The 101,109-nt window shown below is 66.1% G+C and carries 94 protein-coding genes and 1 pseudogene; 44 read left to right on the top strand and 51 right to left on the bottom strand.

Going from position 1 to position 101,109, the window contains the following annotated elements:
- Both ACFWUP_RS25825 and ACFWUP_RS25830 read left to right on the top strand, forming a co-directional pair.
- On the top strand, positions 1 to 779 hold a 779-nt coding region (locus ACFWUP_RS25825), incomplete at its 5' end, for a hypothetical protein (RefSeq protein ID WP_379238517.1).
- Between the two features lie 71 nt (positions 780 to 850).
- Complete coding sequence (locus ACFWUP_RS25830; protein ID WP_379238519.1) at positions 851 to 1,651, top strand: PIG-L deacetylase family protein; 801 nt, start codon at positions 851 to 853, stop codon at positions 1,649 to 1,651.
- 97 nt (positions 1,652 to 1,748) lie between these two features.
- On the opposite strand, the gene ACFWUP_RS25835 is transcribed toward ACFWUP_RS25830, so the two are convergent.
- Positions 1,749 to 2,105, bottom strand: a complete 357-nt coding sequence (locus ACFWUP_RS25835) for a DUF4189 domain-containing protein (RefSeq protein ID WP_379238521.1) — start codon at positions 2,103 to 2,105, stop codon at positions 1,749 to 1,751.
- A 392-nt stretch (positions 2,106 to 2,497) separates the two neighbouring features.
- Here ACFWUP_RS25835 and ACFWUP_RS25840 point away from each other — a divergent pair, with 392 nt between their 5' ends.
- Both ACFWUP_RS25840 and ACFWUP_RS25845 read left to right on the top strand, forming a co-directional pair.
- Positions 2,498 to 3,445: a serine/threonine-protein kinase gene (locus tag ACFWUP_RS25840; protein WP_379238523.1), complete on the top strand. Its 948-nt coding sequence runs from the start codon at positions 2,498 to 2,500 to the stop codon at positions 3,443 to 3,445.
- A gap of 72 nt (positions 3,446 to 3,517) precedes the next feature.
- A complete protein-coding gene (locus ACFWUP_RS25845; RefSeq protein WP_379238525.1) occupies positions 3,518 to 6,955 on the top strand; it encodes a tetratricopeptide repeat protein in 3,438 nt (1,145 codons plus the stop codon).
- Here ACFWUP_RS25845 and ACFWUP_RS25850 read toward each other — a convergent pair whose 3' ends face one another.
- On the bottom strand, positions 6,956 to 8,332 hold the full coding sequence (locus ACFWUP_RS25850; RefSeq protein WP_379238526.1) for an ABC1 kinase family protein: 1,377 nt from the start codon (positions 8,330 to 8,332) through the stop codon (positions 6,956 to 6,958).
- Positions 8,333 to 8,743: 411 nt separating this feature from the next.
- Complete coding sequence (locus ACFWUP_RS25855) at positions 8,744 to 9,631, bottom strand: alpha/beta hydrolase (RefSeq protein ID WP_379238528.1); 888 nt, start codon at positions 9,629 to 9,631, stop codon at positions 8,744 to 8,746.
- On the opposite strand from ACFWUP_RS25855, the gene ACFWUP_RS25860 reads away from it, so the two are divergent.
- The 4 genes from ACFWUP_RS25860 to ACFWUP_RS25875 all read left to right on the top strand — a co-directional run bounded on the left by ACFWUP_RS25860 (position 9,618) and on the right by ACFWUP_RS25875 (position 12,060).
- Complete coding sequence (locus ACFWUP_RS25860; protein WP_379238530.1) at positions 9,618 to 10,067, top strand: hypothetical protein; 450 nt, start codon at positions 9,618 to 9,620, stop codon at positions 10,065 to 10,067. The two genes, ACFWUP_RS25855 and ACFWUP_RS25860, sit on opposite strands and share 14 nt — an antisense overlap.
- 16 nt (positions 10,068 to 10,083) lie before the next feature.
- Entirely contained in the window at positions 10,084 to 10,917 is an 834-nt protein-coding gene (locus ACFWUP_RS25865; RefSeq protein ID WP_379238532.1) for a PIG-L deacetylase family protein, read from the top strand.
- 119 nt (positions 10,918 to 11,036) lie between these two features.
- Entirely contained in the window at positions 11,037 to 11,627 is a 591-nt protein-coding gene (locus ACFWUP_RS25870; protein ID WP_379238534.1) for a TetR/AcrR family transcriptional regulator, read from the top strand.
- Positions 11,628 to 11,637: 10 nt separating this feature from the next.
- Entirely contained in the window at positions 11,638 to 12,060 is a 423-nt protein-coding gene (locus tag ACFWUP_RS25875) for a hypothetical protein (protein ID WP_379238536.1), read from the top strand.
- Here ACFWUP_RS25875 and ACFWUP_RS25880 read toward each other — a convergent pair.
- The 5 genes from ACFWUP_RS25880 to ACFWUP_RS25900 form a co-directional block, all read right to left on the bottom strand.
- A complete protein-coding gene (locus ACFWUP_RS25880) occupies positions 12,057 to 13,379 on the bottom strand; it encodes a lipase family protein (protein WP_379238538.1) in 1,323 nt (440 codons plus the stop codon). The genes ACFWUP_RS25875 and ACFWUP_RS25880 overlap by 4 nt on opposite strands.
- Positions 13,380 to 13,426: 47 nt before the next feature.
- Complete coding sequence (locus ACFWUP_RS25885; protein ID WP_379238540.1) at positions 13,427 to 14,671, bottom strand: PucR family transcriptional regulator; 1,245 nt, start codon at positions 14,669 to 14,671, stop codon at positions 13,427 to 13,429.
- Between the two features lie 322 nt (positions 14,672 to 14,993).
- Positions 14,994 to 15,668: an MBL fold metallo-hydrolase gene (locus tag ACFWUP_RS25890; RefSeq protein ID WP_379238542.1), complete on the bottom strand. Its 675-nt coding sequence runs from the start codon at positions 15,666 to 15,668 to the stop codon at positions 14,994 to 14,996.
- Between the two features lie 112 nt (positions 15,669 to 15,780).
- Entirely contained in the window at positions 15,781 to 15,939 is a 159-nt protein-coding gene (locus ACFWUP_RS25895) for a hypothetical protein (protein WP_379238544.1), read from the bottom strand.
- 68 nt (positions 15,940 to 16,007) lie between these two features.
- Positions 16,008 to 16,427, bottom strand: a complete 420-nt coding sequence (locus ACFWUP_RS25900; protein WP_379238546.1) for an Hsp20/alpha crystallin family protein — start codon at positions 16,425 to 16,427, stop codon at positions 16,008 to 16,010.
- 158 nt (positions 16,428 to 16,585) lie between these two features.
- Between ACFWUP_RS25900 and ACFWUP_RS25905 the strand changes: the two genes are divergently transcribed.
- Both ACFWUP_RS25905 and nhaA read left to right on the top strand, forming a co-directional pair.
- On the top strand, positions 16,586 to 16,897 hold the full coding sequence (locus ACFWUP_RS25905) for a MerR family transcriptional regulator (protein ID WP_379238548.1): 312 nt from the start codon (positions 16,586 to 16,588) through the stop codon (positions 16,895 to 16,897).
- A gap of 217 nt (positions 16,898 to 17,114) precedes the next feature.
- The gene (gene nhaA, locus ACFWUP_RS25910; protein ID WP_379238550.1) at positions 17,115 to 18,404 is read left to right on the top strand and encodes a Na+/H+ antiporter NhaA; all 1,290 of its coding nucleotides are present in this window, start codon (positions 17,115 to 17,117) and stop codon (positions 18,402 to 18,404) included.
- Between the two features lie 263 nt (positions 18,405 to 18,667).
- Here the strand turns inward: nhaA and ACFWUP_RS25915 are convergent, their stop codons facing one another.
- The gene (locus ACFWUP_RS25915) at positions 18,668 to 19,198 is read right to left on the bottom strand and encodes a hypothetical protein (RefSeq protein WP_379238651.1); all 531 of its coding nucleotides are present in this window, start codon (positions 19,196 to 19,198) and stop codon (positions 18,668 to 18,670) included.
- A gap of 310 nt (positions 19,199 to 19,508) precedes the next feature.
- Here ACFWUP_RS25915 and ACFWUP_RS25920 point away from each other — a divergent pair, with 310 nt between their 5' ends.
- Entirely contained in the window at positions 19,509 to 20,387 is an 879-nt protein-coding gene (locus ACFWUP_RS25920; RefSeq protein ID WP_379238551.1) for a phosphatase PAP2 family protein, read from the top strand.
- A gap of 5 nt (positions 20,388 to 20,392) precedes the next feature.
- Here ACFWUP_RS25920 and ACFWUP_RS25925 read toward each other — a convergent pair whose 3' ends face one another.
- The 3 genes from ACFWUP_RS25925 to ACFWUP_RS25935 form a co-directional block, all read right to left on the bottom strand.
- Positions 20,393 to 20,728, bottom strand: a complete 336-nt coding sequence (locus tag ACFWUP_RS25925) for a hypothetical protein (RefSeq protein WP_379238553.1) — start codon at positions 20,726 to 20,728, stop codon at positions 20,393 to 20,395.
- 184 nt (positions 20,729 to 20,912) lie between these two features.
- Complete coding sequence (locus ACFWUP_RS25930) at positions 20,913 to 22,163, bottom strand: MFS transporter (protein ID WP_379238555.1); 1,251 nt, start codon at positions 22,161 to 22,163, stop codon at positions 20,913 to 20,915.
- Positions 22,164 to 22,166: 3 nt separating this feature from the next.
- Positions 22,167 to 23,498 (bottom strand): FAD-dependent oxidoreductase, encoded by a 1,332-nt coding sequence (locus ACFWUP_RS25935; protein WP_379238557.1) that lies wholly within the window; start codon positions 23,496 to 23,498, stop codon positions 22,167 to 22,169.
- 102 nt (positions 23,499 to 23,600) lie between these two features.
- Between ACFWUP_RS25935 and ACFWUP_RS25940 the strand changes: the two genes are divergently transcribed.
- The 7 genes from ACFWUP_RS25940 to arsA all read left to right on the top strand — a co-directional run bounded on the left by ACFWUP_RS25940 (position 23,601) and on the right by arsA (position 29,040).
- Entirely contained in the window at positions 23,601 to 24,467 is an 867-nt protein-coding gene (locus ACFWUP_RS25940; RefSeq protein ID WP_379238559.1) for a helix-turn-helix domain-containing GNAT family N-acetyltransferase, read from the top strand.
- Between the two features lie 100 nt (positions 24,468 to 24,567).
- Entirely contained in the window at positions 24,568 to 24,930 is a 363-nt protein-coding gene (locus tag ACFWUP_RS25945; protein WP_379238561.1) for an ArsR/SmtB family transcription factor, read from the top strand.
- Positions 24,927 to 26,018: an ACR3 family arsenite efflux transporter gene (gene arsB / locus ACFWUP_RS25950; RefSeq protein ID WP_379238563.1), complete on the top strand. Its 1,092-nt coding sequence runs from the start codon at positions 24,927 to 24,929 to the stop codon at positions 26,016 to 26,018. The genes ACFWUP_RS25945 and arsB overlap by 4 nt, the downstream gene beginning before the upstream one ends.
- Positions 26,015 to 26,434 carry a low molecular weight phosphatase family protein gene (locus ACFWUP_RS25955; protein WP_379238565.1) on the top strand — a complete coding sequence of 140 codons (420 nt, stop codon included), beginning with the start codon at positions 26,015 to 26,017 and terminating at the stop codon, positions 26,432 to 26,434. Before arsB ends, ACFWUP_RS25955 begins: the two co-directional genes overlap by 4 nt.
- Positions 26,435 to 26,460: 26 nt before the next feature.
- Complete coding sequence (locus ACFWUP_RS25960) at positions 26,461 to 26,865, top strand: arsenate reductase ArsC (RefSeq protein ID WP_379238567.1); 405 nt, start codon at positions 26,461 to 26,463, stop codon at positions 26,863 to 26,865.
- A gap of 28 nt (positions 26,866 to 26,893) precedes the next feature.
- Positions 26,894 to 27,271 (top strand): arsenite efflux transporter metallochaperone ArsD, encoded by a 378-nt coding sequence (arsD, locus tag ACFWUP_RS25965; protein ID WP_379238569.1) that lies wholly within the window; start codon positions 26,894 to 26,896, stop codon positions 27,269 to 27,271.
- A 5-nt stretch (positions 27,272 to 27,276) separates the two neighbouring features.
- Positions 27,277 to 29,040 carry an arsenical pump-driving ATPase gene (arsA, locus tag ACFWUP_RS25970; protein ID WP_379238571.1) on the top strand — a complete coding sequence of 588 codons (1,764 nt, stop codon included), beginning with the start codon at positions 27,277 to 27,279 and terminating at the stop codon, positions 29,038 to 29,040.
- Positions 29,041 to 29,385: 345 nt separating this feature from the next.
- On the opposite strand, the gene ACFWUP_RS25975 is transcribed toward arsA, so the two are convergent.
- From ACFWUP_RS25975 to ACFWUP_RS25995, 5 genes are all read right to left on the bottom strand, one after another.
- A complete protein-coding gene (locus ACFWUP_RS25975; RefSeq protein WP_379238573.1) occupies positions 29,386 to 29,982 on the bottom strand; it encodes a sigma-70 family RNA polymerase sigma factor in 597 nt (198 codons plus the stop codon).
- Positions 29,983 to 30,161: 179 nt separating this feature from the next.
- Positions 30,162 to 31,436 (bottom strand): APC family permease, encoded by a 1,275-nt coding sequence (locus ACFWUP_RS25980; protein WP_379238575.1) that lies wholly within the window; start codon positions 31,434 to 31,436, stop codon positions 30,162 to 30,164.
- A gap of 70 nt (positions 31,437 to 31,506) precedes the next feature.
- The gene (locus tag ACFWUP_RS25985; RefSeq protein ID WP_379238577.1) at positions 31,507 to 31,983 is read right to left on the bottom strand and encodes a phage tail protein; all 477 of its coding nucleotides are present in this window, start codon (positions 31,981 to 31,983) and stop codon (positions 31,507 to 31,509) included.
- Positions 31,984 to 32,064: 81 nt separating this feature from the next.
- Positions 32,065 to 32,862: a YncE family protein gene (locus ACFWUP_RS25990; protein WP_379238579.1), complete on the bottom strand. Its 798-nt coding sequence runs from the start codon at positions 32,860 to 32,862 to the stop codon at positions 32,065 to 32,067.
- 125 nt (positions 32,863 to 32,987) lie between these two features.
- Positions 32,988 to 33,167, bottom strand: a complete 180-nt coding sequence (locus ACFWUP_RS25995; protein WP_379238581.1) for a hypothetical protein — start codon at positions 33,165 to 33,167, stop codon at positions 32,988 to 32,990.
- Between the two features lie 122 nt (positions 33,168 to 33,289).
- Between ACFWUP_RS25995 and ACFWUP_RS26000 the strand changes: the two genes are divergently transcribed.
- Positions 33,290 to 33,787, top strand: coding sequence for a GtrA family protein (locus tag ACFWUP_RS26000; RefSeq protein WP_379238583.1), 498 nt, complete (start codon positions 33,290 to 33,292; stop codon positions 33,785 to 33,787).
- A gap of 11 nt (positions 33,788 to 33,798) precedes the next feature.
- Here the strand turns inward: ACFWUP_RS26000 and ACFWUP_RS26005 are convergent, their stop codons facing one another.
- Genes ACFWUP_RS26005 through ACFWUP_RS26015 form a run of 3 tightly spaced genes read right to left on the bottom strand, consistent with a single transcriptional unit; the run spans position 33,799 to position 35,324 of the window.
- On the bottom strand, positions 33,799 to 34,425 hold the full coding sequence (locus ACFWUP_RS26005; protein ID WP_379238585.1) for a DUF4203 domain-containing protein: 627 nt from the start codon (positions 34,423 to 34,425) through the stop codon (positions 33,799 to 33,801).
- On the bottom strand, positions 34,422 to 34,655 hold the full coding sequence (locus ACFWUP_RS26010) for a SulP family inorganic anion transporter (RefSeq protein WP_379238587.1): 234 nt from the start codon (positions 34,653 to 34,655) through the stop codon (positions 34,422 to 34,424). Before ACFWUP_RS26010 ends, ACFWUP_RS26005 begins: the two co-directional genes overlap by 4 nt.
- Positions 34,656 to 34,667: 12 nt before the next feature.
- On the bottom strand, positions 34,668 to 35,324 hold the full coding sequence (locus tag ACFWUP_RS26015) for a GAP family protein (RefSeq protein ID WP_379238589.1): 657 nt from the start codon (positions 35,322 to 35,324) through the stop codon (positions 34,668 to 34,670).
- 118 nt (positions 35,325 to 35,442) lie between these two features.
- Here ACFWUP_RS26015 and ACFWUP_RS26020 point away from each other — a divergent pair, with 118 nt between their 5' ends.
- A complete protein-coding gene (locus tag ACFWUP_RS26020) occupies positions 35,443 to 35,865 on the top strand; it encodes a DUF6325 family protein (protein ID WP_379238591.1) in 423 nt (140 codons plus the stop codon).
- A gap of 13 nt (positions 35,866 to 35,878) precedes the next feature.
- The gene (locus ACFWUP_RS26025; protein WP_379238593.1) at positions 35,879 to 36,196 is read left to right on the top strand and encodes an SHOCT domain-containing protein; all 318 of its coding nucleotides are present in this window, start codon (positions 35,879 to 35,881) and stop codon (positions 36,194 to 36,196) included.
- An 87-nt stretch (positions 36,197 to 36,283) separates the two neighbouring features.
- On the opposite strand, the gene ACFWUP_RS26030 is transcribed toward ACFWUP_RS26025, so the two are convergent.
- The 4 genes and pseudogenes from ACFWUP_RS26030 to ACFWUP_RS26045 form a co-directional block, all read right to left on the bottom strand.
- Positions 36,284 to 37,249, bottom strand: a complete 966-nt coding sequence (locus tag ACFWUP_RS26030; RefSeq protein WP_379238647.1) for a DUF389 domain-containing protein — start codon at positions 37,247 to 37,249, stop codon at positions 36,284 to 36,286.
- A gap of 381 nt (positions 37,250 to 37,630) precedes the next feature.
- Positions 37,631 to 38,101, bottom strand: a pseudogene (locus ACFWUP_RS26035) (SulP family inorganic anion transporter); the annotation flags it as partial.
- A 29-nt stretch (positions 38,102 to 38,130) separates the two neighbouring features.
- Positions 38,131 to 40,026, bottom strand: coding sequence for an alkyl/aryl-sulfatase (locus ACFWUP_RS26040; protein WP_379238595.1), 1,896 nt, complete (start codon positions 40,024 to 40,026; stop codon positions 38,131 to 38,133).
- A 33-nt stretch (positions 40,027 to 40,059) separates the two neighbouring features.
- Positions 40,060 to 40,437: an SHOCT domain-containing protein gene (locus tag ACFWUP_RS26045; protein ID WP_379238597.1), complete on the bottom strand. Its 378-nt coding sequence runs from the start codon at positions 40,435 to 40,437 to the stop codon at positions 40,060 to 40,062.
- Between the two features lie 144 nt (positions 40,438 to 40,581).
- Here ACFWUP_RS26045 and ACFWUP_RS26050 point away from each other — a divergent pair, with 144 nt between their 5' ends.
- Positions 40,582 to 40,983, top strand: a complete 402-nt coding sequence (locus ACFWUP_RS26050) for a hypothetical protein (protein ID WP_379238599.1) — start codon at positions 40,582 to 40,584, stop codon at positions 40,981 to 40,983.
- 3 nt (positions 40,984 to 40,986) lie between these two features.
- Here ACFWUP_RS26050 and ACFWUP_RS26055 read toward each other — a convergent pair whose 3' ends face one another.
- The 4 genes from ACFWUP_RS26055 to ACFWUP_RS26070 all read right to left on the bottom strand — a co-directional run bounded on the left by ACFWUP_RS26055 (position 40,987) and on the right by ACFWUP_RS26070 (position 45,193).
- On the bottom strand, positions 40,987 to 41,367 hold the full coding sequence (locus ACFWUP_RS26055) for a nuclear transport factor 2 family protein (RefSeq protein ID WP_379238601.1): 381 nt from the start codon (positions 41,365 to 41,367) through the stop codon (positions 40,987 to 40,989).
- 81 nt (positions 41,368 to 41,448) lie between these two features.
- Complete coding sequence (locus tag ACFWUP_RS26060; protein WP_379238602.1) at positions 41,449 to 42,024, bottom strand: TerD family protein; 576 nt, start codon at positions 42,022 to 42,024, stop codon at positions 41,449 to 41,451.
- An 82-nt stretch (positions 42,025 to 42,106) separates the two neighbouring features.
- Positions 42,107 to 44,113, bottom strand: coding sequence for a hypothetical protein (locus ACFWUP_RS26065; RefSeq protein ID WP_379238603.1), 2,007 nt, complete (start codon positions 44,111 to 44,113; stop codon positions 42,107 to 42,109).
- Positions 44,114 to 44,152: 39 nt separating this feature from the next.
- Positions 44,153 to 45,193 (bottom strand): acetyl-CoA carboxylase biotin carboxylase subunit family protein, encoded by a 1,041-nt coding sequence (locus ACFWUP_RS26070; RefSeq protein WP_379238648.1) that lies wholly within the window; start codon positions 45,191 to 45,193, stop codon positions 44,153 to 44,155.
- 369 nt (positions 45,194 to 45,562) lie between these two features.
- Between ACFWUP_RS26070 and ACFWUP_RS26075 the strand changes: the two genes are divergently transcribed.
- The 3 genes from ACFWUP_RS26075 to ACFWUP_RS26085 all read left to right on the top strand — a co-directional run bounded on the left by ACFWUP_RS26075 (position 45,563) and on the right by ACFWUP_RS26085 (position 46,986).
- A complete protein-coding gene (locus ACFWUP_RS26075; RefSeq protein ID WP_379238604.1) occupies positions 45,563 to 45,841 on the top strand; it encodes a hypothetical protein in 279 nt (92 codons plus the stop codon).
- A gap of 87 nt (positions 45,842 to 45,928) precedes the next feature.
- Positions 45,929 to 46,510, top strand: coding sequence for a TerD family protein (locus ACFWUP_RS26080; protein ID WP_379238605.1), 582 nt, complete (start codon positions 45,929 to 45,931; stop codon positions 46,508 to 46,510).
- Between the two features lie 146 nt (positions 46,511 to 46,656).
- Positions 46,657 to 46,986, top strand: coding sequence for a hypothetical protein (locus ACFWUP_RS26085; RefSeq protein ID WP_379238606.1), 330 nt, complete (start codon positions 46,657 to 46,659; stop codon positions 46,984 to 46,986).
- Positions 46,987 to 47,044: 58 nt separating this feature from the next.
- On the opposite strand, the gene ACFWUP_RS26090 is transcribed toward ACFWUP_RS26085, so the two are convergent.
- Entirely contained in the window at positions 47,045 to 48,082 is a 1,038-nt protein-coding gene (locus ACFWUP_RS26090) for a beta-ketoacyl-ACP synthase III (protein WP_379238607.1), read from the bottom strand.
- A gap of 90 nt (positions 48,083 to 48,172) precedes the next feature.
- On the opposite strand from ACFWUP_RS26090, the gene ACFWUP_RS26095 reads away from it, so the two are divergent.
- Positions 48,173 to 48,754: a TetR/AcrR family transcriptional regulator gene (locus tag ACFWUP_RS26095; RefSeq protein WP_379238608.1), complete on the top strand. Its 582-nt coding sequence runs from the start codon at positions 48,173 to 48,175 to the stop codon at positions 48,752 to 48,754.
- 7 nt (positions 48,755 to 48,761) lie between these two features.
- On the opposite strand, the gene ACFWUP_RS26100 is transcribed toward ACFWUP_RS26095, so the two are convergent.
- A complete protein-coding gene (locus tag ACFWUP_RS26100; RefSeq protein ID WP_379238609.1) occupies positions 48,762 to 49,370 on the bottom strand; it encodes a TetR/AcrR family transcriptional regulator in 609 nt (202 codons plus the stop codon).
- 81 nt (positions 49,371 to 49,451) lie between these two features.
- On the opposite strand from ACFWUP_RS26100, the gene ACFWUP_RS26105 reads away from it, so the two are divergent.
- Positions 49,452 to 50,825, top strand: a complete 1,374-nt coding sequence (locus ACFWUP_RS26105; protein ID WP_379238610.1) for an amidase — start codon at positions 49,452 to 49,454, stop codon at positions 50,823 to 50,825.
- On the opposite strand, the gene ACFWUP_RS26110 is transcribed toward ACFWUP_RS26105, so the two are convergent.
- The 4 genes from ACFWUP_RS26110 to ACFWUP_RS26125 form a co-directional block, all read right to left on the bottom strand.
- Positions 50,826 to 51,794 (bottom strand): alpha/beta fold hydrolase, encoded by a 969-nt coding sequence (locus ACFWUP_RS26110; RefSeq protein WP_379238611.1) that lies wholly within the window; start codon positions 51,792 to 51,794, stop codon positions 50,826 to 50,828. It lies immediately after the preceding gene.
- 51 nt (positions 51,795 to 51,845) lie between these two features.
- Positions 51,846 to 53,897 (bottom strand): MMPL family transporter, encoded by a 2,052-nt coding sequence (locus ACFWUP_RS26115; RefSeq protein ID WP_379238612.1) that lies wholly within the window; start codon positions 53,895 to 53,897, stop codon positions 51,846 to 51,848.
- Positions 53,898 to 53,962: 65 nt separating this feature from the next.
- Positions 53,963 to 59,209 (bottom strand): amino acid adenylation domain-containing protein, encoded by a 5,247-nt coding sequence (locus ACFWUP_RS26120; protein ID WP_379238613.1) that lies wholly within the window; start codon positions 59,207 to 59,209, stop codon positions 53,963 to 53,965.
- Entirely contained in the window at positions 59,206 to 67,668 is an 8,463-nt protein-coding gene (locus tag ACFWUP_RS26125; RefSeq protein WP_379238614.1) for an SDR family NAD(P)-dependent oxidoreductase, read from the bottom strand. Before ACFWUP_RS26125 ends, ACFWUP_RS26120 begins: the two co-directional genes overlap by 4 nt.
- Before the next feature lie 291 nt (positions 67,669 to 67,959).
- Here ACFWUP_RS26125 and ACFWUP_RS26130 point away from each other — a divergent pair, with 291 nt between their 5' ends.
- A complete protein-coding gene (locus ACFWUP_RS26130) occupies positions 67,960 to 68,592 on the top strand; it encodes an SRPBCC family protein (RefSeq protein ID WP_379238615.1) in 633 nt (210 codons plus the stop codon).
- A 29-nt stretch (positions 68,593 to 68,621) separates the two neighbouring features.
- A complete protein-coding gene (locus ACFWUP_RS26135) occupies positions 68,622 to 70,235 on the top strand; it encodes a GMC oxidoreductase (protein ID WP_379238616.1) in 1,614 nt (537 codons plus the stop codon).
- Here ACFWUP_RS26135 and ACFWUP_RS26140 read toward each other — a convergent pair.
- Together ACFWUP_RS26140 and ACFWUP_RS26145 are read right to left on the bottom strand one after the other, a co-directional pair.
- Positions 70,183 to 71,118 (bottom strand): alpha/beta hydrolase fold domain-containing protein, encoded by a 936-nt coding sequence (locus ACFWUP_RS26140; RefSeq protein ID WP_379238617.1) that lies wholly within the window; start codon positions 71,116 to 71,118, stop codon positions 70,183 to 70,185. The two genes, ACFWUP_RS26135 and ACFWUP_RS26140, sit on opposite strands and share 53 nt — an antisense overlap.
- Before the next feature lie 79 nt (positions 71,119 to 71,197).
- Entirely contained in the window at positions 71,198 to 71,740 is a 543-nt protein-coding gene (locus ACFWUP_RS26145; protein WP_379238618.1) for a YaeQ family protein, read from the bottom strand.
- Between the two features lie 120 nt (positions 71,741 to 71,860).
- Here ACFWUP_RS26145 and ACFWUP_RS26150 point away from each other — a divergent pair, with 120 nt between their 5' ends.
- Entirely contained in the window at positions 71,861 to 72,463 is a 603-nt protein-coding gene (locus ACFWUP_RS26150; protein WP_379238619.1) for a hypothetical protein, read from the top strand.
- A gap of 16 nt (positions 72,464 to 72,479) precedes the next feature.
- Entirely contained in the window at positions 72,480 to 72,665 is a 186-nt protein-coding gene (locus ACFWUP_RS26155; protein WP_379238620.1) for a hypothetical protein, read from the top strand.
- A gap of 9 nt (positions 72,666 to 72,674) precedes the next feature.
- Here the strand turns inward: ACFWUP_RS26155 and ACFWUP_RS26160 are convergent, their stop codons facing one another.
- The 6 genes from ACFWUP_RS26160 to ACFWUP_RS26185 all read right to left on the bottom strand — a co-directional run bounded on the left by ACFWUP_RS26160 (position 72,675) and on the right by ACFWUP_RS26185 (position 77,087).
- Positions 72,675 to 73,604: an MmcQ/YjbR family DNA-binding protein gene (locus ACFWUP_RS26160; RefSeq protein WP_379238621.1), complete on the bottom strand. Its 930-nt coding sequence runs from the start codon at positions 73,602 to 73,604 to the stop codon at positions 72,675 to 72,677.
- A complete protein-coding gene (locus ACFWUP_RS26165) occupies positions 73,591 to 74,028 on the bottom strand; it encodes a hypothetical protein (RefSeq protein ID WP_379238622.1) in 438 nt (145 codons plus the stop codon). The genes ACFWUP_RS26160 and ACFWUP_RS26165 overlap by 14 nt, the downstream gene beginning before the upstream one ends.
- Positions 74,029 to 74,040: 12 nt before the next feature.
- Complete coding sequence (locus tag ACFWUP_RS26170) at positions 74,041 to 74,925, bottom strand: metal ABC transporter permease (RefSeq protein ID WP_379238623.1); 885 nt, start codon at positions 74,923 to 74,925, stop codon at positions 74,041 to 74,043.
- On the bottom strand, positions 74,922 to 75,656 hold the full coding sequence (locus tag ACFWUP_RS26175; RefSeq protein ID WP_379238624.1) for a metal ABC transporter ATP-binding protein: 735 nt from the start codon (positions 75,654 to 75,656) through the stop codon (positions 74,922 to 74,924). Before ACFWUP_RS26175 ends, ACFWUP_RS26170 begins: the two co-directional genes overlap by 4 nt.
- The gene (locus ACFWUP_RS26180; RefSeq protein WP_379238625.1) at positions 75,653 to 76,591 is read right to left on the bottom strand and encodes a metal ABC transporter substrate-binding protein; all 939 of its coding nucleotides are present in this window, start codon (positions 76,589 to 76,591) and stop codon (positions 75,653 to 75,655) included. Before ACFWUP_RS26180 ends, ACFWUP_RS26175 begins: the two co-directional genes overlap by 4 nt.
- A gap of 67 nt (positions 76,592 to 76,658) precedes the next feature.
- The gene (locus tag ACFWUP_RS26185; protein WP_379238626.1) at positions 76,659 to 77,087 is read right to left on the bottom strand and encodes a cupin domain-containing protein; all 429 of its coding nucleotides are present in this window, start codon (positions 77,085 to 77,087) and stop codon (positions 76,659 to 76,661) included.
- A 25-nt stretch (positions 77,088 to 77,112) separates the two neighbouring features.
- Here ACFWUP_RS26185 and ACFWUP_RS26190 point away from each other — a divergent pair, with 25 nt between their 5' ends.
- Positions 77,113 to 77,553, top strand: coding sequence for a MarR family winged helix-turn-helix transcriptional regulator (locus ACFWUP_RS26190; RefSeq protein ID WP_379238627.1), 441 nt, complete (start codon positions 77,113 to 77,115; stop codon positions 77,551 to 77,553).
- A gap of 212 nt (positions 77,554 to 77,765) precedes the next feature.
- Positions 77,766 to 77,990, top strand: a complete 225-nt coding sequence (locus ACFWUP_RS26195; RefSeq protein ID WP_379238628.1) for a hypothetical protein — start codon at positions 77,766 to 77,768, stop codon at positions 77,988 to 77,990.
- A gap of 36 nt (positions 77,991 to 78,026) precedes the next feature.
- Here ACFWUP_RS26195 and ACFWUP_RS26200 read toward each other — a convergent pair whose 3' ends face one another.
- A complete protein-coding gene (locus ACFWUP_RS26200; RefSeq protein ID WP_379238629.1) occupies positions 78,027 to 79,451 on the bottom strand; it encodes an amidase in 1,425 nt (474 codons plus the stop codon).
- A 161-nt stretch (positions 79,452 to 79,612) separates the two neighbouring features.
- Here ACFWUP_RS26200 and ACFWUP_RS26205 point away from each other — a divergent pair, with 161 nt between their 5' ends.
- Positions 79,613 to 81,076, top strand: a complete 1,464-nt coding sequence (locus ACFWUP_RS26205; RefSeq protein ID WP_379238630.1) for an AIM24 family protein — start codon at positions 79,613 to 79,615, stop codon at positions 81,074 to 81,076.
- 55 nt (positions 81,077 to 81,131) lie between these two features.
- Here ACFWUP_RS26205 and ACFWUP_RS26210 read toward each other — a convergent pair whose 3' ends face one another.
- Positions 81,132 to 82,424 (bottom strand): hypothetical protein, encoded by a 1,293-nt coding sequence (locus ACFWUP_RS26210; RefSeq protein WP_379238631.1) that lies wholly within the window; start codon positions 82,422 to 82,424, stop codon positions 81,132 to 81,134.
- 401 nt (positions 82,425 to 82,825) lie between these two features.
- Between ACFWUP_RS26210 and ACFWUP_RS26215 the strand changes: the two genes are divergently transcribed.
- From ACFWUP_RS26215 to ACFWUP_RS26230, 4 genes are all read left to right on the top strand, one after another.
- Positions 82,826 to 83,386: an HD domain-containing protein gene (locus tag ACFWUP_RS26215; protein WP_379238632.1), complete on the top strand. Its 561-nt coding sequence runs from the start codon at positions 82,826 to 82,828 to the stop codon at positions 83,384 to 83,386.
- Between the two features lie 112 nt (positions 83,387 to 83,498).
- Complete coding sequence (locus tag ACFWUP_RS26220) at positions 83,499 to 84,644, top strand: acyl-CoA dehydrogenase family protein (protein WP_379238633.1); 1,146 nt, start codon at positions 83,499 to 83,501, stop codon at positions 84,642 to 84,644.
- Positions 84,645 to 84,867: 223 nt separating this feature from the next.
- Positions 84,868 to 85,323 (top strand): DUF4254 domain-containing protein, encoded by a 456-nt coding sequence (locus ACFWUP_RS26225; RefSeq protein ID WP_379238634.1) that lies wholly within the window; start codon positions 84,868 to 84,870, stop codon positions 85,321 to 85,323.
- A 230-nt stretch (positions 85,324 to 85,553) separates the two neighbouring features.
- The gene (locus tag ACFWUP_RS26230; RefSeq protein ID WP_379238635.1) at positions 85,554 to 86,933 is read left to right on the top strand and encodes a metallophosphoesterase; all 1,380 of its coding nucleotides are present in this window, start codon (positions 85,554 to 85,556) and stop codon (positions 86,931 to 86,933) included.
- Between the two features lie 2 nt (positions 86,934 to 86,935).
- On the opposite strand, the gene ACFWUP_RS26235 is transcribed toward ACFWUP_RS26230, so the two are convergent.
- Together ACFWUP_RS26235 and ACFWUP_RS26240 are read right to left on the bottom strand one after the other, a co-directional pair.
- A complete protein-coding gene (locus ACFWUP_RS26235) occupies positions 86,936 to 87,472 on the bottom strand; it encodes an Rv3235 family protein (protein WP_379238636.1) in 537 nt (178 codons plus the stop codon).
- A gap of 116 nt (positions 87,473 to 87,588) precedes the next feature.
- A complete protein-coding gene (locus ACFWUP_RS26240) occupies positions 87,589 to 88,431 on the bottom strand; it encodes a DUF72 domain-containing protein (protein ID WP_379238637.1) in 843 nt (280 codons plus the stop codon).
- A 107-nt stretch (positions 88,432 to 88,538) separates the two neighbouring features.
- On the opposite strand from ACFWUP_RS26240, the gene ACFWUP_RS26245 reads away from it, so the two are divergent.
- The 5 genes from ACFWUP_RS26245 (at position 88,539) to ACFWUP_RS26265 (ending at position 93,554) form a co-directional block, all read left to right on the top strand.
- Positions 88,539 to 89,759 carry an MFS transporter gene (locus ACFWUP_RS26245; RefSeq protein WP_379238638.1) on the top strand — a complete coding sequence of 407 codons (1,221 nt, stop codon included), beginning with the start codon at positions 88,539 to 88,541 and terminating at the stop codon, positions 89,757 to 89,759.
- Positions 89,760 to 89,846: 87 nt separating this feature from the next.
- Positions 89,847 to 90,047: a hypothetical protein gene (locus ACFWUP_RS26250; protein ID WP_379238639.1), complete on the top strand. Its 201-nt coding sequence runs from the start codon at positions 89,847 to 89,849 to the stop codon at positions 90,045 to 90,047.
- A 159-nt stretch (positions 90,048 to 90,206) separates the two neighbouring features.
- Positions 90,207 to 90,749 (top strand): YceI family protein, encoded by a 543-nt coding sequence (locus ACFWUP_RS26255; RefSeq protein WP_379238640.1) that lies wholly within the window; start codon positions 90,207 to 90,209, stop codon positions 90,747 to 90,749.
- Positions 90,750 to 90,765: 16 nt separating this feature from the next.
- Positions 90,766 to 91,971: an Ig-like domain-containing protein gene (locus ACFWUP_RS26260; RefSeq protein WP_379238641.1), complete on the top strand. Its 1,206-nt coding sequence runs from the start codon at positions 90,766 to 90,768 to the stop codon at positions 91,969 to 91,971.
- Positions 91,972 to 92,033: 62 nt separating this feature from the next.
- Positions 92,034 to 93,554, top strand: a complete 1,521-nt coding sequence (locus ACFWUP_RS26265; protein ID WP_379238642.1) for an LCP family protein — start codon at positions 92,034 to 92,036, stop codon at positions 93,552 to 93,554.
- Positions 93,555 to 93,593: 39 nt separating this feature from the next.
- On the opposite strand, the gene fadD32 is transcribed toward ACFWUP_RS26265, so the two are convergent.
- Positions 93,594 to 95,474, bottom strand: a complete 1,881-nt coding sequence (gene fadD32, locus ACFWUP_RS26270) for a long-chain-fatty-acid--AMP ligase FadD32 (RefSeq protein WP_379238649.1) — start codon at positions 95,472 to 95,474, stop codon at positions 93,594 to 93,596.
- Between the two features lie 57 nt (positions 95,475 to 95,531).
- A complete protein-coding gene (locus ACFWUP_RS26275; RefSeq protein ID WP_379238650.1) occupies positions 95,532 to 96,779 on the bottom strand; it encodes a KasA/KasB family beta-ketoacyl-ACP synthase in 1,248 nt (415 codons plus the stop codon).
- Between the two features lie 202 nt (positions 96,780 to 96,981).
- On the opposite strand from ACFWUP_RS26275, the gene ACFWUP_RS26280 reads away from it, so the two are divergent.
- Positions 96,982 to 97,974: an acyl-ACP desaturase gene (locus ACFWUP_RS26280; RefSeq protein WP_379238643.1), complete on the top strand. Its 993-nt coding sequence runs from the start codon at positions 96,982 to 96,984 to the stop codon at positions 97,972 to 97,974.
- Between the two features lie 16 nt (positions 97,975 to 97,990).
- Here the strand turns inward: ACFWUP_RS26280 and ACFWUP_RS26285 are convergent, their stop codons facing one another.
- The 3 genes from ACFWUP_RS26285 to ACFWUP_RS26295 all read right to left on the bottom strand — a co-directional run bounded on the left by ACFWUP_RS26285 (position 97,991) and on the right by ACFWUP_RS26295 (position 100,889).
- Positions 97,991 to 99,283, bottom strand: coding sequence for a diguanylate cyclase domain-containing protein (locus ACFWUP_RS26285; protein ID WP_379238644.1), 1,293 nt, complete (start codon positions 99,281 to 99,283; stop codon positions 97,991 to 97,993).
- A gap of 33 nt (positions 99,284 to 99,316) precedes the next feature.
- Positions 99,317 to 100,126, bottom strand: a complete 810-nt coding sequence (locus tag ACFWUP_RS26290; RefSeq protein ID WP_379238645.1) for an SAM-dependent methyltransferase — start codon at positions 100,124 to 100,126, stop codon at positions 99,317 to 99,319.
- A 145-nt stretch (positions 100,127 to 100,271) separates the two neighbouring features.
- Positions 100,272 to 100,889, bottom strand: a complete 618-nt coding sequence (locus tag ACFWUP_RS26295; protein ID WP_379238646.1) for a YdcF family protein — start codon at positions 100,887 to 100,889, stop codon at positions 100,272 to 100,274.
- Positions 100,890 to 101,109 lie beyond the last annotated feature (220 nt).

Here is a 101,109-nt window from a genome sequence, read left to right on the forward strand (position 1 = left end):
GTGAGAGATTCCTCGAAGGATCACACGGTGACCGCTCTGTCGTCGATGCGTCGAGCTCGATCACCGTGCGCTACACCACTATGCGGGACTCAACTCTATACGCATGGCAGTTGGAGCTGCATGCGGCGTGGTATGAGGTGCTGGGCCTGGTAGAAATGCTGCTGCGCCAATCGGTGGACAACGCGCTTGCCGATTGGAATCACGGCGCATTGTTGCCGGGAGGCGGTACTCGGGACTGGCTGATCTCTGCAGCCAAACCGCTCGACTCACTCGCCGCGAAGATGTCCAAGGATGCTCAGGTCGCAGCGAAGAAGGCCGCCGACAGACGCCCGCGCAGTCACCCTCGCTACAACGTCCCGGTCACCCATGACGATCTCGTGGCTCAACTGACCTTCGGTAACCTCGCGCATCTCCTACCCACCAAGGCAGCCCCCACCAACCGGAGCAGTCGCGCCACTGGCCGGTCTGCCCGTGAGAATCTGTGGCTTTACGGACTCATCGACACCTTCCCTAATCGCGGCCAAGTCTGGCCCGCAGGCGCGCGCGGAGACACTGTCGGGCGCAAGGTATGTCTCGGTTACCACGTAGGAAACACCGTCGGTCGCCTCAAAGACCTTCGCAACCGCGTGAGCCACCACGAACAGACACTCGCAGCCAATCACGCCGCCCGCCACGAAGACGCCCTATCGCTAGCACGCGCGATAGACCCACACGCTGCGGCGGCCATTACCGAACTCAGCGCTGTTCCCCGCATCCTGGCACGGCGACCACGGTTCTGAAAACGACTGCTCCGAAATCCGCGAGACTGCGGCTCTGGGTCGCGTGCGCGATTGAGCGCGATACTGGTGTGATGGCGACCGTCGTGGCATTCCACGCCCACCCCGACGACGAGATCATCCTGACCGGTGGGACTCTGGCGAAACTGGCCGACGCAGGCCACCGCACCGTCATCGTGGTCGCCTGCGATGGACATATGGAACAGTTCGATGACGACCTCGCACCCCGCCTGCGCGAATTACATTCCAGTGCTGAGGTTCTCGGCGTGAACAGGGTCGAACACCTCGGCTACGCCGACAGCGGACACGGTCCGATCCTGTATCCGGACCCGCCCGGACGGACCCGATTCGTCCGGGCACCTATCGACGAGGCTGCCGAACGCCTGGCAGCAATCCTCACCCAGGAACGCCCCGAAATACTGTTGAGCTACGACCGCAATGGCGGATACGGCCACCCCGACCACATCCGGGTCAACGAAGTCGGCGCCATGGCCGCGAAAAAGGCGGGTATCCCCCGGGTTCTGAACGCGACAGCCCCACGAGAACTGTTCGCGCGACTGACCTGGCCTGCGCGCCGACTCGGCTACGACGCCACCGCGATCAGCGCGGGTTTCACCGCCCGCGCCGACATCACCCACCGAATCGACGTCGGAGTCTTCGCGCCACAACGCATGAACGCACTCGCCCAACACCGGTCTGTCCTCGAAGGCCGCGGCCGTTTCGCCATGATCGCAAACACCTTGCGCCGCATTCCGACACCAGTTCAGACACGGATCCTCCGATGGGAATGGTTCGCCGAGAACGGTTTCCAATGCCCAGCCTCGGGCCCGCTCGATGACATCTTCACGCAACCGACCGAGGCGAGCGCCCGCTGACGCTCCACCGCCGCCGAGGCCTCCTGTCGCGGACAGGACACGGCCTGCCTACGCCAGAAGGCCCCGACAATCCGCGTCGTGGTGAAAAAACCGCTGATCAGTTGCAGATCGACTTGATGACGTACGAGTCGCTGTACCACTGCGAGTCGCTTTCGGCCTCGTACCGCGACGCTCCGTTGCCACCGGTGTACGAGCCGTAGCCGTAGGAGTACGAGACCGCGCCGCAGTCGACGAACGTGGTGAGCACCTCGCAGGTGTAGTCGCCACAAGACGACAGGGCCGCGGACTTGGCCGCCGATGGCGAGGGATAATCCCAGGCGGAACCGATGGAGCCCCAGTCGGAGACTGCGATCGCGCCCCAATAGGTGGAGGCTGCGGTCGCGCGGGGGGCGGCGGGGAGAGCGGTCGTGACAGCGGCGGCGAGACCGACGAAGAGGTAAGCGAGTTTGCGCATGATTTGTCCTCGAGAATTCGGTTTCCGATATCGGCTGATCCGATCGGATACTCGAACCGTAGAAATTCTCGGCGCCATCCGGCCATCACCTTCGGCCTTGAACGGACATTAATACCTGGTCAGAAGGGCTGGATCGAGATTCCGGACCGGAATCAGACTGCGCAGACCGGGCTGTGCGCAGTGAAACACTCACCGATACAACAACTTCCGCCCGATGACGGCCGGAAAACAATTCCGGCCCGGAATATTAGAAGAAGCCCCTCACCTGCAGTGATCACGCATCGGACCGGTCGCCCACTGGACCCCGCAGCGTCGTCGGATGACAGTTGGTTATCCGCACGGCACCATCGCCGCGCTGCGCTGATTCGTGAGAATCAATGGGGAGGTTGTCAATGTCGATCAGGCCCGGAACAGTAGTCGGCGGCCACCGGATTGTCGGCACGCTCGGAGCGGGCGGCAACAGTACGGTGTATCTGGCCAAACACCCACGCCTGGATCGCAATGTCGCATTGAAGGTCGCGCACAAGGATTCCGCCACACAGGCCGACGTCCGCACGGCATTCGACCGCGAAGTCCGCCTGATCTCAGCATTGAGCCACCCCAACATCATCGACATCTACGACCGGAATGGGCCGGGCGACGAATATCTGTGGATGTCGATGCGACTGATCTACGGCGGCGACCTCACCGACCTCATCGCCACCGCACCCGACGGAGTCGACCCCCACCTCGCTGTCCGGTTGATCGCCGACACCGCTCGGGCACTCGACTACGCCCACACGCGAAATACTCTGCACCGCGACGTCAAACCGGCCAATATCCTGATCGACAAGCACCCCGGCGGCGTCACAGCGGTGCTGTCCGACTTCGGGATCGCGAGCGCACTCGATGTCGCCGCGACCGATTCCGACGTTCTCGCCAGTCTCGCGTATACCGCCCCCGAGCGTTTCTCCGCGCACCATCGCATCGACAGCCGAGCCGACGTCTATTCCTTGGGCTGCACCCTTTTTCAACTACTCACCGGCGAAGTCCCCTACCCTGCCCGACATCCAGGAGCCGCGGTCGCCGCCCATCTGCGTACGCGTGTGCCCTCGGTCTGCGCCCGCCGGGTAGGGCTGCCCGCTGCCCTCGACGAGGTCATCGCGACCGCCTTGGCGAAGGATCCTGACGACAGATTCCGCACCTGCGCCGAACTCGCCGCGCATGCCGCGAACACCGTGACCCCCACCGGACGCCACGCGGTGGCTCTCCTGAGATCGGGAGCGGTGCCGTCCGACCACGCGACTCGCGTGCCCGTTCGGCGGGCGGACAACGTCGAAAGCCGACAGCTGATGTTGTGAAGTTGCACTGGCACAAGCGAAATGCCGCCGTTGAGCACTGCCCGCGGACTGTGCCCCCGGTACCCTGAGGTCGTGGTCGAGGCAGGCGGAAGTGCCAGGGTGGGGACCGAGGGGTCGGCGCGGACGCTGTTTTCCCAGCGGATGCGCGACCTGTTCACTGCGGCGGGTAATCCGACATTGCAGCAGGTGCAACGGGCAACCCGCACCCGGCTCGGACCCAGGCACCGGGTGCCCGATATCCGGCGGATCAGCGACTGGCGAGCGGCGAGGAACGTGCCCGATCGGTTCGACACCGTCGAGCCGGTTCTCGCGACATTGATCTTCCTCGCACGACAGCGCCCGGAGCCCGCCGCTGCCGAGGTCCTGAGTATCGCTGCGTGGCAACGGATTTGGCAAGACGCCAGGACCGAGGAAGTCAGCAGGGCAGGCATTTCGCCACCTCCCGACCCGCCTGTGCCGCCGGTCGTCACCGATAATCTTCCCCGCGATGTGGCGCTGATCGGACGCGAGCGTGAGCTCGCCCAGTTCATCGACGGGCAGCGCAGGCAACGGCCTGTCTCGATCTACACCGTCGACGGCATGCCGGGGATCGGGAAAACCGCGTTCGCGACCAGGGCCGCGCACCAACTCGCCGATCAGTACCCTGACGGGCGATTCTTCGTCTACCTGCACGCGCACACCGTGGGCCAACCGCAGGCGCGGCCCGAAGACGTACTCGGCGGACTGCTGACAAATCTCGGCGTGGACCCGCGAGTCCTCCCCGCGAGCCTGGAGAGCCGACGCACGCTGTGGCGAGATCGACTGGCGGGCAAGCGAATTCTGCTCGTCCTCGACGACGCGCACGACCATGCCCAAGTCGAACCGCTGCTACCCAACCAGCCCGGCTGCTTGACCATCGTGACCTCTCGCAAGCGGCTGGTCGCGCTCGACGGGTCGCAACCGCTTGCGTTGGACACCCTCGACCCGGTCGACGCCACCGCCTTGTTTCGCGAGGCATCCCGCCGCGGCACTGCGGCCGACGCCACCGCGATCGCCGATATCGTCGCACTCTGCGGCTATCTGCCGCTGGCGATCGTGCTGCTCGGCGGTCGACTCGCCCACCATCCGGCCTGGACGTTCACCCAACTCGCCGCCGATCTGGTGGCGGCGCAGGACCGACTCGGCGAGCTGGCGGCCGGGGAGCGGGCTGTACACGCGGCGTTCGGGATGTCGTATCAGGATTTGGCGCCGCGCGGTCGGCAGCTTTTTCGGCGGCTCAGCCTGCACCCCGGCCCGGAGGTGGACCGCTACGCCGCGGCCGTGCTCGGTGACCTCAGCGTCATCGAGGCCAGGACCGAACTGGAGGCGCTGTTCACCGACCATTTCCTCGAGGAGCCCAGCGTCGGCCGGTTCCGCATGCACGATCTGCTGCGCGAATTCGCCATCACCTTGTCGGCCGATGACCCCATAGCCGAGCGGGACGCGGCAGTCCACCGGCTCTTGGACTACTACCGAGATCACGGCAAGGTCGCCGACCGTGAGCTGAGTGCCGAACCACGATCCGAGGACGATCATCGACCTGCCATCGGCGCCCGCGGCCAAGCGTTGCGCTGGTTGCGGGCCGAACGCGCCAATCTCCTCGCGTGTCTCGAGTACGCCGACAGCCATCATCTACATACACGAGTCGTCGAGTTGACGAGCGCGTTGGCGGGTTTGTTGCGCCTGGACGGTCCGTGGCATCTCGCCGCCGGATTGCACCGGCGAGCGGCGGAGGGCGCCGAGCGGACCGGTGACCGGATCGGCGCGGCCGACGCGCGCTGCGATCTGGGCGCGGTGCGCTACGCCACCGGCGATTATTCGGGCACAGAGCAGGTTTTTCGCCAGGCGCTGGCCACCTACCAGGAAACCGGCGACCGGATCGGCGAAGCGCACGCGTTGAGCAACCTGGCCAGGCTCGGCTACGCCACCGGCGACTACCCGGGGACCGCGGAACTCATGCGGCGGGCTCTGCTGATCTATCGCGAGGCCCACGACCGTCAAGGCGAGGCGTACGCGCTGATCGGGCTCGGCGTGGTGCGCTACGCGACGGGCGATTACGCCACAACGACCGACCTCGTGCGGCAAGCATTGGTGATCTTCCACAGTATCGCCGACCGCACCGGCGAGGCCTACGCGCGCAACGAATTGGGTGTCGCCCGCTACGCCGTCGGCGACTATCTCGGTGCGACCGAGGCGATGGACGAGGCGATGGCGATCTACCGGGAGAACGGCGACCGGTTCAGCGAGGCATATGTCCTCAACGACCTCGTATGGGTGCGAATCGCGACCGGCGACTACCCGGAGGCCGAGGAATTGGTGCGCCTGGCCCTGGTCATCTACCGCGAGACCGGCGATCGGCTGGGCGAGGCGTACGCATTGAGTAGCGCGGGCAAGCTGCGTTGCGCGACCGGCGACTCGGTCGGCGCCGGCGAACGGATGGAGCGCGCACTCGCGATCTTCGAAGGAATCGGCGATCGGCTCGGTCAGGCGTATACCCAGGGCGACCTGAGTTTGGTGTGCTACGCCACCGGCGACTACGCCGGTGCCGGTCGCCGATTGGAGGAAGCGCTCACGGTTTTCACCGAGATCGGCGATCGCGTCGGTGAGGCGTACACACTGATCAGTTTGGGTTTGTCCTGCTACGCGGCGGCCGATTATCAGCGGGCCGACGAGTTGTTACATCGCGCGGCCGCAGTATTCCGCGATATCGGCGACCGTGTCGGCCTGGCTTACACTCTCGCTTGCCTCGGTCGGCTCGGCCACGCCGTCGGCGACAGTGCCGCAGGCATTGCCGCGCTGACCGACGCCCTCGCCATCTTCACCGATATCGGCGATCGGGTCGGGGAGGCGTACGCGCTCAGCTCTCTCGGCCGGATTCGAGCCGCGATCGGCGACACCACGACCGCGACGGAACTGGTCGAGCGGGCGATCGCGATCTATGCCGAAGTCGGCGACCGATTCGGCCAGGCTTTCGGCCTCGGCGGCTTGGCGCTTTTGCGCTACGTCACCGGCGATTTCGATGAGGCACCCGTATTGGCCGAACGCGCGCTGGCGATCTTCACCGAGATCGGCGATCGGGTGAGTCAGGCATATATTTTCATTGCCTTGGGGCTGCTGCGTTATCGGGTCGGCGATTACCCCGGTGCGCTCGCGATGACCGAACAGGCTCCGGCGATCTTCCGGGAAATCGGCGACAGACTCGGCGAAGCCTACGCGTTCATGGGCATGGGCCTCGTCCGATACAAGACCGGCGACTATTCCGGCGCGGCTGACCTCGTTCAACAGGTCCTCGTGCTGTTCAGCGAAATCGACGAACAACCGGGCCAGGCCGAATTGCTCGAGCGGATCGGCACGATCTGGGATGAGAACAGTGTGCCCGACAACGCGGTTGTCTCCTATATCGATGCCTTGCGGCTGGTTCGCGAGATCCATGTCAGATGGAAGAAGCGGCGAGTATGGCGCGATCTACCCGTGCCGGATGTGCATCGGTAGTCACCGCGGTCGCGCTTTCGTCCACATCTGGTGCAGGCGACCGAGTTCGGTGGCCGGATCCTCGGCAAAGATCCATTCGCGGGCGATACGGTGCCAGTTCGCGGTGGCGTGCAGTTGACCGAGCGTGCCGAATGCCATGAATTCGGCGCGCCGTGACAACAGGTGCTCGGGTGGGAGGTTCTGTTTGCGCATCCCGCTGAATTCGGCGAGCCGTGGGTCGATGGCCAGAAGGACCGCGCTGCTCGCGATGTCGGGAGAGATGGTCAGATCCTCGTCGACCAGGCACCATTCCGCAGCCGAGAGCACGTAGTTATAGCATTCGGCCGGATCCACCGCGGTGTCCTCGTCGATCACCCCACGCTCGACCATCAGTTGATACAACGCGTCGATTCGTTCTTCGGCCGCAGCCCGCAGGCAAGTGATCTCGAAGTCGACATGCGACCGATCCATTCGCTTGTACAGACCGAAATCGAGGAAGACGACCCGGCCATCTGCGGCCAGCAGAATATTGCCCGGATGTGGATCACCACAGAACTCCGCGAACTGGTACATCGAGCCGAGATAGAAGCGGTAGACGATCTCGCCGATCCGGTCGCGCTCGGCCGCGGGCAACACGCGCATCTCGTCGAATCGCGCGCCGGGGTGATATTCGGTGACCATCACCCGACGGCTACCGAGATCGGGAAACGCCATCGGCACGATAAAGAGTGGATGGTCGGCGAAGAATTCGGCTACGTGCCGTTGAGTACGTGCCTCACGACTGTAGTCGAGTTCGTATTCCATGTTCGTGCGCAACTCGTCGAGCACCGCGAGCGTGAAACCTGGAAGTACCTGGACGATCATCGTTCTGAGCAGTCCGAGGTTACGCAAATCGGCCCGCACAGCCCGATCGATCCCGGGATATTGGACTTTCACCGCAACCGAGGTGCCGTCGAGCAGGGTTGCCCGGTACACCTGTCCGATCGAGGCGGCGGCGATGGGTTCGGGATCGAATTCGGCGAACAGCGACGTCAGAGGTGCGCCCATATCGTCTTCGATCACAGCCTGCATCGCCTCGAATGGTAGTGCGGGTGCCTTGTCGCGCAGCACAGCGAGGCTGTTCTGAAAAGCCTCGCGATGCTCGGGTGGGACCAGATCGAGGTCGAGCATCGACAGCCACTGGCCCAATTTCATGGCCAGCCCCTTCATCTCGCCGAGGACCCGCACCAGGTGTGTGGTCAGTTCCAGCGTCGACTCATCGGCCAGCCGCGCCTTCACCTCGACGGAACGACCGATCATCGACAGCCGCAATCGGCCCTTACGGACGACCTGCGTGGCAGCCACCGCGCTGATCTTGGACCCTCGAGCCAGTCGTGACGTCGGCATCGGCTTGTCCACGGCTGTTCCCCCTTCACCGGGTCGCCACGAGCGCACCGGATTTCGTCGCGATCTCAGTGATTTCGGGCGACCCCGACCTCCCATTACGGTGGAGATCTCTCCGGGAAGCGAGCCGAACGCGCGTTCCACCTCAGGTCGTTCCTGGTAGGGCGATGTATTGGGAATTCCGGACCGGAACACGACCGGACTGCGCGCAGTCGTCCGCGATCATGCGCGTATGGCTTTGACACTTCGGTTGTCCGAGGAGGCTCCGCACCGACTCCGGCAGCGTGCTGGTGTTGCGGGAGGCGATTCGTCTATCGCGGCGACATCCCGACACGTGCCGTGATCACCGGGCGCATTCGTCGAATCCCTCGGTGTCACACAGCTTTCCAAGTCCCAGGTCTCGATCATGGCCGCTGATCTGGATGGCTAGGCGAGGGTTTCGAGGAAGAAATCACGAGCAGCGCCGGATGTTCTTTCGAACTGCTCCTCGTACACCGCGAAGTGCGGCCCGGGTACCAGGACGAGGCGCTTCGGTTCCAACGCTTCGGCGTAGCTTTGCAGCGCGATGTCGGTCGGTGCCAGAGTGTCCTGTTCGGCGATCACCATCAGCAGAGGGGTTGGCGACACCCGTCGTATGAACGCTTCCGGCGTGTACGACTGGAATTTATCGATGCTGGAGACGGTGACCTCGTTGCGCCAAGAGGGCACCTGGGGACCATTGGCCATCAGCCATTGATATGCCTCTGTTCCGGGCATAGCGACGAAGTCTGTCGGGACTTCGGAGGCTGCTTTGAGGGTTTGGTGAGGCTTGCCGCACGCGCGGGCCATGCGGTCAGCAGCGATCGCCTCGTGAACGATCGGCAGCATTGTCGTTGGGACCAAGCTGCGGAAGTTGGCCCACCCGTTGGTAGTCGGTACCTGAGAGACAACCGCGCGCACGCGCCGGTCTGTCGCAGCGACCACCAGGACGTGTCCACCCGAGAAGCTGGTACCCCAGACGCCTATCCGGTCGGAGTCGATCCCCTCTAGTGTTTGGGCGAAAGTGATCGCATCGCGATAGCCCTCGATCTGTGCGCCAGGGTCGACCTCGTGGCGCGGTTGCCCGTCGGAGGTCCCGAAGCCCGGGTGGTCGTATACGAGGCATGCCAGGCCAGCATTGCTGAGCACATCAGCGAAAGGCGCTACCCACTCTTTCACACCCGCGAATCCATGAGTCATGACCACAAGCGGCGCACTCCGCGGCGCATTGTCGGGGCGATACAGCCATCCCCTCAAAACCACCCCGCCACTGGTGAATTCGATGTCGACACGCATGAAGCCCCCTCCGATAGTTTCGTTCTCCACCGACGGTACGGACCTGGCGCAGATAAGACAGCGATTCGGCGAACATGTGCCGGTCGAAACCCGGGTTATGTTCCAGCGCAACGGCAAGCGTCGGCGACCTCGCCTGGACTGCCACGCCGATCGGAGAACAGATCGACATCCTCGGACGGTCGCGAACCCATCCCGTGCAGTGCGACCGCATGACCGCCACCGCCCGTTCAGTGAATTCGCCGACTTCCATGGCCTGCGAATCGTGTACGAAGGCGACATCCGCGCTGGTGAACTCCGCAACGAAACCGATGGCTCGACCGACCTCGCCGCCCGTCATCCGCTTACTGACGTCGAGCAACTCGACCGAGTCGACCTCGTGGACATCGGAATCGAGCTATGGCGAACCAAACCAGCCCTTGGTCGCGTGCGCGATTGAGCGCGATACTGGTGTGATGGCGACCGTCGTGGCATTCCACGCCCACCCCGACGACGAGATCATCCTGACCGGCGGAACTCTGGCGAAACTCGCCCACGCAGGCCACCGCACCGTCATCGTGGTCGCCTGCGACGGACATATGGAACAGTTCGACGACGACTTCGCACCCCGTTTGCGCGAATTACATTCCAGTGCTGAGGTTCTCGGCGTGAACAGGGTCGAACACCTCGGCTACGCCGACAGCGGACACGGTCCGATCCTGTATCCGGACCCGCCCGGACGGACCCGATTCGTCCGGGCACCCGTCGACGAGGCCGCCGACCGCCTGGCAGCAATCCTCACCCAGGAACGCCCGGAAATACTGCTGAGCTACGACCGCAACGGCGGATACGGCCACCCCGACCACATCCTGGTCCACGAAGTCGGCGCCCTTGCCGCGAAAAGGGCAGGCATCCCCAGAGTGCTGAACGCGACGATCCCCCGCGAACTATTCGCGGGACTGACCTGGTCCGCGCGCCTGCTCGGCTACGACGCCACCGCGATCAGCACCGGTTTCACCGCGCGCGCAGACATCACCCACCGCATCGACGTCAGCGCCTTCGCATCACAGCGCATGAACGCACTCGCCCAACACCGATCCGTCCTCCGAGGCGGCGGCCGTTTCGCCAAGATCGCACACACCTTGCGGCACATGCCGACACCCGTTCAGACGCGGCTTCTCCGGTGGGAATGGTTCGCCGAGAACGGTTTCCAACGCCCAGCACCGGGCCCGCTCGACGATATCTTCACGCAACCGATCCTGGTGGCGTCTCCGGACATATCGGCAGGCGATTCGAACTCACGTCAATAATCGAAACGAGTGAGCTAGCGGCATCGTGTACGCATGGCTATGACACTGCGGCCAGCGGACCGGCCGTCGCCCCGAATGACCACTAACCCGTACAGCGCTATACGAGTTATGCTGGAGAGGTGAGCGCCACCACACCTCGTCGCAAACGCGCAGATGCCCGTCGCAGCATCGACAGCATCATCGGCGCTGCCCGCGCTGAGTTGAGCAAGGATCCACAGGCGAGCGTCGATGACATCGCCGTGGTCGCAGGGGTTGGGCGGATGACGGTGTACGGGCATTTTCCCAACCGGGCCGCGCTGGTCGAGGCGGCCCTGGCTGCCGCGCTGGCGGAGGGTGACGAGATGTTGGCGGCGGCCGATCTCAGTGGGAACGCCGAGCGGGCGATGATCCAATTGCTCGGTGCCAGTTGGGCTTTGATCGCCGAGTCCTCGGCGTTGTTGACCGCCGCTGTCGAGGCGCTGCCCGCGGGTCGAATCCAGCAGCTCCATGACAGTCACGCCGAGCGCATGGACGAACTCATTCGCCGTGGGCAGCGGCAGGGCGAATTCCGCACCGATCTGCCTGTTCCGTGGCTGCGCAACGTCATCCATTACGTCTTGAAGGGTGCCGCCGAGGAGGTCGGCGCCGGTCGGGTTCGGTCTGCGGACGCTGCTGGTCTCGTCACCGCCACCGTCCTTCCCGTTCTCGCGTCGAATCGTGCTCCTAGCTAGAGGAATTCAGATGGCCACCACCGAAACTCCGGAGCGCAGGCACTGGCTGGGAAAGCTGGTCGAGCGCTGGCCGACGGTCTTGGGACTGGCGACGGTCGCGACGCTGGGCGCGGGAGTGGCTGGGGATGCCGACAACGAACTCGGCGACATCCTGCTCATGCTTCCGCTGCTCTACCTCATCGTGGCGAAATTGCGCCGCCCCGCATCGACCTGGCCGGTCGTCATCGGCCTGCTCGTCCTGGCGACCGTCGTGAGCAAATTCGACATCGTCCGGACCGGGTACGTGTTCTCAACCGGACGGTCGCGCGTTCGTTCGCTGAATGGTGCGCTGTTGTCGACGTCCTGGTCGCGGTCGTGCTGGTCATCGGAATATGACGTCCGCGCGGACGTTTCGCGGCGATCATCGATCGGTCGGCGTCGAGTTCCTCCCTAGGCCGCTTTCTCGGTTTCCGTGACCGGATCCGCGGCCCGTCGACCGTGCAGGGGTCGGCCGACCGCGACGGCTAGCGCCGTACCCGCAACACCGGGGAGACCGCGCCAGCTCGATGAGAGGGTGCTCAGCGAAAGGACGGTGCGGGTCTGTGGTGCGGGCAATGGCTTGCCCTCGAGGCGGTCGGCCAACCACGCGAGGCTCAACGAGGTGGACAGCGGAAGCATGGAGAAATGTTCGCTGAGCCGGTCGCGGAAGTAGGTGACGTGCACGCCCGCTCGCAGGTACCGCTGGACCTGCAGGTCGACGTTGCCGCAGTGGATGACCTGGTCGTTGACCGGCTGGAGCACCAGCAGCGGACACGTCGGAGTCGACCGCCCCAGCCGCAGATCGTCGATCACCGCGCGGACGGCGGGTTCGGCGAGGATCTCCTGCAACGGCCGAAACAGGTGGTCGTCCAACTCGAGACCGCTCATCCGCGAGACCGCGACGAGCGGCGGCAGTTTCTCGGCTCGGCTCAGTAGGTCGAGTCCCGTCGGCGTGGCGTTCGCGGTGATCGCACGATCCAACGCGGGATACAGCCGACGCAGCGCGGCGATCACCATCGCGGGAAATCCAGCGAAACGACCACCGTCGAGTCGCAGGAGGATTTCGCCGGGGTCACCCACCGGCGCGCCGAGTACCGCCCCGACAATCGCGAGTTCGGGCGCGTACTCGGGAGCCATTTCCGCGACCCAGGAACTGGCCATCCCGCCCCCGGAATAGCCCCACACCGCGATTCGGGTTCGAGAGTGCAGACCGAGTGGGGAGAAGGCCAGTGCGGCACGTGCGCCGTCGAGGCACCGGTATCCGGGTTCTCGCGGCGCCCCGAAGCTGCCGTGTTTGCCACCGTGGTCGGCGATGCTGACCGCCCAGCCGCGTTTGAGCGCGTTCGCGATGAGCAACCACTCGAGGCGGGTGATCGAACCGCGCGCGCGGGTGTTGTGTCTGAGCGCGTAGGACGGCGCGCACCGTTCGGTGATCGAATCGATCGCGGACTGGAACAGCAGTAACGGACGGCCGGGGTCCGGCACCGCGTCGGCGGGCAGCACCACGGTGGTGACGCTCAATTCCGGACGTCCGTGCAGATCGGTGCTGCGGTAGGCCAGCTGCCACGCCTCGACCCGCTGACGAACGGTTCCGAACAGGGACAACTCGACCTGACGGCTGCGGATCAGGGCACCGGGCGCGTAGGTGGCGATGTCGGTGGGGCAGTGCATGAACGGATCCCGCGACGGTAGTAGCGGGCTGTCGCCGTGCTGCACCGTTCGACGTTCTCGCACCGCATCTCCGTTCACCGCGCCGTCGGTCTCTGAAATCACAGGTCGCCTCAGGCGGAGCGAGCCGCGAGGAAGCCGGCGGCGTCCACCTCGTGTGCGGTGGTCGACGTCGGCGAGCCCTGGTGACTGCGGGCGATCATCGCCGAACGCAGTTGCCACAGACCCGAGGACTGCGTGGGATCGAGCCCGGTGAGGGTGGCGATCCGGCGAAGCCGGTAGTCGACGGTATTGGTGTGGATATGCATCAGCCGGGCGGTGCGCTGGCGGTTCATGTTGTTGGAGATGTGAATCCGCAGCGTCTCGTACAGCTCGGGGTGGTTGTCCAGGGGCGCGAGGAGGTTACCGAGCAGGTTACGGGCTGGGCCGGGCCGGGTGAGCTGGTATTCCAGGGCGAGCTCGTCGAATCGGTAAAGCCGCGGTGCGCATTCGAGCCGTTCGACCATGTCGAGCATTTCGTGGGCGCGCCGGGCCCCGTCGGCGATGTCCGCGGTCGCCGCCGGCACCAGCGCGGCCGTGATGTCGACCCGAGCGGCGTGCGACAGCGACGCGATCAGCGCGTCGAGTTGGGTGTCGTTCATCGACTCGGTCGGCAGGAGAAGGGTTCCGCCGTCGACGGACAGCTGCGCGAGCGCCCGTTCGCCACAGTGGTGGGCCAGTGCCGCCTGCACCCGCCGCAACTTGCGCCGTGCCACGACCGAACCATTGAATCGCGCATCGGCTTCGTCGGGATGGGCCGGGATCGACAGCGCCAGTACCGAATACGAGTCCGCGACGGAGATTCCGCATTCGCGGGCAATCGTCGATGTCGGGCGACCGGCCAGCAGGGCGGTGGTGAGGGTATGCACCGCGGTGCGGTGTTCATCGGCGACCTCACGCTGTTCGCGCAGGTAGGACCGAGTCACGGTGGTACACATCAGATCCGAGATCGACAGAATCGTTCGGAATCCATCGATCATGGTGTCGCGGTCGTGGGCCACGTCCGTGGTGTAGACCTGCTCCACGCTCAGGCGCAGGCCTTCGTGGAAAGCACGCAGGACAACTTCGATCGGCACCCCTTCGTGCGCCCACCCGGCCGCGGCGACGGAGAGCCGCTTCAGCTTGTCGGTGACGTCACGACTCTCGATGACACCACCCACGATCTCGAGGCACATCCGGGTGACGTCGGCGGCGATCGCGTCCCCTGGCGAGGTTTTGCTCGCCACATTCGCGACGAAATGGTTCACCAGCTCACCGGTCAGGCCGCGCACATCGCGCAGCGGGGTGAAGGTGGGTGCCTTGTCGAGCTCAATCGTCATCGCGGACTCCTTTGTGTACCACCAACGAGACCGAACAGGTCGTTGGTGACGGTTCCTTCTTCCGCAGGTAGCGATGGAACGGCTAGTGTTCGACGCTGACGCGTAGACACTTTCGCTCGTTCCGATGTGACAGATCGCACTGCGAATTGTTCGTGGGCATAACAGTAGGATGAGCTACCGCTCACCTTCTACTTTTCTTTTCGACCATGTTCTGAACCGAAAAAAGTGCGCCCTACCTGGGAGTCTGCTGCGGGGTTCCGACCAACTCGGAAACTGGTCACCCGATTTAGAGATAACCACTCACTTTTCGATCCTGGCGGATTCACCAGCCTCGCTGTCGCCATTCGTCGAGGTGCGGGCGCTCGGCGCCGAGCGTGGTGTCGGCGCCGTGGCCCGGATATACCGCGGTGTCGTCGGGGTAGCGGTCGAACAGCTTGGTCGTGACATCGCGATAGAGCGAGTCGAAGTCCGCTGGTGTGGCGGTTTTGCCGATGCCGCCGGGGAACAGGCTGTCGCCGGTGAACAGGTGCGTTCGGCCCGCGCCGTCGGTGAGTGCGAGCGCGATCGCGCCTGGGGTGTGGCCGCGCAGATGGATCACTGTGAACGTCAGGTCTCCGATGACGATCGCGTCATCGTCGCAGAGCAGCCGATCCGGGGTCACGGGTAGCGGGGCCGCGTCGAGTTCGTGTGCGGCGGTGGAGATTCCGAGCCCGGCTACCTCGGGCAACGCCCACCAGTGATCGATGTGCTGGTGCGTGGTGACGATGAGCCGCACCTGGCCCGCAGCTTCCTGCTCGATGAGCTCGATCAGCCGCGCTGCCTCATTGGCGGCATCGATGAGCAGCGCCGCACCGGTGGCGCAGTCCTGCACGAGGTAGACATTGTTGTCGCCGCCACCTACCGACATCTTGATGATTCGGGCGCCGGTTATGTTGCGTTGCTGGGGATTCGACTCCGGCGAGACGTCTCCGGTATAGGGACTATCGATCGTGATCACGGCCTGATGGTAGCGAGGAACCACCGGCTGCTCGGTTAGGTTGATCCGCGACAGCGCTTGCGACACAGCCGCGGTCGCTACTTCGATGCCGTCCGGGTCGATGACGGCAGCTTCAGCGCGGAGTCGCGTTGTCCTGGTTGACGACTGCGGTGTATTTCGCGGCGGGCACACCATCCATGACTTCGGTCCACCACGTGTCGAGAGGACTTGGCTCGGGCCAGCGGATCACTGTCGGGTCCGTGACGGGCTGGTCGGCGGGTGAGGTGATCATCGGGCACTCCTCCAACGGCTACCGGTTGCGGTGGCCGAGCCCTCGAGGACTCGGCCACCGCGGCGGGTTCAGGCGTTGATGACCTGGGGTTCGTTGTCGCGGGCGATCTCGATCTTGCGGGGTTTGGCCCGTTCCGCCACCGGGATCGACAGGCGAAGTACGCCATTGCGGTAGTCGGCGCGGATCTGGTCGGTGTCGAGGCTCTCGCCGAGGAACAGCTGGCGGCTGAAGACTCCGCGCGGGCGTTCCGCGGCGATCATCGATCGGTCGGCGTCGAGGCGGGGGCGCGTCGCGCGCACGGTCACCACATTGCGTTCGACGTCGAGGTCGAGGGAATCCGGGTCGATTCCGGGCAGGTCGAATTCGACGACGAACTCGTCGCCGTCGCGCCAGGCATCCATCGGCATCGCCGCCGGTTGCGCTGCTGTGCCGAACATCTGCTGGGTCCACCGGTCCAGATCACGGAAGGGATCGGTGCGCATCAACATGGTCGCCACCTCCAACTCACTCCATTCTCACTCAGGATGGTTATCAGATAACCTGTGTCATCTGACATAGATATTATCTAGCACTCGGACCAGATGAGTGCAAGTGCCAGAGCCAAGTAACCTGATCACCAAGCGAAAGAATCGAGGTGAGGACCTAGATGATCCCCTCGCACGACGGCACGCCCTCGCCCGCGCAGGCGGTGTATGCGATCTCCGTAGCCGCGGAGCTGGCAGGCATCGGGGTCCAGACCCTGCGCCTCTACGAGCAGCACGGCCTGCTCACCCCCGAGCGCAGCGCGGGCGGCACCCGCCGCTACAGCGGCGACGACCTCACCCGCCTGCACCGCATCACCACCCTCACCGGCGAGGGAATCAACCTCACCGCGGTGGCCCGCATCCTCGAACTCGAAGACACCGTCGCCCGCCTGCGCGCCGAACGCGATCGCCTCCGCGCCGAACCGGAGCAGTAGCTCGGGCAGCATCCTGCTCGGATGGTGGGCTGCCGGGTGTTCGGTTTGCGGTGGGTGTGGTGTTTGCGGCATCTTTACGGGTAGGTGCGCCGGGAAGTCTGGTCGGCAACCCCGACTCGAGCTCCGTCGGGTGGGGTTCGATTGGTGACGGGTAACCACTCTTGCTATTGCCGCGCAGCTCAGGACCTATCGACCGCCGATACCGGGCGGTGATCCGATGACGCCGCCCGCTACTCGTCGCAAGGTTCTCACTCGCGGCAGTTGGCCCGAAGCTCAGCGGCTGACCTCGGTGCTGCGGCGCGAAACCGTCGGCGGTGTGCTGCTGATCATCGCGGCGATCATCGCGCTGATCTGGGCCAATACGCCGTGGGCGAATGCTTACGAGGCGTTGCGTGATTTCCGGATCGGGCCGTCGTCGCTGCACCTGAATCTGTCGTTGAGCGCTTGGGCGGCCGATGGGTTGCTGGCGATCTTCTTCTTCGTGGTTGGTCTCGAACTCAAACGGGAGTTCGTGGCGGGAGATCTGCGTGACCCTCGTCGGGCGGCGCTGCCCGTTGTCGCCGCGGTCGGCGGCATGGTGTGTCCGGCCATCATCTATGTGCTGATCAATCGGGGCGGCGCGGTGGACGGGTGGGCCATCCCCACTGCCACCGATATCGCGTTCGCGCTGGCTGTGCTGGCGGTGATCAACACCCACCTGCCTGCCGCGCTGCGCACCTTCCTGCTCACCCTGGCGGTGGTCGACGATCTCCTCGCGGTCACCGTGATCGCGATTTTCTACACCAGCGAACTGAACCTGCCCTACCTGGCTGCGGCCATCGTGCCGATCGCCCTGTTCGCGCTCGCGGTGCAACGTCGGATCAGTTCGCCGTGGCTGCTGGTGCCGCTCGCGCTCGTCGCGTGGTGGCTGGTCCATTCCTCGGGGGTGCACGCCACCGTCGCGGGCGTGCTGCTCGGGTTCACCGTCCCGGTGCTGGCCGAGCACGGCGAACCCGACGAGCACGGACCCGCTGAGCGGTTCGAACACGCGATCCGCCCGCTGTCGACAGGGTTCGCGGTGCCGGTCTTCGCGTTCTTCGCCGCGGGTGTCACCATCGGCGGGCTGAACGGGCTCACCGATTCCCTCGGTGACAAGGTGACCCTCGGCATCATCGCGGGCCTGGTCGCGGGCAAGTTGATCGGTATCACCGGCACCACCTACCTCACCGCGAAACTGACCCGCGCCGAACTCGATTCGGATCTGGCCTGGATCGATGTCGTGGGAGTTGCGCTGCTGGGCGGCATCGGGTTCACGGTATCGCTGCTCGTCGGCGAACTCGCCTTCGCCGGTGACCACACGAGCGCCGACCACGTCCGCATCGGCGTGCTGTTCGGCACGGTGACCGCCGCGATTCTGGCCACCATCGTGCTGCGCGTTCGCAACCGCGTCTACCGAGCGCTGGACGAAGCCGAAGCGCGCGACGACGACGGCGACGGCATCCCCGATGTCTATCAACACCCGCGCTGACGCAGCGCTCTCATCCGCCCCACCAGGATTGAGACTTCGCCCCCATCGGCGAGCCGAGGGCTACACGATCTGCGCGCAGTCGGACGCGCCGGTCTTGTCGACGAATTCGCCGGAGGTGCCGTCGCCGAGTTCGTGATCGGCGAGCAACACCGCTCCTCGATCGTCGCGCCGATGAGTTCGGCGTCGGTCGACAACCACTGTCGTCGTCGACCGACGCCGCTACCTCCACCTCGAGTACCGACCTGATGGTCGCCGGTATCGGGTCAGTGCTGGCAGAGCCATTCGGTGCCGTAGTGCCCGGCGTTGCCGCCCTCGAGGTGGACCCAGCGGCCGTCGCCTTCACAGGGCGCGCCCGCGACCGGCGCCGAGTCCGCGGGGGTGGTCGTCGGGGTGACGACGGGTGCGGGGGTGGTCGGCTCGGGAGTGCCCGCGCCGTGATTGGGGTTGGTGCAGATCGTGCCCTCGCACGGCACCCAGGTTCCGTCACCGTTCGGGTTCTGGATCGCGTTGGGGCCGACGTAGCTGCCCGCCGGGCAGCCCGGGTCCTGGTTCTTCGCGCAGTACTCCGCGCTCAGGTTGTTGCCGGTCGAGCCGTCGGCGCCACGCTGCTCAGGGCTGGTGGTCGGCTGCGGCGATGCCGAGGTCAGCCCGGCAGGCGAGGTCGACGGGGCCGCGGTCGTGGTGCTGCTCGGCGTCGGTGACGGTGTCGAGTTGTTGTCGGAGCACGCCGTGGCGCCCCACACCAGGGTCGCACCCGCCAGGACGGCCAACGAACGCTTCATCGTCTTCTGCATGAATGTCGATCCTCTGCTCGTGTCGAGACGGTGTCACGCTCGACCGCCAAGTCATTAACTGTCACATTGCCGAACGTCGACAACCGACCAAGTAAATTGCAGCAACTGGACGTATGTCAAGGTTGGCCGGGTCATCGGATCTCGCGTTTTACCTGTTACAGAGCTTCATCGAACCTTGCTTCCATTCGGACGGCACCCAAATCGGTTGGTAGCAGAGTGATTGCGGCCCTTCTCCATGATCCGAGTTGCTCGCTCGAGGCCCCCGGCGTGGCGGACCACAACCGATTCCCGGGCGACATACCGTGACGCAATGTCCGACACATCGACGCCACCCCGCCGCCGCTGGCCGATCATCGCCGTCCTCGGCGTCGTCGTCGCCACCGCGACCTACCTGCTCGCCGTGCGCACCGGCGACGGCCAGGCCATCGAGAACGCCGCGTTGCGTGGCGCGGATCAGGCGTCCGAGCGTGACGCGAACGCGGCATCGCAACACCTGGACCAGATCACGGTGTATTCACTCGGCATCGCGGTGTTGGTCGTCGCGGCGATCGCGCTACTACGCCGACGGCTCGATCTGCTGGTCGCCGCGGTCGGGGTGATCGTCGCCGGGCAGGTGGTCGTGCAGACGCTCAAGCGGTATGTGCTGCCGCGGCCCGAATTGGTGGAGGTCACCGGTCATTTCGCGCAGAACAGCCTGCCGAGCGGGCACACGACGATCGCGATGACGGTGCTGTTCGCGACGATTATCGTGGTGCCCTATCGCTGGCGCGGGCTCGCGCTGATCGTCGTGCTCAGCTGGGCGATCGGGATCGGCCACTACACCCTGACCGCGAAATGGCATCGCCTCAGCGACACCATCGCGGCCGACGCCATCTCCCTGAGCCTGGCCTGCCTGGCCTCCTGGTTCCTCGTCGCGCGCGGGGGAATTCAGCGATACACCGGGCGCCCCAAGGTGATTCCGGCGATCGTCACGGTCCTAGCGTCGATCTCGGTCGTGACGAGCCTGCTGATGGGAGCCGTGCTGTGGGGCGTGCCGCTGAGCGAGGAAGGCATCGCCGTCGCGACCCACGACGACGAGTGGAACATCTACCTCGGAGCCACGGCCTTCGCCTCGGCCGGTTCGGTGATCGCCGCGCTGATATTCCTCGCCGCCTGGCACCGACTCGAAACCACGACCGAACAGCCCTGAATCGCCTACTGCGAGCTCGACTGCAGGTGACTTTTCGCGAATGCGGCCGTCACGTAGTCGACGAGGTGCAGGCGCAGGCTCGAGTGCCGGTCGACGGGAATGTCGTCGGGGATGGCAGTGAGCGCGGACTCCACTTCGCTCAGCACCAGCGGAAGCGGGATGCCTTCCCTGGCACAGAGCCGTATCGCGGTTTCCAGATTGTCGACCACCGAACCCACATCGGTAGCTGAAAGATCGCTCGCTTGTGACTCGATACCCAGATCGAGTTCGAGGTTGCGGCGCACCTGGTCGCCGCTTTCACAAAAGAGCGATCGCCCGCCATGGCCGATGTCATCGTTCATCCACCCAATGTAGGCGAATACTCGCCGGTAACCAGGATCGATCCAGATATTTGTGGAGCTGTGCGGCAGCCGACGCACCGACCAGTGAACAGTCCCCACCGAAGGTTAACGGAATGTTGCCTACAGACTCCGTTCCCATTCCAGGCCGCGATGGTGAACAGACGCCCGTCGTGGTCGACTTCGGTCACCGCCCGGGAGGTACGGATGTCGGCGTCGAGGGTTTCGGCGGACGCGGCACGGTCGCGATGGCAGCCAGCGCCGCCACCGCGGCGATGCCCGCGAGGACGAAATAGGTACCGGCATAGCTGCCGGTCCAGGTCATCAGCACGGTTCCGCCCCATGGGGCGAGTGCCATCACGATCACCATCGGCGCGGACAACAGGCCGTTGAGGCGGCCGTAGTGGGTGGCGCCCCAGCGGTCGGTGACGGCGGTGGCTTTGACGAGGGTCATGATCCCGCGGACCACCCCGGCGCCTATCGAGATGGCGATCAGCACGAATGCTGTTGTCGCCCAACCTGTCAGTGCGGTAGTCACGGCGGTTGCCGCGAAAACGCCCACGATGCGGCCACGCGCGGTCGTGCGGGTCACCAAGGGCAGGTAGCCGATCCGGCCGAGAACCTGCCCGGCACCACCCAACCCGAGGGTGAGGGCAGCCAGTGACGGGGAGAATCCGCGTTCGATCAGCAGGGGGACCAGGTTGAACACTGCGGCGTAGACCGCGAACGCACCCAGGCTGGAGGCGAAGACGAGCATCAGGAATGCGGGGCTACGTGACACTGCTCCGTGATCGTCGTCGGCGGACGAGGCCGCGATCGGCGGATTCGGCCACGGGCCGGTCAATCCGAACAGGTGAGCCGGGATCGTCACGGCCGCCAGCACCACCGTGAGCGTGAGATAGGTCGCGCGCCAATCGGTGTGCTGGACGAGCGCGGCGGTGAGTGGAGCGAAAACGGTGCTGGCGAAACCGCCGGAGAGAGTCAGGATCATCAGCGCCTTGACATGGTCGGTACCGAACCAGCGCGTCAACGCCGCGAACGCGGGCGGATACAGCACCGCCCCCATCGCGACACCCGCGGCCGACCACCCGGCGAAGAACACCGCGGGGTTCGGCGCCAGCGCGACCGCGATCAGCGCGGGCACCGCCAGTATCGATCCTGCCGTCATGATCGTGCGCGGGCCGACGCGGTCGATGACGCGACCGACCGGAATTCCGGTGAGCGCGGCAGCGAACTGACCCAGCGAGAAGGCCGCGGTGATCATCGGCAGCGACCATCCGGTGTCGGCCGAGATCGACACCGCCAGCACGGGAAAGGCGTAGTAGAGGATTCCCCAGCTGGTGATCTCGGTCAGACACAGGATGATCAGTACGCGCCGACGCAGACCGGGATCGGTGGACCCGGTCTGCGCGACGATGGCGGTGGTGGTGGTCGACACTTCTCAGCGGATGAGCGAGGGTGCGGTCAGGGTCAGCACGTCGGGCGCGGGACTGCAGCAGCCACCCGAACTCGCGCCTTCGGGTTCGTCGAAAACGCCCGCACCGCCGCAGACTCCGGTCTCGGGCAACGTCAGCTCGACCCGCGCCGCGGACTCGTGGTCACCGACAATCGAGGCGGCGATGGAGCGAACCTGCTCGTAGCCCGTCATCGCCAGGAACGTCGGCGCGCGTCCGTAGCTCTTCATGCCGACCAGGTAGACGCCGGGTTCGGGGTGGGTCAGTTCGGCGACGCCGTGGGGGTAGACGGTGCCGCAGGAGTGCACGTTCGGGTCGATCAGCGGCGCCAACCGGACCGGGGCCTGCAGAACCGGGTCGAGTTCCAGGCGCACTTCCGACAGCCAGCCGAGTTCGGGGCGGAAACCGGTGAGTGCCACGACATTGTCGACATCGGCGATGCGGCGGCCGTCGTCGGCCACGAGCACGACGCGACCGTCTGCACCGGATTCGATTGCCGCGGTGCGGAATCCGGTCACCACATCCAGCAGACCGGCATCGACAGCTTCCTTCGCTCGCACACCCAGCGCGCCACGGGCGGGCAGTTCATCGGCGTCGCCGCCGCCGAAGGTCGAGTCGGCGGATCCACGCCGCAGGATCCAGGTCAGCCGGGTACCGGGCCGCTGCTGCGACAACTGCGCGAGCGCCACGATCGCACCGAGCGCGGAATGTCCACCGCCCGCGATCACCGTGTGCTTACCGCCGAAGCGTTCGGCCTGCTCGGGGGAGTCGATGTCGGGAACCCGGTAGGTCACCGCATCGGAGGTGCGCTCACCGAGTGCCGGAAGTCCTTCTCCGCCAAGTGGATTCGGCGCTCCCCAGGTGCCGGAGGCATCGATCACCGCACGCGCGAGGACGCGCTCCTCGGTGCCGTCGGTGCGACGCAGATGTACCGACAGGGGTTCGCTGTCGCGTCCGGCGTCGACGACACGGTCACGGCCGCGGCGGGCGAGCCCGACCACCTCGGTGCCGTAGCGGACGACGTCGCCGAGCGCGGCGGCCAGCGGGGCCAGGTAATCGCGCGCCCACTCCTGCCCGGTCGGGTAGCCCTCGTCGGCGGGGGCGATCCAGTCGGTGCCGACGAGCACGCGGCGGGCGGCGGGGGCGATCAGCTCGGCCCACCGGGAGAACAGCCGCACGTGATTCCATTCCGCGACGGCGGCACCGGCCCTGGGTCCACGTTCGAACACCAGGACATCCACGCCGCGTTCGCGCAGTTCAGCGGCAGCGGCCAACCCCACCGGGCCGGCTCCGACAACGACAACAGGCAGTTCGGACATTTCGAGGCTCCATTCATCGACGCACATCGATCTAATAAATGTGACTGTATCGACAGTCGTCGATGAACGCAACCATTGATCGACGTCGATATAATCGAGTTCATGACGTCCCTCGAGATGCCCGTCGTGCGCGACGCAACCGCACCGCGCGTCGACGCACTGGCCGTCGACGACGCCACCACCTACGCCGAATGGTTCGCCTGCCTGGCCGACCCCACCCGCGTCCGGCTCCTGCACCTGGTCGCCAGCCGCCCCACCGGAATCACGGTGGGCGAGCTGACCGCGGCCCTCGACATCCGGCAGCCGACGGTCTCCCATCACGTCCGCAAACTCGCCGACGTCGGCTTCGTCACCACCCACAAGAGCGGCACATCGACCATCGTCGTGGTCAACCCGACCTGCTGCACCGGACTCCCCCACGCCGCCGACGCCGTCATGGGCGTGCTCTCCCCACGGCCGTGCTGCCCGTCCGACCTGCCCGCCGACGTGGCGGTTCGGGCGATGCGCGACGACGATTGGGACGCGGTCCTGCGGATCTACGGCGAGGGCATCGCCACCGGACTGGCGACCTTCACCACCGAGGTGCCGGATCGGGCAACACTGGACGCCCGCTGGTTGCCGGAACATCGCTGGGTCGCCGAGATCGATGGCGCCGTCGTCGGCTGGGCCAGCCTGGCACCGGTTTCCGCGCGCGACTGCTACGCGGGTGTCGCTGAGAACTCGGTCTATGTCGCCGACGGTATGCGCGGGCGGGGCGTCGGAAAGTCGTTGCTGCGCACCCAGGTCATGGCCGCCGACAAGGCGGGTCTGTGGACGCTGCAGACCGCCATTTTCCCCGAGAACCGCGCCAGTATCGCGCTGCATCACTCAGCGGGATACCGAACCGTAGGCCTGCGCGAGCGCATCGCCCAGCTCAACGGCATCTGGCGCGACACCGTCCTACTGGAGCGGCGCAGCGACAATTCCTGACCGGTTCGAACCGCGCCCACCTGCCTACCGGGCATGCGCCGCCGATCCGTTCACCGGACGTTTGCTTGCGCATTGATTCGATATACGTCAATATCGAAGAATGTCTAAGTCGGAGCTGAATCTGACACCGGTCGCGGCCTGTGCCGCGGAACCGGCGGTCCGCGATCCCTTGACTCCCACCGAGGCGGTCGAACTCGCCGCCGTGTTCAAGGCGCTGGCGGATCCGGTGCGCCTTCGACTGTTCTCGCTCGTCGCGAGCCGAGCGGGCGGGGAAGCGTGCGTCTGCGATATCTCCGACGGTGTCGACGTCAGCCAGCCGACCATCTCGCACCACCTCAAGGTGCTGCGTGAAGCCGGACTGCTCACCAGTGAGCGCCGCGCGTCGTGGGTGTACTACCGCGTCGTCCCCGAAGCATTCGCCCGCGTCTCGAACGCGCTGATCACCGAAAGTGCCACCGCGTGAGCATCTCCACCACCGAACACCCGCCCGTCGTCGGCAAACTGTCGACTCTCGACCGGTTCCTGCCGGTGTGGATCGGCGTGGCGATGGCCGTCGGCCTGCTGCTGGGCCGACTGATTCCGGGCATCGGCGACGCGCTCGGCGCGGTCGAGATCGACGGCATCTCCCTGCCGATCGCGCTCGGCTTGCTGATCATGATGTACCCGGTGCTGGCAAAGGTCCGCTACGACCGCCTCGACTCCGTCACCAGCGATCGCAAACTCCTGATCGGTTCCCTGGTCCTGAACTGGATTCTCGGCCCCGCGCTGATGTTCGCGCTGGCTTGGCTTTTCCTGCCCGACCTGCCCGAGTACCGCACCGGCCTGATCATCGTCGGCCTCGCTCGGTGCATCGCCATGGTCATCATCTGGAACGACCTGGCCTGCGGTGATCGCGACGCCGCCGCGGTGCTGGTCGCGTTGAACTCGGTGTTCCAGGTCTTCATGTTCGCCGTGCTCGGCTGGTTCTACCTGTCGGTCCTGCCCGGATGGCTGGGCCTGGAACAGACCACGATCGACGTCTCACCCTGGGAGATCGCGAAATCGGTCCTGATCTTCCTCGGCATCCCACTGCTGGCCGGGTACCTGACCCGCCGTTTCGGCGAACGCGCCAAGGGCCGCGAGTGGTACGAGCAGAAGTTCCTCCCCCGCATCGGCCCGTGGGCGCTCTACGGTCTGCTCTTCACGATCGTGGTCCTGTTCGCCCTGCAGGGTGACCAGATCACCTCCCACCCACTCGACGTCGTCCGCATCGCCCTCCCGCTGCTGGCCTACTTCGCCATCATGTGGGGCGGCGGCTACACCCTCGGCGCAGTCATGGGCCTCGGCTACGCCCGCACCACCACCCTCGCGTTCACCGCCGCGGGCAACAACTTCGAACTCGCCATCGCCGTCGCGATCGCCACCTACGGCGCCACTTCCGGCGAAGCCCTCGCCGGTGTCGTCGGCCCGCTGATCGAGGTCCCGGTCCTGGTCGCCTTGGTCTACGTCTCGCTCGCGCTCCGCAAACGATTCGCCGATCAGAACGCCGCTGTCACCGGAGACATCAAGTGAGCGACAAGCCCTCGGTGCTGTTCGTCTGCGTGAAGAACGGCGGAAAGTCCCAGATGGCAGCGGGGCTGATGCGCCACCTGGCCGGCGACCGAATCGACGCGCACTCGGCAGGCACCCGCCCCGGCACCGCGTTGAACGAGCTGTCGATGGCCTCGCTCGACGAACTGGGCATCGACCTCGCCGACGAGAAACCCAAACCCATCGACCCCGACCTACTGCGCACCGTCGACCTGGTGGTCACCCTCGGCCGCGAAGCACAGGTCGAACCCGTCGCGGGCGTGCGAATCATCAACTGGGACACCGACGAACCCTCCGATCGCGGAATCGACGGCATCGAACGCATGCGCCTGGTGCGCGACGACATCGAGACCCGTGTCCGGCACCTGCTCGCCGAACTCGACCTCCCCACCAGCTGACCCTTCACCGAAAGGCATTGCCTCCCATGACGACCAAGCCCAGCGTGCTCTTCGTCTGTGTCCACAACGCAGGCCGTTCCCAGATGGCACAGGGCTTCCTGACCCATCTCGCCGGTGATGCCATCGAGGTCCGCTCCGCTGGCAGTGCACCAGGCAGCTCACTCAACCCCGCAGCGGTCGAGGCGATGGCCGAACTCGGCATCGACATCACCGCCCAGTCGCCGAAGATCCTCACCCCCGACGCGGTCGAGACCTCCTCGGTCGTGATCACCATGGGCTGTGGCGACGCCTGCCCGTATTTCCCCGGCGTCGACTATCGCGACTGGAAGCTCGAAGATCCGGCGGGCAAGGGGGTGGAATCGGTGCGGCCGATCCGCGACGAGATCAAAAAGCGCATCGAGGAATTGATCGCCGAACTGCTCCCCGCCTGAACTCCCTACCCGAGAAAGCGACCTGTCGATGAGCAAGATCGAGGTATTCGAGCCCGCGCTGTGCTGCAACACCGGTGTGTGCGGGCCCGACGTCGACCAGGCCCTGGTGAATTTCTCCGCCGATCTGGACTGGCTGCGCGGCCAGGGCGGTGACATCACCCGGTTCAACATGGCGTCGGAACCACTGGCTTTCGCCGGTAACGACGCCGTCCGCAACTTTCTCGAAGTCGCAGGCTCGCAAGGGCTTCCGCTCGTCCTCGTCGACGGCGTCACCGCGCTGACCGGCCGTTATCCGACGCGTGACGAGATCACCGTGTGGTCGCGCACCCGCCAGGTGAGCCCGCCGCCCGGTGTGGGATTGCTCGATATCGCCGAGGACAGCTGTAGCGGACCCGGCTGCTGCTGATCATCGTGGAGACCCCTTCCTTCTTGACCGATGCCCCGCGCTTTGTCTTCTTCACCGGAAAGGGCGGGGTCGGCAAGACCTCGGTCGCCTGCGCCTCGGCGATCGCGCTCGCCCGTAGCGGTGCCCGGGTTTTGCTGGTCAGCACCGATCCCGCCTCGAACGTCGGGCACGTCTTCGACACGACCATCGGCGCGTCGGTCACCGAGATCCCTGCGGTGACCGGCCTGTCGGCGTTGGAGATCGATCCACACCAGGTCGCGGCCGCCTACCGCGAACGGATCATCGGACCGGTGCGAGGACTGCTGCCCGCCGCCGAGATCGACACCATCACCGAACAGTTGTCGGGCTCGTGCACCACCGAGATCGCCTCGTTCAACGAATTCACCGCACTCCTGCACCCGTCCGCGCTCCCGCAGTTCGATCACATCGTTTTCGATACCGCCCCGACCGGTCACACGATCCGGCTGTTGCAACTGCCGGGAGCATGGACCGAATACCTGCAGGGCAGCGGCGATGCTTCCTGCCTCGGACCGCTGTCCGGACTGAACGCGCAACGCGAAACCTATGCTGCCGCAGTGCATGCGCTGACCGACCCCGCGCTCACGCGCCTGGTTCTGGTCGCCCGTGCCCAGGACGCGGCGCTGCGCGAAGTGGCCCGAACCTATGACGAGCTCACCGATATCGGCGTCAAAGCCGGTCACCTCATCATCAATGCTGTTCTGCCGCAGAGTGATACGGATGTCCTCGCCGCGGCGATCACTCTTCGCGAGAACGCGGCGATCGCTGCGATGCCCGCATCGCTGGCCGCGCTGCCCTGCGATCGGATCACGCTCAAGCCAGTCGACATGGTCGGCGTCGCAGCCTTGAGCACGCTCTTCGACTCCGCCACAACGGTTTCCGCGTTCACCGACACCGACGCACCGAACCTCGCACCTGCCCCGCTGGCGGCACTGATCGACGAACTGGCACTCGACGACCACGGCCTGATCATGTGCATGGGCAAAGGCGGCGTCGGCAAAACGACCATCGCCACCGCTATCGCCACCGCCCTGGCCGCCCGCGGCCACGACGTGCACCTGAGCACCACCGATCCCGCCGCCCACCTCACCGAAACCATCGGCACCGGCTCTTCGACCATGCGGGTTTCGCGCATCGATCCCGACGAGGCAACCGAGCAGTACCGGCAGCGGGTGTTGCGCACGCGCGGAGCCGATCTCGACGAGCAGGGACGCGCCGCGCTCGCCGAAGATCTGCGCTCGCCCTGCACCGAGGAAGTCGCTGTGTTCCAAGCGTTTTCGCGCCTGGTGCACGAGTCGCGCCGCCGCTTCGTGGTCGTCGACACCGCACCGACCGGCCACACCCTGCTGCTGCTCGACGCCACCGGCGCCTACCACCGCGAGATCAGCCGCAACCTCGGCGCCGATCGCAATTTCACCACACCGCTCATGCGGTTGCAGGACCCCGCGCAGACGAAGATCCTCGTCGTCACCTCCCCGGAATCGACACCCGTCCTCGAATCCGTCGAACTCTGCGCGGATCTGGAACGCGCCTCCATCACCCCGTGGGCGTGGGTACTGAACAATTCCCTCGCCGCAGCCCACCCGACCGACGCCTTACTGCGCGCGCGTGCGTCAGCAGAGGCAGCCCACATCGACTCTGTGGCAACGCAATACAGCCACCGATACGCACTCGTTCCGCTGTTGAGTTCTGAGCCGACCGGCATCCGACTGGCCGAGTTGTCCGGCGGCGCGGTGCCGACAGGCGACTGACCACCATCCTCGGTTGCCTCGAAACTTGTCGATACACAGGTGCGTCCATTCCTGTGCTGCCTCGTCTGTCCTAGTGCACACCCCCACCGATCAAGGAGCCACTATGACAACCACCCCGAACGAGGTCGAAGCAGCGGATCGAACCAACGCACCGCAGCCTGCCGCGACGTGTTGCAGCACCGAAAAGCAGACCACGTGCTGCGAGCCGAGTGCGAAGTCGACATGCTGCGGCCCGGCAGCGACAGTCAGCGGCGGGTGCGGCTGCCAGTAGCCGGTTCACGTGCGGTGCGAGCCTCGAGCTCGCACCGCACTTTCGTTCGTGGTGGCGGCCCGGCAATGACCGGTCTATCGGTCCGCAGGCGTGTCCCCACATGCGCAGTCTTCGCTGCGAGGCCGGTAGTCGTGGACGTGCCCGGTGCTGTCCCTGCTGATCTGACAGCACGCCTGCAGTTGGGCACGCAGCGCCGCGCGGCCACGTTGGACTCGTGATTTCATCCCAGACACCGAGATGCCGGCCTCCTCGGCGGCAGCGGCGTGCGTGCGGGCATCGAGGTCGACCATCTTCACCGCGGCGGCTTGATCGGCGGGCAACGCGGACAGCATCGGCACCAGACACGACGCGAGTTCCCGGTAGGCCGCGACGTCGGTTTCGTCACTGTCGGCGGTCTGGTGGTCCGGGACGGTGTCGACGGGAAGTTCGCGACGACGCGGCGCAGAGCGGTAGTAGTCGGTGATCGCGTTGCGGGTGACGGCATACATCCAACCGAGCAACCGGTCCTGATCACGCAGGTCGTCCAAGCTCTTGGCCATCCGAACGAACACATTCGACAAGATGTCGTCGGCGTCTTCCGGGCGGGAGACCCTGCGGGCGATGAAGACCCGCAGGTCGCCGGAAAATCCATGCCACAACTGCTCGAGATCAGCGTTCTGCGGTGTGCTCACTCGTCCCACTTCCTGTCTGCCTTCAGCATCCTCGCCATCCGCCACAAGGACAGCGGTCGTACCAACTCAGACGACGTAGCCGCGAATCGGACGCACCGTTAGGTTCACTGCTGAGTTGCGAGCCGATCGCAGTCCGAGTTGTCGAACAATGTCGCGGTACCGACGGGTGAGCACCACGCTCACCGATGCCGGTCATCGAGATCGGCTCCGACGATGGTGCGTCGCACGGTGTAGATCACGATGCCGAGCGCGACGACGGCCGCCCCTGCCAGCACGGATGCGGCGGGCAGGGTGCAGGCCAAGATCACGCAACCGAGCAGCCCGACCACCGGAACCCAGCGCGGCGGACGGCCTTCCGACGGTGTCAGCGTCCAAGCGGCCGCGTTGGCCACGGCGTAGTAGAGGAGCACGCCGAACGAGGAGAACCCGATCGCGGCACGGATATCGACCGTCGCCGCGGCGACGGCCACGATCGCCCCGACCGCCAGTTCGGCGCGGTGCGGCACCGCGAATCGCGGATGCACCGCGGCCAGCGCGTGCGGCAGGTGCCGGTCGCGGGCCATCGCCAGCGTCGTGCGCGACACCCCGAGAATCAGGGCGAGCAACGATCCGAGCGCGGCCACCACCGCACCGACCCGAACCACCGGCTCGAGCCAACCGACCCCGGCCGCCCGCACGACCTCGGACAGCGGCGCCGCGGCCTGCGCCAACCCCTGCGACCCCAACACGATCAACGCCGCGACCACCACGAGCGTGTACACCACCAGCGTGATGGCCAGCGCCAACGGAATCGCCCGCGGAATCGTGCGCGCCGGATCGCGGACCTCCTCCCCCAGGGTCGCGATCCGCGCGTATCCGGCGAACGCGAAGAACAACAGACCCGCTGCCTGCAGCACTCCGAAAACCGTGACGTCGGAACCGAATTCGAGCCGGGCGAAATCGGCGGACCCGGAGGTGAACGCCGCGACCACGACCGCGGCCAGCACCGCGAGCACGAACGCCACGATCACCCGGGTCAGCAGCGCCGATTTCTGAACACCGCGATAATTCACCGCCGTCAACGCGACCACCGCACCCGCGGCCACCGCGTGCGCGTGGGCAGGCCACGCGTAGGTACCGACGGTCAACGCCATCGCCGCGCACGACGCTGTCTTGCCGACCACGAAACACCAACCGGCCAGGTATCCCCAGAACTCACCGAGCCGTTCGCGCCCGTACACATACGTCCCACCGGAGGACGGATACCGCGCGGCCAATCGCGCCGAGGAGGTCGCATTGCAGTACGCGACCACCGCCGCCACCGCCAGCCCCACCAGCAACCACGACCCCGCAGCCCGTGCGGCAGGCGCCAGCGCCGCGAAGATCCCGGCCCCGATCATGGCTCCGAGCCCGATCATGACCGCATCGGTCACACCCAACCTTCGGCGCAACTCCGACGTCGCTATCTCGGACACTGTGCTCCCGTCGCAGAATTCTCGGCCGATCCCAAATACTCGCCTACCCGGGACCGCACCGCATCTCGCGTCAGACGCCGTTCGGGTCGTACTCGCCCTTGATCACGAAGTAGGAGCCACGAATGGTGCCGGCGAGCTTCGACTTCTGCCGGGCGAACTTGAAGGAATCCAGCTCCGCAGGCACGTCCATCCCCTCACTGAGCTTGAACCCGACCGCGCGCTTGCTCGCATCCTCGATCGTGTACATCACGTTGATCGACAAACCACTCTCGTAGAAGACATAGGCGATCCGAATGCCCTCGACCACGAAAGTCGTCGCCTCGAGTGGCCGAGAGGAAATGACGATGTCGCGTTCGTCCGCAAGAATCCCGCTCACCCAATCGACCACCGACTTCGCCTCATCAGCAGGCTCCACCGTGAACACATAGTCGTACTTGTTCTTGAAGTACCGAGCCTCGTTCGCTCGCAACCCCGCCAGCGCCTCCGCCACCGGCGACGACTCGAGCCCCTCGGTCGACACAGTCTGGAAATCCACGACATCAGCCACAGATAACTCCTCAGCAATCCCGTCGGAAAATGCCCTCGAGCTGCCCCGATCCTAGCCCCGGACACCGCGCCGCAGCGTCGCCTACGCGGGAGTGAGGACGTCGATGGTTTTACTGGACTCGTCGTGCGTGACGAATACCTCGTGGGTCGCGAGGTCGACAGCTATTTCCTGGGTGTTGCGGCCACCGGACGATTCCTTCTCGGTCATCCGTGACGCGGTGACCTTCCGGGTCTTCGTATCGATCATCGTGATGCTGCCGAACGTTCCGGAGGTGACGAAGACAGTGTGCGTGCCGGGATCGACCGCAACCCCGATCGAAGGCTCCTCGCCCAGGGGGATCTCGCCCACCGTCCGAGTCGCGATATCGACGAATGTCAGTTCCTTGCCGGACAGGTCGGTGACGAACACGGTGCGAGTCTCGGGATCGATGGCGATACCTTGCGGATGACGTCCGACCGGAAACGTGGCAGTCACGGTGAAGGTGGCCGGGTCGATGACCACCAGAGCCTCGGCCCGCCCGTGGCCGAGGAGGTACACCAGATGCGTCACCGGATCGATAGTGATCGACTGCGGACGTATCGCGAAAAATTTCTTGTCCAGTTCGATCGTGTCCAGGTGCGCAAGCGTGCGGGTGTCGATGATGTCGAGGGTGTGCTCGCTGGTGACAGCGTAGGCCCGGTGCAGGCCGGAGTCGATGGCGACGTTGCGCGCATGATCACCGACCTGCACGTCGCCGCGGGCGCGGTACGGGCCGACGCCGATATCGGTGTAGTTCCGGTTGGTGGCGGGGTCTGTCGTGGTGGTCACGACAACCGTCGACGTGGGGGTGGCGATCGGCGTCGGCGAGGCGCAGCCACTCGCCACCACGACAGCCACCACAAGGCCGATCCCCCCGATAAGCCTTGTCCTGAAGCACATTCGCAGAAATCTAGCACCCGGCACCGACCGAGAAGCCCATCGCTCAACACCGCCCCACCGATCCGGGGCGAATCGTGTTCGCAGCGTCAGTGCGAGTAGTCCCGGAACGTCATGACACCGCCGACCACGACGGCCATCGCCGTGAGGATGTAGACGGTGACGCGGATCCAGGTCGGTCCGTAGTAACTGACCGCCATGGACGCGCCGAGCGCTACGAGAATCAGCACCACCCCGTAAAAGGGCGTGCGTTGCTCTCTGTCAACCATTCCTCCAGTGTCCGCCGACTGTGCCGTGGGCGCCACACCCTTGCTTATACGTATACATCTACGTATAGTCACAAGCGTTGTCAGACAGCACGCCGAAACCCGCACGCTCGATCGGATCGAACATGACCGCGCCGCAGATCACCCACCCGGGAATGCTCCCCACCAGCGCCTTCACCTCGCCGCGCCCCGATTTCGCCCGCGTGCTGCACTACCTGCGCAGCGACCACGCATTCGCCCAACTGATCCGCTTCGCCCTGGTCGGCGGCGCCAGCAACATCGCCTACGTGCTGCTGTTCCTGACCATGCACGGCAGCGGACCATTGGTCGCCAATGTCGCTGGGTCGATGGTGAGCACGGTGATCGCCAACGAATTGCACCGGCAACTCACGTTCCGAGCGGGGAACCGAGTCGGTGGGTTCACCGCGCAGTGGGAGGGCGGCGGACTGGCGTTACTCGGGCTCGCGATCAGCACGGCAGCGCTGGCCGGACTGGATGCACTGGCACCGAACCTCGGCGAGGCCGCACAGGCAGGCGCCGAGCTCACGATCATGGCGTTGGTTGGCGGGCTGCGCTTCCTGGCCCTGCGCAATTTCGTCTTCGCCGAACCCGCTCGGTCCTGACTCGTCCTTGCCTATTTTGTAGGCCAGCCACCATTGCGCTCGCTCATGTCCGGCCCGTCGTCGTCGCCGCCGACCAGATGCTCGATACCGAGTTTCTCGGCGAACAGGTGGCGCTGGGTGATCCAGCCGAATACCGAAAGGCCCGCCCAGACCAGGGTGGCGGTGACCTGCTGCCAGCCGGCTTCGGGTTCGCGCAGGAACGACAGCGAGTCGCTGAACCGCGCGACACCGCTGCAGACCATGCTCGCGCCGCCGATCGAGGTCAACCACAGCAGCGCACGGGCTCGGAACTTCTGGGCCAGGAAAGCGCCGGACACACCCACCGCACCCGCGACGATCATGCTCAACGCCACGTTCTTGTCGCCCGGTTGCAGGACGGTGGCCAGCTTGGTGCCGATCATCACGCCGGTGAGACCGCCGATGAGATAGGCGGCGAATCGGAACACCAGCGCAGTGACCGCCCAGACCGACACCGCGCCGATCAGTCCGATCAACAACAGCCACCAGAAGCTCGCGTCGAACAGATCCGCGATCAGCCAGCCGAGGCCGAACCCGATCGCGAGCAGGCCCAGGTTCACCGAGCGAATCCCGTAGAAGCACAACAGCACTCCGACGAGGGCGACCAGAATGCCGTTCATCTGTGGTCCTTTCGGCAGGCGGGCACGATCACGACCCGGGTAGGTCGGCCGATGCCGCCGCGACAGTGGGGTGGATCGGGATCGGGACGTCGCCGTGTTCGGCCGGCCAGCGACGCGTAGGCCAGCGCTTCCGGGACGAACACCGCCCACACGGTGAGACCGGCGATCACATCGGGTCGCAGCCAGGCCCGCCGGTAACCGTGCAGCGACTCGAACACCGGTAACGCCACGACCCCTCCTCGCTACAGCCCGCCGATGCCCTTACCGACCACCACGGTGCCCATGATCAACAGCACGATCGCCATCACCTCGTGATTGTTGTTCTGCAACCACTGGCGCAGACTGTCCAGCGGCGGCCGGAGTCGATCGGCGGCGAGCAGGTACCCGAGCACCACCGCCAGGACCGTCGACGAGGCCAGCAGGGTGAACACCACGATCGCGACCACCTCACTGCCCGCACTCAACCCGCCGGATCCGATCGCGACACCGGCCGACACACACAGCAGCAGGTTCTTCGGATTCACCGCCGACAGCACCACGCCGAGCCCGGTCGCCTTCAGCGGGGTGAGCGTGTCGATCGCCTGCATCCAGCCGGGCACCGAGGTGTCCGACCGCTCCTGCCACTGGATCACGGCCAGCACCACCAGGGCGGCACCCAGCACGATCTTGACCACCGAAGCGCCCTTCGACGGTGCGGTATCGGTCCCACCGAGCGTTCCCGCGAGCATGGTCAATACCCCGGTCACGACGAGGATTCCGGCGACCCATCCCGCGGCGAATCCCACCGCCGCACCGCGGGCGTTCTTGGCCATGATCATCAGAATGGCCGCGATGATCGGGATCGGTGAGAGCGCGACACCCACCGCCAATGGCAGGAGACCGCCGAGTACTGAGCCCATGCCACGACGCTAGGCGGGGCGGTGCGCGGCCCGCCTCACACTTTCCGGGTGAACTGCACCCGCATTCATCCGAATCGGGTGAAGCAGCGGGGGCCTGATCAGCGGCATGATTCGGCACATGGGATCACCAGCAACGCTCGGACCGGTCGAATTCCTTGTGCTCACCTTTCCCGGTACCGAGATCGACACCGCCGTCTCGGCGGCACTGACCGAGGTCGTCGCGCAGGGCACGGTCACCCTGCTCGACCTGATCGTGCTGTCCATGGACGCCGCGGGCGTCGTCACCGAACGCGAGATCGACGACGACATCGCCGCGGTGGGGCTGACCGGCCTGACCGCTGCCGACATCGACTTCGTCAGCGACGACGACCTCGACGTCGTCCGCGCGTCGATGGAACCCGCTACGACCGCCGTCGTCATCGTTTTCGAACAAACATGGGCAACGCGGCTGGCGGGGGCGGTGCGCGCGGCCGACGGCGAGGTCGCCTTGCACGTGCGGGTTCCGCATGACGCTGTCGACGCCGTGCTCGCCCTCGCCTAGGAAGGACACCGTCATGCCACTTCGGAGAGGCCGCGTCGGGCGGCCAGGACTGCTCGGCGCCGTCGCCAGAACGGCCGTCGTCGCGGGCACCGCCACCGCCACCTCGAACGCGGTGAACCGGCGGGGAGCGCGACGCGCCGCCGAGCAACAGTCCTACGCCGAGCAACAGGCGCCCCCACCGCCCCCGCAGCAGGTTTACGCACCCGCGCCTGCCCCGGTGTCCGGCGGCGACGACACTGTCGCCCAGCTCAGCACATTGGCCGAACTGCATTCCTCGGGCGCGCTCTCGGACGCCGAATTCGCGGCCGCGAAAGCGAAACTGCTCGGCTGATCCGGACAGACGAGGGCCGCTGGCGACTGGAATCCGCCCTGCTCGCCGGCGGCCCTCGCTGTGTGGCTCGCCCGAGTGAACTGTGCCCTACTGCACGCGACCACCGACGGTGTGGACGATGACCACCTGCGGGTTCCACGGCACCAGCTCATCCACCTTCTGCTGCAACGCTTCTCGCGGTGGCAGCTCCTGCGGTGCGAGCACCGACACCGTCGCGACATCGCTGTGCAGGGTGACGTCGAGAACCTGCGCGTCCGGCGAGTCACGCAGCCAGTCCTGCGCCGCGTCGGAGATCTGACCGGCCCACAGGGTGGTCAGCGAGTTGAGCACCATCGGCACGGCCACCAGCACCAGCGCCGACCCCAGCACGATGTAGGCCTTGCCGCGCCCCAGCGTCGACGGATCCGCGTCGCGCGCATAACCCGCGATGAGCAGCACGATCGTCGAGGTGATGATCATCGCGACGACGTTGGACGCGAACAGCACGAACGCCCCACCGGCGAGCGCGGGCGCGTGCGAACCCAGACATACGCCCACCACCCCGAGCGGCGGCACCAGTGAGATCGCGATCGCCACGCCGGGCAGCACATCGCCGACATCACGGCGGGTGATCGCGATGGCGGCGACCAGGCCGGTCGCCATCGCCGCGGTGAGGTCCATCAGTTTCGGCGAGGTCCGCCCGACCACCTGCGCGTTGGACAGCACATTGACCGGATTGGGCAGCAACTGCGCGAACAGGAAGCCGAGCGTGACCACCACGACGATCCCCGCCAGCACCAGCAGCAGGCTCCGGCCGAGCAGCGGCGCGCGCCCGGTCACCACGCCCAACGCCACCCCGAGGATCGGAATCGACAGCGGCGCGACGATCATCGCGCCGATCACCGTGGCGGTGGAATCGCCGACGACGCCTGAGATCGCGATCACCGCCGACAGCACCAGCATGATCCAGAACGCCGACCGCTTCGACCCGACCGCGCCCACCGACAGATCCAGTTTGTCGGTCAGCTCGTCGAGCGTTCGACGTTGTTCCTGCGGGACCAGAAAGCTCAGCATGACGGTCCTTTCCGCTGCTCTCGATGAATGCGGACCTCGGCATCGGCGTAGGCCGGCCAGCGTCGACTCGCAGCCACCTTGCCGACCACCCCGGCCAGCGCGACCAGGATCACCAGAATCCACAGCCCCGACCACATTCCGCCCCAGCGACCACGCGCACCGGAGGAGACATTGATCGCCGCCTGTCCCACCGACCCGCCGACCGGCATCCCCGGAACAGCCCGGCGAAGATATTACCGATGCCCTGGGCGGTGAAGTCGCGATCGACCGAGGTCCGCGAGCCGCCCGGGTTCGGCGCCGACTCGGCCACCCGGCGCCCTGCACCAGCACGATCACGGTCACCGCCAGCGCCCCGACCACCAGCGACGGCGAGAACGCGCCCAGGTCGGGCAGGTGCGGCAGCGGGATGCCGGTGGGGATCTCGCCGGTGTCGGCGACCGTGCCGATCTCGTTCCAGCCGAAGACGAGCATCACGACCATCGGCACGATCAGGGCGAACAGCGACGCGACCGTGCGCAGCCGCGTGTACGCGAGCCCGATCAGCAACAGCACCGCGACGACCCCGACGACCGCGGCCCGCCAGTCGAAGTCGAACGGATGCAGCGCCTTCTGCACCGCCAGTGATCCCTGCACCGGCGCGCCGAGCAGGCTCGGGAGCTGGCCGAACAGGATATTGGCCGAGATGCCGAGCAGGAACCCGGTCATCACCGAATGCGAGACGAACCGGGTGTATTTGCCAAGGCGCAGGATCGCGGCGACGATCATCATCGCGCCCGCGATCAGCGTCAACATGACGAGCGCGCCGGCCCGCTGATCCGGTTCGACCTCGCTCATGGTCGATGTGGCGCCCATCGCATCTCCTTCGCCGACGGACCCGTGGATCAGGGAGTGACGATCGCGAAATCCGGGTCGGGGGTATCGAGGTAGCCGACCAGTTCCGCCAGTGCGGTGGGGTCACCGTCGACGGTGACGCGGCCGTCGCCGATCATCGTCGCGAGATCCGCCCCACCGAGCAGTACCGCGCGCAGATCGGACTCGGTGAGCGCGAATGTCGCTGCGGCATACGGCAGTTCGCCCTCTACGTCGAAGTGGACGAGCAGTCCGTTGCGCAGTTCGGTGCGATGCACGATGCCGGAATCGGTGATCCGCCAGTCGATCACGATCTTCGCGTCCCACGCGCGCGGCCCGTCGACCCGAAGGGCGAGCGCGTCGAACACCTGCTCCACCGACAGCGCGGCGGCGATGTCGGCCGACGAACTCGACAGTGGCGTACCGACATTGCCGTTGCGGAGCTCGTAGGCGCCCATCAGGTAGAAGTTGCGCCAGGTGCCGTTCTCGCAGCCGTAGCCGAGTTGTTCGAGGGTGTCGGCTTGCAGCGTCTTGGCCTCGGCATTGTCGGGATCGGCGAAGATCACGTAGTTGAGCACCTGGGCGACCCAGCGGAAGTCGCCCTCGGCGTAGGACTTTCGTGCTTTCGCAACGACTTCGTCTGCGCCGCCCATGAATTCGACATGGCGAACCGCGGACGGGACGGGTGGGTGCTGCCAGAGGTTGGCCGGATTGCCGTCGAACCAGCCCATGTACCGCTGATAGATCGCCTTGACATTGTGGCTCACCGAACCGTAGTAGCCGTGGGTCGACCACGAGTTCACGATGGCCGGCGGCAGGGCGAAGTCCTCGGCGATCTCGATACCGGTGGCGCCCTTGTTCATTGCGCGCAACGTCTGGTCGTGCAGGTAGCCGTAGAGGTCGCGCTGGATCGACAGGAACTCCGTCAGCCGCTCGGTTCCCCAGGTCGGCCAGTGGTGGGAGGCGAATACGACATCGGTGCGGGCGGCGTACCGGTTGATCGCCTGGGTGAGGTAGCTCGACCAGACGTGCGGGTCGCGCACCAGCGCACCGCGCAGGGTCAGCAGGTTGTGCAGGGTGTGGGTGGCGTTCTCGGCCATGCACAGCGCCCGCCGCTGGGGGAAGTAGAAATTCATCTCCGACGGCGCCTCGGTGCCCGGCGTCATCTGGAACTCGATGTCGACACCGTCCACTGTCACCGTTTGCCCGGTGTGGTCGATGTAGACCATCGGCGAGATCAGGGTCGGGGTGCCGGTCGAATTCGTCGGCCCGAGACCGGCTCCGACCGCGCCTTTCGGACCACGGGGCAGCGCGGCGCCGTACATGTATGCCGCCCGGCGCGCCATCGCGGTGCCCGCGTACACGTTCTCCTCGACCGCGTGCTCGGTGAAACCGACCGGCGCGATGATCGGGCAACGCCCGGCGGCGACGTCTTCTTCGCTGGTCACACCCTTCACACCGCCGAAATGGTCGATGTGGGAGTGGGAGTAGATCACCCCCACGACCGGGCGATCCCCACGATGCTCGCGATACAGCGCCAGCCCGGCTGCGGCGGTCTCCTCCGAGATCAGTGGATCGATCACGATCACGCCGGTATCGCCTTCGACCAGCGTCATATTCGACAGATCGAACCCGCGAATCTGATAAATACCGTCGGCGACTTCGTACAGCCCTTGCTTCACACACAATTGCGACTGCCGCCACAGGCTCGGATTCACCGTCGGCGGGCACTCGCCGTCGAGGAAGGAATAGGCGTCGATATCCCACACCACATCGCCGTCGGCCTTCGTCACCACCCCCGGTATCAGGGCCGCGACGAAACCGCGTTCGGCATCGGCGAAATCCTGGGTGTCACCGAACGGTAGCGCGCGCAACAATGTCTGGTTGTTCGCCTCGACGCGGGCAGAGGCGCCCTGCTGACTGATCATCGGATCCCCATCTGTGAGCGACAACGGTCGGTTTCAGGCGAGCGCTCTGGCCTTGAGCTGCTGGAATTCCGCGTCGGTGATGGTCCCGGCGTCGAGCAACTTCTTCGCATCGGCGATCTGCGCGGCGGAACTGGTGCCCGCGGTCTGGCGGATGTAGTCGTCGGTCGCCGTGCGTTCCTGCTTCTGCGCCTGCTCGGTGCGCTCGGCCATTCCGTCACCGCGGGCGATCAGATACACCAGGCCGGTGATCAGCGGGAAGACGATCAAACACACCACCCAGATCGCCTTCGCCCAGCCCGAGACGGACTTGTCCCGGAAAAGGTCGGTGAGGATGTAGAACAACAACATCAAATAGGCGACAAAGCAGAAGCTCACGATGATGATCCAGAGAAAATCCCACACCGACGACATGATTCACCCTCACTGTTGTGATGCGTGCACACCAACCGGTGGTCACGGTTCAATCCATGCCGCCATCGTCGCGGGGAACCCGGTCGCACACATCATCCGAATCGGGTGAATACGGATCGTCCTCGACGGTTCTACGGTCGAACGATGACCACCACCTCCCATCCCGTCCGTCAAGGCCTCGCCGCGGGCATCACCATGCTCGCGGCGATCCTGCTCCTGGTGGCAGGCACACTGGGCATCCTGCGCGGCATCGCCGGGGTCACCAAGGACGAGGTATTCCTGATACCGAGCGAGTACAGCTACCAGTTCGACGTGAGCACTTGGGGCTGGATCCACCTCGTGCTCGGCATCCTCTTCGTCGCCGTGGCGATCGGCATGATGGTGACCGCCACCTGGGCGCGCGTCTTCGCCTACTGCCTGCTGGCCCTGTCCATCATCGCCAATTTCCTGTCGCTGCCGTACTACCCGGCGTGGGCGGTGATCGTGATCGTGATCGACCTCGTCGTCATCTGGGCGCTGTCCACCTGGAACCCCGACCGAATCTGAACGCTACTTCTTGGTGGCGGTGATCTGAGTCAGCAGGCAGCGCCATCGGCCGTCGGCGTGGATGAAGGCGTCGGTGGTCCATTCGTCGGCATCGAACCGAACGCCTTGGTAGTGGGCGGTATTGGTGATGCGGGTCGACAGCAGCGCGAGGTCGCCGTGGTAGCGGATTCGGGGATCACCGACTCGCTGAAACGCTGAATGGGTGAGGTCACCGGATCGAACGAAGGCCAGGAACTGCGCGGCGGTGGTGATCCCGTTCTCGGAGACCATGACCCATTCGTCGGCCATGAACGAGCCGATCCGATCCGCGTCGTTGGCGACGATCGCGACCTGCCATTCGTCGAGCACTGCCAGAAGTTGGTTGTCGAGGGACGTAGTTGTCATGGTCCAACGTTAGGACGGCCATCCCACCCCGTCTTGGACGAATGGAATGGCCGCCCGGTGCGCTGTTCGGAACTTCGAGATCTACAGCGCGACGCCGAAATCGCGGGCGATGCCTTCCAGGCCGGAGGCGTAGCCCTGGCCGGTGGCGCGGAACTTCCACTCGGCACCGTTGCGGTACAGCTCGCCGAAGACCATGGCGGTTTCGGTGGAGGCGTCCTCGGAGAGGTCGTAGCGGGCCAGTTCCTCACCGTTGCTGCGGTCGAGGACGCGGATGTAGGCGTTGCGCACCTGGCCGAAGGACTGGCTGCGGGCAGCCGCGTCGTAGATCGAGACCGGGAAGACGATGGAGTCGATGGTGGCCGGGGTGTTGGCCAGGTCGACGTTGATCACCTCGTCGTCGCCCTCGCCCTCACCGGTCTTGTTGTCACCCGCGTGCTCGATCGCGCCTTCGGGCGACTTGAGGTTGTTGAAGAAGACGAAGTGCCCGCTGGACACGACCTTCTTGTCGGCGCCGAGGCCGATCGCGCTGGCATCGAGGTCGAAGTCGGTGCCGGTGGTGGTGCGCAGATCCCAGCCGAGGCCGACCGCGACGGCGGTGAGGTTCGGCGCTGCCTTGGTCAGTGAGACATTGCCACCCTTGGACAAGCTGACACCCATATCGAGAACTCCCCTACGTCATCGCGGCACACAGCGCACCGACGCCAACACCCTAGCCGTCGACTCTGAACATTTGCTGTGATCAATCCTGTTCGGCCGCACCCGATTCCACCGGCATCCGATCGGCACCCCAGCTGCGGTGGATGTAGCCGATCACCCGGTCGAGTTCCGCGCGCTCGACAGCGGCCATCTCCCCCGGTTCCAGGGGATCGAAATGGAAGATGTAGAGGCGAGAAGCGAATTGCTCGAACGGCAACGAGGCTTCGCCGAAACGTTCACCGTGCCCGGCGGTTCCGACGACGACCCCGTCGCCCCAGTCCTGACCGCTGTCGTTGTTCGGGTTGTAGAAGTACACCCGCATCACGTCCTGCGGGTCGAGGCTCACCCGCAGCACCGTGATCGCGTGCCAGCCCACGAAGCGGGCCGCGCTGTCGGTGACGGCGATCCCGGCCGGCTGCGGGTGGATCACCGGCTGGTTGCCGTTGTAGAACGGGTGATAGCCGGCGTAGAAGTGGCGCAGGAATTCGTCGAGGTCGGTCAGGTTTCCGGTGGCCACGTCGACATTGATCCGGAAGCCGCGACCCGACCACCAGCCGTGGAATTCCGGGTTGATCCAGCGGTGCGGGTCGCCGTCACGGCCGATGCAGTGCCGTCCCATCTCGGCGTAGATCCGGTCGAGATGCGGTACCACCAGCAGTGACACCGGGTCCAGATCCTGTTGCAGCGCAGTCGATTCCGTTCCGTCGGCCGGGCGAGAGGAGATCGGCTGCCCTTCGAAATGCATGACGATCTCGTCGTCGCGCGCGGCCCAGACCACCGTCTGCAGTAGATAGTCGGGGTCGTTGTAAGCCCACATCGACAGCGCCCGCGCCGACTGGCAGGTGGGGTTGTCGCCCTGCCCGATCCCCAGTGGCAAGCCGAGCACCGACAGCACCCCCGCCAGCAACCACGCCCTCGGCTCCGGCGTCGGCCCGAACACCCGGGTCAGCCGCTCACACGAATGCGGCGAAAGCCGCAGTGCCAGTTGACGCCACAGCGCGGGCGCGACCGGCGGCTGATAGAGGATGCCGCGTTCGAGCATGAGCGTGAGCCCGTAGACGCACTGCGCCGTTTCGACGTGCACCGCCTGGTCGATCAGGCTGCGCACCAGTTCGTGATAGCAGAGCAGGCTGTCGCGCCCGGTGCTCGACAAACCCATCGCCTCACCGAGCAGGTACTCGCCCTTGCTGAGCAGAAAGCGCAGCAGCACAGCGTGATACGGCGAGACCAGGCCGGTGTCGTGCAGGGATCGCGCGAATCCCGTTGCCTCGTACTGCAATGCGCTGTCGTCCATCGATTCCAGTCGCGCACGGTAGATCTCGACGCCCGGGTCTTCCCGGCACCCCTCGGTGGTGCCGTAGAGACTGCTGATCAACCGATCGGCACCGAGGCCGCTGGCGCCCAGATCCACGTCGGGATTCGCTCTGGCAACAGCGATCTGGGTGATCATCCGCTTGACCCCGTCGACCTGGATGGGCCGCTGGCGCAGGATCCGCCAGATCTCGTCGACCAGGTTTTCCAGGACCTTCTCGTACCCGACCTCGGCGACCAGGTAGTGCAGCAGCTCGCGCGAGACCTGCGCCATCCGGCCCTGCTGTTCGCGTTCGGCCTCGGTGGGCGGGGCGAACAGCAGGGTCAGATTCACCGCGAGCACCTGGGACAGATGATCATTGGCCTGCTCGGCCGAGATCAGCGGATGCTTGTAGTCACCCTTGGCGACCGCGAGCAGCCGCAGATTGCTCACCGCCTCCAACACCACCGTGTCGGCGTTGGCGCTGCGCAACGAACCGGTGCTCAGCGCCGGGATGAGGATCTGCGGCTGCGCCCAATCCGTACCGAGGAACAGGCCCGCGGACTCCAGCTTTTCGGCCCGTTCGCGCACCGCGGCACATCCGCCGGGCAGCATCAGCACCCGCCGCAGGGCATCCATCACCCTGGGCAGTTTCACCATCTTGCCGAAATCGCCAGCGTCCGCGAGGGACTGCGTGGCGTGGTCCACCGTGGCGAGACGCCGGGCCGAGCTTGCCGCGTCGTGGCCGTCTGGACTCAATCGCCGATCCCTTCGCACATCCGTTGCCCTGGCAACAGATCAGATATAGAAGTCGAGCTCTTCTTGTCGCTTCAACAGATCCCGCATAGTGTACGGGTCCTCGCCGAAGAAATAGAGCAGACCCCAATGATTACCGAATGCAGTACGTTTGGTGACCTTTTCGGCCTGCGGTGCGGTGAGTTCGTGCGAGTCGAAGTAATCGTGATCTTCGGTCTCCGGCGGCACCGACAGTCGACTCACCACGCGCCGACGCGGATAAACACCGAAGCAACCCGCGTGACCGGTGGCATCCACCACTTCCTTCGGGAAGAACTCGTCGATCTCGGCCTCGGTGGTTTTCGGATCGAACGCGAGCACCAGTGCATGATAGGCATTGAAACCGTAGGTCCGTTCCAGCAGCTCGAACACCTTGAAACCCGGCGGGCGGTAGGCGACTTCGCCGAAATACATCTCCCCGTCGCTGGTGACGAAGTACTCGGGGTGAATGAAACCGAATTCGATATCGAAGGTCTTGATCAGCTTCTCGACCTGCCGGGTGATCTCGGGCCGGTACTTCTCCAGCTCCGGGGTGGCGGGCACGAACACCGAGTACCCGAGCGTCACGTACTCCGAGATGTTCAGAAAAGCGATGCGGCCGTTGTGCACCCAGGCCTCGACCGCGAACTCCCACCCGTCCAGGTGCGATTCCATCAGCATCGGGAACTCGTCGTCGGGGATCGTGTCGACCTCGTCGGGGGTCCGGATGATCCGATGGCCGAGGCAACCCGCTTTGTCGAATGCCTTGAGGTGAATCGGATCGTTGGGATCACCGTCGAGTTTCAGCAATGTTTGATTGACCCGCTTGAGGAAGCGGATCACGTCGTCGCGTTCGTGCGCCTCTTCGAAAATGCCGACCCGGATACCGCCGAGTTGCGCGCGCCGCTTCATCAACGATTTGTCACGCAGCAGCATGGACTGACCGAGCAGGCGGGGATTGTCGAGCAGGACGGAATTGATCGCGCCCGCCCATTCCACCGTCTCCTCGAAGATCGGAATGGCGACGTCGACCCCTTTCGCCTTCAGGGTCTCCGCGATCTCCATCGAACGGTCGTTGAGCCGCTCGAAATCCCAGGGGATATAGGGAATGTCGTGCTCTGTGCAATAATCCTGCGCCCACGCGGGGGCGACCACGATATAGCGGCGATCGAACCGATCAACCGCCTCGACGGCGTTCAAACTCCAGCCGAGTAGCGCTACGTAACCTTTGTTCGGGTTTCGACTTTTCGATTCGTCAGCTGAAATCGACAAACCTGATCCCTCCTCGAACTCCGCGGCCCGGGCACCGTGACTCGGGCGAATCCCTGCAGGGCCGCTATTCCCCTGGGGTACCCGGCACCCGCGCGACCAACCATGACGAAGCTGTGACCGGCCCGATCAGCACCCGACCCACGGCGCGGCTACGCTCGGGGAATGCCCGGTCCCGAGACCCTGCCGCCGCCACGCAACGGCGCCGGCCTCACGGCATTGGTGCTCGGCATCATCGCCTGCGCGGTCTCCTTCATTCCCGTAGTCAGCGAGTTCGTGGCCGCCCCAGCCGGAATCGGGGCCGTGGTCGCCGCATTCGTCGGCTGGGATCGGATCGAGAACGGCGTGGCCACCAACCGCGCCGACACGATCGCGGGCGGGATTCTCGGCGCGGTGGCGCTCGCGGTGACGGCACTGGTCTACCTCGCGACACATTCGGGCTGACCTGCCGAAGTTGTTGTCGGGCAACGTGCTCGGCGGGCGGCGAACTGTTGGTCTGCACGTGCGCGACGAAGTCCGTAGCCTGAGTTCGTGATTACTCTCAAGAAGGAAGACGGCGCGGCCGATCTCGCCGGTATCACCAAAATGAGCGTGGGGGTGAGCTGGGATCCGTCGGCGGGTTCCAGCGGTGGAATTCTCGGCATGGCCCGGCGCAAGCGCGGTGTCGACCTCGATCTGATCGCCGTGCTGTTCCAGGGCGGTGAGCCGGTGCGGTTCGCCGGTCTGGATTCGCTCGACCCGCTCGGCAACGGATCGGTGCTGCACACCGGCGACGAGCAGACCGGTGCGGCCGCGGGCGACGACGAGACCGTGCACGTCACCTTCGCCAACGTGCCCCCCGCCATCGACTCCATCGTTTTCGTCGCCGTCGCGTTCAAGAAGGGATCCTCCTTCGAGAAGGCGAACAACGTTTCGTTCAAGATCTACGACGCGACCGGTGGCGACACCCAGCCCGTCGCCGATATCTGGCCGTCGCTGCTCGGTGCGGAAAACGCCAACGCGATCGCGCGGACCTTCCGCAACGGCCCGGTCTGGCAGCTGGAAGTCCTCGACCGCAAAGGCAAGATCAAGCAGGGTGATCGTCAGGCGTTACTGCGCTTCGCCATCGGCTGACGCCACCGCGGTAGGGCTCGGCGCACGCCGCGCCGGGCTCCGCCGCGCCGACCTCCCCTTTTCGCACATTTGCGACATCAGCGAAGTTCGTCAAGTCCACGCGATTTCGGTGTTCCCTGAATAGTTGCTGCGATACGGTTTTCCGCATGGACGACATCGAGTTGGATTTGCCGAGCGTCGCTACTTCCCACAACGCCGGACGCATTCTGGAAATCGGCGCAGTCGGTCTGCGCAACCCCCTGCCCATCGACGGCGAACAGACCCACGCCTACGTCTGCTGCGTCGACGGCACCACCCTGCAACTCCCGGATTCCCTGCAGAACTGGGCCATGCAAACCCTCGCCGCGAACTTCGACCTCCGCGCCACCGGCCTCCCGTCGCTGTTCCCCTGCCGCTTCGAATTCGGCATCCGCGACGGCGCCGCCTACGCGATCCCGGTCACCGAACGCTCCCAGCGCGAAAAGGCCAACGCATGACAACCTGACGAGGGACTCACCGGCGTCACCAGCCCGGCCGACGAACCCCGGCCCGGAGTCAGACGATCGGGGGTAGGTGGACTACCTGGCCTGCGTAGGCCAGGCCGGCGCCGAAGCCGAGCAAGAGTGCGGTGTCGCCGGGGTTGGCGGCTCCGGAGCGGATGAGTTGTTCCATGGCCATCGGGATGGATGCGGCGCTGGTGTTGCCGGTTTCGATGATGTCGCGGGCGACGGCTACCTGCTCGGGCAGGCCGAGGGTGCGGATCAGGGCGTCGGTGATGCGGATGTTGGCCTGGTGGGGAACGAACGCGTCGAGGTCGGCGGCGGTGATGCCCGCGAGGTCGAGTGCGTCGCGGCACGCCTTCTCCAAAAAGGTGACGGCCCAACGGAATACCTCGGTGCCGTTCATCCGGATGTAGGGGCGCTGTGTGGTGCCGCCGCTCGCCTCGGCCGCGGCGACTTCGGCGAAGTACTCCGCGAAATCCTTGTCCTGCTTGATCGCCGAGGTGCGACTGCCGTCGGAGCCCCACGCGACCGGCCCGATCCCCTCCTGCTCGGCCGGGCCCACCACCACAGCGCCCGCGCCGTCGGCGAAGATGAACGCGCACCCGCGGTCGGTGGTGTCGAGTAGATCCGACAGCCGCTCCACCCCGATCACCAGCACGTAGCGCACCTGACCCGAGCGCACCAGGTTCGCCGCGTCCGCCAGCGCGTAACAGAACCCCGCGCATCCTGCGGAAATGTCGTAGGCGGCGGTGTCGTGCATGCCGAGTTCGGTGGCCACCACCGCGCCCGCCGACGGACCGAGCACCATCTGCGACGAGGTCGCCAGCACCACCGCATCCATCTGGTCGGCCGCGAGTCCGGCCGCCCGCAGCGCGTCCTCGGCAGCCGCCACGCTCATCGACACGATCGTCTCGTCGGGCTCGGCCCAGTGCCGGGCGGCGATCCCGGAACGGGTCTTGATCCACTCGTCCGAGGACTCGATCGCCTCGACGATCTCGGAGTTGGGCACAACGCGACGCGGCCGATATACACCGAGACCACAGAGTTGCGCGTGGGTGACCGGAACCGCGGTGGCAATGGGGGTGGGCATGGCATCCTCTCCATATGAACCGATCGGTTCACCTAGGTATAGGTCTAACATGAACCGATCGGTTCAATCAAGGGGTAGGAGAAAGATCGGATGGCTGCCGGACCACGCGCCCGACTCATCGAACACACCATCAGCACCGTTCAGGAACACGGCGTCCACGCGTCCACGCTCAGCGAACTGCTCGAGCGCAGCAACACCTCGCGCAACTCGCTGTATCAGCACTTCCCTTCCGGCAAAGGCGAATTGGTGCAGACGGCGGCCCGGATCGTCACCCGCCTGGTGTACTCACATGTGAGCGCGATGGCCGATTCCCTGCAGACCGCACCATCGGCCCAGCAGTGGCTCACCGACCTGCTCGCCTTCTGGCGCACGCCGCTGGAAAAGTCCGATTACGCCGCCGGTTCGTTCATGATGGCCGCCGCACTCGACGAACTCGACCCCGCCGTCCAGTCCATCGCGGGCCAGGCCTTCGCCGAGTGGACCGCGCGCCTGGCCGACGGGATCGTCGCCGCCGGGATCGAACGGTCGACCGCGGTGTCACTGGCCGGGTTCCTGCTCACCACCATCGAGGGCACGATCGTGCACAGCCGCGCGCTCAAGTCCGCGCACCCGTTCGACCAGGCGGTCACCCAGCTGACGATCCTGTTCAACGTGCACCTGTCGCAGCGCTAGGCGTGCGTCAGCGCAACAAGCCGTTGGCGATGACGTCGGCGGCCGCCTCGAGAAGCTCACGCAACTCGGATTCATCGCGACGCAGCTGATCCGGTCGCCAGTTGAGACTGATGATGCCGTTCCACGCGGCGAGCAGCACCATGGCGACCTTCTTCGCGTCGACCGACCGCGCCACCCCGGAATCGATCGCCGCCTGAATAGCCACCACCATCCGGTCGTTCTGTTCGTTGATCTGCCCGGCCATCCGCTCGGCCAGCGCACGGCCCGCGGTGTACTGGCCGGGATCGACGGGGAACGCCAGCATCCGGAAGTACTCGGGATATTGCAGGTAGAACTGCAGATACTGCTCGCCGACCGCGTAGAGCTGCTCGGCGGGCGTGCGGTCAGCAGTGAAGGCCACATCCATGAAAGATCGGTCAACCTCGAGCACCCGTTCGACCACAGCGGCATGCAGTCCGGCCTTGGAGCCGAAGTGGTTGTAGATCGAACCGACTGCCACCCCGGCACGTTCGGCGATCTCTTCCACCGTGACACTCTCCAGCGACCGGCTTCGAAAAGTTTCCTCCGCCGCTTTCAACAACGCCTCGATCGTCCGCAGTTTCCTGGCATCCACCATGAATCCTCTTGTATCCATTGCAAGAACTCGCCCGAATTGTTAGTCTACTTCACATACTTTGCAACCATTGGAAGAAGCCCGATGACCGCCGCCCACCTCGGCCTGCGAGCGCTCGCTGACGCACTCGCGCAGGGCAAAGTCTCGTCACACGCGGTCGTGAGCGCCGCGCTCGACCGCATCGAGGCAAGCCGAACCACTCTCAACGCATTCCGGGTGATCCGACGTGAACACGCTCTGGCCGAAGCGATCACAGCCGACCACCGCATCGCCGTCGGCGACCCAGCGCCGCTTCTAGGTGTCCCGATAGCGATCAAGGACGACACCGACATCGCCGGCGAACCAACGGCTTTCGGCTGCGGTGGCGACTTCACTCCGAAGCAGGCCGATGCCGAAGTGGTTCGCAGACTCCGCCACGCGGGCGCAGTCATCGTGGGCAAGACCAACACCCCGGAGTTGGGCCAATGGCCGTACACCAGCGGCGACGCCTTCGGATATACCCGAAATCCCTGGGCTGCCAACCGATCTCCCGGCGGCTCGTCCGGCGGCAGCGCCGCCGCGGTAGCTGCGGGACTTGTGCCCGCTGCCCTCGGCTCCGACGGCGGCGGCTCGATCCGCATCCCCGCTTCCTGGACCGATCTGGTCGGCATCAAACCGCAACGCGGGCGGATTCCGACCTCGCCACACTCCGAGCTCTATTACGGGTTGACCGTCCTCGGCCCACTGGCCCGCACCGTCGCGGACGCGACACTCCTGCTCGATATCGCCGCTGAAACGACCTTCTCAGCGGCGCTGGACATTGAGCCGGGCAGGCTGCGAATCGCGTTGTCGACGAAGCCGCCATTCACCGCGTCCCGGATGCCGGTCGACCCCGAGGTCGAAGCAGCGCTCGCCCATATCTCCCACACGCTGCGCGGACTCGGTCACACGCTGATACGAGGCGAGCCGAATTATTCTCCAGCCCTGAGCTTCTCGATGATCACGCGGATCGTTGTGGGGATGCGAGAGCGTCTGGCAGCCCTGCCCGACGCGCGGGTCGATCCGCGGACCAGGGCCAAAGCCGCGCGGGGCGCTCTCCTGACCGGGCCGATATTGCGGGCGGGACGTGCGGTGGAACCGCGACTACGCCGACAGGTCGGCCGGCTCTTCGACGAGGTCGACCTGATTCTCGCACCGACGACGGCATGCCCGCCGCCACCCATCGATGTCGTCGACGGTCTCGGCAACACCGCGACCGACCGTATTGTGCTCGGGACAATCCAATTCACGTTTCCGTGGAATGTGCTCGGCTGGCCGAGTGTGAACATTCCGGCCGGACTCACCGCCGACGGTCTACCGGTGGGAGCACAGTTGATGGGCCCACCCGATTCGGAACCGCTGCTGGTTTCGGTTGCCGCGCAGCTGGAGTCGGAGCTGCGGTGGGACCTTCGGCAACCTACCCCGTGGTGGGAACGCTGACTACGGCTGCTCGTTGCCTGTGTCGAGGAACTCGAGGACCTGCGAGACGACGACGCCGGGACTGTCCACCTGAACGAAATGCGACGAGCGATCGACCCACCGCAATCGCGCGTTCGGGATCAGTTCGGCCAACCGCGCGCCGACTGTGGGCGACACCAACGGGTCCTGGCAGGAGTAGATCAGCTGCAGCGGCACGGGAAAATCCACACCCTTGGCGGCCTGTCGCTCCAGCAGCGCGATGAACTCGGCGAAATCGTGCGGGCTCATCACTTCCCGCAGGTAGTCCGCGAACGCGCGGGTTCCCGCGACGGTCCGCAGCGGGTCGCCGTACTCGCGCATCTCCTCACGGGACTTGTGCGCGTCGTCGTAGTAATGCACCGCCTGATGCGCCCAGCGCTGCGTGTCGCGACGAATCCACCAGCCGAGAATGTCCCCGGCGCGTGGCACCGACAACACCGCCCGCAGCGCGTGCAACCTGACCTGCGGGAAAGCGGGCGCGTGGATGGTGACCACCTTCGAAAACGCACCGGGGTCGGCCAACGCCTGACGCATCACCAGGTACCCGCCCAACGAATTGCCGACGACAGGGCACCCGCGAATCCCGATCGCGGACTGAAAGTCCGCGATCCATGCCGCCAGCCGCGGCGCCGACAAACCTTGCGCCGGTATTCCACTGCGACCGGCGCCGGGCAGATCAGGGATGACAAGGCGATACCGGGCGCCCAGCCCATCCAGCACATCACGCCACGAGTAACCACTGGTCATGAGTCCGTGCACGAGCAACAGCGGCGCACCGACGCCGTATTCCCGGTAGTGCGTGCGCACCGAGCCCAACGCCGCCGAATCCACGTCGATATCGTGCGCGGTCGCGGTGAAATACGGATGTGCCCGACGGGGGAATTCGGGTAGATCCGAGAACGCTTGCTGCCGGAACGGACGGCCTACGGTGCTGTCGGACTGGATCGGCATAGCGCTCCCCGGTCAACATTTTGCAATCATTGCAATTTCACTCCAAGATTATCACCGCCGCCGTAAGGGTGTCCACCAGTTGGCATTTCCCATCAACTTGACGATGGCCGGGACCAGCAGCATGCGCACGATGGTCGCGTCGATCACGATCGCGATCGCCATACCGAGCGCAGCCACCTTGATCAACGCGACATCCGACAGCGCGGCGGCACCGGTCACGATGACGAACAGCGCTGCCGCCGCCGTGATCACCCGACCCGTCCGCGCGACACCGGAGACAACGGACTCCTCGGTACTCGCGCCCGCATCGTGGGCCTCCACCATCCGCGACATCAAGAAGACCTCGTAGTCGGTGGACAGGCCGAACACCGCCATGGTGACCACGACCAGCGCGGGCAACGGCAACGGCCCCGGTTCGACACCGAGCAGACCCGCACCGTGCCCGTCGACGAAGATCCACGTCAGCACACCGAATGTCGCACCGAGACTGAGCGCGGCCATCGCCACCGCCTTGAGCGGCAGCACAATCGAGCGAAAGCCGAGAAACATCAGCAGCAGGGTGGCAACCAGGATCACCGCGATCGCGAGGGGAATACCACCCACGATCGCGTCGTAGCTGTCGACTCGCTGCGCGTTCATGCCGCCGACCAGCACGGTGGCATCGGCGGGTGCGGGAATTCGCTGCAACGCGCGCACCGTGTTCTCGGCGGCCGGGGTGAAGTCCGGCGCGGTGAGCAACGCCCGGATCAGCACCCGATCATCGACCTCGGCCAGTCGCACAGCCATCCGCACGCCATCGATGCGACCGACTTCGGAGACCAGTTGGGTCACCGCCGAGGCCGACGGAGGCGCGCCCGCCACGCCGCGAACCACGAGGGTGGCACCGTCGGTAGCGTTCGGGAAGTCGGCGGCCACCGTCTCCTGTGCCTGCCTTGCCGGATCGTCGGCAGGTAGCCCGTTGGGGTTCACCCCGCCGGTCACAATCCCGAAGAGGGGCATGCTCATCGCCAGCAACACCGTGACGATCACGACGGTGACCGCGACCGGACGCCGCATCACCCACACCGCAAGTCGACCCCAGAAGCGTTGCGCGCGTTCCTCGCCCCGCTGCGCGGCACCTCGTCGCCACGGCAGCGCGTTGATCCGCTCTCCGAGCAGAGCAAGAGCGGCAGGCAAGGCTGTCAACGACAGAATCGCGGCGATCGAGATCGCGGCGATGGCCCCGTATCCGAGCGAGCGCAACATCGAGATGGGGAAGGCCATCGAACCAGCGAAAGCACACCCGAGCAACAGGGCCGAGAACACGATGGTTCGGCCTGCGGTCTCGATGGTGCGCACAGCCGCGTCGGCGGGAGTTCTTCCCGCACCCAGTTCCTCACGGAACCTGCTGACGACGAACAGGCTGTAATCGATCGCCAACCCCAAACCGATGATCGACGCGATGTTCAGCGAGAACGCACTGACGTCACTGAACAGACTGATCAACCGCAGGGCGCCGAGCGCGCCGAACACCGCGAGACCACCGATGATCACCGGGGCCGCGGCGGCGACCAGCCCGCCGAAGATCACCACCAACAAGATCAGCATCAGCGGGATCGCGACCGATTCGGCAAGTACCACATCGGTTTTCGACTTCGTGTTGTAGGCGGCGGTGAGGGCGGTGTAGCCGGCGAACTCGGTCTGCACACCCGCAACGGTCAACTGGTCGGCCAGATCGGGATAGTGACGCAGCTTGTCGCCGTCGTCGCCTGCTAGCACGACAGTCGCCAAGGCCCGCGTCTGATCCGTGGACCGCAACGCGATCTGCCGCAGACCCTGTGCGCTCCAGAATGATTCGATCGGTGCCGCGAGCAGACCGGGATCCACCTGTGCCAGCTGGGCCGTCACGGTGGGCCCGATATCTGCCAGCGTCTTTCCGGCCGGCACGGTATAGACCACGACGACGTCAGGACGTTGCCCGCCAGGTGTGGCACTGATCAGCTTCTCCGCCTCGGAGGAGCCGCTGGCCGGATCGGCGTAGCCGGCCAGATTGAGATTCTGCAGTACCCCGATCCCCCAGATCCCGCTGAGCACGAAGATCGAGAGCGCAAGCGCCACAACCACTCGCGCATGGTTGGTTGCCCATCTGGCCCATACAGTCATTTCGCCACCTGTTCGTCACACGGTTGTCAGAAGTGGTAAAGGGCGCAGCCGACCTGAACACCGGCACCGACCGCGATGATCACACCGAGATCGCGCGGTCCGGCGGCACCGGTTTCCGCGCAGTGCCGCAACGCGGCCGGAATGGACGAGGTATACAGATCGGGGCCCCCGTCGACGACGTCGACCAGGCGCGCCCGGTCCACCCCGATGCGCTCGGCCACGGCGTCGAGAAACCGTGTGGAGATCTGCGGCGCGAGTACGACATCGATATCGTCGAGCCCGATCGACGCGGTACTCAACAGCGCTCCCAGCGCTTCCTCGATCACCTTCAGGTAGATAGCTTCGACATCGGGATCCTGCTCGAACTCGAGTCCCGTCTCACCACGGACCCTCGTGAAACTGGTGACAGCGCCGAGGTATTCCGGGTGGGCAGCGAAGTGGAACGCACCGAAGCCGGGCCCGTCGGCCGCGCCCGCCACCAGGATCACCGATGAGCCGACATGACGGACACCGCGGCGAGCCGCCGATTCGCTCGGCACCGACGGGTCTGCCTCCGCAGCGACCACCAGTGCCGCGTCGGTCATATCGTTCTCGATCGCGGTGCTCGCCGCGCAGCAGGCTTTCAGGAATCCGGTGCCACCGTCGAACAGATCCAACGCCAATGTCGCGTGGTCGAACGGATCGTCCGGGTCGGCGTTGATCTCCAGCCGATCGGCGACGAATGTTGCGGTGGCCGGTTCGACCAGGTAGTCGTCGCGCAGCGCTCCCGCGTAGATCACCAGTCCGAGATCGTGTGCGGAACGGGAGGATTCTTCGATGCACTGCCGACCGGCGCACGTCGCCAGTTCGACCGAGGTGTCCTCGCCTTCGGGATGGGCGAGCGCGACGGCATCTACCCGGACCCTGATATCGGTGCGCCTCGGTGCAGACACGGCGACGGACTCGCGCCGTTCGCCGCCGCGACGACCTTCACGCACCCGGTCGGGCAGATCGTCGAACGTGTACAACGCCGCGCCGACCGTTTGTCCGGAACCGGTGACCCCGAAGAGGATTCGATCGCCGGATTGCAGGTCGCCGCGGTCGATCAGGTCGTTGACGGCAACGAAGTGCGTCGTCGAGGCCGTGTTGCCCCGATGCTCGAGATTCGAGACGGTGTTGCCGGGATGCGCGGCCTGGCGACCGATGAGCCGATTGATCGTAGCCATCGCGTCGTTGATCGATGCCTGTGAGGTCTGGTGCACGATGATCCGGTCCACCGATTCCGGTTGCCAACCATGACTTTCGAGCATCCGCATGGCGAACGGTACCGACTTGCGCACTGCGACAGCGGTCTGCTCCACGGCCTTGGTCCGCATGATCGCGCCTCCGTGCGGCTGGTCGGTCCGCTTGCCGATGCACAAGTCACTGTATCGACTCAGCGTGCGCAACCTCAGGTCATGGAATCCGATGCCGGCCGAAGCCCCCCGGTGCAGGATCACCGCTGCTCCCGCGTCTCCAACCGTGAGGCAGGCGAGCCGATCGTCGAGGAAGTCGACGATCTCTCGCTGCGCGGTGTCGATGATGTGGGAGACGTACTCACCACTGACCACCATCGCCGTGCGGGCACGGCCGGTGGCCAGGAAGGCATCCGCAATCGCGATGCCGGTGAACATTCCGGCACAGGCGTTGGACACGTCGAAGCTCAGCGCCGCGTGGATGCCCAACCGTGCTCGCAGGCGCGTAGCGGTGTTCGGCTCGAAGATCAGACGTCCGTCCGGACCTTCGTTGTTGGAGATGTTGGTGCAGATCAGCAGATCGATATCGGAAGCCGAATAGACCGAGCCCAAGAGACATTTCACCGCCGCACGCTCGGCGAGGTCGATCGTGAACTCGCCCGGCCCCACGACTCGGCGAGTCGTGATGCCGGTCAGTTGTTCCAGCGGAATCTCGACCGGCCTATCGCATCCGTCGACTATCTCCGAAGTCTTGCGTACGGTCTCAGGAAGGAACACACCCAGGCTTTCGATCACCGTGTTTCCCGCTGTTCGCGGCTGCGCGGCCGGTGTAGGTGCCATCGGCTCTGCGACCGGCGACGGCGCTTCTACCACGGGAGCTGGTAGCGGATGCGGCTCGAGTGCCCCCGCGAGACCGGCCACCGTTCGGTGTCGGAAAACGAGTTCGGGCGTGACCGTGATTCCCAGCTCCCTCGCCCCCGCGCAGATTTGCATGGTCTGGGTGGAGGCGCCGCCGAGCTCGAAATAGTCGTCGAACACGCCGACGGCATCCAGTCCGAGAACCTGCTGCCACAGTCCCGCGAGCACGCGTTCGTGCTCCGTACGCGGTGCCTGATACGCCGAGGCGATGTCAGGCCGGGCGGTGTCGGGCTCCGGCAGCGCGCGGATATCACGCTTACCGGTGGCCGTGGTCGGTATCTGATCGATGCCGACGAACTGTGCCGGGATCATCGCGTCGGGAAGACTGCCGCGCAGAAACGCGCGCAGTGTGGTGGTGCTCGCCGGGTCGGTCGGATCGGTGGCCACCACATAGGCGACCAGTTTCGGCGCGGCGCTGCCCCGGACCACGACCACACAGGCGCGAACCTGTGGATGCGCCTGTAGTGCGCCCTCGATCTCGCCCAGTTCTATCCGCACGCCGCGGATCTTCACCTGGTCGTCCGCGCGGCCGAGATATTCGATCTCGCCGTTGGCACGATAGCGGGCCAGGTCGCCGGTGCGATACACCAGACCGTGCGGATAGGCGAGCGCGTGGTTCTCGCGCGGTCGACCCGCATCGATGAATCGCGCCGATGTCAGCTCGGGCCGGTTCAGATATCCTGCGGCAACACCGATTCCACCGATGTACAGCTCGCCGACGACGCCGACAGGAACCGGATTCAGATTCCCGTCGACCACATGTATCTGAGTGTTGGCGATCGGCCTGCCGATCGGGATGATCGGATCGACATCGCCACGCACGCAATCGAAGTAGGTCACGTCGATGGCGGCCTCCGTCGGACCGTACAAATTGTGTAGCTCGGCGGACAGCGTTGCGAACAGCGTGTCACGCAACTCGGCGGTCAACGCCTCGCCGCTGGTGACGACTGTGCGCAGACTCGTGCAGCGGCCCGCGCCCGGATCGGTGAGAAACGCGCCGAGCATCGACGGTACGAAGTGACTGACGGTGACCTGGTACCGGGTGATCACGTCGACGAGGTAGCCGCTGTCACGATGACGCTCCGGTTCGGCGACCACGACGCGCGCCCCCGCGAGCAATGGCCAGAACAACTCCCATACCGAGACATCGAAGTTCGCCGGCGTCTTGTGCAGTACCACATCCCGTTCACTCAGCGGATATGCCCGCTGCATCCACAGCAGACGATTGCTGATGCCGCGGTGGGTGTTCACCGCACCCTTGGGTCGGCCCGTCGTACCGGACGTGAACATGATGTACGCCGCGGAGTCCGGCGACACGGAGTCGGTGGGCGGGACGAACTCCTGCACCGTTCCCGGTTCGTCGACAAGCACCGTGATCGCGCCGGTGGGTAGCCGGTGCCGCAATCGCGAATCGGTGATCCATACGACGACGTCGGCTTCCGCACCGATCGCTCGTAACCGCTGGGACGGGTGCGTCGGGTCGACCGGTAAGAACGCGCCACCCGCCGACAGCACCGCCAGTGCGCTCACCACCGACATCTCGGACCGCTCGATCGCGATGCCGACTACATCACCTGGTCGTGCACCCGCGGCATGCAGCCGAGCCGCCAGCACCATCGCACGCTCCCCCACCTCGCGGTAGGTGAGGTCTCGGTCGCGAAAGCTCACCGCGATCGCGGACGGCGTTCGCTGTATCTGCGCGGTGACCAGATCGAGGAGCCTCGACTCGCGAAAGTCGGGAACAGCGGTGTCGTTCCAGCGCACGCGCTGCATGACCTCCGCGTCGGTCAGCAAGGGGACCTGCCCGATCGACTGCGCCGGATCGGTGACGACCGCGCGCAGAAAGTGGCGCAGATGCGCCGCGAAGCGGTCGATCATCGCAGCGTCGAACAGATCCCTGTTGTACTGCAGAATCGACGACAGCGTGTCCTCGCGCTCGGCGATCATCAGCATCAGATCGACCGGCGCGCCACCCTGCCGCAACGACAGTGGCTCGAAGTCCGCTTCGGAGACGACCGCGCCCGCGGCGGACGACATGGTGAGCCGCGAAGTCTCCCAGGCGAAAAACACTTGGAACAAGGGCGAGAACGCCGGATCCCGGGCGGGAACAAGCTCCTCGGCGAGCAACGCGAACGGAAGCTCCTGGTGCGCTATCGCTTCCAGCACCGAGATGCGGGTGCGCTCCAGCAGTGTCGCGAACGAGGGGTTGTCGGTGAGATCGGTGCGCAGCGCTACCGAGTTCACGAAGTAGCCGACGATATTCTCCGACCCCGGCATCCCCCGGCCCGCGACCGGCGAGCCGACGATGATGTCGTCCTGGCCCGAATATCGGTGCAGTACCGCGATATACGCGGCCAACAGCACCACCTGCAGCGTGACACCGTGTGCCCTGGCGATCTCGCGAAGTGCCGTGGTCTGGTCCGCGTCGATCTCGAAGCTGTGTTCGGCACCGTTGAACGTCTGTGTCACCGGACGTGGCCGAGTGGCGGGAAGAGCCAGGGTCGGCAACTCGCCCGCGAGGCGCTCGCGCCAGTATTTCCACAATTGCTCGCCGTGTTCACCGGCGAGTAATTCCGACTGCCACTGCACATAGTCGGCATATCGTGCCCCGACCGCCGGCAATGGCGCCGACGGGTCGCGGTAGAGCTGCGCCAATTCGGTGAGCACGATATCCAAGGACCAGAAGTCGACCACCACGTGCGCCACGGTGAGCACGAGCAAATGCTCGTCGGCCCCCCGACGCAGGATGGTGACCCCAAGAATCGGCCCGTCCCGCAGATCTATTCGCGCCGCGAGCTCGGCATCGAGCCAAGCGTCAACGCGCTCCGACGTCCAGTCCGTGGCATCCAGCGAACGAACCGGGACGGCCGTCTCCGGGTTCGGGACGGCCACGGGTTTACCCGCGACCTCGCGAAACGTCGTGCCGAGCAGTTCATGTCGGCGCACCAGGATCGAGAGAGCGGACCGCAGCCGGGTGTCATCGATCGGCACGCTGGAGCGTCCGAGGTAGAGCAGGTTATAGGAGGCGCTGTCGGGGGCGAGCACGGAATGCAGCCACAATCCTCGCTCACCGTGCGAGAGTTCGCGCTCGGCCCTTGCCCGCAGCAATCGTTCGAGCAGCTGCCGTTTGTCGTCGATCACGAGCCTTCTCCTTCGCCGGCGAGGACGTCGGCCAGTAATTGTTCGACCTCGTGGTCGGACAATGCGTCCAGGTCGGCCAAGAGCTCGACCGCGCGTCGGTCATCTATCCCGATATCCGCGTCGGCGGGGACGTGACCTCGCGCCGCCGACACCGTCGGTTCACGGTCGAGCGCACTCAGCAGCCAGCCGGCGAACTCGGTGACACTCGGACCTTCCAGGAGCTTCACCACCGGCACCGTGACCGGAAGGTCACGCTCGATCCGCGTACGCAGCTCCATCGCGCCGATCGAGTCCAGGCCCAGATAGCGCAGCGGACGGTCCCGATCGAAGGTCTCGGCATCGGCGCCGAGGCGGCGAGCGATCACCTCGGCCAAGTAGTCCTCCACCACGGCACCACGCTCGTGCTCATCGGTTGTCCGTAGACGTTCGAGTACCGCGCTCGGCGAACCGGCCGGCGCCCCCGCGTCGATCGGCAGCAGTTCCGCGAACCGTGGCAGATCGGCGAGTTCGGCGGGCAGCGCGCCGTCGATGGGGAGGACGATCGTCTGAACCGGGTCGGTCACCATGATCCGCTCCAGGACCGACAGACCATCCGCCGCTGCGATCGTGCCGAGGCCGACCGCGCTGACATGTGCGACGCGCTGTTCTGTCCCAGCGAGCCCGATCTCGCGCCACGGCCCCCAGGCGATGCTGGTGGCAGGCAGTCCGCTACCGCGGCGATGGGTGGCCAGCGCGTCGAGGAACGCGTTGGCCCCGGCGTAGTTGCTCTGTCCCGGCGCACCGAGCACACCCGACGCCGAGGAGAAAAAGACCATGAAGTCCAGCTCAAGGTGTCGCGTCGCGGTGTGTAGGTGCCACGCCCCTGCGGCTTTCGGCAGGAGCACCGCTGCCAGCGAATTCGCGTCCTGCCGGTCGATGATCGCATCCGCCAGCGTGCCCGCGGCATGTACGACACCGCGCAACGGCGGCCCGCTCCCGTCGATCCGCGCCACCATCGCATCCACCTGGTCAGCCCGGCTGACATCGGTGATGCTGGTAACGACCCGGGCGCCGGCTGCACGGATTCGCGCTATCGCAGCCCCTGCCTCCGGCCCTGGACCCCGCCTGCCCGCGAGCACCAGGTGCCTGGCGCCCTGTGCGACCAGGGACTCGGCGACCGCGATGCCGAGGGCACCGAATCCACCGGTCACCAGGTATTGCCCGTCGTGCTCCAACCGCGGAGTGTCAGCCAGGATCTCCGGCTCGGTTTCAGCGGTGAGGACTACCTTGCCGATGTGTCCCGCAGTCGCCATCAATCGAAACGCCTCTTCCGCCTGTGACAGCGGGAAGGTCGTGGTCGGCAACGGCGCCAGCTCCCCTGCCCCGACGAGGTGCACGACCTCGCGCAGCACGGCGCCCACCGCGGCCGGCCGCTCGACGGCCATGGCCGCGACGTCCACAGTGAAGTGCGCGATGTTGCGCCGCAACTGCCACAGATCGATCGAACGCTTCTCCACGACATCACGTTTGCCGATTTCGACGAAGCGCCCGTAGGGAGCCAGAACCTCGAGGCCCTTTCGGATCGCGATGCCCGACAGCGAATTCACAATCACGTCGACGCCTACCCCGGCGGTGTCGCGGCGGATCTCCTCGGCGAAGTCCACTGTGCGCGAGTCCATCACATGCTCGATGCCGAGTTCACGCAGATACTCACGCTTGGCCGGGCTGCCTGCGGTCGCGTAGATCTCGGCTCCGATCCGCCGCGCCAGTGCGATCGCCGCGAGTCCGACTCCGCCTGTCGCGGCGTGGATGAGCACCCGCTCACCCGCTCGGAGCTGGGCCAGGTTGCAGAGTGCGTGATACGCCGTGACGAAGGCGATCGGCACGCTCGACGCGGCGACCGGATCCAGCGAATCAGGAATGGGGACAACAAGTTCGGCGGACGTCGTGACAAACGCGCCGAATGCGGGAGACGCGATCGCCGCGACCACGTCACCGCAGGCCACCTCGTCGACACCGGGCCCCACCGCACACACCGTGCCGACACATTCGCCGCCGAGCTGGATGCGCGTGTCGTCCTCCGGCGGAATGAGCCCGACCGCGACAGCGACGTCATGGAAGTTCAAACCCGCGGCGGATATCTCGATCTCCACCTCTCCCGCAGCAGGTGCACGGCGCTGCGCCTGACCCAACACCAAGTCCTCGAGCAAACCCGGGGTCTGCTGGGACAGCGCGAATCCCTCGCCGAGCCGAGCGGTTCTCCGGATCGGACCCGGCGGCGACACGCGGCACAGCCGGGCCACGAAGCGGGTCCGCGAGCGCAACGCCAATTCGGTTTCGCTCCCGCCCGATCCCAGTTCCCGCCACAGCGCGTCGATTTCGGCCTCGTCCGTCGACTCGCTCAGATCGATCCTGGTGCAGCGCAGTTCCGGCAGCTCGTGCTCGATCGTTCGGCCGACTCCCCAGCAGGTCGCGGCGGCGACACCACCGATCGACACCCGGTCGGCAACCTCGACGGCCTGGCTCGCACGCGTCACAACGAACAGGCGAGGTGCCTCGCCTTTCCAAGGGTGACGACCGAGCGCCTTGGCCAGATACAGCAGGTGCAGCGCGTCGGCATGGGCGGCCTCGGCCGGTCCGCGGTCCTCGTCGGACCCGGTGTAGACGACCCCGATCGGTGCCGTGCCGAAAGCATCGACTCGGTATTCGGTACCGGGGCGGACCACCAGAACCGACTGTCCCTCGGCGATCAACCGTTTCGACACCGCGGACCCGACGCGGCTATCCGCGACGACCACCCAGTGGTGTCGGGTACCGGAGGCCGGCTCAGGCGTCGGTGGCGTCTGCTGCCAGTCCAGCTGATGGAACCAACCGTCCACTCTCGTACTCGACCCGCCGGGGCGCAGGTGCCGAACGCGCAGTTCGGTGCCTTGCGCGACAACCTGGCCGGTCTCCGACAGCAGCTGGAAACTGCCCACCAGGTTGTCCGGGTCCGATTCGGTGTCCGTCGACCGTTCCATATAGCACCATCGAGCTGTGGAGATGTCGTCGAACACTCGCAGCCGCGCCAGCCCGACCGGCAGGAAAACGCTCTCGCCGAGCGCGTCGTCGGTCGTCACCGTCGCCGCGAGCACCTGGAACGCGGCGTCCAGCTGCACGGTGAATCCGGCCACCGCTGGATCGAGTACAGCACCGGCACGCACCGTGTCGCCGGACAAGCGTGCCAGTGCCGCATTGTCACGTCGCCACACCGTCTCGACCCGGCGGAATGCCGGGCCGTAGTTCAGACCCGCGCCGTCGAGCATCCGGTAGAAGTCCGCTGCGTGGATCTGCGCATCCCAGTCATCCGGCGCGCCGGCAGCGCACAGAGCAATCGGGCGCTCCACGCCGGGCTCGAGTGCACGGATCATCCCCTCGGACAGCGACTCCCAGCGGAGTTCGGTTCCATCGCCCGAAGAGCTGGAGACGCGGAAGGTCGCGCCCCCACGGATCTCGCCGACCAGTGACAACTGCCATGTTCGGCGGATGCCGTCCTCGAAGGACAACGGGCCCGCGAACCGCAGGTCGTCCAACTCACATCCCGCGCCGAACCGAGCGGCGACGGTCGCGGCGAGCAGGGCAGCGTGCAACGCGGCAGGCGCGGTCGGCGAGTGCTGGACGCAGTGGTCGCGCAGAAATGACGCCCGATCGAGATCGATGTCCCACTGCCAGAACTCGGTGTCGGCGTGGATCGACGAGGCCAATCGTTGCGATCCATGGCTGTCGACGTGCACGGAAGGCGTGGCGGGCCGATCGCCGTCGATCCAATGCACCGCCCGCTGCCAGGGATACCGAGGCAGCGCGACGAAGGTGCCATCGCCCGCGAGCGATCTCGCTACCGGAACTCCTCGGCAGTAGAGGGCACCAAGGGTAGCGAGCACGGTGGCACGATCCTCGTCCTCCCGAACGCTCGACGGCAGTGCCGTCACCGGTTCGGCCGAATCAGCGCCGACGATGGCGGGGATGAGCACCGGGTGCGGCGATACCTCGACGAATAAATCGAATCCGTCGGCGATCATCCGATCGATGGCAGGCCCGAAAAGTACTGGCTGACGGAGGTTGTCACCCCAATACCCGGCGTCGAATCGTTCGGCGGGGTCGGCCACACCCGAAACGGTCGAATACATCGGGATCTCGGCGACACGTGGCGCGATGTGGGCAGCGGCCGCGACCAGGTCGCCGCGAAGCGGGTCCATCTGGGGTCCGTGTGACGCGACGTCGACGGCAACGGCCCGGCAGAAGACATCCAGGTTCCGTACCGCTTCCAGTACCCGTTGCACTGCGTCGGGTTCGCCCGAGAGCACTGTCGAGCGTGGACCGTTGATCGCCGCGACCGTCACAGGCTCGCCGGTGATCAGCCCGGCCACCTCCGCGGGCGACATCTCGACCACAGCCATCGCACCCGCCCCGGCCACCGTGCGCAGCAGCGCGCTACGGTGCGCGATCACGGTGGCCGCGTCGGCGAGATCGAGTATCCCCGCGACGTGGGCGGCGGCGACCTCACCCATGCTGTGTCCGACGACGGCGTCGGGCACGACGCCCCACGACCGCCACAGCGCGGCGAGAGCGACCTGAACGGCGAAGATCATCGGCTGCACGACATCGACGTCGGAGAGTCGGGAGCGTTCCTCGGTGGCGTGCAATTCGTCGATCGGCGACCATCCGGTGATGTGCCGCAGCTCCCGGTCGCAGCTGATCATCGCGTCCCGGAACACCGGCTCGTCGGCGAAGAGGGCACGACCCATGCCCAGCCATTGCGAACCCTGGCCGGAGAACACGAAGGCGACGCGTGGACGACCACCGTGGTCGGCGCGTCCGACCGAGAGGCCGGAGCGGCCCTCACCGCGCAAGAAGGCTGCCAGATGGTCAGCTGCTTCGTTCGCGGTGGCGGCGACCAACGCGAGCCGATCGTCGCGATGTGTGCGATGCACCGCCGCCGAGTACGCGATATCGGCGAGATTCGCTTCCGCTGCCGACAGCAACGCGTGATACCGCCGCGCCGAGTCGATCAGCGCGGCCCTGTCGTTGGCGCTGACTCGCAGCAATGTCGGACTCTGTACCTCGGAACTCGCGCGGCGCGGCGGCGGGCTGGTCGGCGCGGACAACACGACATGGGCATTGGAACCCCCGAACCCGAACGAACTCACCCCTGCCACGCGGGGGCCGTCCGGCCATGTCTGCACGGCCGTCGCGACCCGCAGACCTGAGCCGAAAGCATCGACGTCCGGGTTGGATTCGCGGTAGTGCAGACTCGGCGGGATCGCGCCGTGGCGCATAGCCAGGGCCACCTTGATCACCCCCGCGATACCCGCCGCGGCTTCGAGGTGGCCGATATTGGACTTCACCGAACCGATCGCGCAGGCAGTGTCGGACGTCCGGCCCGCCGCGAAGACGTCGGCGAGAGCGTTCGCCTCGATCGCGTCGCCGAGCAACGTCCCGGTCCCGTGCGCCTCCACGTACGCGACATCCTCGAGCCGGATTCCCGCATTGCGGTATGCCTGCCGGAGCAACGCCACTTGGGCAGTGCGGCTGGGTGCCATGATCCCGTTCGTCCGACCATCCTGATTGGTGGCACTGCCGCTGATCACCGCATACACCGGCCGCCCGGCCGCCACCGCGCGCGAGAGCGGCTCGACGATGACGACGCCCGCGCCTTCGCTGCGCACATAGCCGTCGGCCGCTGCGTCGAAGGTCTTGCACCGTCCGTCGGCAGCCATGACGCCTGCCTTGTGCATGTTTATCGACACCGACGGTGACAGCAGCAGGTTCACCCCGCCCACCACCGCCATCGTGGCCTCGCCAGAGCGGAGCGTGGCACAGGCATTGTGCAGCGCGACCAACGAGGAGGAGCACGCGGTGTCGACAACCGCGCTGGGCCCGCGGAAATCGAAATGATAGGAGATCCGGTTGGCAGCGACGCTCAGCGCATTACCGGTGCCGGTATAGGCGTCGATCCGATCCTCGGAGGTGTAGAAGAGCCTGCCGTAATCGTTGGTCGAGATGCCGAGAAGCACCGCGACCGGCTGCCCTGCCAGGTCTGTAGTGACGATTCCGGCGTCGTCGAACGCCTCGACGGCGAGCTCGAGCAACAGCCGTTGCTGCGGATCGATGTGTTCGGCCTCGCGCGCCGAGATACCGAAGAAGCCGGCATCGAACGATCGGACATCGCGCAGGAATCCACCCCACCGAACATCCGAGTGCGACCACCGGTCCACGGGGACGGGGCCGATCGCGTCGACACCGTTGCGCAGGAGTTCCCAGTACTCGTCGGGGTTGTCGGCACCGGGGAACCTGCACCCGATGCCGACGATGGCCAGCGGCTCGTCCATCGGACCGTCGATGTGACGGCCGGTCGGGGTGTCCGACGATTCGACGGTGGTGCCGATCGTGCTGTTGGCACACAGATGCTCGGCCAGCTCCGCGATCGTCGGGTACTCGTAGGCGATGGTCGAGCGGAGTTCGACGCCGAATCGGAGGCCGACCGCACCGGCGAGTTTGACCGCGCGCACCGAATCCATGCCGTAGTAGGCGAACGGCTGTCTCGGATCGATCGCATCCTTGTCCACGCCGAGTTCACGCGCGAGATGTGCGACCAGCCAGTCGGCGACAGCGTCCACCCGAAGTCCGGCCCCCGGTGCCGGGGGCGCAGCGGGCGTCGCCGTCGCGAAAGCCCGAGGCGCGGCAGGAGCCCATCGCGCCACAACCTTCAAGGTCGCGGCTTCGAACTTCTCCCGGCAGGCGAAGCGCTGCACTTTTCCGCTCGAGGTGCTCGGCAGACTGTATGCCCGGGTGAGCACCACTGCCGATACAGCGGCCTCGTGCTCTTCGGTGACTGCCATGGCGATCCGTCGGCAGATGTCATCGAAACCGGTGTCGGGCGCGGCGTCCCGGTCGATCTCCTGCACGATGACGAGTCGTTCTTCGGCCTCGTTTTCGACCGAGAACGCCGCGCCCCGCCCCGCCAACAGGACGGAGTCGACTCCGGCAACCGTCCCTTCGATGTCATCGGGATACAGGTTTCGACCACGCAGAATGATCAGATCCTTCAACCGCCCCACGACGAAGAGCTCGTCGTCTCGGACGAAACCCAGGTCACCGGTCCGCAGGTACGGACCGACCTCGTGTACGCCGGGGTCGACGAGTTGCGCTCCGAAGGTGGCCTCGGTTGCCTCGTCATTGCGCCAATATCCGCGCGCAACCGACGGACTCGCGATCCATATCTCACCGACTTCATCTGCGGCGCAAGGCCTTCGGGTCTCCGGATCGACGATGACCAACCGCAGCCCGTTCTGCACCCGACCGCATCCGACCATCTCCGTCGACCCGGCGGAGTCCGGCGTGACCTCGACGATCCGCCGTTGCTGTAGCGCTTGCCGTGACAGCGTGCGCACCAGCGCGCCTTCCGGCCGCGGCGACCCGGTGACCAGCAGCGTCGCCTCAGCCATTCCGTAGACCGGCTGTGCCGCCGCCGGATCGAATCCCGCCGGCGCGAAGGCATCGGCGAACCGTCGCATCGTTTCTGCGCGCACGAACTCGGCGCCGCACAGCGCCGTTCGCCAGCCGCTGAGATCGAGCTGCGAGCGTTCGAGCGGAGTCGTCATAGTGACGCACAGCTCGTGGGCGAAGTTCGGTGCGGTGGTGATGACATCGCGATGACGGGAGATCCGTTCCAGCCAGCGAATCGGTTGCAGCACAAACGACGCGGGCGACATCAACTCGGTACTGACGCCCAGATACACCGAGGCGAGAACCGCACCGACCAGACCCATGTCATGGTGCAGCGGCAGCCAGAAGACACCGGAGATGTCGTTGTCGAAATCGGGTGACCCGAGGGCGCCTCGGATGCTCTCCACGTTGTCGAGGAAGTTCCGGTGCGTGATCATCACGCCCTTCGGATCGCTCGTCGACCCTGAGGTGTATTGCAGCAGTGCCACGTCGTCCGGATCAGCGGCCGGGTACGACGAGGTCGATCGATCGGCAATGCCGGTCAGGGGTAGCGAATCGGACGCGCACCAGCGCAATTGCGCTACAGGGCCGAAGGTTTCGATGGCGGCACGGGTCTCGTGGAGAGCGTGCGACGAGCTCAGCGCGAAGCGGGCTCCGGAGTCGTCGACGATCTTGCCGATCCTCGCGACCTGCTTCTTCCCGACTGGGGAGTACGCGGGGACAGCCACCGCACCGGCCAGCGCGCAACCGAACAATCCCGCGATGAAGTGAAGATGATTCTCGTGCAGGAGCAGCACCCGTTCGCCGCCCGCACCTGCCTCACACAGCCAGTCCGCGACGCCCTGCGCGTGCTCGCGCAGCTCACCGAACGTCCACTGTTCGGCGATCGTCTCGCCGTCGGGTAGGTAGGCGAACGCCACTCTGTCTCGGTGCGATTCCGCCCGATTGAAAAGTAGGTGCGTCAGTGTTGTCTCGACAAGTTCAGCACGGTACATCTAACACGGCCCCCATGAATAACGAAAGCGGTACGCTACTGGTTCGTCGATTTAGACATTCGCGCACGGCATTTACAAAGCGTGGCCGAAAAAGTTGCCTGCGACATTTCGGTTCCCCGTTGAATCCCCCGCCGACTCAGACCAGCCGTGCCCGAGTCTAGCTATGCCGACCGCTTCTTGCAAGCATTGCAAGATTCTGACTTCAGGGGGTACGGTCGCTCAGCCTGGCGTCATCGCCTTTTGAAACATGTTGCAAAACAACTACTTTGAGTTCTCTCATACCAGGGCAAGATGCGCGTAGTCTTCGCACCCGACTCGCGCGCCATCCCCACTCCCGAATGCGATTTTTCGGCCGAGGTAGACGTCTCGTTACGACACAGATGTCATCCTCTGTTCACGGTCGCGGCCCTGACATTTTGTGTATTGACAACGTCGTATCAAACAGTCCGACAGGGGGATAACATGCCAGCGATTATCGAGCATCAGGGAGTCATCGCAGCACCGAAAGACTTCACTTTCGATTTCATCACCGACTACAGGAACGTCCCGAGTTGGATGTTTGGGGTTTCCGAGTTCACCCCGGTCGGTATCCAGGAATCCGGTCCCGGAACGGTCTTCGCCATGACCTTCACCAGCCCGGTGGCCGCGCTGCGCCTGCGGCTGACCGCCGTCGATTGGCGTCCCGGCGAGGTGTTCGACCTACGGTCGCAACACGGACCGGAGGTGACCGCCCGCTTCGCGTTCGCCGCACCGACGACCGACACCACGTTGTTGAGCGTGCGCGTCAGCTATCCGCCGGGCAAGGGACTGACAGGCCGAATCATGGACAAGGTCAACGAGACAATCGTGGGCCGAGCACTGCGACACGTCGAGACCAGCCTCCGCCGAGAAGTGGCTCGCGCGTACACGGCACGAGAGCACTGAGACGATTCGCTACCCCGGAAGGGACGAACATGGATCGACGAACCCTGCTCCGCGCCGGTGCCATCGCCACAATGATCGGTGCGACGAGCACAACCACCATGGCAATGGCCGAAGACAACGCGAGGTATCGCGCCATGGTGCCGGAGATCTTCGAGCCGCTGCCAGATCCGCCGGAACACTGCGCGAACCTCGTGATCGGCTCCGGTTTCGGCGGTGCGGTGACAGCTCTGCGACTCGCCGAGGCCGGCGCACCGGTGACGGTGCTGGAACGTGGTTCGCGCTGGCCCAACGATCCTTGGCGCGACATCTTCACGTCCGAGACGCTGCCGGACGGGCGGGGAATCTGGCACCGGAGGTCGGCGTCCGATGTTATCGGCAATATCACCGGAGTCTCGGTCCCCATGCCGGTCGACGACTTCGGCGGGGTGCTGTGTATCGACAGCTACCCGCATATGCAGGTGCTGCGCGGCGCGGCTGTCGGCGGCGGTTCGGTGGTCTACACCGGCGTCTCCGCGCAGCCCGAGCAGCGATTCTTCGACGCCGTGTTCGCCGGCGTGGTCGACTACCGCGAAATGGCTGCGACCTACTACCCACTTGCCCGAAAGATGCTGCGTGTCAGCGCAATGCCCGATGACATCTACGCCTCACCCGCGTTCGCCCACAGCCGTGCGTGGGACGCCGCGGCTACGAGTGCGGGCTACCACCCGTTACCCGCGGAGTCGACGTGGAACTGGGGAGTCCTGCGGGATGAACTGGCTGGGTGGTCGCGACCGTCGGCGACGATCGGCCGTAGCACCATGGGCAATTCGAACGGGGCGAAATTCGACCTCAACCAGACGTACTTGCGCTACGCCGCCGAAACCGGGCGCGCCCACGTGTACCCAGGCCACCAGGTGACGGCGATCGGCCAGGAACGTGGCGGTCGATTCAGCGTGCAAACCACCAAACTCGCACCCAGCGGACAGACCCTGCGCACCCGGACACTCACCTGTGATCGGTTGTTCCTCGCCGCTGGGTCCATCGGTACATCCGATCTACTCGTCCGCGCCAGAGCAACCGGCACGCTCCGCGATCTGAACGAACACGTCGGTACCGGCTGGGGTTCCAATGGCAATGTCGTCATGATGCCGTGGACACTCGACACCCTCCAGCTGGGCACGCAGGGCGCCGCTGTCGCCAGCCGCCTGCTCGACGAATCCGGTGTTCCGACGGTTCTCGAGAACTTCGCCGTGCCGGGTGTTGCGTTCGATATCGGGTTGCTCGTCGTGATCGGGTTGGTCCTCGACGACACCCGGGGCACGTTCCGCTACGACCCGAGCACCGATCAGGTCATCCTCGACTGGCCCGCAGGCGGCGGAAGTTCCGCGATCGCCGCCGCAGGAGCGGTTGGCCGCAAGGTCGCCGCCGCTGGGAACACGCTACTACCCGCCGACTTCGGTTATGCCGGCGCGTGTTCGCACCCGCTCGGCGGCGCCGTACTCGGTGCCGCCACCGATGGGTACGGCCGCGTTCGTGGCCATCCCGGTCTGTACGTGGTCGACGGTGCCGCAGTACCGGGTAACGCAGGTGTGGCCAACCCATCCCTCACGATCACCGCTCTCGCCGAACGCGCTGTCGCCCAGGTCCTCCGATCGGGTCGTTGAGCCGGGCGAGGTCGGTGCGCAAGCGATCGATGATCCGACGCCTTGCCGAGGCTCCCTCCTCGCTCGGGGTCAGCGGGTACACGTGCACCAGTCCGGGTTCTTCGTGATAGTCGAGGTCGACTCCGGCCGTGCGCGCCTTCGCGGCGAACAGGCGGGCGTCGGGGTTCAGGATGTCGTCGGTGCCGGTGAACACGGTGATCGGGCCCAGCCCGTCGAAGTCGCCGAACAAGGGGCTGACCAGGGGATCTTTCATGGAGATTTCGCCGCTCCACAACCTGCCGAACACCAGGCCGCCGTCGCGACCCAGCCACGGGTCACGCTCGAGGACGGCGTCGATCTCCGGGTTCTCGAGGGTGAGGTCGAGGGCGGGCGAGATCAGGATCGTGCGGGGGACGATATGGCCCGCGTCGCGCAGGTGCAGGGCAGTGGACAGGGCGATCTGACCGCCGGCGGAGTCACCAGCGAGGAAGGTCGGGCCGTGGCGCTCGGCCGCCTGGACCAATTCGGCGACCCGCGGAATCACCTGGGCGGCGGTGCCGAACGGGATCAGCGGATAGATCGGGACCGTCACCACGAGATGTGTCTGCGCGGCGATCCTGGCCGCGAGTTGCCAATGTTGCGAAGCGATTTCGCCGACCCAGCCGCCACCGTGCGCGTAGACGAGCGCGCCCCGGGAGATCCCGTCCGACGGGGTCAGGGTGTACACCGGCCAGCCGCGGTCGTGCGCCACCGAGACCTCGACCCCACGCAGTTTGCGCGGCGGACCATAGGCGACGGGCCGCAACGCACGCTCGCGCACGTGCGCGGTGGCCCGCTCGGCATCGATGTAGGTCCGGTTGCGGCCGGTGACCCGAAGGAATCCCGGAATCACGAACCGACTCATCACACCGGGCACCGCGACCTCCACTCGACGACTCCGGCGCAGTTCACGCCGGTGGATGCCAAGTTACTCCGCGCCCGCCTCAGCCGAGGGGTTGCTCGGTGACGTCGGTGCGCAAGCTGGTGCCGTTGAGATCCAGATAGAGCACCCCTTCAGTGACCGAGAGGGTGGCGGTATTGCGCCGGTCCACCAGTGCCGCCGCCTCGTCGATGAACGCGCGATCGAAACTGAACAGCGGAATCTGCGCCGCATTGTGAATCTTCTTGCCCGCATACTGCGCGAGCACCTTCGCCGGATCCCGATGGGTATAAACCACCGCCCGACCAGCGAGTTTGCTCCCCCGATGAATCCGATCCGCGTCCGGCGCCCCCACCTCGATCCACGCGGTGGTCCGCCCCGTCATATCCCGCACCTGCACCGCGGGCTCATCGGTAGCCGAAATCCCCCCGTCACTGAACACAATCCCCTCCTCGTACTGCAAGCAGTACGCGAGGATCCGCGTGACCATGTACTCCGCCGTCTCCGAAGGATGCCGAGCCACCCGCAATTCCAGATCCTCGTACACCCCCCGATCCACATCGGCGAGCTGAATAGCGAAGTTGTGCAGTGTTGCGCTGAGTGCCATAGGAGTTGTGAGCCTACCGGTCGCGGCGGGTACACCGGTCGCCACCAGCAGCGTCACGCCGTATTCGATTGATAGCCAAATGGTTTGACTTACGCTCAAGGCTGACCATAGTGTGCGCGAGTGCCCCGTAGCCACTCCCGCGCGCTCGACCGGTGGAACCAGAGTCGACGCGGCTCGCTCGACAGCCTGGAGTCTGTCCATAGCACCGTGACCGGCGGTAGACGTGGCCGCCAATACGCGACCGAGCAGCTGAATCTGGCCCTGTTCGTCAGCCTCGCAGCCGAGTTTCAAGGCTACTGTCGCGACCTACACGATGACGCAGCTTTCGCATTCACCGATCGGATCGGCAGTGAAAGCGACCGCTGGACTGATGTCGTGCGTAGCGCACTGGTGCGCGGACGCAAACTCGACCAAGGGAACGCGCACCCCAGCTCCCTGGGCAGCGACTTCCAGATCCTTGGCCTCGATCTCTGGCGCCGGGTGCACGTCGCGTACCCGAATCGCGGAAAGAAGTGGAACGAATCGTTGACGGCTCTCAACATCGCCCGCAACGCGATCGCACACCGCAACGACGCGCAACTCGCGGCCGTCAAAGCCGCGCAACCACTGAACTTGGCTTCCTTCCGTCGGTGGCGGCGTTCCCTCGACGGCGCAGCGACTGGTTTCGATAACGTCGTCGGGGCATACTTGACAGAGACAATCGGCGCAAGCTGGCGGACCTAAGAAGGTGGTGACCACAATGGGCAAGCACAAGAACAGCTCGGTCAAGCCCGGGGATCGCGTTCGCGTCCGTTTCGGCGGGGAAATCGTCGATGCGATGGTGACCAGTGTGTGGCTGGACCGCATCCACGTCACCTTCAGCTTCGAAGGGTCAGACGAGCCAGTCGACGGCCTCTACCTCGAGAGCGAGCTACTCGCGGCCTGAGTCAGTCGGCTACGGATTGTCGAGCAGCTCTCGCGGAGCAGCTCGGCTCCAGGAGTCGGTGATGATCGCTTCCAACTCCTCGTGGTCGTCGAGGGCGGACAGCCGGACGCGGACCCAGGGGTTGCCTGCTTCGTGCGGGGCGATCCAGAATTTCGCGGGCTCGGCGAGCACCAGCTCATCGCGGTCGACGATAGGGCAGCGCACCGCCATCGAGGTCTCTTCCTCCGGCAACGTGAGGAACAGCTTGCCCGCCACCTTGAAAATCGGCATGCCCCAGGCGAATTGCTCTGCGGTCTGCGGTAGCGCGAGCACGAAGGCGCGGACGTCATCCCCGGTGACATTCATGTCTACATCCTGGCAGCAGGTACCGACACGAACAGTGCCTAACTGTCGCTCAGAAGGCGAAGGTTCCGCCCCTCGATCTTCCAGTCTCGACTGAATACCCACTTCAAGGTTGATCTCTGACCGAAAAGGACCCGGGCTCCGCTGCCGCCGACGAAGACGTCTCCGGACGGTAGGCAGAAGTTCCAAAGTTCGTGGGTGTCCGGTTCCTCCTTGCCGGTGAACGATTTCGACGACATTGCCGGAGTAACTGGGGAACAGGTGGAGGCGGAGCTCGTCGAAGAGGAAAGTGATCTCGCCTCCGTGGGAGATCGGGGTGATCGCCGTCAGCGAGCGTCCGTCGAGGATCTGGATGGTATCGGCGATGTATTCGTGCGGGTCTTCACAGGCGAGAACGACCTGCTCATCGGTCTCGATGCGCCAATCCGCGCTGCCGACCAGTAGAGCTGTCGACTCGACCAGCGAGGTCGGCTCCACACTGTCGTCCCGACCGAAACGTACCGAAAACATGCTGCCGAGTAGCCATTTCGTGCCCCAGGACTGCGTGACCACTGCGCGCATAATGGCCGCTGGAACGTCGAGCTCAGTACTGTTCAACGCCCCAACCTCCCCGCACACCCACACGCAGCGCGCGCCGACCGCCGAGCGTGAACGACCAGGACGGCAGGTCTCCATCAGGCCCTCGGACCGCGGTCGGGAAGATTCGAAGTGCGTACTCGCCGAATCGGAATGTGGTGTCCCAGCTCGGGCGGCGCGCCTCGAACGCCCGGAATTCACACCCGTCCAGGATCGGAACGGTATCGCGGATGAACCAGGGCGCGTCGCCTCCCGCGACCAGGGGCCCCGAGTCCCCATCGATTCGCCATGACCGAGTTCCCACACTCAGGACGGGCCCGTAATGCGTGACCTCACCGCGGCGGAACAACTGCAGACGGAGCATGCCGCTGTCGAGGAGCCGAGGCTCGCCGATCTCGCCGCCGAGGAACGGTATGACCAGGGCGTCTATCGAATCTTCGAGCATCGGATCGGAACGCTAGTCGACGGCGCCGAGGGTGGCGACTGTCTTTCGGGCGCGGGAGGCGGTGATTCGGCGGCCGATCACTCCGTGGCGGGGGGCGAAGAGGTAGACGAAGGTGAAGGCGATGCCTTGGGTGACTACGACCATGCCGCCGGCGGCGGTGTCGAGGTGGTAGCTGATGTAGAGGCCGGTGACTGCGCACAGGACCGAGATGGTGGGGGCGATGATCAGCATGCGGGAGAAGCGGTCGGTGAGTAGGTAGGCGGTGGCGCCGGGGATGATGAGCATGGCTACTACCAGGACCACGCCGACAGCTTGTAGGGCAACGACCGAGGTCAGGGCGAGTAAGGCCAGTAGGGCGGTGCCGAGGATGCGGGGGTTGAGGCCGATGGCGTGGGCGTGGGTGGCGTCGAAGGCGTAGAGGGTGAAGTCGCGTCGCTTCAGGATCAGCGCAACCAAAACGATCGCGGCCAGGATCATGATCTGGATCATCTCACCGCGGCTCACCCCGAGCAGATTGCCGAAAACGATGTGGTTCAAGTCGGTTTGGCTCGGCGTCACCGATACGAGTACTAGACCGAACGCGAACAACGTGGTGAACACGATGCCGATCGCCGCGTCCTCTTTCACGCGACTCGTATCGCGCACCACCCCGATCAGCGCGACCGCGAGGAACCCGAAGATCACCGCGCCGACGGCGAACGGCCAGCCGACGATGTAGGCCAGCACCACCCCGGGCAGCACCGCGTGCGACACCGCGTCCCCCATCAGCGACCAGCCGATCAGCACCAGCCAGCACGACAGCACCGCGCACACCACGGCCGCCGTGACCGTGGTGGCCAGCGCGCGCACCATGAATTCGTAGCGCAGCGGGTCGACGAAGAATTCCTCGAAGCTCATCGGTCTTCCTCTACATCCAGGCCGAAGGCCTTGGCCAGGTTCTCCGGCCGCAACACCACCGAGGGGTCGCCGTGTTCGAGCACCCGCCGGTTCAAAAGCACTGCCTCATCAGCCAATTGGGGCAGAGCATGGAGGTCGTGCGTAGACACGAGGATGGTGGCACCGTCGGTGGCGAGCTCGCGCAGCAAGGCGGTGATGGTCGCCTCGGACCGCTTGTCGACACCGGCGAACGGCTCGTCGAGCAGCAGGATCGTGGCCTCCTGGGCGATGCCGCGGGCGACGAACGTGCGCTTCTTCTGACCACCCGAGAGCTGACCGATCTGCCGGTCGGCGAGGTCGGTGAGATCGACACGGGCCAGCGCCTCCTCGACGGCGGCGCGGTCGGCCTTGCTCGCCCGGCGGGTGAACCCCATTTTCCCGTAGCGCCCGGTCATCACCACATCGCGCACCGACAGCGGAAAACTCCAGTCCACGTCCTCGGACTGCGGCACGTATCCGAGGCTGCCCGCCTTGCGCGCGGCAGCCGGGGCGCGACCGTTGATCAGCACCCGGCCCCGATCGGGTGTGACCAGACCCATCACGGCTTTGAACAGTGTCGATTTGCCCGAGCCGTTCATCCCGATCAGCCCGCACACCCGACCCGATTTCAACGTCAGTTCGACATTGTCGAGCGCGAGCACATCACCGTAATAGACTGTCACGTCCTGGATTTCGACAACAGGCGCGGTCATTTCAAAGCTCCGGCAAGTCCGGTCGCGATGGTCTTCGCATCGTGGCGGATCAGGTCCAGGTAGGTCGGGACGGGCCCGTCGGCTTCGGACAGTGAATCGACGTAGAGCACCCCGCCGAACCGCGATCCCGACGCCTCGACCACCCGCTGCATCGGCGCGTCCGACACCGTCGATTCGCAGAACACGGCGGGCACACCGCGCTGGCGGACGAAGTCGATGGTCGAGCCGATCTGCTGCGGGGTGGCCTGCTGCTCGGCGTTGACCGGCCAGATGTATTTCTCCGTCAGACCGGCGTCGCGCGCGAGGTAGGAGAACGCGCCCTCGCAGGTGACCAGGGCGCGCTGGTCGGCGGGCAGGGTGTTCACCGCGGCGACGAGGTCGTCGCGGACGGCGCCGAGCTGGGTTTTGTAGGCGTCGCCGTTGGCACGGTAGGCGTCGGCGTGGTCGGGGTCGAGGTCGGTGAACGCGCGGACCATGTTGTCGACGTAGATCTGCGCGTTCACCGGCGACATCCAGGCGTGCGGATTGGGCTTGCCCCGGTAGGCGTCCTCGCTGATGTCCATCGGCGCCACACCCTCACTGACCACCGCGTGCGGCACATCGAGATCGGCGACGAACTGGTTGAACCAGGCCTCGAGGTTGAGCCCGTTGTCCAGGATCAGGTCGGCCTTGGCGGCCTTCTTGATGTCGCCGGGCGTCGGTTCGTAACCGTGAATCTCCGCCCCCACCTTCGTGATCGACTCGACTCGAAGGTGCTCGCCCGCCACATTCCGCGCCATATCGGCGAGCACAGTGAAGGTGGTGAGGACTACTTTCTTTCCGTCGTCATCGGAAGTGATCCCCCCGCACGCGGTGAGCGCGAACGCCATGACACTCAGAACACCTGCCGCGAGCACCCGGCGTCGCACCGGCGAACGGTAGAACCCAACCTTCATCCCAGAATTATATTGTTCGGCGACCCAAACTTTCAAGTTCTGGGCTCAAAACAGCCAGGAAGACGGCTCAGGATGCCCAGGGCGGGGTGAAGGTGGACCCATCGGGCAGTTCCGCCGCGAAACCGACGCGCACGGCCACCAGCAAGGTGGCGGGCTCGTCGGTAGCGTTCGCGAGGGCGATCAGCGAGCCGGCGGGCGCGACCGCCGCATCGCCCGGTTTCATCGGCGCCGACTCGCCATCGATCGTCAAAGTCACCTCGCCCGACAGCAGCACGAAGGCCTCCTCGCCCAGGATGCGATGCGGCACACCGACCGAACCGGCCCGCACCTCGGTCTGCCAGACGCACAGTTCGGCACTCCCGGTGGCAGGACGGACGAGCGAGGTGAAGCGAGCGTTGTGCACCTCGTACACCTGGGCGTCAGCGGAACGGATTACCGGCATTCGAACCTCCATAAAGTCAAGCAACTTGTCTATATGGTCAAGTAGATTGACCATTGTGTCAAGTGTCAGAATGAACGCCGTGCCCGCGAACGCAGACCTGCCCCTCCTGCTGCTCGCGGCAGCGGCCGAGGTGACCCAGGCGGTACACGCCAAAGTCACGGCCGCGGGATTCGCCGATATCCGGCCGACGCACGGGTTCGCCTTCGTGCGCATGGCACCCGACGGCGCGACGGTCGGCGAACTCGCCGAGCATCTCGGCGTCACCAAGCAGGCGGCCAGCCAACTCGTCGACGAGCTGGTCATCAAGGGCTACGCCGACCGCAATCCACACCCGCGCGACGCCCGCGCCCGCCTGATCACACTCACCGACCGGGGCTGGGCGTGCACGCGAGCCGCCGACGCCGCGCTGGCCGAATTCACCCAGAACTGGTCGGACACCCTCGGACCGAGGACCCTCACCCAGGTCAGCGAGGCGCTGGGCCGTGTCGTCACCCCGGGACGCGTCCGCCCGAGTTGGTGAACTCTCACCACAGGCGTAACCAAACGGCGCGGGCCGACGATTTCATACCGGGTATCCGCACATTTGAAGAATTGGATTTTCAAAACCTGCGCGGCGTCACGGCGAGCGGCATACTCTCGGATCGAGCGGTGACGCGCCACCGCAGCACCCGGGCCGACGGTCCGGGTCGCGCACTCGTCACGCCACCGTTCCACCTCGATCTCGGAGGATCAATGTCAGCCCTGGCCACCACTATCGACACCGTCACCCGCCACAAGTACGAGCGGTTGCAGTACACCGGTTCGGCCGGCGTCGTCACCTCGCTCGAGGACGCCCGCCTCGTCGATCGCTGGCGCACCGACTACCCCGGCTGGGACGGCGAGCACTGGGCCTTCGACGCGGGCACCGACAGCCCGGGGCGACTGCGCCCGATCAATGTCGCCGCTCGCAGCAACTGAGCAGCGCTGTCGGTGATCAGCGACCGTGACAGCTGATCAGGCGGCACCAGCGGCGGCGGCCCGATCGACGATCCGCGGAAACGGGCTCGCCGCCTCCACCTGATAGGCCAGATCCAGCAGCGTCCGCTCGTCACCACGACGGGCAGCGAGCTGGATCGAACCGGGCAGACCGCTCGACAGCAGTCCGTGCGGCAGCGAAATGCCCGGTCCCCCACCGACATTGTTGAGCGGGGTGAAGCCCACGTAATCGGTGAGCTTGGTGAACAGCGCGTCGAACGGCTGCCCCGGCGCGAGCTCGCCGATGCGCGGCGCCGGATGGGACAGCACCGGCGACAGCAGCACGTCGACCTCGGTGAATTGCTTGTCGTAGGCCGCGACTCCCCCGCGCAACCGCCAGGTCGACGCCGCCAGCGCGAGCGGATTGCGTTTGGCCAGCCCGATCAGACCGGTGGTGAACGGGTCGAGTTTGCGCGCATCGAAATGCCCGCGATGCCCGAGCCGGAACGACAGCGTCATCGCCGCGGCCATCATCGCCCAGTACCGCTTGAAGTCCTCGACGAAGCGCGGATCCACATCCAGGCGCATCTCGACGATCTCGTGGCCGAGACCCTCGAGCACTTTCGCCGCCGACGCCAGGATGACGCCGTTGTCGGCATGCACCGGCCGATCGAGAATATCGGCGGTGATCAGGCCGATCCGCAGCCGTCGCGCGCTCGGCCCTTCGACCAGTCCGACCGGCGCGAGCTTCGGATTCGCCTCGAACTGTTCGACGGCGGCCAGGTAGTGCGCGGTGTCGCGGACCGAGCGGGTGAGCACGCCCTCGGAAACCAGGTGGACCGGCAGGTTGCGGGCGCCCGGCTGGTCGAGCAACCGATTGCGGGTCGTTTTCAGACCGACCAACCCGTTGGCCGCGGCCGGAATGCGAATCGAACCGCCACCGTCATTGGCATGCGCGATCGGCACCACCCCGGCCGCCACGAGCGCGGCAGACCCACCCGAGGACGCGCCCGCCGAGTACTCCGGATTCCACGGATTGCGGGTGGGCGCGCGATGGGTGAACTCGGTGCTCGCGGTGAGCCCGAACTCCGGCAGCGTCGACTTGCCGAGCACGATCACGCCCGAATGCAGGAATTGCGCGCCGGGACCGCTGGTCACCGTGGCCGGGTGCGGGGTGAACGCGGCCGACCCGTGACAACTGGGCAGGCCGGCGACATCGGTGTTGTCCTTGACGAATGCGGGCACCCCGGCGAACACGCCCGCGGTTTCCGGCGTCGAGGCCGCGCGCTCGAAACACGTCATCTGCACGGCGTCCAGACTCGGCTCGACCCGCCGGGTTCTGGCGATCGCGGCCTCGATCACCTCCGCCCGGCTCACCTCCCCCGCCCGCAACGCCGCGGCGAGGCCGACAGCGTCGTGTGTCCCGAGGGCATCGTCAGTGAATCCATGGACCGCGGAGCTCATGGCCGCAGCGTATCGCCGTCGACGTCCATTCGCGGCAGTAACGATCTCACTCCTTTGGCATTTGCGCCTCGACGCTGGCGAAGCGGCGACATACACGGCACTATCGAAGTCGTGGATCTCTTGGGAATCGGACAAAAAGCCCGGCCTTCGGGTGCTGTGTCGTGACCGCGCTGGCTCCCGGCGAGAACCGGCCCGCGCCCGGTGATCAGCTGACCATCACCGTGGCGAGTTCGGCGTCGGTGGACGTGTCGGCGCTGCTGGTGAACGCCGCGGGCAAAGTCCGGTCCGACGCCGACTTCGTCTTCTTCAATCAGCCCACCGGGCCCGGTGTGGTGTACCGGCACGGCAATGGCGGGCCGGATGTGGTGTCGGTGCAGACCTCGGCGTTGCCCGCCGATGTGGACAAGGTGGTCGTCACCGCCAGTCTCGACGGTCGTGGGCCTGCGACTTTCGCCTCGGTCGGCGCGCTGACAACCACGATCGAATCCGGTGGCACCGCACTGACTTTCCCGATCTCCGGGCTCACCACCGAGAGCGGCGTGGTGTGTGTGGAGGTCTACCGCCGCAACGGGGCATGGAAGGTCCGCGCGATCGGGCAGGGTTACGACGACGGGCTCGCGGGGATCGCTTCCGCCTTCGGGGTGAACCTCGACGATGAGCCTGAACCTGTTGCGCCGCAGAGCGGTTCCGCCAGTTCGGCCCACGGGTCCGGCTATCCGCCGCAGGGCGCGCCCGGCCATCCGCACCAGCCCGGCTCCAACCCGCCGATGCCACCCGGCCAATTCGCGCCACCACCGGGCGCGCCCCCAGCCGGTGCCCCCGGCTACCCACCGCCCGGCTACGGCCCCGGCGCACCCGCGCAACAACCGATGTATGCCTCTCAGCAAGGAGCCCAGCCCGTGCACAGCGACCTGTTCGACCCCTCGCATGCCGAGGTCAACGGCCTCGGTATCCAGAAGCAGGGCGGCAAGATGGTGAAGGTCGGGATGAACGGGGAGGTGATGGCGCGGGCCGGGTCGATGGTGGCCTATCAGGGTGACCTGAAGTTCGAAGCGCTCGGCTCCGGCGGCATCGGCCGTGCCATCCGCCAGCACCTCACCGGTGAGGGCGTACCGCTGATGAAGGTGACCGGCCGGGGTGACCTGTTCCTGGCCAACAGCGCCGCCGACGTGCACATCATCGACCTCGACGGCACCGACGGCCTCACCATCAACGGCGCCAATGTCCTCGCCTTCGACTCCACCCTGCGCTACGACATCGGCCGCGTCCAGGGCGCCGCGGGCTACGCCTCCAACGCGGGCCTGTTCAACTGCGTCTTCACCGGCCGCGGCCGCATCGCCATCACCACCCACGGCACCCCCGTCGTCCTCACCGTCGACCAGGCCACCTACGCCGACCCCAACGCCGCCGTAGCCTGGTCCTCGAGCCTGCAAACCGGCATCAAACGCAACGACTCCTTCGGCCTGGGCCGCCTCATCGGCCGCAGCACCGGCGAAGCGAGCACCCTCGCCTTCTCCGGCCGCGGCTTCGTCATCGTCCAGCCCTCCGAACTCCCCCCGGGCGGCCTCATCGGCGGCACCGGCGGCGGCCAACAAGCAGGCACCGGCAGCAGCCTCTTCGGCTGATCAGAACACAAGAGAAGGCCGATACCCGCTCGGGTATCGGCCTTTTCCGTGCGTACTAGTTCGCGCGTTCCTTGCGGGCCTGGCGGCGGGCTTCACGCATGTCGTTGAGTTCCTGTTCGAGGCTTTCCGCGATGCGGAACTGGCCGGTGTCGTAGATGCTCGTCGGCTCGATGGCCTCGTAGCCGAAATTGGCTTCGGCGAAAGCCTTTTCGACGCGGGCTTCGATGTCGGAGATGGCGCTCTTGCGAGCGGCCGGGACGGCGTCGGCGACGGGTTCGGGCTTGGCCGGTTCCTTGGGGGGTTCCGGGGTCGCCACGGGGGCGGGGGCGGGCGGGACGCGCTTGGCGGTGATCTTGTCCGCGGAGGACGGCTTGCCGATGCCGAACCGCTTGCGCTTCTCCGTGGTCCGGCCGTTGCTGACCGGCTCGGTGGGAGTCCAGGCCGGCTCGCGGGTGACCGGAGTCGTGGCGGCGGTTTCGACGGCGGCCATCGCTTCGGCGCGGGCGGTGCCCGACATCGGCGGGGTGTAGGTGAGGCGGATGCCCTCGGTGGTCTGGCGGGCGAGGATGGTGTCGGCCGGGTCGGGCAGGTCACGGACCTGGCTGGTCGCGCGGGTGATCGCGAGACCGTAGCGCGCGCTCACCGCGTCGTGGATCAGCAGCGCGACACCGATCATCACCGGCGCGACCGCGTGCACCGCGACGTCGTACCAACGCCCGTCGCGCACATAGGGATAGGTGTTGAGGGTGACGGTGAGGCCGAGCAGCGCGAGTTCGGCGAGCGCGACCTGACGACGATTGTCGATCACACCCCACTCGGCGACCTTGTTCGTGCCGACCATGATGATGATCAGACACACGCTGATCATCGCCTCGAGCAGATAGCTGAACCAGAACAGCGGATCGCTCGGCCCGCCGGGCGCGATGTTCTGCTGCACGTTCACCGCCGACCACAGCATGCCTGCGCCGACCACCCCGGCCAGCGCCTTGAGCGACCAGGACCGGTGCCGGTACAGCGAAGCCAGCCGCGCGTGCGGGCTCGATTCGCGTCGCTGGGCGGCCATCGCCTTCCGGGCGAGCAGCAGATCTCGCATGTCGGCCTTCTCGATCGCTTCGGTGGTCTGACGACTGCGGTCCGAGGCGGATGCCATCGCCTGGGTGTGCTTCCAGCGCTGCTCGCGATCCTGCTCGCGGATGCGTTCGGCGAGTTCGCGTTCGGCGCGCAGCTCGTCCTCCGACAGCGCGTCGGTGAGAGCTGGATCGAATTGGTAGGCAAGGCGCCCACGGGCACGTTCGACTCGCTCGGCGAGCTGGCTGACGTCGTCGGTGGGACCGGACTCGATCGTCATGCCAGACCACCGCCCGGGGTGCGCAAAGGCAGGCAGGTGACCACACGTGTGAACGGCACACGCCATTCTTAGTCGATATACCCTCGAGCGCGAAACCGATGCTCGCACACGGCACCCCGTACACGGCGCGCCGTGCGCGACACGCCCAACATTTTCGGCCGGACACGCGATCAGCGAAGATAATCCCCCGCCGCCGACGGCGCGTGAGTTTCCGTCGGTTCGGTGCCCGACCGTTGCCGGCGACCGCTCGCGATCGGACCGACGTGCCGCCGCCTACCGAACGGCCACCCGGCAGCGAAACCCCGTTTCGCCGGGCGACGCCGACCACGGACACCTAGGGTTGGGCCGGGGTGCCGGGGGGGTTTCGCGCACGCCCGTGAGATCGACTCGGGAGTAACGAATTGACCCAGCACACAAGCGAACTCGACCAAGCGATCGCCCAACAACTCGAACCGTGGACCGCCCGGCTCGGCGCCGACCGCAAGGCCTACTTCCATCACGTGCTGCGAGTGCTGCGCTTGGCCGATCTACTGTTCGCGCACAGCGGCGAGCCGGGCGAACCACCCAGTGCGCGTGAGGAATTCCGCACCGCGGCGGTCTTCCACGACCTGGGTATCTGGGCCGCGGGCACTTTCGACTATCTCGAACCGTCCTGCGCCCTGGCAGGCGACTGGCTGATCGCCCGGCGCCGCGAGGACCTCACCGATGTCGTCGGCGCGATGATCCGCGATCACCATCGAGTGCGACCGGCAGGCAGCGCGACCGACCCCGCCGAACTGTTCCGGCGAGCCGATCTGATCGATGTCACCTTCGGCGCGCGCCGCTACGGCCTGCCCTTTTCGGCCTACTCCGCGCTGACCCGCCGGTACCCCGACAGCGGCTTCCACTTCAAGCTGGTGGAGCTCACGGTGCGTCGCGCGCTCATCCATCCGCTCTCGCCGCTGCCCATGATGCGCTGGTGAGACGCTATTTCGCCAGCACTATTGTCACTGCGCCAATACTGATGCACACTGGTATCCGTAACCACCGGTCACGTCTGGACCGGTGCTGTGCCGAGCCGAACTAGGAGACTCGATGGCCGCCAATCGGTCCAGCTGGATGAATGAGGACCTGGACGCCCTGCGCGACCTGGCCCGGGCCTTCCTGGCCAAGGAAGTGGAGCCGAACACCGATAAGTTCCGCGAACAGCACCACGTCGACCGGGAGCTGTGGAACAAGGCAGGCGAGGTCGGCCTGCTCTGCCTGTCGGTTCCCGAGGAATACGGCGGCGGCGGCGGCACCTTCGCCCACGAGGCCGTGCTCATCGAGGAGCAGGCCAGGATCGGCGACACCTCATGGGGCGTGAGCCTGCACAACGGCATCATCGCCCACTACATCCTCGCCTACGGCACCGAGGAGCAGAAGCAGACGTGGCTGCCGAAGATGGCCAGCGGCGAGGTGGTCGGCGCGATCGCGATGACCGAGCCCGGCACCGGCTCTGATCTGCAAGCGGTCAAGGCCAAGGCGATCCGCGACGGCGACGAGTACGTCATCAACGGATCCAAGACTTTCATCACCAACGGTGGCCAGGCCGACCTGATCATCGTCGTCGCCAAGACCGACCCGACCCAGGGCGCAGCCGGCGTCTCGCTGGTGCTGGTCGAGGCCGATCGCGCCGGGTTCCGCCGCGGGCGGGTGCTCGACAAGATCGGCCAGAAGGGCCAGGACACCTCCGAGCTGTTCTTCGAGGACGTCCGCGTCCCGGTGAGCAACCTGCTCGGCACCACCGAGGGCCAAGGCTTCATCCAGCTCATGCAGCAACTGCCGCAAGAGCGCCTGATCATCTCGGTCGGCGCGGTCGCCGGGATGGAGAGCGCCCTCGAGCACACGCTGCGCTACACCAAGGAGCGCGAGGCATTCGGCCGCCCGGTGTTCGGTTTCCAGAACACCAAGTTCAAGCTTGCCGAGGTCGCCACCGAGGCCACCATCGCCCGGGTGTTCGTCGACGACTGCGTCGAGAAGCACGTACGCGGCGAGCTCGATATCCCGACGGTCGCGATGGCGAAATGGTGGACCACCGACAAGGCGATGCAAGCGGCCGACACCTGTCTGCAGCTGTTCGGTGGCTACGGCTACATGACCGAGTACCCGATCGCGCGCATGTGGGTCGACAACCGCGTCCAGCTCATCTACGCGGGCACCAACGAGATCATGAAGGAAATCATCGCCAGGAGCCTGTGATACTCCAGCTCCACCGGTGAATCCGACCGGCCGCGAACACCAGTTCGCGGCCGGTTTTCGCTGTTGAGGGGTCATTTCGTGACCTATCCGCCGTCCCCGCCGAGACGAATGTCCTTCGACATCCATTTCCGATAGCGAGGACGGTGCGGCAACAGTGGACACGGACGGCAGCGGTTCGCCCCGGCGACCCGGAGCGGAACCGGTACTGCCGGACCGAGCGCAGATGATGCAGGCGGTCTGCGGCGTCGCCGGTGACGACGATCCGGTTCTGACCGCCGCCCACGAACTCGCCGGCCTGCACGAACGCCGCGAACAACAGATACCGGGCGACACCAGCGACATCGATTGGGCGCGTGCGCGTCTGGTCTGTGAGATCGACCGCTGGGTCGCCCTGCGCGCCCCGACTCCGGCGATCTCCGCGCCGATGCACACCGAGAGCATCGGCGCCGTCGTCGACCGCATGGCGCATTTCGCCGCCCTCACCTACCGCGCCCTTGCCTACGGCGCCGAGGCCGCGCTCCATGCCGCGCAGCTACGTCTGCACGAATTGGCCTGCGGCTACGACGATCTCATCGACGAGGTGGCCAGCGGGGCGCGGCGTCTGCCGGACGGCGCGGACGGTGATACACCGGAAAGCGATGGGACACAACATATCCGGAACAAGCCACGCAAGGAATAATCCGAGCACGGAAACGCGACGGTACGACCCGTCGCAGGGGGTGATCACCCATCCGCTTCTCGGTCCCACGAGGCACGCGGGTCGGTCTGTCCGGCGGCGGGATCGCTTCGACCGCGGCGTGGCGGCGTCGTTTCACCGTCGCTACCCGGGCGATCAACGGCCACATCATTGTCTGCGTACGTTCAGGCGGGCGCCGTACCGTCAGCCGTAGACGGCGAACGGAGCCCGGCATGCTCGATCCGCGACTGCACACCGCATGGTTGGTCAACGCGGCTTCGGGTGCCGCCGCCGCGACAGTTCGGGCGCCGATGGCGCGGCCGAATTCGTGGACGGGCGTGCGTGATCGGCTCGTGGTCACCGATCTCGAGGTCGTGACAGTCACGCACGACACGGCGATCATCACCTGGTCCACGCATCGTCACGACCGCTCGGGACAGCTTCGCCCAGCCTCCGCCGACACCGAGGTGCGCCTCGCGCCCGCCGACAGCCCGGCCGCCCCCGTGACGCGCTACCTCGACGGCCGCCGCACCGCACACCACTACGCCGAGGTGCGCGGACTCGAGCCCGGCCGCCGGTATCGCTTCATCGCCTGCTCCGACGGCGAAACCGCGGTACCGGGCCGCACCTGGGTGACACGACGCCCCGGAACACCGGAGGTCACCGGCGTTTTCCTGACCGCGCCACCACCGCCGGGCCGGCTGCTGCGCACGATCGCCCTGGTCAACGACCTGCACTGGGGCGAGGACCGCAGTGGTCTGATCGTCGCCGGGTTGCCACCGGGTCTGCGCCACGACGACGGCCACTACCCGCAGGTGATGACCGAGGCGCTGCTGCACGACATCCGCCGCCCCGAGCGCGCCGCCGACCACCTCGTCGTCGCGGGCGACCTCACCGATTGCGGTACCGCCGAACAATCCGCGGGTATCAGTGCGCGCCTGGACGATTGGGGAGTCGCGGGCCGCGAGCACTTCGTGTGCCGTGGCAATCACGACGTGCCGCGTGGTGCGGATGACCACTGGGGTCAGATGTTCCAGCCGTTCGGGCAACTCACCTGCCACGAACTCGGCGGCCTGCGCCTGATCGGCCTCGACACCACCCGCAGGCGAGGTTCCGGCGGCACGATCGACGCCGACCAACTCGCCCGGCTCCGCGCGACCCTCGCCGCCGATCCCGACCGTCCCACCCTGGTCTTCGGACACCATCCCGCGACTCGCTATGCGGCACTGAGTAATCCCGGCGGCCCCGGTTTCGTCCTCGATCGCGCCAGCGTGACCGCACTGCAAGCCTGCTACCGGACAACCCCCGGCGTCTTCCTGCATCACAGCGGCCACACGCATCGAAATCGCCGCACCCGCCCCGATTCCGGCCGTGTCGAGTACCTCGAGGTGGCGGCCGTGAAGGAGTACCCCGGCGGCTACGCGCTGCTGAGCATCTACGAGCGCGGCTACACCGTCCACTTCCATCGCATCGCCGCCGCGGCCGCACTGGCCTGGACGAGCAAGACCCGCAAGCAATACTTCGGCCTGCACCCCGACCACGCGCTCGGCAGCCTGTCCGACCGCAATCACCGTGCGCCCAACGACTTCTCGGGTGTCACGACGCTGCGCTGAGGTCAGAACATCCGCACGGCGACCAATCGCCAACTGTCCTTCGACTGCTCGATTCGGCCCGCGATGGCGAGTGTTCGTGGCCCACGTTGGTACGAGGCGAAGACTTCGGCGGCACCGTCTTCCGCGGGAGTGACTTTCACACTGGTCAGGGTGGCGGTTCCCAGGTTTCGGGCCGGGACCAGGTCTTGGGTGAGCATCGTGCTGATGGCGGAGAGTACGCGCGCATCGGCGAATGCGCGCAGATGACTCGATGATCGCCGCCGGTCGACCACTTCGAGGAGCAGCCGAAGTACCTGCTCGGTGAATCTCCTTGCCTGCGGAGAGGAGTCGATAACCGGCGGTGCGACCTGCGGGCAGGACGCGCGTACCACCCTGCGGATGCTCGCCGGTGTTCCACCGGTCGACCTTCGACGGGCCGAACCGGTAACCGGATGCGGTGCAGCGACATTCGCGGCCTCGGACCGCCGCACCGAAGCGGCGCCCTCCAACTGCGGCTCGCAATGCGGCGCGGGCGACAACAACATTTCATCCGTAGACATGCTCGTCCCCTTCGAGTCCGTCCACCCACTCCCCAGTGGTGGCGCACAGCATTACACGGGGGTACGACAAGTTTTCGCGAAATCAGCGCAGGTCACCTCACGTTGTCCGCACCGCCTCAGAACAATGTCATCGGCTCATCCGACGTCGGAGTCGGCTGCGCGGGCAAGTCCGGCACCAGCGCGCGAACCTCGTCATGGAAGCGGCGGGCCAAACCTCGGGCGGCGGCGTTGTCGGGAGTGTGCACGAAGAACGTGGGCGAGCGACCTTCGCGCAGCCAGTCGGCGACGGTCTCCACCCACGGCACCCAGCCCGCGACGGTGCGATCGGCGTCGGCGCGGCCGTGGTAACGAACGATCGGGTACTCGGTGAGCGCCCGCATCCGCCGCGGCACCCGCGGCTTCTTCGCTCGCGCCTCGTACTCCGAGGGGTCACCCGGCGGCCCGTCGAACAGGACAGTCGTGTCGAACGGCACCCACTCGGCGCCGATCCGCCCGAGCACCCGTTCCAGCTGGATCGCGGCCCTCTCGTCGTCGAAGAACGCCGGATGACGCACCTCCACCGCGCACCGCAGCCCACCCGGCAACTCACGCTGGAAGCGGGCGAGCGCGCCCAGATCGGTCGGCCCGAACGAGGCGGGCAGCTGGATCCACAGTGCGTGCACCCGCGACCCGAGCGGTGCCATCACGTCGAGAAACGCGCCGAGTTCGGCACCGGCGTCGACCAGCCTGCGCTCGTGCGTCACCGCCCTCGGCGGCTTGAGCACGAACCGGAAATCGGGCGCGGTCTGCCGGGCCCACGACTCGACGGTGGACACCGACGGGGTCGCGTAGAACGTGGTGTTGCCCTCGACCGCACCGCAGTGCCCGGCATAGGCGCGCAACCGTTCCCCCGGTGCGGGCAACCGCTCCTGCCACTGCGGGTGCGTCCACATGGCACACCCCATCCGCAGCTCACGCACAGGCCGACGGTAATACAGCGACCGGCCGCCCTTAAAATGAGACCGGTTGCCACCATTTCGCCCGTGCGCGGGTGGCGAGAGTGCGCGCACGACGGAAAGGGCCTGTGATGGCGATTCTCACCACCGAGCGGCCCAGTGCTGTCTCCGTCTCCCGGGCCTGGCTCGGTGTGTCCGCCGCCATGGTGACGATCGCGTGGGGCGGCAACGAGTTCACGCCGCTGCTGGTGATGTACAAAGCCCACGGCCTCCCGCTCACCGCGGTCGACCTGCTGCTGTTCTACTACGTTCTCGGCATCGTGCCCGCCCTGCTCATCGGCGGACCACTCTCTGACCGGTTCGGTCGTCGCCCGCTGATGCTGCCCGCCCCGCTGATCGCCGCGGCCGGTTCGCTGCTGCTCGCGGCGGGCGCGGCCTCGGTGCCGATGCTGGCGGCCGGGCGGATGCTGTGCGGTGTCGCGCTCGGGCTGGCGATGGCGGTGGGTGGCAGCTGGCTCAAGGAGCTGTCGCAACCACCGTTCGCCACGGCCGCTGCGGGCAAGGGCGCGCGTCGATCCGCGATGAGCCTGACCGCCGGGTTCGCCCTCGGTGCGGGAGTGGCGGGAACGCTCGCGCAGTGGGGCCCGCTGCCCGATTCGACCGCCTATCTCGTCAACGCCGCGCTCTGTATCGCGAGCGCCTACTGGATTTTCAGAACACCGGAAACCGTGACGCGCCAAGCGAATCCGGGCCGCTTGTGTGATGACCTGAAGATCCCCGCCGCCGGACATCGACGCTTCCTGCGCGTCGCGGTGCCGATCGCCCTGTGGCTGTTCACCGCCAACGCGACGGCCTACGCCGTCCTCCCCACGCTGATGTTGCCGCGCGTGCAACAGGCCCCGATCGCCTTTTCCGCCCTGGTCACCATGGTGACCCTCGGCTGCGGGTTCACCATCCAGTCCGTCGCCAAGCGCATCGATCGCCCCGGCACCGCGCGCGCCGCGGTGGTCGCGCTGGTACTGCTCACGCTCGGCATGGTCCTGGCCGCGTGGACGGCGGCGACCCTGAGCATCTGGGTCACGCTGCTCACCGCCGTCGTGCTCGGCAGCGGCTACGGCATCGGCCTGGTCGCGGGTCTGCAGCAGATCGAGCGCATCGCGGGTCCCGGCGATCTGGCCGGTCTGAACGCGGTCTTCTACTCGGTGAGTTACCTCGGCTTCGGCGTCCCCGCGGTCCTGTCGGCCCTGAACGGCAGCCTCGGCTTCGGCTACCCGGCGATGTACCTGGTCACTGCCGCGATCGCCGCGTGTTGCCTCGCACTCGTCGCCGCGAATTACCGCGAACGGACCTGAGCCGCGCCCATCCCGGTCTCCCGGCCGAAGCCGTCGCGATTCACGTACCTCGGTCAACCGAACGATCCGCGATCGCGGCGCATTACGGTGGATCGTGTGAGCGACCCGGTCGAAACCCTTCTCCGCTGGCAGGATTCCGGCGCGATCTGGCGGGTTGTCGCGCGTCGGCCGGACGCCGTGACTATCGCCCTGTACGAATGCACCGGCGGACAGGAAGCAGACCGCTTCACCTCCACCGATCCCGCCCTCCTTCGCTTTCTCGGCGAACGCGCCACCAGCGAGGGCTGACCGCCCGCGCCAACCGGGGCCTAGGCGTACCTCCGCTTTCGCTCCGGCCATGCGCAAACGGCTGAGGCCGCTACGCGCCTGCGTCCATTAGGCTGGTTGACGCAATCGCTTCACGCTCGCAGACCCGCACACCGCCGGAACGCCAAGTGAGGAGAGACCATGTCGGCCCCTACCGGATTACCCGCTGGAACCTGGGTCATCGACCCCGCACATTCCACTCTGCAGTTCTCCGTGCGCCACCTGATGGTGAGCAAAGTCCGTGGCAGGTTCACCGACTTCTCCGGCACGCTCGTGATTCACCCCGATGGCATCGCCGACGCCGACGTGCAGATGAAGGTCGCCTCGGTCACCACCGACAACGCCCAACGCGACGGGCACCTGGCCAGCGCCGACTTCTTCGACGTCGCCAACCACCCGATCGCCACCTTCAAGGCCACCGGCTTCAAGGCGATGAGCACCGACTTCTCCGTCACCGGCGACTTCACCATCCGCGGCAACACCCACCCGGTCACCCTCGACGTCGAATTCCTCGGCACCGGCCCCGGCATGGCCGACGCCCCGGTCGCCGGTTTCTCCGCGACCGCCACCATCAACCGCCGCGATTTCGGCCTCACCACCGAGATGCCGATGGCCGACGGCGGCGCCGTGATCGGCGACAAGATCAACCTCTCGCTCGACGTCGAGGTCGGCTTACAGAGCTGAGCAGCAGGAGGGGCGCATGTCAGGACTACGTTTCCGAGTCGGCCTCGCCGCCGTGCTCCTGGCGCTGGTCGCGGGCTGCGCCGAGACCGGCGACTCGAGCCCGGAATCGGCCGCCCCTCCCGTTCCGACGATCTCGGTCGCCCCGGCAGACGGTGCGACCGAGATCGACCCGCTCGGCCCGGTCCGCGTCAGCACCAGCGACGGGCAGCTCACCACGGTCACGATGACCAACGAGGACGGCGGCACCGTCGAGGGCATCCTCACCCCCGACCAGTCGGCGTGGAAACCGTCGGTGCCGCTCGGCTACGGCCGCACCTACACCGTCACCGCCGAGGCGGTCACCGTCACCGGCAAGGTCGGCCCGATCACCTCGTCGTTCTCCACCCTGGCACCCAACAATCAGACCGAGGTCTCCTTCCGCACCACCGGCGGCACCCCGCTGTCGTCGTCGGGCACCTTCGGCGTCGGCACGGTCGTCGTGGCACATTTCGACGAAGACGTCCCTGACCGCGCGACCGCCGAAAAATACCTGGTCGTCACCACCGATCCGCCTGTCGTCGGCTCCTGGTACTGGGTCGACAACCGCAACGCCCACTGGCGCCCCGAGAACTACTACGCATCCGGAACCCGGGTGACCCTCGCCGCCGATATCTACGGCAAGGACCTCGGCGGCGGCCTCTACGGCCAGGAAGACACCAAGACCAGCTTCACCGTCGGTGACTCGCACGTCTCGATCGTCGACGACAACGACAAGCAGGTGCAGGTGTACGAGAACGGCACGCTGGTCAAGACCATGCCCACCTCGCTCGGCAGGGGCGGCAGCGAGACCGTGGCGGGCAAGACCATCACCTTCTGGACCCAGCCTGGCATCTACACGGTGATGGCGAAGGCCAACCCGGTGATCATGGATTCCTCCACCTACGGCCTGCCGGTGAACTCCCGGCTCGGGTACAAGGAAACCATCGGCTGGGCGACCAAGATCAGCACCGACGGCATCTATCTGCACCAGCTCGACGACACAATCTGGGCGCAGGGAAACACCAACGTCTCACACGGCTGCCTCAATCTCAGCGGCGACAACGCTCGCTGGTTCTACAATTTCTCCCAGCCGGGCGACGTGGTCGAGATCAGGAACACCGGCGGCGCCCCGCTCGAGGTGTGGCAGAACGGCGACTGGAGTGTGCCGTGGGAACAGTGGCAGGCAGGTAGCGCGCTGCGGTGAACGGGGACAACGACTTTCCGGCGGACCTGCCGCGCCGGGAGCACAGGCGGGGACCGCAGCGCGTGGGCAGGCACGTCACCGAACACCGCACCCCGCGCCGCGGACGCGCTCACCGCGCCGCAAAGATCTTGGCCCGCACATTCGTGGCGACGACAGCGCTGGCCGTCCTCGCGGGCACCGGCCTTGCCTGGTCGGCCAAGCAGGACTTCGACTCCGGCTTCACCCACTCCACCGCACTCGGCGAGGATGCCCCGCGGTCCGGTGGCGGCGCCGTCAATATCCTGCTGATCGGGCTGGACACCCGTAAAGACCTCAACGGCAACGACTTACCGAAACAGGTGCTCGACCAGCTGCACGCCGGTGACGGCAGCGAGGGCGGCTACAACGCGAATTCGCTGATCCTGCTGCATATTCCGGCCGACCACAGCAAGGTGGTGGCGTTCTCCATCCCGCGTGACGACTATGTGCCGGTGACGGGCATCCCCGGCTACCAGCAGATCAAGATCAAAGAGGCATACGGGCTGAAAAAAGCTGCGGTACAGGCGAAGTTGATCGAGCAGGGTGAGAAGGACCCGGTCGTGCTCGAGCGGCGCGGCCGCGAGGCGGGGCGCGCGTCCATCGTCACCACGGTCCGCAATCTGGTCGGGGTGCCGATCGATCGCTTCGCCGAGATCTCCCTTGCCGGCTTCTACGATCTGGCCACCGCGGTCGGGGGTGTCGACGTGTGTCTCAATCACTCGGTCGACGACAGCGAGTTCTCCGGCGCCGTCTTCCCCGCGGGCAGGCAGCATCTCGACGGTGCGCAGGCGTTGGCGTTCGTCCGCCAACGGCACGGCCTGCTCAACGGCGACCTCGACCGCACCCACCGTCAACAGGCATTTCTCACCTCGGTGGCCAAGTCGCTCAAAGACTCAGGCACCCTGACCAATCTGAGCCAACTCGCGGAGCTGATGGATGTGGCGCACCGCGATATCGTGCTCTCCGACGGCTGGAATCTGTTCGACTTCGCCCGTGATCTCGGCTCCGCAGGCTCGGTGCCGGTGGAATTCCGCACGCTGCCGGTGGTGCGCTACGACGTGATCGACGGTCAGGACGTGAACATCGTCGACCCGGCCGCGATCAAGCGGGAGGTGCGGGCGGCATTCGGCCAGGAGGAACCGAAAACCACTGCCGCGGTGCCGGTTCCGACGAGCGTGGTCGATGTGCACAATGTGGGCACCGTCAAGGGGCAGGCCGCGGTGCTCTCGGCGGCACTGACGGACCGGGGTTACCGCGCGGGACTCATCGGCAACGGCGATTCGAACGACGGCCAGTATTCGACCATCACCTACGGCCTCGGTGCCGCCGACGACGCGAAAGCGCTGGCGGAACTCCTCGGCGGACTTCCGGTTTCCGCGTCGCCCTCGGTGGCGGACGGGCGCGTGCGCATCGCACTCGGCGCCGACTTCACCATGCCCACCGAACTGAGCCCCACGACACCGACCACGATGCCGAAGCCCACTACGTCCGGCTCGACGCCACTCCCTGATGCGGGAAAACCGTTGTCCACCAACATCGGTGACACCATCCCCTGTGTGAACTGAGTCGGTCGGCCGCCGGAATACCCAGCGGCCGACCGATTCTCACTCCTCCGGTGCGTCCGGATACGCCTGCTGGCGGTACCCACCGCGCAGCGTCCCGTCCAGGTACGCCGCCTTGCACGCGCGCCGGGCGATCTTCCCGCTCGACGTCCGCGGAATCGACCCAGCAGGTACCAGCAGCAGATCCCTGACCATCACCCCGTGTCTGCGAGCGATGGCCGCCCGCACCGCATCCGTGATCGGACCTGGCTCCAGTTTCGCTGCACCCGTAGCTCTTTCGGCCACGATCACCAACTGCTCCGCCGCCGGGTCCGACGCACTCCCCGCCTCACGTACCGGCGCGGGCAGCTGCCCCGCCTGCACCGAGAAGGCCGCGATGAAACCCGGCCGCAGCGCGGTGCTGGCTTCCTGCGCCGAGTACTCGAGATCCTGCGGATAGTGGTTGCGCCCGTCGACGATCACCAGGTCCTTCACGCGACCGGTGATGAACAGTTCGCCATCGTGATAGGCGCCGTAGTCGCCGGTCCGCATCCACTTCGCGTCATCGGGAGCACCCTCGGCGCGACTACCGATCGGCAGGCGCGCGATCACCCGGTTGTGGAAGGTCTCCGCGGTTTCCTCCGGCCGACCCCAGTACCCGATGCCCATATTGTCACCGTGCAACCAGATCTCGCCGACCTCGCCGTCGCGGCGCTCGATCCCGGTGGCCGGGTCGACGATCACCGCCCACTGCGACCGCGCCACATGCCCGCACGACACCTGGGCCACCGCGTTCGCGGCGTGTTCGTCGCACTCCACCATCCGACCGTCGTTGAGCTGCCCACGATCGACATAGACCACCCGCGCCTCGTCATCGCGCTTGGTCGCCGACACGAACAGGGTCGCCTCGGCCATCCCGTAACACGGCTTGATCGCGGTCTTGGACAGCCCGTACGGCGCGAACGCCTCGTTGAACTTGCGCATCGAGGACACCGACACCGGCTCGCTGCCGTTGATCAGACCGATCACATTCGACAGGTCCAGACTCTCGTCACCCTTGGGCAGCCCACGCATCGCCGCGTGCTCGAACGCGAAGTTCGGTGCCGCCGAATAGATTTCGGCACCATCAGCCTGCGCGGCCAGTTCCTTGATCCAGCGCGAGGGCCTGCGCACGAACGCGCTCGGCGACATGATCGTGATGAATTTGCCGCCGATGGTCGGCAGGATCACCGTGAGCAGCCCCATGTCGTGGAACAGCGGCAGCCAGGTGACCCCGCGCGCGTTCTCGGTGATCCCGATGGCGTCGATCATCTGCAGCAGATTGGTCCCCACCGAGCGGTGGGTGATCTCCACACCGGCGGGCACGCGCGTGGACCCGGAGGTGTACTGCAGGTAGGCCACGCTGTCGATATTGATGTCGGGCCTGCGCCAGCGAGTGCCGACGGTATCGGGAATCGCTTCGACCGCAATGATTCTGGGCCGTTGCGCGGCGGACTGTTCGCGGAAGAAATTGCGTACCCCCGCGGCCGCGCTGCCGACGGTGAGCACCGCGGCGGGTTCACAATCGCCGAGCACCGCGTGCAGCCGGTCGCTGTGCCCCTGCTCCTCCGGATCGAACAGTGGCACAGCCACATTCCCCGCGTACACCGCCGCGAACAGCGCCACTACATAGTCCAGCCCCTGTGGCGCCAACACCGCCACCCGATCACCGGGCTGGGTCACCTGCTGCAACCGTGCGGCTACCGCGCGCAACCGCACGCCGAATTCACGCCAGGTCAGTTCCCGGTATTCCCCCTCACGTTCGGTCGAATAGTCGATGAAGCGGTAGGCCAGGTCATCCCCGTTGGCCTCACTGTGCTTGTCGACGAAGTCGATCAGGGTCTGATCACCGGGAATCCGGATAGTCCCCAGTTCGTCTACATAGTCGTCGAATGTTTCGCCGATCATTCCCAATCCTTTTCAACGCACATTGACCAGAAACCGCCACTGCTGGGCAGATCGTCAATACCGTCCGAACGAGATCGCCACGTTGTGACCGCCGAAACCGAATGAGTTGTTCACCGCGTAATCGATTCGACCGCGCCGCGCCTGCCCCGAAACCACGTCCAAATCGATAGCGGGGTCCTGATTGTCCAGATTCAGGGTGGGCGGAACGATGCTGTCGCGCACGCTCAGCACGGTGAGCACCGATTCGAGCGCACCGACCGCGCCGATCGAGTGCCCCAGTGCGGATTTCGGCGCGTAGACCGAAGCGTGCGAGCCGATGGCCTTGGCGATCGCGTTGGCCTCGGCGGTGTCGCCGATCGGGGTGGCGGTGGCGTGGGCGTTGATGTGGGTGACGTCGGTGCGGCTGATCCCACCGGTCTGCATCGCCCGCGTCATCGCGCGCGCGGCGCCGGTGCCCTCGGGATCCGGTGCGACGAGGTGGAACCCGTCGGAGGTGACGCCCGCGCCGAGCAGCCGCGCGTGAATCGTCGCGCCACGTGCCTTGGCGTGCTCCTCGGTCTCGATCACCATCATCGCGCCCGCCTCGCCGAAGACGAAGCCGTCGCGGTCGACGTCGAACGGACGCGAGGCCGCCTTGGGATCGTGGTTGCGCGTGCTCATGGCTCGCATCTGCGTGAACGCCGCGATCGGTACCGCCTGGATGGACCCCTCCACCCCGCCGGTGACCACCATGTCGGCATCGCCCATCACAATCATCCGCCACGCGTTGGCGATCGCCTCCGAGCCCGACGAGCACGCCGACACCGGCGTGGAAACCCCGGCGCCCGCGCCCAATTCGATGCCGACACAGGCCGCTGGGCCGTTGGGCATGATGGCCTGCACAGTCAGCGGAGAGACCTTGCGGTAGCCGCCGTTACGCAGGCGATCGCGGGCGTAGATCAGCGATTCCGCGCCGCCGAGGCCGGTGCCGATCGAGACGCCGAGCCGTTCGCGGTCCACTTCGGGGCTGCCCGCGTTGCGCCACACCTCGCGCCCGAGCACCACGGCCATCTGTTCGACGTAGGACAGTTTGCGCGCCTCTTCGCGGGTGAGCGAGAGGGTGGGCGACACCTTCAGGTGGCCGCCGATCCGTACCGGCAGTTCGAAATCGTCGATGAAGGAATCTTCCAAGACGTCGATTCCGCTCTCGCCGTTGAGCAGACCCTTCCAGGTCGAGTCGACGTCGCCCGCGATCGACGTGGTCGCCGCCAGGCTCGTGACCACGATGTCCGTCATAATTTTTCGCTCACTCTCTCTAGCTATGCCACGACTGAACGGGAACCGCTGATGGAGCTGAACTGGTGGAGCGTATATGCACTCGGCGCGACGCGCCCAAATTCCGTCACAGTAGCCAGAAGTACCGTGTCGTTTCCAGGCGCGATGCGCCAGGTCTATTGTGACGACGGGCAACACTACCGGACCGACGCAACTCTCGCTTTTCACTAACCGGAAAGGGCAAACGAGCGTGGCCAGGAACCTGACCCAACTGGAACTACTCATCGAGCTGGAACCCACCGCCGCAAGCAATGTCGATCGGCATCTGGCGATGGCAAAGGACTGGCACCCCCACGATTACGTGCCGTGGGACCAGGGCCGCAACTTCGCAGCACTGGGCGGAATCGATTGGGACCCAGAGCAATCCGCGCTCAGTGAACTCGCCAAGGCGGCGATGATCACCAACCTGCTCACCGAGGACAACCTGCCCTCCTACCACCGCGAGATCGCCGAGAACTTCTCCAAGGACGGCGCGTGGGGCACCTGGGTCGGCCGCTGGACCGCCGAGGAGAACCGGCACGGCATCGTGCTGCGTGACTACCTCGTGGTGACCCGCGGCGTCGATCCCGTCGCGCTCGAGCAGGCGCGAATGATCCACATGACCAACGGTTATTCGGCGATGGCCGTCGTCGACGACAAGGCCCCTGGCTTCGACATCCACTCCGCCTCGGGCGCCGGATTCCTGTTCTCGGTGGCCTATGTGACCTTCCAGGAACTGGCCACCCGGGTCAGCCACCGCAATACCGGTCGCGTGTGCGACGATCCGATCGCCGACCGCATGCTCGCGCGCATCGCCGCCGACGAGAACCTGCACATGATCTTCTACCGCAACCTGTGCGCCGCCTCGCTCGACCTGGCCCCCGACCAGACCATCGAGGCGATCAACACCATCGTGCAGAACTTCCAGATGCCGGGGGCGGGTATGCCCGGCTGGCGGCGTAACGGTGTACTGATGGCCAAGCACGGCATCTACGACCTGCGCCAGCACCTGGAGGAGGTCCTACTGCCGGTGCTGCGCAAGTGGAACATCTTCGAGCGCAACGACTTCGGCCCGCGTGGCGAGGCGGCCCGCGAGGACCTGGCTGCCTTCCTCGAGCGGCTGCGCGGCGATGTCGCTCGCTTCGAGGAGCAGCGGGATCGCTCACTCGCGCGGGCGGCCCGGCGCGAGCACCAACCCGTCTGATCAACCCGGCCCGGGGTTACCGGGCCGGGTCGCGGCGCGCGTCGTTCTTGTTGCGGTACATCGCGGCATCGGCGACGTGCACCAATTCGTCTACGGCGCTGGGCAATTCAGCGAAGAACGCGGTACCGATGCTCACACCGACGGCGAGCACATGGCCGTCCACCTCGAGCGGCTCGGTCAGCGCGGCCATCAGCTGTTCGGCCAACTGCGCCAATTGCGGCTCACCCGAACACTTTTCGACGAGCACCAGGAATTCGTCGCCACCGATCCGGGCGGCCAGCGCGTCGGCCGGGCCGACAACATGGCGCAACCGGTCGGCCACGACCTCGAGCACACGATCCCCGATCGCGTGCCCCCACAGGTCGTTGATCTCCTTGAAGCCGTCGAGGTCGAGGTAGCAGACCCCGATCGGTGGCTCGGCCGCGTCGAGCCGGTTGAACAGGTGCGGGCGGTTCGGCAGCCCGGTGAGCGCGTCGTGATTGGCGTCGTGCCACAGCCGGTCGGCGAGCTGTTTGCGCTCGGTGACGTCGACCGCGACACCGATCAGGAACTCGATACCACCGTCGGCACCACGCACCGCCGACATCGACAGGTCGATCGCGGTCACCCGTCCGTCGGTGTGCAGGTGCTCGGTCTCGGTGCGGAAGCTCTCGGATTCGCCCGCGATCATGCGCTGCAGTTGTTCGAAGGCGAAGTTCAGATTGTGTGGGCCGAGTATGTCGGCGACGGTCCGGCCCGGCATCGTCTCCGGGGTCTGGCCGAGCATCTGCGCCATGGTGGCGTTGCAGTTCACCACCTGGCCGGACATGTCGACGGTGCCGATCCCGACGAGTGCGCCGTCGAAGACCGCCTCGAATCGGGCCTCCGACAACGCGCGGCGGGTCTCGGCCTCCTGCGCCGCGGCGAGCACCGCAGACAGGGTGGCCTCCTGCTCGGCCAGCGCGGCGGCCCGCAATGCGGCGGTGAAGCCGGCCGCGAAGTCGGCGGCAAGGCTGATCGCCCGCTCGCGGATCCGCGTCAGCGCTGGGTCGGATGGACCGTCGGCGGCCACCTCGACCAGGTCCGTGCACAGCACCGGCACCGATCGACTCACGGCTGCCGGGTCGCGGTAGTTCGCCGCCACCAGCATCCGGGCGGCGCGGCGGGCCACATCGGGGTCCTCACCGCCGCGTGCCGCGCCGATCAGACCGGTGCACAGGGCGGCCAGCATCTCGTCGATCTGGGAGCGGTTGAGCGTGGGAGCGACGACGCCGTCGAGGGCATCCGCCCACCGCTGCGCCAGCTCCCACGACCCCACTGCCTCATCCACCTGTCATCGTTCACACCGCCCGGTATGGGCGGCTCACTTCTTGATCGCGACCCCGCCCATACCGAGCGAACGGCCCGGCTTCTCGTGCTGGTCGCGCTCGGACTCGGGCCGCCACAGCGGCAGCTCGACAACGCCGGGTTCGACCGCGTCCCATCCTCGGAACAACGCGACGATTTCGTCCCTGGACCGGAAGTGGATTCCGACCTTCGCGTGATTCACCGACTGCACGCCAAGTTTACTGGCATCCTCAGGACGCAGCTCGGATGTGAGATGTGAAATGGCTATGAAACTGCCAGGAGCGACCGCCTCGCGCAGCGCCGAGACCTTGCCGATCGGATCCTCGTCGTCGTGCACCAGATGCAGCACGGCGATCAGCAGCAACCCCACCGGCTCGTCGAAGTCGATCAACCCGGTCTCGCGCACCGCTGTGAGCAGATCGCCGGATTTACGTAGATCAGCCTCGATCGCGCCGGCCCGCTCATTACCGTCCAGAATGGTCCGCGAGTGAGCGACCGCCACCGGGTCGATGTCAACGTAGAGCACCTGTGCCGTCGGGTCGAGCTCATGGACGATCTCGTGCACGTTGCCCGCGGTCGGGATGCCCGACCCGATGTCGAGGAACTGCCGTATCCCGGCGTCGAGCATGAAACGCACAGCCCGGCGCAGGAAGGCTCGGTTGCTCAGCGCCAGCCGTGGCAGGTCGGGAACCAGCTTGATGGCGAGCTCCGCGGCCTCCCGATCGACCGCGAAATTGTGCGAACCACCGAGCAGTGCGTCGTACATCCGAGCCGGACTCGGATACTGAATATCGACACCCTCGGGCGCCCACACCGGCCGTTCCATCACGTTTCCCCTATCCGCCATTACTCCGATTGCGCCATCGCAAACCCCGCAATGACACCACCAGAATCGTAAACGGCATCACCGACATCGGCGCGACTGTCGGCTGGCCAGGCCATGTACTCATCCAGCGATGGAGAGGGAGTGCCTACTTTTCTGTGCCGTATGGCTGAGCCCAGAGTGGGGCGGCGTCCGGGGTCATGGTGGCGACGACCGGAATTCCGGCGGCGAGGAAGTTGTCCAGGGCTCGGCGCATGTGGTCGGCGGAGGTGATGAGGACGGCCTTGGTGACGCCGAGGGCTTCCATCATCCGGGCCGAGAACTCCGCGTTCTGCACGGTGGATCCGGCTTCGGTCTCCGCGTGCAATCGATGCCTGGCGATGCCACGAACATTGAGCCAATCGGCCATCACTTGCGCCTCGGTGACACCGCTGCGCGGGTTTCCGCCGGTCACGATCACCGGCGAGGCGGGTGACATGAAGGCCTGAACAAGGGCCGCGTGCAAGCGATTTCCCAACTCGGGTCGCATCGTGCCGTCGGGCAGCAGCCCGTATCCGAGCACCACGATCGCGGTCTCTGGGCCATAGGTGGCAGGCAGTTCGATTCCGGCGATACCCGCGACCGAACCGACTGCGCCGATCAGCGGATCAGGGGCGGGCGCCGCGCCACCGGGTGACGCGGTCGCCACCGCGCCGACCAGTGCGGCAGGCAGCACGAGGGCTGCCGCGCAACGACGCAGTGTCTGGTGTGTGAAGAGCCAATCCATGGTGACCTCCCGAAGCGACGTCGCATCATGGTCGCGCACCGGGGCCTCAGGCATGGAGGTTTTCTGAAATGTTGATGGTTCGGACTGCGAGCCCGGGCCTGTCGAGGTGTCGCAAAACGCAAAAGGGCCCCCAGCAATGCTGGGGGCCTTTCGCAATGATGTTCCGGCAGTGTCCTACTCTCCCACACCCTGTCGAGTGCAGTACCATCGGCGCAGGTGG

The sequence above is a fragment of the Nocardia sp. NPDC058658 genome (assembly GCF_042716665.1).
In the GTDB taxonomy this organism is placed as follows: domain Bacteria; phylum Actinomycetota; class Actinomycetes; order Mycobacteriales; family Mycobacteriaceae; genus Nocardia.

Bases quoted from the DNA above. Each gene is read 5' to 3' on its own strand.
- ACFWUP_RS25830 (WP_379238519.1), top strand. From the start codon at position 851: ATGGCGACCGTCGTGGCATTCCACGCCCACCCCGACGACGAGATCATC.
- ACFWUP_RS25835 (WP_379238521.1), bottom strand. From the start codon at position 2,105: ATGCGCAAACTCGCTTACCTCTTCGTCGGTCTCGCCGCCGCTGTCACG.
- ACFWUP_RS25840 (WP_379238523.1), top strand. From the start codon at position 2,498: ATGTCGATCAGGCCCGGAACAGTAGTCGGCGGCCACCGGATTGTCGGC.
- ACFWUP_RS25860 (WP_379238530.1), top strand. From the start codon at position 9,618: ATGTCGACACGCATGAAGCCCCCTCCGATAGTTTCGTTCTCCACCGAC.
- ACFWUP_RS25855 (WP_379238528.1), bottom strand. From the start codon at position 9,631: ATGCGTGTCGACATCGAATTCACCAGTGGCGGGGTGGTTTTGAGGGGA.
- ACFWUP_RS25865 (WP_379238532.1), top strand. From the start codon at position 10,084: ATGGCGACCGTCGTGGCATTCCACGCCCACCCCGACGACGAGATCATC.
- ACFWUP_RS25875 (WP_379238536.1), top strand. From the start codon at position 11,638: ATGGCCACCACCGAAACTCCGGAGCGCAGGCACTGGCTGGGAAAGCTG.
- ACFWUP_RS25885 (WP_379238540.1), bottom strand. From the start codon at position 14,671: ATGACGATTGAGCTCGACAAGGCACCCACCTTCACCCCGCTGCGCGAT.
- ACFWUP_RS25895 (WP_379238544.1), bottom strand. From the start codon at position 15,939: ATGATCACCTCACCCGCCGACCAGCCCGTCACGGACCCGACAGTGATC.
- ACFWUP_RS25900 (WP_379238546.1), bottom strand. From the start codon at position 16,427: ATGTTGATGCGCACCGATCCCTTCCGTGATCTGGACCGGTGGACCCAG.
- ACFWUP_RS25905 (WP_379238548.1), top strand. From the start codon at position 16,586: ATGATCCCCTCGCACGACGGCACGCCCTCGCCCGCGCAGGCGGTGTAT.
- nhaA (WP_379238550.1), top strand. From the start codon at position 17,115: ATGACGCCGCCCGCTACTCGTCGCAAGGTTCTCACTCGCGGCAGTTGG.
- ACFWUP_RS25915 (WP_379238651.1), bottom strand. From the start codon at position 19,198: ATGCAGAAGACGATGAAGCGTTCGTTGGCCGTCCTGGCGGGTGCGACC.
- ACFWUP_RS25920 (WP_379238551.1), top strand. From the start codon at position 19,509: ATGTCCGACACATCGACGCCACCCCGCCGCCGCTGGCCGATCATCGCC.
- ACFWUP_RS25925 (WP_379238553.1), bottom strand. From the start codon at position 20,728: ATGAACGATGACATCGGCCATGGCGGGCGATCGCTCTTTTGTGAAAGC.
- ACFWUP_RS25935 (WP_379238557.1), bottom strand. From the start codon at position 23,498: ATGTCCGAACTGCCTGTTGTCGTTGTCGGAGCCGGCCCGGTGGGGTTG.
- ACFWUP_RS25940 (WP_379238559.1), top strand. From the start codon at position 23,601: ATGACGTCCCTCGAGATGCCCGTCGTGCGCGACGCAACCGCACCGCGC.
- ACFWUP_RS25945 (WP_379238561.1), top strand. From the start codon at position 24,568: ATGTCTAAGTCGGAGCTGAATCTGACACCGGTCGCGGCCTGTGCCGCG.
- ACFWUP_RS25960 (WP_379238567.1), top strand. From the start codon at position 26,461: ATGACGACCAAGCCCAGCGTGCTCTTCGTCTGTGTCCACAACGCAGGC.
- arsD (WP_379238569.1), top strand. From the start codon at position 26,894: ATGAGCAAGATCGAGGTATTCGAGCCCGCGCTGTGCTGCAACACCGGT.
- ACFWUP_RS25995 (WP_379238581.1), bottom strand. From the start codon at position 33,167: ATGGTTGACAGAGAGCAACGCACGCCCTTTTACGGGGTGGTGCTGATT.
- ACFWUP_RS26000 (WP_379238583.1), top strand. From the start codon at position 33,290: ATGACCGCGCCGCAGATCACCCACCCGGGAATGCTCCCCACCAGCGCC.
- ACFWUP_RS26005 (WP_379238585.1), bottom strand. From the start codon at position 34,425: ATGAACGGCATTCTGGTCGCCCTCGTCGGAGTGCTGTTGTGCTTCTAC.
- ACFWUP_RS26015 (WP_379238589.1), bottom strand. From the start codon at position 35,324: ATGGGCTCAGTACTCGGCGGTCTCCTGCCATTGGCGGTGGGTGTCGCG.
- ACFWUP_RS26020 (WP_379238591.1), top strand. From the start codon at position 35,443: ATGGGATCACCAGCAACGCTCGGACCGGTCGAATTCCTTGTGCTCACC.
- ACFWUP_RS26025 (WP_379238593.1), top strand. From the start codon at position 35,879: ATGCCACTTCGGAGAGGCCGCGTCGGGCGGCCAGGACTGCTCGGCGCC.
- ACFWUP_RS26030 (WP_379238647.1), bottom strand. From the start codon at position 37,249: ATGCTGAGCTTTCTGGTCCCGCAGGAACAACGTCGAACGCTCGACGAG.
- ACFWUP_RS26040 (WP_379238595.1), bottom strand. From the start codon at position 40,026: ATGATCAGTCAGCAGGGCGCCTCTGCCCGCGTCGAGGCGAACAACCAG.
- ACFWUP_RS26045 (WP_379238597.1), bottom strand. From the start codon at position 40,437: ATGTCGTCGGTGTGGGATTTTCTCTGGATCATCATCGTGAGCTTCTGC.
- ACFWUP_RS26050 (WP_379238599.1), top strand. From the start codon at position 40,582: ATGACCACCACCTCCCATCCCGTCCGTCAAGGCCTCGCCGCGGGCATC.
- ACFWUP_RS26055 (WP_379238601.1), bottom strand. From the start codon at position 41,367: ATGACAACTACGTCCCTCGACAACCAACTTCTGGCAGTGCTCGACGAA.
- ACFWUP_RS26060 (WP_379238602.1), bottom strand. From the start codon at position 42,024: ATGGGTGTCAGCTTGTCCAAGGGTGGCAATGTCTCACTGACCAAGGCA.
- ACFWUP_RS26070 (WP_379238648.1), bottom strand. From the start codon at position 45,193: ATGGAGATCGCGGAGACCCTGAAGGCGAAAGGGGTCGACGTCGCCATT.
- ACFWUP_RS26075 (WP_379238604.1), top strand. From the start codon at position 45,563: ATGCCCGGTCCCGAGACCCTGCCGCCGCCACGCAACGGCGCCGGCCTC.
- ACFWUP_RS26085 (WP_379238606.1), top strand. From the start codon at position 46,657: ATGGACGACATCGAGTTGGATTTGCCGAGCGTCGCTACTTCCCACAAC.
- ACFWUP_RS26090 (WP_379238607.1), bottom strand. From the start codon at position 48,082: ATGCCCACCCCCATTGCCACCGCGGTTCCGGTCACCCACGCGCAACTC.
- ACFWUP_RS26095 (WP_379238608.1), top strand. From the start codon at position 48,173: ATGGCTGCCGGACCACGCGCCCGACTCATCGAACACACCATCAGCACC.
- ACFWUP_RS26100 (WP_379238609.1), bottom strand. From the start codon at position 49,370: ATGGTGGATGCCAGGAAACTGCGGACGATCGAGGCGTTGTTGAAAGCG.
- ACFWUP_RS26105 (WP_379238610.1), top strand. From the start codon at position 49,452: ATGACCGCCGCCCACCTCGGCCTGCGAGCGCTCGCTGACGCACTCGCG.
- ACFWUP_RS26110 (WP_379238611.1), bottom strand. From the start codon at position 51,794: ATGCCGATCCAGTCCGACAGCACCGTAGGCCGTCCGTTCCGGCAGCAA.
- ACFWUP_RS26125 (WP_379238614.1), bottom strand. From the start codon at position 67,668: ATGTACCGTGCTGAACTTGTCGAGACAACACTGACGCACCTACTTTTC.
- ACFWUP_RS26130 (WP_379238615.1), top strand. From the start codon at position 67,960: ATGCGCGTAGTCTTCGCACCCGACTCGCGCGCCATCCCCACTCCCGAA.
- ACFWUP_RS26135 (WP_379238616.1), top strand. From the start codon at position 68,622: ATGGATCGACGAACCCTGCTCCGCGCCGGTGCCATCGCCACAATGATC.
- ACFWUP_RS26140 (WP_379238617.1), bottom strand. From the start codon at position 71,118: ATGAGTCGGTTCGTGATTCCGGGATTCCTTCGGGTCACCGGCCGCAAC.
- ACFWUP_RS26145 (WP_379238618.1), bottom strand. From the start codon at position 71,740: ATGGCACTCAGCGCAACACTGCACAACTTCGCTATTCAGCTCGCCGAT.
- ACFWUP_RS26155 (WP_379238620.1), top strand. From the start codon at position 72,480: ATGGGCAAGCACAAGAACAGCTCGGTCAAGCCCGGGGATCGCGTTCGC.
- ACFWUP_RS26165 (WP_379238622.1), bottom strand. From the start codon at position 74,028: ATGCTCGAAGATTCGATAGACGCCCTGGTCATACCGTTCCTCGGCGGC.
- ACFWUP_RS26170 (WP_379238623.1), bottom strand. From the start codon at position 74,925: ATGAGCTTCGAGGAATTCTTCGTCGACCCGCTGCGCTACGAATTCATG.
- ACFWUP_RS26175 (WP_379238624.1), bottom strand. From the start codon at position 75,656: ATGACCGCGCCTGTTGTCGAAATCCAGGACGTGACAGTCTATTACGGT.
- ACFWUP_RS26180 (WP_379238625.1), bottom strand. From the start codon at position 76,591: ATGAAGGTTGGGTTCTACCGTTCGCCGGTGCGACGCCGGGTGCTCGCG.
- ACFWUP_RS26185 (WP_379238626.1), bottom strand. From the start codon at position 77,087: ATGGTCAATCTACTTGACCATATAGACAAGTTGCTTGACTTTATGGAG.
- ACFWUP_RS26195 (WP_379238628.1), top strand. From the start codon at position 77,766: ATGTCAGCCCTGGCCACCACTATCGACACCGTCACCCGCCACAAGTAC.
- ACFWUP_RS26200 (WP_379238629.1), bottom strand. From the start codon at position 79,451: ATGAGCTCCGCGGTCCATGGATTCACTGACGATGCCCTCGGGACACAC.
- ACFWUP_RS26210 (WP_379238631.1), bottom strand. From the start codon at position 82,424: ATGACGATCGAGTCCGGTCCCACCGACGACGTCAGCCAGCTCGCCGAG.
- ACFWUP_RS26220 (WP_379238633.1), top strand. From the start codon at position 83,499: ATGGCCGCCAATCGGTCCAGCTGGATGAATGAGGACCTGGACGCCCTG.
- ACFWUP_RS26225 (WP_379238634.1), top strand. From the start codon at position 84,868: ATGATGCAGGCGGTCTGCGGCGTCGCCGGTGACGACGATCCGGTTCTG.
- ACFWUP_RS26230 (WP_379238635.1), top strand. From the start codon at position 85,554: ATGCTCGATCCGCGACTGCACACCGCATGGTTGGTCAACGCGGCTTCG.
- ACFWUP_RS26235 (WP_379238636.1), bottom strand. From the start codon at position 87,472: ATGTCTACGGATGAAATGTTGTTGTCGCCCGCGCCGCATTGCGAGCCG.
- ACFWUP_RS26245 (WP_379238638.1), top strand. From the start codon at position 88,539: ATGGCGATTCTCACCACCGAGCGGCCCAGTGCTGTCTCCGTCTCCCGG.
- ACFWUP_RS26255 (WP_379238640.1), top strand. From the start codon at position 90,207: ATGTCGGCCCCTACCGGATTACCCGCTGGAACCTGGGTCATCGACCCC.
- ACFWUP_RS26260 (WP_379238641.1), top strand. From the start codon at position 90,766: ATGTCAGGACTACGTTTCCGAGTCGGCCTCGCCGCCGTGCTCCTGGCG.
- ACFWUP_RS26290 (WP_379238645.1), bottom strand. From the start codon at position 100,126: ATGGAACGGCCGGTGTGGGCGCCCGAGGGTGTCGATATTCAGTATCCG.
- ACFWUP_RS26295 (WP_379238646.1), bottom strand. From the start codon at position 100,889: ATGGATTGGCTCTTCACACACCAGACACTGCGTCGTTGCGCGGCAGCC.